Origin of the sequence: Sphingobacterium phlebotomi, from assembly GCF_008180195.1 — a bacterium.
In the GTDB taxonomy this organism is placed as follows: Bacteria; Bacteroidota; Bacteroidia; order Sphingobacteriales; family Sphingobacteriaceae; genus Sphingobacterium; species Sphingobacterium phlebotomi.
Genome location: NZ_VTAV01000004.1, coordinates 57,672 through 173,014 on the forward strand (window position 1 = coordinate 57,672; position 115,343 = coordinate 173,014).

Genomic DNA, 115,343 nt, shown 5'->3' on the forward strand with positions numbered 1-115,343 from the left:
TACCATTTTCCAATGCTGTCAAATAAACAAAAGGCTTAAAAGTAGAGCCCGCTTGTCGCTTCGCTTGGTTTACATGGTCGAACTTATAATAACGATGGTTGATCCCCCCTACCCATACCTTAATCTCCCCCTTGTAAGGATCCATGGCCATCATCCCCGTATTCAGCATACTCACATAATGTTTCAACGAATCCATCGTAGACATTTCTACTTCCTTATCCCCATCCCACGTGAAAATTTTCATTTTCTTAGGTTCTCGCATGATCTGGAATACCTTTTCTTCGTCATTGTTAAATTGCTCCATCAACGACGCAAAAACTGGTAATTTCCTAACTTTATCCTCCAGAAATCCAGGAATTACAGCACCACTTTTGTCTCGCCACGGCTCTTCGTTTCGCCAAGTATTATCCAAACGTTCCTGCAATCCCTTCATCTGCTTAGCTACCGTTTCTTCGGCCAGTTGCTGCATACGGGAATCGATCGTGGTGTATATTTTTAAACCAGCCGTATAAATATCAATATCGTGCTCCTCACTCCATTTTTCAAGCCATTTTTCGACAGCCGCCCGCAGATAAGAATCATTTGCTCCACCTCTCTCCGGGTTATTAACATTCAAATTTAACGGTTCTTTGGAAAAAGAAATATATTGTTCCTCACTGATATATCCTTCCTTTTGCATCTGTCTCAAAACGACATTTCTGCGTTCTTTTGATTTATCCGGATTACGGATGGGATTGTAGAGCGTTGTGCCCTTTAACATGCCAATCAATACAGCCGCTTCTGTAGCAGATAACTGATTAGGTTGCTTATTGAAATATCGTAACGATGCAGATTTAATACCATAAGCATTATTGCTAAACGACACGGTATTTAAATACATGGTAATAATCTGTTCTTTTTCGTATTTGCTTTCCAGTTTATAGGCGGTCATCCACTCTTTAAATTTCGTCACTCCCATACGTACGCCGGGGATACGACCAAGCAGACCTTGGGATTGGTTGTATCGTGTTCGATAAAGGTTCTTAGCAAGTTGCTGTGTAATCGTACTCCCTCCTCGCGTATCTCCCCTCAATGTAGACACAACACTAGAAAACAGACCAATAAAATCCACGCCATTATGTTTGTAAAAACGAATGTCTTCGGTAGCGATAAGCGCATTTAATATATTTTCCGAAATACTGTCATAACCAACAGGGTCTCGATCCTCTTCAAAATATCGTCCTATTAAGACGGAATCCGCAGTATATAACTCCGACGAAATATGCAGTGTCGGCAGAACAATGTCTTTTTTAGTTGGGGAATATCCAAATAGCCATAAGAAGTTTAGCTGCACAGCACATAGCAATATAATAAGGCTATAGACCGCTATCAAAAAGTAACGGACGAATTTGTTTTTAACCCTTTTAAACATAACGGTAAATATGGAAATTGTTTTTCTAAAAAAAGCTATGCAAGGTAAAAAAACAGACGTTGGTTTTTGAAATTAACGTATTTTAACACTTGATGCATACACGTAAATTTCACAGCGGTAGCAAATTCTTCCTCAATAATTATACCTGTTTTAGATTAGCCCAACGCACTGCACTTTAGTTTTCTGATTTATTTAAGTATTTTTACCCGTGCAAAAGAAGCATAAAGCATGTTAAAGCAGACATTACAGCAAAAATTATTACAGAAACTTTCGCCGCAACAGATTCAATTTATAAAATTGTTGCAGGTACCTACCGTCTCTCTGGATGCCCGCATTAAGGAGGAATTGGAAGAAAATCCTGCTTTGGAGGATGGGAGTTTAACAAATATGACCGATCCCGTTGAGGAATACCCTGACCGGGATCCGGACGAGAATTTCGAAAACCAGGAAAACGATTTTGACGAAGAATTTAGTGTAGACGAATATATCCAAGAAGATGACTACAACGATTATTCAACCAATTATGGAAGCGATGATGATGAAGACCGAAAAGAGATCCCAATAGCTGTCCAAGATTCATTCTTTGAGTTATTACAAAATCAACTGGATTTACTTGCTTTATCAGATAAAGATTACCTCGTCGGACAACAGATCATTGGTAGCCTGGATGATGATGGCTATTTAAGGCGTCCGATTCTTTCGTTGATTGATGATCTTGCTTTTTCACAAAACGTGATTGCAGAAGAAGCAGAAGTAGAGGCTATATTGAAAGTGATTCAGGATTTCGAACCTGCAGGTATAGGAGCACGTGATTTACAAGAATGTTTACTTATACAATTACGTAAGAAAGATCAAAATAATTCCATTATTAATCAAGCCATTAGAGTTGTCGAAGATTACCTCGATGAATTTACAAAAAAACACTACGACAAGATAGAAAAACAATTAGGCGTAAATTCCGAGGAACTCAAGGACATTGTCAATGAAATTCTCAAATTAAATCCTAAACCCGGTGATTCTGGAGCCTCTGCAGGCAAACAGCTCCATATCATCCCGGATTTCCATATTATGAACAATGACGGCATACTCCATCTGACGCTCAACGGAAGAAATGCTCCGGAGCTCCGCGTGTCTCGAAGTTATCAAGAAATGTTCGCCCATTACGAAAAGGCGGAAAAAACGGATAGAAAAATGAAAGAGGCAGTACAGTTCGTCAAACAAAAACTGGATTCTGCTAAATGGTTTATAGACGCTATCAAGCAACGGCAACAAACCTTATTGAAGACCATGAATGCTATCATGGAATATCAATACGATTATTTTCTTACAGGAGACGAACGACTTCTTAAACCTATGATACTAAAGGATATAGCCGATAGAATTGAAATGGATATTTCAACTGTATCACGAGTTGCCAACTCCAAATATGTACAGACTGAATTTGGAACCTTCCTGTTAAAGTCTTTCTTTTCCGAAGCTATACAAACCGATTCGGGGGAAGAGGTTTCCAATAAAGAAGTAAAGAAAATATTAGAAGAATGCATTTCCAATGAGGATAAACGTAAGCCGCTTGCGGATGAAAAATTAACGGAAATCTTAAAAGAGAAAGGATATACCATTGCACGCCGAACCGTCGCCAAATATCGGGAGGCGATGAACATTCCAGTCGCAAGATTAAGAAAGGAGCTTTAAGCTCCTTTTTATTTTTAAAACCATTTTTTGCAACAATTTCTATCGCGCATTGTTAGTATGTAAAAAAGCTTATGGGCATTTATACGGATAAAGAAACAATTATAGATGAACACTTAGCGGCATTTTCGATAAATAAGGAAATCCCGAAGGTAATCGAACAGTCGGCTCTAAAGGCATTGTCTCACTACCCAGAACTTAAGCATACACATATTCGATTTTTATTTAGCCGAAAACTAAAGAAATCTGTGATGGCGGCACGTCCAGTAATAAACACACTTTTACAATCCCACGATAAACGCGTATATGACATTTTAATCAATCCTGTATTTAAACTTACGCAAAGTATAGAACCCATCCACCATTTACCAGCGGACGTGCTGATTGGATGGTTCGGTCATGAGCTGGGGCATCTCATGGACTATGAGCAGCGAACGGTATGGGGGATAGCCAAGTTTGGCCTGTTATATTGGCTTTCTAAAGGATATGTCCGCAAAGCGGAACGCGTAGCGGATACCTTTGCCGTTAATCGGGGTATGGCTCCTTATATCTTATCTACCAAGGAGTTTATTCTTGGACATAGTGAATTATCCACGCGTTATAAACAAAAGATTGCGCGTCTCTATCTTTCACCGGATGATATTGTCGAACTCGTATCCGAAATGGAGAAGAAAACGCAACCGGAAAAAGAGGAACTTTTGGCCGACGAAACAGCATTAGCTCAAAGCACGCAAGAAGAAGATAATTAAGCAATGTACCCCTATCACAGTTTCGTTATAAATGCCTCGAAAGCTTCAAAATCTTCTTCGTTCATAACACGTGGTACTTTCGTCTGCCCGCCCAACTTTTTATCATGTTCACTCCACTGATGGAAGTGTTTTACAGGTATAATGTCCACTTCTATACCATCTAGAGTCTGACGTCTGGCAACTGTATAGTTTTTATTATTTGCTTGCAACTCCGCATCAAGGGCCTCTGCAATATCCGTAGCAGGTGAATGTGCTCTATCCGCTCCGAGATACCATTTGTTGATATAGCGTTCACCTCGACGGATAGAAGCAACCGTAAACTCCCGGATTTCCAAATCAAATTGTTCTTGCAGTTTTTGAATCGCTTGGTTCATTTGATGTACAGATAATTGTTCGCCTACCACATTGAGAAAATGCTTTGTACGTCCGCTAATGATAATTTCTGCACGCTCTTTATCTGTGACGATAACGGTATCTCCTATCATATAGCGCCAAGCACCAGATACCGTGGAAATTAGCAGCACATATTCTACGCCTTCTTCCACCTCCTGAATGGTTAACGTGGGTACATGCTGTTTTACACATCCCTCTTCATCCATATTATCAGAAGTACAAGGAACAAATTCAAAGAAAATCCCATTATCGGTAATAAGCGCCATCGCATCGGTATCCGGTCGCTTCTGGGTTGCCAAATAACCTTCTGATGCCAAATAGGTATCGATATAAATCATAGGCTTCGAAAATAGCTTTTCAAAACTTTTACGATAAGGACCAAAGGCCACCCCACCCGTACTGTATACTTGTAAGTTAGGCCAGATATCGTGTATAGTGTCGACCTTATTCCGACGGATGATTTCTTTAATCAAAATTTCCGACCACGATGGGATGCCGGTCATGCTTCCAATATCCCATTTCTTTGCTGCAAGGGCTATCTTACGCACGCGCTCATCCCAATCCTTGCTATCGGCTATTTTCCTGCCGGGTTTATAGAATTTCCGAAACCATAAAGGTAGGTTAGCTGCAGATATACCGCTGATTTCGCCCTCTAGGAATCCGTTTTGCTCAACAAGCTTTGTGCTACTGCCTAACATCATGATATCCTTTTCGAAGAAATCTCCCGGAAGATCAAAGTTCTTCAAGCTTAATATCTGCTGTATACCGGCTTTTTTGATAGAATTCAACATATCATCGGTTACGGGAATAGCCTTGCTATTGCTGGTTGTCCCACTACTCATGGCAAAATAGCGTTGTCCTCCCGGCCATGTCACATTCTCATGCCCTTCATGCAGATAATGCCACCACTCCGCATGTAGTTTATCATAGTCGAATATCGGTACCACTCGTTGGAAATGTTTGACAGGATCCGCATCAGCAAGGATATTACTGAAATTATACGTTCTTCCAAAAGCGGTGTATTTCGCCGCTTCCAACATATCTAACAAGGTTTGTATCTGGGCTTCCCAAGGTGTTGCACCCTTATTGATCAAGCCGTTCACATCAATTACCCTTTTGATGATTTCTCCAATAATAGCCATAATATATGCTCCTCTTTATATAATAAAGAATAGATGTCTATTAAAATTGTTTTGAAATCACAGAATATTCTTACCCGTTCAATCTATTTATTATCTTGCGGCGGCAAAATAATACGATCGTTAATACTATATATAAGTGGTTTCCAGAACAGAAGATTCAGTTAAACAAAAAGCCGTCCGTTACCTACTTGCGGGTATTGCTGCCCTCGCAGTAGTTCATGCATTAGGTCGGTTTTCTTTCACACCTTTATTGCCCTATTTTATCCAGGATAAAATGCTGACCATTACACAAGGTGCAGATTTAGCAACCATCAATTATGTGGGCTATTTAGTAGGAGCATTGCTTGCAGTACGCTATTCAGGACCCCAATTTATTAAGAAATATCTACTCATCGGTCTTTTAGGAAATGCACTCATTACATTAGCCCAATGTTTTATCCCACAGTATGAATGGCTCTTGGTCCTCCGATTATTAAATGGCGTTACAAACGGAATAGTATTTGTTTTGGCACCTGCTTTATTATTGGAATGGCTGATTATGCACAACAAAGCCCATCTCAGTGGCTTAGTATATTTTGGCGTAGCCATTGGATTATTGGCCGGTGGTATATTGGTAGATTCTACGGCCGCATCGTTCAAAGCTGAGAACCGATGGATTCCAATAGCATTAGTGTCTTTGATACTAGCTATCTATAGTGGTATGCGTTTTCTGGAAATCAAAACACAATCAGTGGGATATCATGATAAAGATAGTAAGATGATTAGCAAACCCAAGCTATTCGATAACCGCAGTACTCCGTTATTTCTCTCTTATGTTGGTGCCGGTTTAGGTTATATTTTACCGATGACTTTTTTACCAGCCCTTGCACATGATACGATTTCGGAAAACGGTATATGGGTCAGAAATGTCTGGGTGATTACATCTATATCCTGTTTGCTATTTATTCCGCTATGGAACTGGATAGGACATCGATATGGAGATCGTCTCAGTTTAATCTATACCTATATTTTGCAAGGATTAGGTGTCGCTGCTGTCTTGTTCATTCCGTCGGCTATCGGCGTGATTACATGTGCCGTTTTGGTAGGTAGTAGCTTTGTGGGGACGGTCATGTGTACACAACGTTTAGCTCGGTATTTTCAACCTCATCAAGGTCCAAGGTTATCTGCAGCCATGATCGCCTTGTATGCCGGCTCACAATTGATTGGCCCCTGGCTCGCTAAAATGTGGATGGAGCATGGAGGCACATTATTACAGAGTTTTGCGGTAGGATTAGGTGCTTTTATCTGGGGGTTATTCTGGGCATGGCGGACGCCTAAAGCGTAGAAAACGGAATAAATAAACTATTTAATTTCTGCATTTCTAATTGTACTCGAAATTAACCCATACCCATTCTCCGTTCGTAAAAAATCAAAACGGTTTTGCGACATAGCCTCCTTTCCGTAATGGTATGAAATAACAACACTTAATACCGGATATTGCCATTCTTTTGCTTCACGACAGTTATTAAAGTATTTATCGAACTCTGCTCCCTCATACATAAAAGGATTTAATCCGTTCAAGAAAACAGCATAATTAGTTTCGGGTTCCTTAATTTCCGATAGAATATGTTTTAATAGCTGGAAATTGTTCTCGATAAACGCTCGTTTTTCAGTCTTTGCCCATCCCTTAGTAGATTCCCACACAATGGTATCATGGGAAGCTTGTAACAGTTTCTCTGTGGTAAAGTCAGATAATAGATCATTCGCTAACCATATTTTAAATTCTTCCACAAAATCAATAAAGGTTACATATGTCCCGTCGTTTGACGGAAAGCTCTTTTTCGATTTATCTTCCGATGGCTTTGATGTGATTTCAATAGAATAAAAATCAAGCTTATTGTCGTTGGTAAAATTTTCTGCTACTATATTATTTAAGGTATCCAGCAACACTTCTTCCCCTCCTACCCATGTATAATAATTATCTACCGGTGGGTCGTTTTCACGTGCATATTTCTTTTCCGCACCCTTTAATCCCACTAACATTCCATTTCTAACTTTTGTTAAATCGTTGTACATAGCCGGTACAACAATGCTCCCTTTTTTATCAAATAATCCTACTTTATCTGATTCCCTATCCCTAAACCGTATAAATCCTTCGTTTTCACAGTCCGCCGTATTGTCAAAGATATACATACTGTCTGTTCCGAATACCTTGCCGTCTTTATTCACATAATAGCTTATCCATTTTTCTCCATTCCGTTCTAAGCCTGCCACGATATCATCGAATTTTATAGCGGTCATGTATCCGGCAAACTTCGGCGGTATTTTTACATCGCCCGAACGATCTTTATATCCAACTAATGTAGAATCTTGATTATAAAAAGCTGTCCACGTATCTTCGGTTTGTCCCCATAAGAGCTGTTGCTCCAATAGTATCAACAACACCGCTACGATTACCTTAAAACACTTAAAAATTCTCATTGTCTTGTACGTTATACCAGTCTAAAAATACAAAAATTTATACGTGGTATCTTAACAAAAATAAATCTGGCTGTTCAACGCAGATCCGCCGCCGCCAGGAAAGCGTGCAAACTTAAAAACGAACCTTTTTAACAAAGCGTTGTTCTTACTAATAGAAGTAAAAAAACGAAATATCATGAGAGCTATTTGGACTGGAGCAATAGGATTTGGATTGGTTAATATTCCCATTAAAATATATAGCGCTGTGCAAAGCAGCTCACTGGATTTAGATATGTTGGATAGAAAAGACAAATCGAACATCAAATACAAACGTGTGAATGAAAATACCGGCAAGGAAGTGAAGTGGGAGAATATTGTTAAAGGTTACTTGCTCAAAGATAAATATGTTATTTTGGAAGATACTGACTTCGAAGAAGCCAGCCCCGAGAAGAACAAAATGATAAACTTGCATTCTTTTGTCAAGATGGATGAAATAGATAGCATATATTTTGACACGCCTTATTATCTAGAACCCCAAAAAGGAGGAACGAAAGCTTATCAACTTCTCCTTAAAGCGCTTGAAAAAAGTAAGACAGCTGGACTAGGTTCTTTCGTCATGCGCAATGTAGAACATCTTGCCATTGTGAAACCCTATGAGAATATGCTACTGCTCAACAAAATTAGATTTGAGGAAGAGATACGGTCTACGGAAGACTTAAGCTTGCCGGGTAACGCCCGATTAAAAAAAGAGGAAATGGATATGGCTATGCAATTGATCAAGCAGCATAACCAGCCTTTTAATATTTCAAAATATAAAAATGAGTATACCAGGGAGTTGCTGAAAATTATCAAACAGAAAGCTAAAGGAAAGCATACTTCTATTCGTAAGATGAAAATAGAGAATACGAAATCGACAGACTTATTAAATAAATTGAAGGCTAGTTTAGCCTAAAGCTTAGCAAGCACCTGTTTTATATTGACGGGACTGTCCCATAAGGTTGCCCAGGGATTACCTATCTCTTTTACGCGTTTTAACATCGTTTTGATGTTGTAATCGGCAATACGCAGTTTAGATGTTAATTCGTCCCATCGCAAAGGTGCACTGGCAGTCGCTCCTTCTTTGGGTCTTAAGGAATAGGGCGCCGCTATGGTCTGCCCTCTCCTATTCTGTAGGAAATCTAGGTAGATCATGCCTTTTCTTTTTTTTGGATCCCGTACCAGACTTGTCGTATTGGAGTGTTTTTCTTGAACCATTTGGGCTACCAACTCGATAAAATCCCGTGCGACGTCATACGTATATTTCTTGTTCAAGTAAATATAGATATGTAGCCCCGTAGATCCGGAAGTCTTTAAAAATGCCGGTACTTTCAGTTCTTCAAAAATTTCATGTGTCGTCTTCGCCACCTGTATCAATTCCTGAAAATCGGTCCCGTTTGGGTCTAGATCCAACACAGCAAAGTCCGGATGTTCGGGCTTTTGATAGGTAGAAAGCCAGGGATTTACTTCGATAGATCCCAAATTAGCAATATAAAGAAGCGTGGCTTTATCGTTACAAACGATATAGTCCGTTTCTTTTCCCGTACTTTCCGAATGTATGGGTGCCGTTTTTACCCAATCAGGAATATTGTCGGTATCCACATCTTTCTGAAAAAAACCTTCTGCTGTAATGCCGTTCGGAAAGCGATGCATGGATATCGGTTTGTTTTTAATAAACGGAAGTATATAATCGGCGATTTGCTCATAATACGCTATCATTTGCCCTTTAATATAATGCTCCTTTGGCCAATACACCTTGTTCAAGTTGGTCAGTTGTACCTTTTTACGACCTATGGTAATTAAGTCTTCGTTCTTCTCGTTTTTCATAGGATCTTCCTTTTCAATTTCTTCCGCATCTTTATCCTCTCGCAACCCCTTAAACACGGGATGGCGCAAACGACCATCTGTCGTCCATTCACTATAATACACGTCACACACCAATAACGGCCGTAGCCACGTTACTTCTTTTTCTTTCGCTACCGTCACTTGCTCGTCAAAAGGTTTATGTCCACTGACCTGCTTTTGCATAGTTGCGTATATATTTTTAAGGCTCTTTGTATTGAAGCCTGTGCCGCAGTTGCCAATATACACTAACTCGCCATCTCGATAATAGCCCAGTACCAAAGCTCCGAAAAAAGAACGGCTTCCCTGTGGCGAAGTATACCCACAGATGACGGCCTCCTGGCTATTTCGCAACTTGAATTTTGTCCAAGAACTGCTACGTTTACCTTGTAAATAAGTGCTATTTGTTTCTTTTGCAATAACCCCTTCCCAATGTTCTTTTTCGGCTTTTGCTTTAACATGTTGAACTGTGCCTTGCAAAATCTGTGTTAACCGCACAATTTTAGTTTTCTTTATTCGACGAAACAATAAAGCCAATAATTCTTCTCTTTCTTTAAGCGCATAATCCGTAACGTATTCGTCTTCTAAACGAAGTATATCAAAGACATAATAACGTAATGTAAGGTTGCTCGGAATAGGTTCGCCACTGGCTATCAATTGGAAATGCGCGTTTCCTTGTTTATCCTCGATGACAAGTTCTCCGTCGAGCCACACATATTTGTCTAAAGAAGATAATTCCTCTACCACAGAAGGAAACAAGGCATTCATATCTTTCCCGTTGCGGGAATAAAGTTGAACGCCTCCTTTGCCACGCGTAGCCAAAATACGAAATCCATCATATTTTTTTTCATACCTCCATTCCGTTCCTTCGGGGAGATGGTCCGCCAATTTTGCCAGCATCGGTTTCGGTAATTCCACCGTCTTGTCTTTTTTAAAATCTATACCAGCCTGCTTAACCTCTTGTTGTATACTGTTTTCGCTATCATAAGGTTCATCCCATGCATATCGATCTTTATGTTTTATGAGTAACCAGGCATTATCCTCCTGCCCTTTCATACGTACCAACGCAAATTCGCCACGAAGTATGTGTCCATGCAGCTTGAATTTGAGGGAGCCTTTTTTTAACGCTTGCAAAAACTCTTTTGCATTTCGCGCCTCCGTAAATTCATAGTATCCCGAGTCAAAAATAGTGACAACGCCCGCACCGTAATTACCTTTTGGAATAATCCCTTCAAAAGAAGCATAGTCTATAGGATGATCTTCGACCTGCATGGCCAAACGCTTGTCTTTAGGGTATAATGACGGCCCCTTGGGAACGGCCCAGCTCTTTAAAACACCGTCCAGTTCCAATCGAACATCATAATGCAATCGGGAGGCATGATGTCGCTGTACCACGAATCGTAATTTTTTTGGTTTACTTTTATTATCGTTGCTGCCACCCTTCGGTTCGTGTGTCTGCTTGAAATTCCTTTTCTTGTTATAATCTGCCAGCTTTGCCATACCTACCCTTTTATTGAAATCAACACGCTCTCCCTCATAAAGTTTTAAGAATTTCAATGCAATAAGTTGGAGATATTGTGCACTATAAGTTACCTGGATATGTCAGAAGTTCTATCATGGTTTGTGCTGTAGACGCAGCAGATAAAGGATTTTGCCCTGTAATAAGTTGTCCGTCCAGCACGACATGTGGACTAAAAGGAAGCCTAGCTGTGCTGAAATCTGCGCCATATTCTTTCAGTCGTGATTCCAATTCGAAAGGAATATTGTTGTGGCGCATGACCAATGTTTCCTCCATATTGGAGAATGCAGTAAGCTGCTTTCCGATTAAGTATCCCGGATAAAGATCCACTAACGGAAGTAGTGCCGCCGGTCCATGACAAACGGCTGCAATTGGCTTATCTTCTTTTACAAACTCTAACAATAATCGACCTATTACAGGATGGCGTGCTAAATCCCATAGTGGGCCGTGTCCTCCGGAAATAAATACGCCGTCAAAAGCACCGGCGTGCATATTTTCCAGTTTTAATGTATTCGCAAATTGTTGCTGTACTACCTCATCATTGACAAAACGCCTGTTCGAGGCAGTGATGTGTTCTGTTAATCTACTCATGGGATCGACCGGAGGTTCTCCTCCCAAAGGACTAGCCATCGTCACTTTAAATCCCGCATCGATAAATTCATAATAGGGATCAGTCATTTCTCCTAGCCAAACGCCCGTCGTAGAATCTGTCCCATCCATTCGAGCGTGGGACGTGAGTACCATTAATATATTAAATGTCAATATCATGTATCTTGATAAAACCAGTAGTATGTTAGATTAACTTGCATTGTGATAATCTAAAATTTTGGGCCATTAGGCCCTAAAATTATGGTGTAACCGGAGGAGGTGTAGGAGGCAATACGGAATCTATGCTATCCCTTACCGCAGTATCCGCAGTCGATCTTCCATTTCTATAGTTTTGGTCTCCCATAGTATCTCTCGTATCGATCGAGTCTGAATTTTCACTTCTATTCCCACCACATCCAATGCCTAGCAGCGCAAGCATAAGTGTTAAAAAAACAATCCTTTTCATAGTTATTAATTTATTTATAAAACATTGTATTATATTATTCAACTATTTGTTGAACAATAAAACCTTTTCGATGGTTGCCATTAATGTTAATTTAGGTATTTATCCCCCTTTACTTATTTTATACGGGTATTTCATGTGTCTTTGTTAAAAAACTTGCCTTATGCCAAGTACCTTATTCGAAAAAGTGCATAACATTGTTAACGGAAAGATCCGAAAGCATCGGAAAGAATAATGTTAACAAAAAAGAATATATTATGAAAATACACATAACACGTGTTGCTTGGATGGTCCCACTTTTAGCCGCCCTGCTGTTAGACAATCCTAATGTAATCGCGCACAATAACCATGTAAGTGTTATATCTTCTAACCAGGACGTTCCTGTCTTAGCATATATCATTGAACAAGATAGCAGTCGTGATATTCAAAAACTACTCACGCATTACGAACAGACCGCAACGCGTTTAAAGAAAAGTATAGAGGGGCTTACAGAAGAACAGCTACACTTCAGCCCGGGAGAAGGTCAATGGTCCATTAGCCAATGCGTAGAGCACATCATTTTATCGGAGCCTTTGATTTTTGATATGTTCAGCCAAGAAATTTCAAAACCTAAATCGTCCGAAGCTTCTCAAAAGCCAAGCCACAGCGACGAAGAAATTATAAATAGCATCACAAACCGAATTGAAAAATATCAGGCACCTGAAATGCTCAAACCTACCGGAAAACACAAAAATATGAAGGAGGCTTTGGCAGCATTTGAAAACGGGAGAAAAGAGATTATCGATTATATAAAAAATGCTGATATAAATACATTACGAAGTCACATTAGCCAAGGACCGGCGGGACCGGTGGATGGCTATCAAAACTTGCTATTTATAACAACGCACTCTGATAGGCATATTTTACAAATAGAGGAAATTAAAGCGCATACTAATTACCCCAAAAATAAGTAATATAAAACGTTCGTTAAAAATTGTTAATCAAAAGGTCAATACATAATAATGGTATAAAATATGACGTTATATAGGTACTTCATAATTTAGGTTTATAATTGGTTAGTTAGTTAAAAAAATACTGGAGTTCCCCACTCCAGTATTTTTTGTTTAATACTTATCCTAAACTTTTCTAAACATCTCTTTCTTTACACTGTTTTATATATATCAATGTATTCATTAAAAACATCTATTATGCAGACAATCGATTTGAAATTACTAAATGAGCTGACGGCAATCCAGGATGAACCCTGTATTTCGATCTACATGCCTACCCATCGAATACATCCGGCAAATACCACGGATCCTATCTCATTTAAAAATCTTTATAAAAAGACAGTACAATATATCAAGGACAACGAACTTCACGAACATGAAAAACTCATTCGACCGCTTGAAAAACTTATAGATGACAAAAATTTTTGGGATTACAACGATGAAGGTCTTGCTATTTTTGTGTCTTTACAGGATACACAAATATTACGTTTACCCGAAAAAGTTCAAGAAATAACCTGCGTAGCAGATTCATTTTGCGTAAAACCTTTGTTTAAACTGTATCATGAAAACCAACCATACTATCTTCTTGCATTGGCTTTGGATGACGTACAGCTTTACAAAGGTGACAAATACCAACTTCAAAAATTGGATATAAAGAACAATGTGCCCACTACTATGAAAGAGGCTTTAGGTGAAGAACTGACGGACAATCATTTGCATGCTTCCGTTGTACAGGGTGCTGGATTACATGGGTATATGGAAAAAAGCCAAGAGGAAGATATTGATATGGATAGGTTTTTCAGAAAAATAGATCAAGCTATTCTAGAACATTATCCTATTCCCCAAGATGTTCCGTTAGTGTTAGCTGCGCTGCCTGAGCACCATAACCATTTTCTGCGGATCAGCAAGCATAACAATTTCTCCCCGATTCACATACAGATGAATCCACAATCCCTAAATAAGGCGGCTTTATTGGAAAAGATACAAGAAGTATTTGATAAAATACTGGGAAAACGAAAAAAGGAACTTTTAGAACGCTACCAACTTGCCGTACCCGAAAACTTAAGTAGTTTAGATATTGGGGATGTGGTAAGAGATGTCATTGATGGCAAGGTAGAGGTACTTTGCATCGAAAATGGTAAATCCATCGATGGCCATATTGATGTGGAAGCACGTAAAATAGTACAAAATGATGGACACCATACCGATGTAATCAACGAATTGGCATGCTTAGCATTTAATTATGGAGGAAATGTGATTGTACTCGACAAAGAAGAAATGCCATCAAAAACAGGTGTTTTCACCATTAATCGCTATTAAGAACAAAAAAGACATGTCAAAAATATGAATTTTGGCACGGACATTGTCATTATTCAGTATTCATAATTTAGGTTAATAATTGGTTAGTTTAAAATCCTGTAGCTCCCCGCTCCAGGATTTTTATTTTTAGTTTTTATTTCAAGCCCTGTTATCCTCAGTCAGATAAAGCGTTACTTCCCGATACAAAACTTTCCGAAAATCGTCCCCAAGATATCCCTATCAACATCAATATCACCAGTGATACTCGAAATATATCGTAATGCACCGCGCACGTGATGAGCAAGCAGATCACCCGGAAGTTGCATGTCCAATCCCTGCTCCACTTGTTCGAGTGCATCCAACGCATGCTGCAAGGCCTCTACATGGCGTGTATTGGTAATAATATGTTGGTCCTCGATAGCCATTTCACGAATTTTGTCAAGCAAAATATTTTTCAACCCTTCCACGCTATTAGTGTCCTTAGCTGATATACCTACTAGCGAATCGCTGTAGTCTGGGAATAAAGCATCTTTAATCGCAGTATCCATATCATTCGGATAGTATCCTCCTTCCAAATCAATTTTATTACGAACTAAAATAACGATAAGACCCTCGTAATATAGCTCTTTAATCTGTAAGATAACCTCCTCCGCTGTATTATCTTTATCATCGTATAAGTATAGTAGTACTTTCGCTTGCCGAACTTTTTCTTTGGCTTTAGTTACTCCAATTGCTTCAATGGTATCTGCTGTTTCACGCAGGCCTGCCGTATCGATAAAACGAAATGTTATTCCCTCTAAATTGATAGATTCTTCGATGGTGTCTCGGGTCGTTCCAGCGATATCACTAACAATAGCGCGTTCTTCGTCGAGTAACGTATTGAGCAACGTCGATTTCCCAGCATTAGGTTTCCCTATGATAGCAACAGGAACGCCATGCTTTATCGCATTTCCATAAGCAAACGATTGGATAAGCTTCACGATATGCACCTTAAGTTCTTGAATCAAGGCTTCAAATTGTGCTCGATCAGCAAATTCCACATCCTCTTCTCCAAAATCCAGTTCCAATTCCAAGAGTGCCGTAAAATTAATCAACTGTTCACGCATCTGCTGCAGCTTATTGCTGATACCCCCACGCATTTGATTCATAGCAATTTCGTGAGAAGCTTTGTTTTCGGAAGCGATTAAATCAGCGACCGCCTCTGCCTGCGACAAGTCCATGCCACCATTTAAAAATGCCCGCAAGGTAAACTCTCCCGCCTGTGCTGCTCGGGCTCCCTTTTTGATTAAGAGGCCTATCAGGCGTTCGATAATGTATGTTGAATTATGGGTAGAAATCTCAACCACATCCTCTTTGGTATAGGAGTGTGGACCTTTAAAAAGGGAAACCAATACCTCATCAATGAGTTCTTCTCCGTCCCGTATAGTACCGAAATGAATCGTATGAGAGGGCGCGCTGAGGAGGTCTTTCCCTTTGAATACACCGTTGGTAATTGTGATCGCTTGCAGACCGGACAAACGAATAACCGCAATTGCTCCATTCGCTCCCGGTGAAGTCGCTAAAGCCACAATCGTATCTTGCGAAACTAATCCTGTTGACATGAGACAAAGGTACGGTTTTTACTTTGCATAAAACTCAATTGGCAATCCGTCTGGATCAGCGATAAAGGTAAATTTCTTTCCAGTGATTTCATCCGTACGGATAGGCTCATACGCCACATCCTTTTCTTTCAGTACACGGATAGTCTCGTCCATATCCGACACTTCAAAAGCCAAATGCCGAAGTCCACATGCTTCTGGGTAAGAAGGACGTGCCGGAGTGGAGGGAAATGAGAATAGTTCGATAATATAATGACCGTTTAGTGTTAAATCTGCTTTATAGGAATCCCGCTCCGCTCGATAGGTCTCTAACTGTACTTCCAGACCCAAAATATCTCTATAAAAAGACAGGCTATGCCCGTAGTCACTACAGATAATAGCAACATGATGTACTTGATTTAACTTAACCGCCATCTTTATAAAAGTTGAAAGATATCATGCACACCCAATAGTTTACGGGCTGTAAACCCTTCGGCATATTTAACCTGAATATTTCTGCCCAATTCCGCCGCCCTACCCCGTGTAGATTCCATGAAATCGGGGTTCGAAATATACGTCTGCGGTTCATTGTCATCCGCTGACACATTAAATTGTGTCGTATAGGCTAGAATAGACTGCTCTTTCTTTTCCCAAAAGGCAGTAATATCCAGTATAATGTTCGGTTGAATATATTTGTCTTGAATCACTTGCAACTGAAGCCGCGGACGAAAAGCTTCTTGTACTTGCCCCTCCTCAACTGTTTCGATACGACGTAGTCCACTTAGAAAAAGTGCATCATTGACTAACTTACTTGCTCGTCCATGATCAGGATGACGATCATCCAATGCATTGGTTATCACAATTTCAGGTTGATATTTGCGAATTGCACGAATAATAATAAGTTGGCTTTCCTCATCATTAGCAAAGAAACCATCACGCAATCCCAGGTTTTCACGAACCTGTACGCCTAGAATCTCGGCTGCTTTTGCAGCTTCCTGCTTCCGGGTTTCGGACGTGCCGCGTGTTCCCAATTCGCCTTGTGTCAAATCGACGATACCCACCTTTTTACCCGCTGCAATATATTTTGCGATCGTTCCCCCCGCCCCTAATTCGGCATCATCGGGATGAACGGTCATCACCATCAAATCCAACTTCATAGTACGTTTCTATTTGTTCCAAAAGTAGGCATTTCGCTAAAATTTGGCAATAGGGGGTAAAGGGATTAAGAAAGTTTTACTCCGCTATTAGTTTTTCGATTTTTGTTGTCACCCTTGTCGCTTGGGGGCTTGTTATACTATAGAAGTAGTCAACAACCTCCCCTTGTTTGTTAACGAGATATTTGTGAAAATTCCAAAAAGGTTTGACGTTTACATGCCCATTTAATTTTTTATCAGACAAAAATCTAAATAACGGGTCGCAGTAGTCTCCAACGACATGTATACGTTTAAATACCGGAAAAGTAACCTGTTGGTGTATGCGACAAAATGTTTCCAATTGTGAACCTGTCATCGGTTCTTGCGCACGAAAATCATTGGATGGAAAAGCTAAAATTTCGAATCCTTGGTTTTTGTATTTCTGATACAACAGCTCTAACGATTTAAATTGCTTGGTAAAATAGCATTTACTGGCAGTATTTACAATCAATAGAACTTTGCCAGAATAGTCTTGCAACGATTTCTTTTCTCCGTTAAACTGTAGGCCGTGAAAATCATAAACCGTTTGCATACCCTCCTTTAGGCTTAATAATTATATAAATTCTTTATTGGACGTACGCGTTCATAACCCCGGATAATGTTTTCGATTTCATAATCTTCTTCTGGATCGTAAACTGATTTCAGGTTATGGCCAAACACTTTTGCTACCGATTGATAGAAAAAAGCTGAAAGACCTCCTTTCATTTCCCGTACGAGTTCATAGCTACTGTTTCCCGTTTGGCGTTGCACCAGCTTAATTAAGATCGCTCCCTGGGAAATACTAAGATTCTTTATTTCTGTTCTGAATTTTTCTTTAATTTCATCTTCACAGGCCTTTATCAGGCGTCTCTCCTCTCTTTTGGAGGATGTAAGCGCAATTTCACGGTCCAATTGCTCATATCGTTTTTGTGCATAAATTGCATACGGCAGTACCCGTAACACATTTCGTTCCAAACGCAGGTAATTCAATCGGTCCTCTTCTGTCTTAAACGTACGCCTAGCCGTAACGATGACATCTTTGATAGGAAACCAAGGCAGCACTTCCCCTGTTTCCAAACGGGTGGTTGGATAATGCTGCAACATTTCACCTTCACCTTCTCCGTAATGGGGAACCTGCAAAGCTTGTCCTATACCTGCAAATGGCATCAGAAAAACCAAGAATAAACCCCATACAAAAGACCGCTTCATCTGCTCCTAAAAAATGTTAATGTATTTCCAAATATGTAAAAAATTTGCTATATTTATATGTTGTCTTTCCTCCGTTTTCAAACAAGCGGAAAAACAATAATAAAATTACGAACAAAAAAATATAAAAGCAACTTTTTCAGTGTGATATATGGAAGAATTTGAGATTGATATTGAGGCAGAAAATAAGGAGATCAGGAAAAGGTACCGCGCATTGCTTCGAGCTTGCAAACCCACTTTGCAACGAGGCGACAAACAAGAAATCCGCCGAGCGTTTGACTTAGCGTTGGAAAGTCACAAAGATATGCGCCGTAAATCAGGAGAACCCTATATATATCATCCCATAGCAGTCGCACAGATAGCAGCAGAAGAAATCGGTTTAGGAACTACTTCCATCGTCTGTGCATTGTTGCACGACGTCGTGGAAGATACGTCTATCACGTTACAGGATATAGAAGCCCAATTTGGTAAAAAGGTCGCTCGTATTATTGACGGACTTACTAAAATATCGGGCATTTTTGATCCAAACAGTTCCATGCAAGCGGAAAATTTCCGTAAAATGTTGTTAACATTGGCAGATGACGTACGCGTCATTTTGATTAAACTTGCGGATCGCCTACACAATATGCGCACCATGGAATTTATGGCGCGACATAAACAGTTGAAAATTGCCTCGGAAACAAGTTATCTCTATGCTCCCCTCGCGCACCGCCTAGGACTGTATGCTATAAAGTCTGAGTTGGAAGATCTGTCCATGAAATATACCGATCCGGACACCTATAAATTCATCGCGCGAAAGTTAAACGAAAAGAAAGCAGAACGTGAAAAGTTTGTAGCCGACTTTATTGAACCGGTGAAGAAAATACTCGAGGAACAGGGTATCAAGGCGCAAGTATTCGGGCGTCCGAAATCTATTTATTCCATTTGGAATAAGATGCGTAAAAAATCCATTCCGTTTGAAGAAGTATATGATTTGTTCGCCATTCGGATTATCATTGACACCCCTACGGAAAGAGAAAAAACAGAGTGCTGGAAGGTATATTCTATCGTTACGGATTTATACCGTCCTAATCCGGATCGTCTACGCGATTGGGTTTCTTCCCCCAAAGGGAATGGTTATGAATCCTTGCATACCACGGTGATGGGCCCCCGAGGCCAATGGGTGGAAGTACAGATTCGCACGAAGCGTATGAACGAAATTGCCGAAAAAGGATTTGCAGCACATTGGAAATATAAAGAATCTAACTCCGACAGCGGATTAGACCAGTGGATACAAAAAGTCCGAAACTTACTAAGTAGTTCGGAGCAGAATGCGATGGATTTCGTGGATGATTTCAAGATGAATTTGTTCTCGGACGAGATATTTATTTTCACCCCCAAAGGCACGCTGGTTCAGTTACCCAATGGAGCCACGGCATTGGATTTTGCATTTGAAATACATTCGGATATTGGCGCGACTTGTATAGGTGCTAAGGTCAACCACAAGTTGGTTCCGCTCAGCCACCCGCTACAAAACGGAGATCAAGTCGAAATTATCACCTCCAGCAAGCAAACTCCAAAAGAGGATTGGCTCAATTTTGTTGTTACGGCGAAAGCGAAATCGAAAATACGGTCTTCCTTAAAAGAAGAAAAAAGACGTGTAGCCGAAGATGGTAAAGAGATTTTAGAGCGTAAGTTGAAATCTTTAAAAATCACTTACAACACGGATAATATCAATAAAATTGCCAATTACTTTAAGTACGCTAGCTCCCAAGAGCTTTTCTATAATGTCGCAAAAGGCATTATTGATATAAAAAACCTGCGTGAATTTGCGGAAAGTGAAAAGACAAATACACCCGGTCAAAGCCATTTCAGTTCCCATGTTTCTGGCTTAGTTGAAAAAATCAATAAAAAAGAAATCGACACGATCCTTATCGGGGACGATTACCAACAGGTCGATTATACGCTAGCACCGTGCTGCAATCCAATTCCAGGTGATGATATCTTTGGCTTTTTAACGGTGAATGATGGGATCAAAATACACCGCACCAGTTGTCCCAATGCATCCAAACTAATGGCGAGTTACGGTTATCGCATATTGAAAGCAAAATGGGCTTCTTCTCAACCAAATGTAGCTTTCCTTACTGGGCTGCGTATTGTCGGAATTGATGATGTGGGGCTCATTAACAAGATAACAAACGTTATCTCACAGGAGTATAACGTTAATATACGTTCATTGTCCATTACCAGTAATGAGGGAATTTTTGAAGGAAACATTATGGTGTTCGTAAATCACATCGAGCAATTGGAAGACCTCATGAAAACCTTAAAGCAAATCAGTGGAATAACTGGCATAACACGGTATGAAGCAGATAATTAATCGGAATTATAGACTTGAGAATTATGCCATCGTTTTTTGAAAAAAAAATTGGTAAATTTGTAGGAGAAATAACGATTTAATATGAATAAAGGCGAAAACTATCAAACGGTAAAAAAAATCTTCGAAGCTTACTTAGAAAATAAGAATCTGAGAAAAACGCCTGAGCGCTATGCTATTTTGGAAGAGATTTACTCGCGTGACGACCATTTCGATGTGGAATCACTTTATATCCACATGAAGAATAAAAAATATCGTGTAAGCCGTGCTACTGTATACAATACCTTAGAATTGTTAGTATCCTGCGATCTGGTGACCAAACATCAGTTCGGTCGTAACATGGCTCAATTCGAAAAATCCTATGGTTTTAAACAACACGACCACGTTATATGTATTGAATGTAACAAGGTTGTGGAATTTTGTGACCCACGCATCAACCAAATCCAAAGTTTAATGGGAGACCTGTTGAAGTTCGACATTAAACATCATTCACTTAACCTCTATGGTATATGTGAAGATTGCCAGAAGAAAGATCAAGAAAATACCGAAAGCGCACCGAGAAAAGGTCGGAGTCCGGTAATTTCAAATTAATGTGGTAATCGCCAATTATTGTATTACCTTTGCTCAGAAAAGACTGATTTGTTATGTTTTTTCTGAACGTATCATTTAAATTTTAATATCCATATTTCAATATTATGCAAGTTGATGTGCTTTTGGGCCTACAATGGGGCGATGAAGGAAAAGGAAAAATCGTGGACGTATTCTGTCCAAAGTATGATTTAATCGCCCGCTTTCAAGGCGGCCCTAACGCCGGACATACACTAGAGTTTGATAACAAGAAATTTGTCTTGAACACCATCCCATCCGGTATTTTTAATGAAGATACACTTAACCTTATTGGCGGTGGTGTCGTTATCGATCCTATTATCCTAAAACGTGAATTGGACAACCTGCGCACTTCTGGTTTTGATCCCGTAGGCAAAGGCACTTTGGTTCTTGCACGTAAAGCACATTTAATCCTTCCCACACATCAATTGCTTGATGCGGCCTCCGAATCAAAAATGGGCGCCGGGAAAATTGGTTCTACCCTAAAGGGAATCGGGCCAACGTATATGGATAAAACCGGCCGGAACGGTTTACGTGTAGGAGATACAACACTTCCAGATTTTCAAGAACGCTATGAAAAATTAAAAGCGAAGCATTTGGAGATTCTTTCTCACTACGGTGAGATTCCTGATTTTTCTGAAAAAGAAGCGGCGTTCATGGAAGCGATTGATTTTATCAAGACGATTCCACATGTAGATGCAGAACATTTAGTCAACAATTACCTGAAAGAAGGAAAAAGAGTACTTGCCGAAGGTGCACAAGGCACATTGTTAGATGTAGATTTCGGTTCTTATCCTTTTGTTACCTCATCTAACACGACTACTGCTGGCGCTTGTACCGGACTTGGTATCGCTCCAAATAAAATCGGTGCAGTATATGGTATCTTCAAAGCTTATGCTACCCGTGTGGGCGGCGGACCGTTTCCAACGGAGCTGGATGATGAAACCGGGGAGAAACTACGTCAGATAGGTCATGAATTTGGTGCGACTACCGGACGTTCTCGTCGGACTGGCTGGATTGATATCCCTGCTTTGAAATATGCCATCATGTTAAATGGCGTAACCGAATTGATCATGATGAAAGCCGATGTATTGGATACATTTGAAAAAATCAATATTTGTACACATTACAAACACAACGGTGAAACCATCGATTACATGCCTTATGAAATCATCACCAACCAAGCTGAACCTGTCTTGGAAGAAATAGAAGGATGGAATCAAGATATTACGGGCATTCGTTCGAAAGACGAGATTCCTGCAGCATTAAAAAATTACATTGCTTATCTGGAAAAAGCCTTGGAAGTACCTATTAAATATCTATCTGTAGGACCCGACCGCGTTCAGACAATCGAACTGTAAGATAACATACACATGGCAACAGCCGTATTCCAGGTTGACACGCAGCAATTCGAAAGACAGGCGCTTCAGTGGGCCCAACAATTTGATGAGGTTTGTTACTTTCAATCTAATGACTATCGTGATGAATATGCGCAAATAGATAGTCTACTCGCTGTAAAAGCCCTAGATCGCTTTGTTAACGAACAAACTCATACCTTTCGTTCATTGGAAAAATTTAGAGCCAAGCACCCAAATCGATGGATGCCTGGCTTTTTTAGTTACGATCTTAAAAATGAAATTGAGGATTTAACAACGTCTTTCCCTGATCGACTAGATTTCCCAGAAGCTTTTTTTTTTATTCCGAGCATCGTTTTGCATTTTCGGGCGAAGGAGGTAAAAATTGAAGCTCCCCAGCCGGAACAAATATATCACGATATTTTAGCCAGCAATCAGATCGTAAACGAAGAAATAACAGAAACGGAAAACATTCGTTTTCAAAAGCGGATGCCAAAAAGGACATACATAAAGGCATTCCGCCAGCTATTGCAACACATCCAACAGGGTGACATTTATGAAGTCAACCTTTGTCAAGAATTTTATGCGGAAAACGTTACGTTGTTACCGCTAGCCGTATATCAAAAATTGAACAGGATTTCCCCTACGCCATTTTCCTGTTTTTTCAAAATCGACGACAACTATATTCTATCCGCATCGCCTGAACGTTTCTTAGCAAAGCGGGGGGATACGCTGATTTCTCAGCCTATTAAAGGTACTGCCCCCCGTGGAAAGACTGTGAAAGAAGACCATCACATTATCGAGACATTGAAAAACAGTCCGAAGGAAATTTCAGAGAATGTGATGATCGTGGATTTGGTTCGAAATGATTTAACACGCAGTGCACAAAAAGGTACAGTAAAGGCAGAAAAACAACTGGAAGTGCAGACGTTTGAGCAAGTGCATCAATTGGTTTCCACCATCACCTGCCAAAAGAAAAGTGGCATATCAGACATAGAAGTTATCCGTAACACTTTCCCCGCCGGTTCCATGACCGGAGCACCGAAAATCAGTGCGATGAGATTATGCGATCGTTACGAAAACAGTAAACGGGGCATATACGCGGGTGCTGTAGGCTATTTTAATCCAGAAGGTGATTTTGATTTCAACGTAGTTATACGTTCCTTGCTTTACAATAGCAAAAAGCAATACCTATCTTTCCATACGGGAGGCGCAATAACTATTGATGCGGATCCGGAAAAGGAATACGAAGAATGCCTATTGAAAGCTTCTGCAATTCTTAAAACACTGGATACTAGGTTGGTAAGATAAATTCTGTATATTTGGGTATGTCTTCGCCTTACATCAACATACACACCCATTGTACCCTTGAGCCGACGGAACAAATTTTTTCGCTTCCCAATGTCATTATATCTAAAAACTACCTATTCTCCCACCCCTGTTCACTTGGCATACACCCCTGGTATATTGAACGGAACGCTACGGCACAATTGGACGCCCTCCATCAGTATGGAAAAAAGAAGCAGGTTTTAGCCATTGGTGAGTGTGGACTCGATAAACTTTGTGATACAACATGGACTTTACAGGAAGCTATCTTCCGAAAGCAAATTCGCTATGCTAATAGCATTCAAAAGCCCTTAATTATCCATTGTGTTCGGGCCTATCAGGAGTGCCTGCGAATACTTCGCGAGGAAAAAGTAAACGTTCCTGTTGTCTTCCATGGGTTCGAAAAAAAACCTGAATTGGCGACGCAAATCCTTAATATTGGTTACTTCCTCAGCCTAGGAGGCGGACTCCTTTCGGGGAATAAAGACGAACTTATCCGACAAGTACCGCTTGACAAAATTTTATTAGAAACGGATGATAAATCTGTCAATATCATTGATATTTATGCTTATTTTTGCCGCGTTCGAAAAATAGAGATGCAACTCTTAAAAGAACAATTGTATCAAAATTTTATGCATATATTTAATTATCCGATAGGAAAATGAAAGATTTATCTTGGTTATCAAGAACAGAAGCTTTAACAGGACGCGAGGCATTAGAAAAATTAGCAAATTCACATGTGATGGTTCTCGGTTTAGGAGGAGTAGGTTCGTTTGCTGCAGAATTCATCTGCCGTGCCGGAGTAGGCAAAATGACCATTATTGATGGCGACACTGTAGATCCATCCAATCGAAATCGACAATTGCCAGCCCTTGCCACCAACCATGGTGAAGCCAAAGCACAAATCATGAAAGATCGGTTATTAGCCATCAATCCCGAGCTAGAACTTCATGTTGTCCAAGATTTTATCATACCGGAAAAAATCCCAGCTCTTTTAGCGTCAATTCCCGATTATTGTGTGGAGGCGATTGACAGCATTACGCCAAAACTTTTTTTCATCCGGCATGCATTAGAAGCAAAAATTCCCTTTGTCAGTTCGATGGGTGCTGGCGGAAAAGTAGACCCTACCAAAATCCGCATTGCCGACATCAGTAAATCATACAACTGTAAACTTGCCCACCATATCCGTAAGAAACTTCGCAAGCACGGCATCCGTGATGGCGTTAAGGTAGCCTTTTCAACGGAGCTTCCCGATAAGAAATCCCTACTGTATACCGATGGCAGTAATTTCAAGAAATCTGCTTATGGAACGATGTCCTATTTACCAGCTGCGTTTGGTGGAGCCATCGCTTCCGTGGCCATTCGTGACTTGATTGGCAAGAAAGTTAATTAACATCAACACCCTTCCGTATTACTAATTAAATTAGTAATATTGTATCGTGAATAAACAAAAACACTTTGCCATAGTCGATATCGAAACAACCGGAAGTCACGCAGGTGGAAGTCGTATTACGGAAGTTGCCATTTTGATACATAACGGAAAAAAGGTCATCGAACGGTATCAAAGCCTCGTTAATCCGCAATGCCCTATCCCTTTCGCTATTCAGATGCTAACGGGTATCACGCCTGATATGTTAGCCGATGTCCCTACTTTCGACGAAATTGCAGAAGATGTATACCACCTTTTGCAAGGCAGAATTTTTGTTGCCCATAATGTAAATTTCGATTATTCCTTCCTGGTGAAAGAACTAAAGCAAGCAGGCTATGATTGGCAGGCACCAAAACTCTGTACTGTTCGGCTATCCAGAAAAATCTTTCCTGGACACCGTTCCTACAGCTTAGGAGATATCTGTAAAGTACGCGACATCAACATTACCGAACGACACCGAGCCATGGGGGATGCAGAAGCCACCTCCGAACTCTTTTCCCAACTTCTTCTACACGACGATAACCAGTATTTACAGGAAAGTCTACACAAGAATACCGAACATCGACTACCTACCCATCTTTCCTTAACACAGTTCCAAAGGCTACCGGAAACTACCGGGATTTACATTTTCCGAAATAAAAAAGGAAAAATACTTTATATAGGGAAAGCTGTTAATATACAAAAACGCGTTCTAAGCCATTTTGGGGGTATAAACACGAGTCTAAGGCGACAACAATTTATAAACGATATCGCCACGATAGATTTTGAAGAATCCGGTACCGAGTTAATGGCGCTCCTTATGGAGTGTCAATTGATTAAAAAACATTGGCCTATCCATAATCGGGCATTGAAACGCTACGAACCGAAATTTGCGCTTATCCATTATGAAGATATACGGGGTTACAGCAGACTAGCGATAAGCAAAGCAACCGGTCGTGCAAATAGCATTCGCTATTTCGAAACGGCACAGGAGGCTAATGTATTCTTAACGAATCTGCTGGAAGAATTTAACTTAGCTCCTACACTTTGTACGTTCTATTCTCCTTCCACGGAAACACGCGAAGACAGAAAGATATGTGTTGAGACATTACCATCACTGGAGGAGCACAACCAAACCATCGACAGCGTATTTCAACAACTGGGTAATCGAAAACGTTCATTTTTACTTATCGATCGGGGGCGGAACGAAGAGGAAAACAGTTACGTTTATTTTAAAGAGGACAAACTTTACGCCTTTGGATTTGTAGAGTTAGTTCAACAATGGTCCAATGTAGAAGATATCGTTTCCTACAAAGATAAATGCATCAGCAATTTTTATATGCAACAGATCGTCTTGCAATATGCCGAACGCCACCCGGAAAAAGTAACTATTTTACATCAGGATCCTACACTCTCCTGAGTACTATCCATAAAGCTGAGCACCTTATCCACCATATTTCTACTTCCGATAACAATGGGTGTTCGTTGATGCAGATGGGTTGGTTTAATACCTAAAACTCTTTCTTTACTAGAAACGGCCTTCCCCCCAGCCTGCTCTATAATAAATGCCATCGGATTACATTCATAAAGCAGGCGCAGCTTACCACTCGGATAACTGGAAGTTTCGGGATATAGAAACACGCCACCCGTAATCAGGGTACGGTGAATATCAGCTACCATCGAGCCGATATAACGGGAAGTGTATGGTCTTGACGTAATACTATCCTCTTCTTGGCAATATTTAATATAATCTTTTATATATTGTGGAAATTTCAAATAGTTACCCTCGTTCACCGAATAAGCATTTCCGTCTTCCGGAATCTGCATATTCGGATGGGACAAACAAAATTCTCCTATGGAGGGATCTAAAGTAAACCCATTTACCCCTTTCCCTGTTGTGTAAACCAACATCGTAGAAGAGCCATAAATCACATATCCGGCAGCAACCTGTTCATGGCCATACTGTAATATCTCCTCTTCGGAAACAGGTATATCAAGCATTTTTCTTCTATAAATAGAGAAGATAGAACCAACAGATACATTCAAGTCAATGTTGGCCGAACCATCCAGTGGATCCATGCACACCATATACTTTCCTTTATTTGTCAAATTTCTTAACGATAATTCAATACATTCTTCATGTTCCTCTGAAGCAATATAACAGCATTCTCCGCCACGGGTCAAAGCTTCAATAAACTGTTCGTCCGCATATACATCCAGCTTTTTTTGTGCTTCGCCCTGCACATTGTGATGACCATTTTCGCCTAATATATCAACAAGTCCAGCCTTGTTAACCTCCCGGTTGATAATCTTAGCCGCGATACCAATATCACGTAATAATCGCGAAAGCTCCCCTTTTGCATAAGGAAAATCAGCTTGCTTCTCAATGATAAACTGACCTAATGTTTTGAATGCCATAATGTATAGTTGTTCCGTTTGGTGACTAATTTCACGGCACAAAGCTACACAAGCAAAACAAATTAAAAAACTGATTTTCAGCTTATTGTATAATATACACATATTTACAAGATTGATAGTCAAGCGATTATTTTTAATAAAAATTTCATATTTTTTATTCTAGTCAGCTTCGTCCCCTCTGTTCATTAATATCTTCTTTATATTTTCATTATATTTAAGACATATTAGGGAAGTATATTTAAAACATTCAAGCAGTGGCAAAGAAAAAGATGATAAATAGGTTTATTCCGCGTGATATCAGTTGGTTGAGTTTTAATGGTCGTGTATTGCAGGAAGCTGCGGATGAGAGCGTACCACTTTCCGAACGTATTAAGTTTTTAGGCATTTTCTCCAATAATTTGGATGAGTTTTTTCGTGTAAGAGTGGCCGGACTAAAAAGGGCGCTAATATTTAACGAGAAAGAAGCGAGAGAAATCTTCTTCGAAAAACCCCAAGTCATTCTAGATCAACTGAATGAGCTTGTTATTCAGCAACAGCAACAATTTGATCACATTTGGCTAAAGGTACAAGCCGATATGGCAAAAGAAAAGGTCTTCATCAAAACCGATGAAGAGCTGAATCACGAACAACAAGAGTTTGTTAAGTTTTATTATGAAGAAGAAGTAGAATCAAATGTCATTCCTTTGATGCTTGATGAGGCACGCCCTATGCCCTATCTGCGAGACAAAAGCCTGTATCTAGGCATTGCTATGCGCAAAAAAGATTGGGAATACGAAACACGTTTCGCCATCATCGAAAATCCTACAAGACACAATGGGCGTTTTTTGTTACTGCCCTCTCCGAAAGGCGAAAAACACGTTATGCTTTTGGAAGATGTTATCAAATATAATTTACCCCATATTTTCTCTTATTTCGGGTTTGATTCCTTTACTGCAAATGCTTTTAAAATCACCAAAGACGCTGAATTTGATATTGATAACGATATCAATACCACACTAGTAGAAAAAATCGAAAAAGGAATTAAGAACCGCCGAAAAGGAAAACCTACCCGCTTTGTCTTCGACAAGGATATGGACTCCGCGCTTGTAGCGTTTCTCATAAAAAAACTGAACCTCTCGAAAAAAGACAGCATTATTCCCGGACAGAAAATCCATAATTTCAAACATTTCATGGATTTTCCAAAAGTGTTCAAATCGGAAAAGCCATCAACAGAGCGTAGCGCGTTTGACCATCCCGACTTTGCCGGACGACAACGTATCAGCGACGTATTGGTCAAAAAGGATGTGCTACTCTCCTTTCCTTACCATACCTTCCATCCCATCATTGATCTACTTCGTGAAGCAGCAATGGATCCTGACGTTCGCTCCATATATATTACCATTTACCGTATGGCGGAAAACTCCAAAGTAGCCAATACACTTATCAATGCGGCAAGAAATGGCAAAGAGGTTACTGTCATGTTGGAACTGCGCGCGCGTTTCGATGAGGAACATAACTTGATGTGGAAAGAGCGATTTGAGATGGAGGGGGTAAAAGTACTCCTCGGTATCCCGGATAAAAAAGTGCACGCAAAACTTTGTGTCATCAAAAAAAGACTAAATAATAAAACCATTCAATATGGCTTTGTAAGCACAGGGAATTTTAATGAAAAAACTGCCAAAATCTATGGTGATCACTGTTTTATGACCAGCAATAGAACGGTCATGGCAGATATAAATAAAATCTTCACGGCCTTAAAAAAGCCGAAAGGAGATTTATTGCAGACCCTCAAACCTACTAAGAATCTCTTGGTATGCCCAACGAACATGCGAACGACTTTCCTTTCTCTTATCGATAAAGAGATAGCCGAAGCACGTGCAGGAAATAAAGCCCGTATAATAATCAAAATCAATTCACTAAGTGACAAAATCCTTATCAGGCAGCTGTATGAGGCTGCTGCCAAAGGGGTTAAAATAGAACTGATTGTCCGGGGAATTTACTGTGCCGTTAATCAAAAGAAATTTAAAGTTCCCTTCCATGCTATCAGTATTATCGATGAATATCTGGAACATGCCAGAGCGATGTATTTTTACGCTGGAGGTAAAGAATTAGTCTATATTTCCTCCGCCGATTGGATGCCCCGGAATCTAGATTTTCGCGTAGAAGCCGCGGTACAAATCACCAATAAAAAAATTAAACAAGAACTCATTGAGATGTTGGAAATACAATTAAAAGACAATGTGAAGGCTCGTATTTTAAATAACAAATTAGATAATACATACGTACATAACGACAAATCACCATATCGTTCACAAGTGGAGTTATATCAATATTTACGAAAGAAAACGAAATAGTTGTTAATCGATTCCGCTCACACCACCGGAAACCACTAATTTCATAGCATCCGTTGCTGTCATATCCAAACGTTGAACGCTCGATGCTTTTACTACAACTACCTGTCCAGCAACAGAATAAGAGTAAGGAAAGTAAACGATCACTTCATCTGGCAGTCCGATTTTATGTAGTTCACGCTGGGTTAAAAAGCCAATTTTCTTCAATCCGGTTTCGTTGACCAATACCAGTACCGGCTCATTGAATTTCTTTGCATCGCCCACAAAGGCTTCTGTAAAATCCTTTATAGATGAATATAACGTATTAAAAAGTGGTATTTTATCAATGGAACGCTTTAACCAGGCCCTTATCGGTTCGGTAACAAATGTTGTAAAAATGAAACCCACCAAGATCAGCATAAGCAATACCGTCAAAATGCCCGTTCCCGGAATATAAAGAGGATACCCCTGTTCATCCTCCAAAAAATGGGTTGTCAGATTTAAAGCATTATCCAACGACGCAACCACCCAGACAATCAAAAAGACGGCTCCCGCAACAGGTAGAACCACTAATGTGCCTTTTATTAAATAGTATAATATTTTTTGTGTAACTTTCTTCATCATCTTATTCATTAATCATAATCAACCGTAATAATACACTCTTTTTACCCTAGCTGAAAGGTTTACCAACAGCTCATAGGGTATCGTATCAATACGTCTTGCCGCCTCCATTAAATCCGGAAACACGACGACCTCATCCAATTCATGTGCTACAATATCCGTGACATCAAGCATGCACATATCCATACAAATCGAACCCACGGTACTTACCTTTTGTCCATTAATAGACATCTCTCCCACACCTTCGCCGAACCGTCTGCTATAACCATCCGCATACCCTATTTTCACGGTAGCGATACGACTTGCCCGATGCAACAGCCCTTTTCTGTCGTAACCCACTGTCGTTCCGGCAGGCAGTTCTTTAATTTGCGTAATCGTAGTTTTTAATTCACTTACCTTTTCCAATGTCATTTTTCCATCCATGTCTACCCCGTAGAGTCCTATCCCCAAACGTACCATGTCCATGTAGGCAGACGGCCAGTTTATAATACCCGAGGTATTTGCGATATGGCGAATGACTGTATAACCCAACCCAACTTCCAATCGATCGACGCTCGTCGAGAAAAATCCAATCTGCTGGATTGTAAAATCACGATGCTGCTCTTTACCAGCAGCTACCAAATGTGAAAATACCGTCTTCACTTTTATCTCCGGTGCAGCCGATAATAAAGTTGCCAATTCAGCCATCTCCCGTGGCAAGAAGCCTAAACGATGCATGCCGGTGTCGATCTTAATATGAATAGGAAACGCTTTCTGTTTGCGAATACGCAGAAAATCTATGAAGGATTTTAAAATACGAAAGCTATATATTTCCGGTTCCAGATTGGAAGTCAACAGACTTTCAAACACCTGTTCATCAGGACTCAATACCATAATGGGCAAGTCAATTCCATGCTGTCGCAGTTCAACCCCTTCATCCGCAAATGCTACCGTTAGATAATCCACCTTATTAAACTGCAGGAGATTTGCCACCTCATAGCTGCCGCTTCCATAGGAAAAGGCCTTGACCATAGCCATCAGTTTAACATGCTGGGGCAATATCGAACGGTAAGCCTGTAGATTATGTTCCAATGCACTGAGGTTTATTTCCAAGACTGTTTCATGTGATTTAGCAACCAACAGCTTGCTTACATCTTCTAAATGATACCGCCTGCTTCCTTTAATAAGGATAGATTCATTCTCCAACACGATATTTCGCAAGTTGCGTACCAGTTCCTCTGTCGAATCAAAAAACAATAACGGTGTAGCCAGCTTATCCACTAAGAAATGTAAGGATTTGCCCACAATGATTATCCGGGTAAGATTTTGCCGTCCCAGGACCGACAGAAGCTTTGCCTGGAGCTTATCATCCAAGCCCTCCATGTCAGACAAAATGAGTGTCTTTTTTTTATGCTGCTGCTGCTGATGTAAAAAGTCCAAAGCAATTTGTAAAGACGCCAGATCATTTGAGTAGGTATCATCAATAATAGAGCAGTTATGCCGTCCAGTCTTTAGTTGCAAACGCATCTCTAGCGGACGCAACCTACCGAGCTTCGGCAGAATGACATCCAGTGGGTAACCTAAAAACAAAAGCGTGGTTAAGCAAATAAGCACATTTTCTATCGAGGCTTTATCTACAAAAGGCACGGTAAAGGTCGCGATCTCTTGCTCGTAGCTTACTTGGATAGATGAGCGCCCATCCCGCCTTTCTTCTATGTGCAGTATGCGCACATTGTCCACATCACGTTCTCCAAAAGTAAACGTAGTAGTTTCCGAAGGCAGGTATGCATCAAAACCATAGCGTGACGGAAAGATAACATCTTTAGTACGCTTAAAGAGCGTTATTTTTTCTGTTATTTTGGCCGCCTTACTAGCAAAGCCACTGGCATGCGCAACACCGATATTGGTCATGATACCAATATCCGGGCGTATCATCGCTTCCAAATGGTTCATTTCACCCGGCAAGCTAATCCCCGCTTCAATAATGGCACAATCATAATCATCTGAAAGATTCCATAGCGATAGTGCCACCCCCAATTGCGAGTTATAACTTTTGGGGCTTTGGTAGACTTTCTTATCCTCCTGCAATAGTTGAGCGAGCCATTCTTTTACAATCGTTTTACCATTACTACCGGTAATCCCGATCACAGGTTTGTGAAATTGTTGACGATGGTAGCTGGCAAGTTCCTGTAGCGCTGTCAATACATCCTCTACCCAAAAAAAACTAGCTTCTGGACATAAAGATATATCGATATCTTCGCACGAAACAACGAAAGCACGTACACCTTTCTGATAGGCATCTGGAATAAAAGTATGCCCGTCACGTACATTCTTCAATGCAAAAAAAAGACTGTGCTCGGCATTTCTTATTTTACGGCTGTCATAAGCCAAGTCATAGATTTGCCGTGCCGCATCACGAATCAGATGCTGTTTGCTATGGATATGAGAAAGAATGGATGCTAGTGTGTACATGATAAATTGTAAAGAACAAATTTCATCAATATTTTCAATAAGTCTAGCATTTTTTGAAGATTTGCACATGGACGAATCTAAAAAGCGAAAAAAAATACTAACACCACTAGAAGCTAAGGGAAAAGCTGAAAACTACTGTGCTTATCAGGAACGTGCTCAGCAGGAAGTACGAAACAAATTATATGAATGGGGACTTCATCAAGAAGAGGTGGAAAATATTATCGTGCTGCTTATCGAAGACAATTTTCTTAACGAAGAACGATTTGCAAAAGCATACACTTTAGGAAAATTCCGCATGAAAGGCTGGGGAAAAATTAAAATAAAACAGCATCTCAAGGCAAAAAACATCTCCGAACCACTCATTCGCCTTGCATTAAAAGAGATAAACCAAGAAGAATACCACAAAAAAATTGACGAAACCGTAAAAAAGAAAATAAAAAAACCAATATCAAGCATTTCTTTTATTGAAAAATCAAAATTATACACCTATCTACAATCAAAAGGGTTTGAAAACGATATTATTTACAATAAAATAAACATATAACAGCATTTTTTACAACTAAAAAATGGATTAAATTGTATTTTTATGAAAAAATAATTGATAAAATAAAATATTTATATATTTTTGTGATTATATTTACATTTAAACAAACAAAAACCCATTTTTTATGAAAAAAATTAAACAAATCATCAAATTAACCGCAATTTTGGCGATAACCTCCCTTCCATTTATCACCAATGCACAAGAAAAGGAAGTAACGTTCTCTTTAGGACTTACTTCTGATCAATTTTTTGGCGTTGCGCCGAATGTAGCGATGGAATATAAATTATCCGAGAAAATTGGCGTCTCGGCATACGGAATTTTTTGGGGAGCAGGGACTGGTGCTGCATGGGGTAATTGGACGGAGTTCGGCGGAGGAGTTAATCTTTATTTGGCGGAGGGTGTCACCTTGAATCCAAACCTTGGTTTTACTTTTGGAAATCTCCTTTCTAAAGGAGGAAGCGATGGTCAGCTTGGTGGAATAGCCGGCGATGGAATAGTACCCAATCTCTTTTTTAATGTGGATATTCCGAAGTTCGAAAGCGAAATATATGCCGGATATTATGCTCCACTTCGCGACAAAGCTCCTGAGGACGGTTCCACCTTGGCTTACTTGCACTACTGGGCAAATGCCGGCTACAAAGTGAGCGACGCTTTCTCATTCGGAGCTCATTTCGAGCATTTGAAACGGACAAAAGATGATGTAGGGGGACAAGCAGATTATTTTCAATGGTTAGGCCCTTATGTTCAGTTTAATGCTGGCAAAATGGGCAGCTTTATTCGCTTATCGGCCGGCCCGGAAATTAAGAACGACTTACAACCTAAAGATTCTTTTTATAAATTATCGACAGGGTTTTCATTTTAATCAACTATAATACTAGCCTTTTAAGGATTTGGATCCTTAAAAGGTTAGTATTTTCCTCCTTAAAAACAACCGCAACTGTGGATTATTCAACTTTTCCAAATCTGCGTCGTAGAAATTGGAAACTGTAACCGGTCTCGTAACATCTTTACGTGTTAGTGAAGAACGGAAATCGCCAGACATGGATCCAAACGCATATATCTGTCGGAAATAGTTTACGGGCGATCATCTTTTACACGTTAACAATCAAGTTACGAAGCTTGCACATTGCTTCTTCATTAAAGTAAGACATCTTATGTATATTTCCTTTAGCAAGAACTTCTGCATAGGAAAGAAAACTACAGCCTCCATTAAGTTTCGATTGTAGCAGATGTGGAATTGTATCACTTATTATTGGACAACGTTTATCAGCAAGCTTTCCGGTTACCAATTCATAGTATAATATCTGAAAACAAAAATAATCTATGAGTTTATCTTCTGTTTGCCAGTAGTATAGCATCAAATCCAACAATACGCTAATAACATAGCTTTCTTTATTAGCGAAGATAATGCTACTTAGCATCTGAACGTAGAAATCTGGATGCCAACTCCAATAATAAGCATATGTGCTCGCCCAATATTTCTTATGTTGCTCATTGGGATCACGTTGGTATAAAAAATAGTCGTATGTCGTTAAATGATCAGGCAAGGCCCCTGCTAAGAAAATAGTAGCATCTAGCCAGACACCACCATACACTTTCAATAAAGCCACACGTAACAAATCAGAAAAGAAAGTTCTGTTAAAACCTTGAATGTTATTAAGCTTTTCCCACACAAAAGCGGGTATATCCAAATATTCTTTAATAGAAGAATCGTTCAAGCGAATAACGTTATAATCAGCCTTATGTCGGTCTACAGATGCCACACAAATTGATACGACCTCCGGAAGGCTCTCTTCTTGAAATCCCTGTCCCCAATATTGCCATATAATTTTATCTGTATCGAATTTTTTCTTTGCCAAAACATCGTAACTCGGCAACTTTCCCTTATAATAATCATCGATAATTATACGCCAAAAAGCACTTACTTCCCGATGCTTTGCAAGGATTTTATGTTCGCGCAGATAGCTCCACGCTGTTCTTATTAAAGGTATCTGAGATAATTTTTCTAACTTGATAGCCATAGGGATAACATTTGATTTTTACTTAGACGCGACCCCGCGATCTTTTAAATAAACCTAAAAATTTCCGTTTTTCTTTCAGTCCATAACCGTAACCATACCCATATCCTCCATATCCGTAACCATAACCTGATCCTCCCAATTTCAACCCGTTTAGCACAACAGCTAGATTATTGATTTTTCTCTCTGTATATATACGCTCAATATCGGGTAACTGCCGGCGATCCATTTTACCTGCACGAACAATAAATAACGTTAGGTCGGCAATACGATCCACGATTGCAGCGTCTGCAACGATTCCGATTGGCACGCCATCTACCACAATGTAATCATATTGACTCCGTAATTCTTGAATCAGATTGTCTAATCTCTTACTCAACAAAAGACCCACCGGATTAGGTGCTACGGCTCCAATTGGAAAGAAATCAACATTCTTTATATCTTCGTTGCTATGCCGGATATCGTCCATACTAACCTCAGATTTTGATAGATAATGGCTTAAACCTTTCACATCATTCAAACCTGTTCTCGAACTTAATGTACCCTTCCGTAAATCCAAATCCAGCACGGCTACTTTTTTGCCTAAATACGATAGTGTCGCCGCCAGGTTAAGCGACGTGAATGTTTTTCCAGCGCCGATGCCAAATGACGACAATATAATGACCTGTGCTTCTTTATCGTCTTTCGACATAAAACTAATGTTCGTCCGTAAAATTCGAAAAGCTTCCGTCAGGGGATCCCGTCCTGTTTCCGTTACCAAAATATGAGCTTTTTTATTCGACAATGGTATTTCTCCCAGGAACGGCACAGACAATCCCCCTTCAATATCTTGACGGCTTCTAATTTTGGTATCCAGCATAAGCATCATCAATAAGATCGCTGCAGGAAGCACGGTACCAATAGCCACACCCGTTACTAGTTTCCGGTATTTATTAGGAGAAATAGGCGTATTAGAACGGGTTGCCGCATCGACAATGCGGATACTTTCATCCGTCATGGCTTGGTTAATGGCGTTTTCTTCCCGTTTGTTGAGCAAATACAAATACAGTTCTTCCTTCACCTTTTGCTGCCGTTCTACAGAAAGCATCATCCGTTGCTTTCTTGGTGCTTGTATCGCTTTCCCCCGTGCAGACTGTTCCTCTCGTATAACATTGTTCAGCTTGATGTTCAAGCCTCTCATAGCATTGTCCATGGCTTCATATATATTATCGCGTATCGAGGCCAGATTTCTGTCCAGATCAGCTACCACTGGATTAGAGATACTACTGCCTTCCACCAAACGATTCCGGCGCAAGAGCATGGCGTTATACTCATTAATCTGACTTTCTACATTCGCGTCCACTAAACCCGTATTATTGGGCATCAACTCATATTGCCCATTTTTTTCGGTAAGATATTCGCGCATCATATTAGCCAAGTTAACGTCGGTTTCTATCTTGGTCCGCTCCGACTGGAACTGGCGGCTATCCGATAAGTACATTTGTCCCTCAGATTTTGCATCCATTCCCTGATTGGCTGTCTGAAGGCGCTCAAGATGCGATTCCACGGAACCTAGCTCGCTCTCTATAATGACCAGGCGATCACGTATAAACTCTTCGGTGTTAATCGCTATTTGATTCTTATCGCGTAATGCCACCTCGTTGTATACTGCAATCAACTCCGTAATTACCGCTGCCGCACGTTGTGGATTAGCGTCTTCCAGCGTAATCTGCAATAAACCAGCATCCCCATCAAGTTGTTTGATATCTAGGTTTGACAGGAAATAAGCCGCCGCCGCTACTACCGACCGTTTGCTTACCCAAATCGTTTTTCCATAAGACTTCTCGTTATAAAAAGGTGTAGGTTTCACTGTAATGACACCGAACGGCGTTTTGCTTTCTTTATTGAGCGCGACCTTCACCTTCATTCCCTCCTTTTGCTTATCTTGCACCTGTACATTGGCTTTATCCAACGGCGTTACTAACAGTTCGGAACTATTATTCGCTGATTTCTCCTCAATTGTTACTTGTACCGGGCTAGTAGTATACAGTTCGTAATACCGTAGCCCTGACCTATCCTGATAGTTTGTTTCGGCGCCGATGCGTTCTACTGTTGTCTGCATCAGTTCTTTAGAACGTAGCTGCAGGATTTCGCTTTTTACGTTTACCATATTGGCCGAGTTCGTCCGTGTAAGACGAGCTGTAACCGGTGTATTGGCCGGTGTTTTGATCATCACCGTTTCTGTACTCCGGTAAATAAGCGGGGATTTTTTATACTGGTAATAGTAAAACGCGCCAAATATGAGAATAGACAAGACAAACCATATCCATTTGGAGATCAAATATTTCACAATATCGACCACATTGATCGATAACTCTTTCTTTTCGTTAGCGGATATTCGGCTATTTTGATTCATATGCATTTCTTTTGATTATTTTAATAAAGCGTATAGCGTTAATGCGAGGCTAAGCATACTGACACCAAATGAAATATACTGTCTCGTTTGTTGTTCACGAGGTGTCATGGCAGCCATCTTAGGCTCCACATATACAATGTCATTCTGTCGCAGGTAGTAAGTCGGCGAATCAAAAATAGATTTGGATTCGATGTCGTTTACGTATTTTTTGCGTACACCATTTTCCTCTCTAATCACCAACACGGCTTGTGGGTCGGCAATATTTGACAATCCACCTGATTGTGTAATGGCTTCCAATAAGGTTATCCGCCCCTCCGGTACGTTTAGCACCTGATTTCCAGCAGCCCCCATTACGGTGATTCTCAGATTCAACAACTCCACTTTCACGGTAGGGTTCGTGATATATTCTTTGGAAATTAACGAACTGCGAATCAATTCCCGTACCTCATCGACAGTAAGTCTCTCTACATGCAGTGTACCCAGTATAGGGAAATCAATATTTCCATTGTAATCGATCATATAGCCGCCGTTCGTACGGTCGACCACGGTCGACACACTACCATCATTCTCTACCCGATAGCTACCCAACCCACCGTTGAATGGCGCAGCAAGTTCTGGCGCACTAGCGCTTACTACAATCTGGATACGGTCGTTCTTTTGCAAACGTAGCGGCAGCATTTCCATTGCCATATATGCCGTATCGGGCATCATGTCTTTTACATACACCACTTTTTTCGGTACGATGCAACCATTTAGCAGTACCAGGCCTAATAGCCATGTCAACAAAGTAATCTTATTCATATTCATAGTTTTCTATTTTTCTTAATCTGTCATACACCTCCAAACTCTTCTCCACCATAACATGTCTCGTAAAATACGTTTCGTACCGTTTCCAGCTACCTTCTGATAATAGTTGTCTTAACACTGGGTCGGCAGCTATTTTTTTTATTGCCTGCGCCAAAACTTCCGGATTCTCCCGTTCCACCACCAAACCCGATACCCCATCCTTATTCACCCAACTCACACCGGAACCAGGTATATGGGTAGAGATAATCGGCTTCCCAAAAGACATCGCTTCAATTTGCACAATAGCAAAAGCTTCGGTTTTCCATATCGAGCTTAAGCAGAATATATCCGTAGCATCGTAATAGTTGGCTATTTCGTCATCCGGTATAAAACCCAGTAGCGTCACTCTATCTTCAACGCCTAATTCCTGTATCAAAGCTTCCAAAGACACTTTTAATGGGCCTTTGCCACCAATTACCAGATGGAAGTTATCATCTAAACACGCTACTGCCCGAATCAAATAGGCGTAACCTTTATATTCAACCAACCGTCCTAACGAAAAAATCACCTGTTTACCACTATATTGCTCGCGAATATGCGCGACTTTCACTTGATCACTTTTTAACGGTGAAACACCAATTGGGATATAGTCTATCTTGTGCTGTACCTTTTGCAGAAAAGGCGATTCGGCGACGTATACGGGCGTTGTTCCGACAATGACATCCGCTCTCTTAATCAGCCAGCGTTGCAAAGGCGCGTATAGTTTCAACAAAGTCTTTTGTTTCAATATATCTGCATGCCAATGTAAAACCACCTTGCCCCGATAGCCAGAAAAGAACAAGGCAAGACATGCCATGGGATCGGGATGATGAATATGGATAATATCGTAGTATTTCGCAATCCGGCGCAATCTGAAAATCATAGATGGTGCTAACATTGTCGCGGCTAACTTCAATTGGGTAGGCAGCACCATAACGTGACCATGTGCATTCAACTTAATCGTCTCCGAAGAAAAATCTTCCGTGGAAGCGCATAGCATATCACAATAGACTTTTCTCTCGGACAAACCGAGTGTCAGATCGTACATCACCTTCTCTACGCCTCCGCGTATAGGATAAAATTTACCTAGCTGTAGTACATTCACTGTGTTAATTGTTTAATTATCCATTATCGACTCTCACTCAATAGATGGTTGAACAAGACAGACCAATCTTCTGCTATTGGCTCGGCAACAACCGTTACCGGAACAGGTTGAAAGGCCTGTGTTTCTCCTTCGATAAGCTCTTTCATCAATTTTGCTAATTCCTCCGGTTTATCCGCATCAAAAAAGGCTGTACGTTTACTACCTCCTGCGGTTTCATGAGTATATGGTAGATCAGCCAATAGCATATATTTATCATAAGCTGTAAATTCCGAAATAGGCAACCCCCAAGATTCCGCTTTAGAGGGAAAAATAAGGCAGTCACATCTTCTATAATAGTTTTGCAATACCTCTTTTTGAAGGAATCCGATAAATTGGAGCGATTTCAGCTTACCCCAATTTCTATACAGCCATTTGGTGTATGCATTTTCTTCTCCATCAATCGTGATATACACACAAAAATCCGTCATGGCGCACTGGTTCTCCAAGATGTCAACAGCCCGACAGACGATCTCGAAATTCTTATGATTATTGGGAGAAGCCGCATAAATGAACGTTTTTAACTTTTCCTGCACAGTAGGCACAGCTTCTCGGGTAGACTCTGCTCTTACGCTCGTTGGTGGAGCAACAATAATTCTATTCGGTTCTATATTAAACATCTGATGCATTGCCTTTCTAAACCATTCTTGCTGCGCAATTACATAGTCATTTCGATGGATATTCGGACGGTAGATGTATTTTGTTAACATCGCCAGGATAGCCATCGTAGGAGCAAAAAATACATCGTGTAGTTTCCAACGATAGCCAAAAAGCGCATTATGGCAATACACGACTCTATGTCTGGCTTTTACCGATGGCGATGTATCATGCAATGAAAACCATAGATAAATGTCCCCTATATCTTTGGACACCTTTTTCAGCGTAACATATTCATACCACAACCGGTTTACCCATCGCTTTTTGGGCCATTGGGTTTCGATATATTCGATATGGGGATAATCTGCCAACCCTCTTTTAAACACTATAGCGATTACCCTATACCTGCCTTCTCTATCACCAACCCATTGCGAAAGAGCAGACAGGCAGTCCTTTAATATAGCCAAAGGACCTGCCTCCGTAATATTCACTGCCGAAATCACGATGGTCTTCATCTCGTTAGTAGGTTAAAAAGGTTTAACCATTGGCCCATCACTTTTTCTTCCGAAAAATTGACAGACATTTCTTTCGCCCTTGCTCCCATTAGACCACGTAATTCTTCGTTTTCGATAAGCTGTATTAATCGTTCTACCATCGTTGCGCGGTCGCCCTCTTCCACCAGAAAACCGTTGTACCCATCTATTATAATATCCCTAGGGCCACATTTACAGGCGTAAGCTACCATAGGCAAACCACAAACCTGTGCTTCCAACAACGTCATGGGCAAGCCTTCGTAACGGGAAGGCATGATCAGCATTCCGCTCTTACAATACTCCTTTTCGACATCCCGAACCGGCGGACACAAGCGCACGACGTCCTCCAGCCCTAGTTGGCGAATCTGCGACCAAAGTTGTTCTTTCAGTAGTCCATGACCGAAAATATCCAATTTCCAATCGGGATGCCGTTCGTTCACCTTCTTCCATATCGCAATCAGTTCATCAAAACCTTTCTGATAGTCGTATCGCCCCACGGCAATAGCCCGTTTATGACCAACATTTGCCTGCCTCACCGGAACAAAACTATTTGCGTTTGGAATAACGGCGATATTCGGAAGGTCTCCCCAATATCCCCGGTCCTCCTCCGTCAACACCACAAAACGTTCATAACGTTTCGCCAGTGCCACGTCCTGTTTACTTCGGATAACATCGGCAAGCTTCCATATCCCCCTCCGTCCGTATTGCAGTCGTTTATAACGGGAGAAATGGATTTCCAATACTTTCTTGCTTCCATCCTTTACCTTATGGAGAAAAGCGGTATCATGGTCAAACATTGAAACAACAATATCTGCCTTTAGCTCCATTAACAGCTTACTCAATCTTCTTTTATGCAGTGTTTGCTTACGCAGATAATGCCTTGTTTTTGCTAATAACCCCAATGATGCATTCATCGTATAATTAATATCCAGGTCGTACAACCGAATGGTATCATCTAGCGGAAAATACGGAGACCTACCCTGTTGATCAGTCGTAACAATAGACACATCGTACCCCTGCGCAACAAGATAGTTTGCCTTATTCGCCAAGACCCGTTCCATGCCGCCAGCGTTGTATATTCCCGTTATACAATAGAGTACTTTCATAACCGTTAATTTTTATTCGTTAATGCCATAAACAAGTCACGCCACTTTTTCATGATGGCTTCTTCCGAAAATTTTACGGAATGCTGTTTTGCCTTGCTACCCATTTCTTTGCGAAGCGCCTCATCCTTTGCTAATCGGATGATAGCATCTGCCAAAGCTTTCTCATCTCCGGTTCTGACCAAAAAACCATTTTCACCGTCCTCGATAATATCACGGGGACCACACTTACAATCATAAGAAACCAACGGTACACCATAAGCCTGCGCTTCCAATAATACCATGCCCAAACCCTCATATCGGGAGGAGAGGATATACATCGACGACTGGAGATATTCTTCAAAAATATTCCGTTTGGATTCATTCAATACTACGACATCTGTCAATCCTAATTTATCAACCAAGTTTTGCAGATCTCTATTGTTGACACCTCCACCGAAAAGATGGAGCTTCCAGTCCGGACATTCTGGATATACATATGTCCAAGCCCTTATTAAACTTTCGAAATTCTTCTGATAACCGTATCTTCCAGCTGCAACGGCCATTTTATTATCCAGCGCGGCAGTTTCTTGCGGCTCTACGGTATTGGCATTGGGAATGACTATGATATCGGAAAGCTTCCCCCAATCGGGCTTATCCTCTTCGGTCAGTACGACAAATTTGTCAAACTTGCGTAGCATACGCGCATCCAACCACGTATGAAGCTTACCAAACCACCCTTTATCTTTTCTAGAATCTATCCATGTAAAGTGAGAAGAATGTGCCTCCAAAATCTTTTTACTCCCGTCTTTTATAAAAGGTAAAACAAAAAGTTCTCTCCCGAAAGTAGAGATCACGATATCTGGTTTGTATTCTTTTAAGAATTTACGTAGTCTCTTATAATGCCTCAGCATACGTTTCGGTACTTCGCACAATTTGCTCAAAATGGATTTATCGTCAAATCCTACATAATGAATACGCAGATCAATGAATCTGATCTTGTCCGACATAGCATAAAAATGCCCTTTACCCAATTGATCGGTCGTCACGATGGTGATGTCGTGACCCGCCTCAGCGAGATAATTCGCCTTATTGGCAATAACCCGCGTCAACCCACCCGAGTACCAGGTATTAAGAATACAATAAACGATCTTCATGTTGTGTTAAAGGTTTTTTAATTGTTTCTTCGATAAACTCATCCAGGCAAAAGAAAAGCGCGTAAATAAAAAAGATATCCGTTGCTACTTTAATCCAAAACAGAAACGTCATCGCGATAAGCACCAAAAACATGGTAGCATATGTTGGCGATTGACGCATAAAAAAATATCCGTTGTATATAAAAAATAAGGCGAAGATGGAAAATCCGGTGAGTCCTGAATACAAAATAAATCGACAATAGCCGATATCTGTCCCGTAAATAAAACTACCAAAAAGACCTGAACCGATAATCCATGTTTTGGTGTCCTCTGGCCATATCCACATTTCATTGTTCAGTTTATCAGTAGAAGCGGTTTTCCATTCCCCTTTCTCCACCAGATTGAAAAAACCCTCGAAGGCAAAGCGCATATGCCCATAAAAGTCATCGTTGATATAGTATAAATAAGTTGATATGGCGATGGCTATCAACAAAGTAATACCAAACCAGATCCCTAAGTGTATGGCACTGAAACGGATTTCCAGACGAAATAGCCCAGAGAAAATGATAAAGTACAATATGGCTGCTGATAAACCAATAACGGTTGTTCTGGAGATCATATTTCCGATGACGGCAACGGTAAAAAATGCCACTAGCAACAGCACAATACGAACGCTATGCCGGCGCACCTGCTGATCGTGGCATATTAAGGCTATAATCAGCACCAAGACCACGGCAAAACGCACGCCGGCCGAGTCTAGTGCCGCCCCTATACCATACAGCCTGTTTTTTTCTTCATAAAATTCCTGTCCCTGACTAACATAACTGTCGACAAGCAGCTGAAAGCTTTCGATATTATCAATCAACAATGCCAATACACACTGAACAAAACAGACGGCCGCCAGATACAGGACTAATATCTGAAAAGTGTTTGTGCTGTGCACTTGTTTTATTAACATGCACACCGCGTAAGCGCCTGCAAGCCAAGCAAAAAAACTACCGATATAGGTTACGTAGGAATAATCCGATGTATTATTCACGTCGGTAGCGATATAGCAAGCCAATGAAAAAAACACCGCAAAACCAATCGCACCCAATAATCCTCTCGATAACACAACCCCTCTTTCTTGTATACTGTTGTATCCAAAAAGTATACCTCCAGCAAGCCCCAACACCATCTTCGTATTGATAGAAGCCGGTAAAAACGTAAAACCAATAGGAAACAGGTAAAAACTGACCACTATCCCAACTACAAAATATAATATTATTCGCACCATACCCTCTTATTATTTATAAAGCACTCCATACACCATGCGTATAATCAAATAGTAGTGGAGTTTAATCATCCAAAACTGTTTCCTCCATGCTCCCCATTGTATCAGGCGGATCCGTAACGACTGTACATTGTTGCGCCAAGCGTACTTATTGACTTCAGGAAACCAAGTACACCATTTCTGATACCGATTATTTTGATTCGAAATCAATAGCGGTAACTTGATGTTCAGTTTCAACAAGCCAAGTTTCTCCCCAACATATTCTGCATGTACACCTGTTAAAAAGAAGCGTTCTACTTCTTTTATATTCTCCGTGACCTCTTGTATATGTTTATCTGAATAGACTTTCGTCAATGACGCCGGATTCAATTGGCCATAGTGATATAAAGCAAGAGGTAGATAACTTACGCGCTCTGCTAAGGAAAAAAGTTTGAACATCACCATCATATCCTCGCCCATGTTCATCTTCGGTATAAAGCGAATCCTGTTCTTTTCGTACAGAGAACGTTTCACCAGAAAAAGCCACAGATTCCAGCGCATCCTACCGTTCAACATCTGCGTAATTGCTCCATGAGGCGTAGAGAAATAAGGTTGCCGCATTAAACGTTCCTTTTTGGCAAAAGCCAGATACCAGTCAAATCCGATAATGTCTGCTCCGGTACGTTCAGCTTCGTGTATGGCTAGTTCAATAGCATTCTCGTCCAGCCGGTCGTCCGCATCTACGTAGTAAATATAGTCGCCGCCGGCATGCTCCAAGCCACTATTCCGTGCGGCCGCCACACCTTGATTCGCTTCGTGATTAATCACTTTTATGACAAGGTTATCCCTATGACCCATCGCTTTCTCAAAATCTTCGATAACGTGCAAACTAGCATCCTGACTACAATCGTTAACGAATATCAACTCTAAATAATCATACGACTGCTTTTCCAACGCTGCCAAGCAGGTATGAAGCGTATCTGCAGCATTATAAACAGGGATAATTATTGAAACGTAGCTATCTTTTACCATCTTCCCCGCCCCTTTACTATTCTTTTTAACTTGCTAAAGCCCCTTTTCACGAAATTATCCAGTTTGTAAAGCTTCGTCTTATATAAAATCATACTATTCTTCGGGAAAGAAAAATTATTTTCTTTAGCTAGTAAAACTATTTCCTTCATTAATACGTCATCACTGGTTAGCACCTTTATGAAATAAGCATTTCTATATTTTTTGTAAATATCGAGATCAAAAATATCTGCATAATGGTGAAGCTTACCAGCGACCTCCAACGTCGCTAACGTCCGTAAGCATTTCCAACAAGAGGAACAATTGATAATTCCTATATGATTATCCGAATTGATACAGACATCCAACGAGATATATGATTCCGGAACTGCCGTTACCCGAGTCGTTTTGTCTGCTCTGGTATATTCACTACCGACCGACCTCGCTTCCAAATTGCTAGTGGATAGCATGGGCAATATAATGACATCTGCGTAAGCCATATCTTTTGACGGGCCAATAAAAACGTCCAAAAAACTGTAAGTAGACGCATATAAGTATTTTCCAATTCCCTTTTGAAGCAATAACGCGACGGAGGTATTTCTTAATGTATGTGTAGGTTGAAACCACGTCACATGACTATAAAAAGAATCTAAATTAGAATCTACCTTCAAAAAAGGAAGGCCTAAATCTCCAGCAATAGAACGCAGTCTACTATATCGTTTATCAAACAATTCTCCAGCTCCGTTTCCATGAGAACCTACATTGTTAAACAAAAGGTGGGTAATCTTATAGCTCTCCGGAACTTTCGAATCAACATAATGATCTGCAAGGACACAATAAGAGTCTACTCCACCGGAGAAGCCAGTCAAAACACCTTTTGCTGTTGTGTACACCTCATCGACCAAAACGTCCACATAAACATTTATCTTTTTCAAATAAGGGAACATACTGCATAAAACAGACTGCAGCGGCCCCATTATACTATAAAATAACTTGTCGGAAACTTTGCCCTTGATATAGATGTCCTCTCCTCTCTCCATAGCCGGTACCAAAAGGGCAACTAAAGCAGCATCGCTTCGTTTGGAGACCATATCCAGATACATTTTATCCAGACTATACCATAACGGCTGAAAGTTACCTGCAATTTCTACATCCACCTGATAGAGCAACTGATTCCCTCGTTCAAATAATTTTGGCACACTTATTTTCATCTTATATCCTCTCCTTATATGTAAATCGCGACATCCGCCCACCTGTCAACAGAGCTAATAGCTTAGGGCTGATGACTTTAATCAAATAATACAATCCTATACACACGAGCACACACAGGCATGGTACCATAAAGTACCCGATAAGCTTGCCCCAACCAAAATCGTAAATCGGTAATCTAGTCCACGCTCCTTTTAACCAGTTGATAATATAAACTTCGTGTGCGACGTAGATAAAGAAAGAGGTTGGCGCAAGCTTTGCCAACGTAGTGCGCAAACGTTCGTTATTGTTTAGGTAATCAAACAAGTTAATCACACCGACAACGCCGACCAAAATAAAAGCCCGAACGATATATTCGTGGTATGTTTTCCCATTCATCAAGGTGGAAATAAGCAATAGCACAAGAGCCAACACCATGCTTATGTTTTTGAAAGGCGCCATAATAAGCAATAAGTTTTGTTTATACATCGCAAAATAAGCCCCTGCTCCAAAAAATAGGATCGCCGTTGAACTGAAACCTGTCACTCCAGTGTTGTGCACCCCAAGATAAAATACTACAGACAGGATTAATCCATAATGTTTAAGATATTTAAATCCATAGTAAAATAAGGGAGCAACCAGTGTCATGCAGATGAGATCACGCATATACCAAAGCGGAAAATTAATCGGCATACCCCATAACAGCTGATACCAAGAATTATCGCGGATGGTCGCATATTCCGCTTCGCTATTGATTACACTTAGTCCGAATTTTAAGAATATATAATGCTTCGCAAATATGACGCCGACCAAAATCAAGTTCCAAAGCACATAGGGTATCAACAGGGTTCGGATTTTCTTTTTTAACTGTCCGACATACACTGAACTATTCCACTCCACTAGTTTCTTGAACAAATAATAACCTGAAATCAAAAAATAGCAACGAACCGAAAGTCGAGCCAAATTGTGGGAAATCATTTCTGAAATGAGCGTATAAATGTCCTCGCTGTTCCAAGACAAGGTTACGGTAGGCGTATCAAATGAAACCATATGCGCAATTACCACCAGATAAATCAGTGGGAAGCGCATTGATTCAATGACGCCCGATAGTCTTTTCTCGGCTTGCAAATACTCCATCAGTTCACGTGTTTAAATATGTTTGCTACCAGACCTAAATGTTTGCTACTGAATTTTCGGGCAAATAGCGCATCCGATTCTATCAATTGGTCGTGGTCCTTTTCTTTCCAATCGGTCAATTGCCCATTAGCCCAACCTATCTTTCGCATGCAACCAGCTCCCTCGTCATGTGGATTATAAAGACGAGATTGAAACGGCGAATGCCAGCAAAGCGTCTGTTTATAAATTTCATCGCTGCAAAATGTGTGATGATATGTTTTCATGACTTCCTGTTTCTTCGCTAAAAGGTATTTCACAAATTCGTGGGTTACACTTACCCACTGTGTTCCTTTTTTAAAAACCAAACCTTTATTCCGTTTGTACCTCATTACGTACTGCGCACGGATAAACAAAAAGCGCAATGCTTTTTTAAATAAACTAATCCCTTCTCCGGTGAACTTAAAGTCTCTTGGGAAGAGGTGATATTTATGAGTTTTCCGTTCTACCTCTTTCGCGTAATCGTACTGCGAAAAACCGATAAATTCCTTTCCTTGATGCGTATTAAAAAAACGATGTATTTCATCCTGTCCTTTTAAGGGCATATCTACACCAGACAGCAGATGATAATAATCGTAGCTTTCCTCTTTTACCGCCTCCGCAAATAATACATATTCGGCTTCCACGATCGATAAGTCTCCCCACCGCACATCAATACGTTCTTTGGTGAAAAACAACCTTGCTTTTTCAACCTTGAGCGTGGGTATGTCCACGGCCTTATTGTCAAAATGAATGAAAATATCATTACGCACGTCGTCCAATGCCTTGACGAGATAGGTCAAAATCGTAAATTCGTTATGAGCAATAATGAGGTATGCGTGTTTCATCCTTTCATGCTGTTAAGTTCTACTATCTTATTAACCAATTCCATATCAACTGCGCTAAATTTCCGGGCAAATAAACAGCCTGACTGAGCCAATTCTTCATACTCCGCCATCCGGTACACCTTGGCATTGGCACTGCCTATCGCATGCTTTAGTAAATAATCGTTATACTCTATTCTAAAATCTAATCCAGATGTGGATAACTCGGTAGGAACAAAAAATTCATCTCCACATAAGGTATATTTATATCTTTTTAAAACTTGTTTGTGGATAGACAGCAAATAAGCAACAGCATCGGGCGTTAAGCTCACCCAATTCGAACCATATTGGTAATCCGACCGGCTGTATCGGCGAATATGGAGGTGTTGCTGAATACTTTGCGCTAATCGCCAACCAATTTGTGCTATCCGGCTAATGAATTTATTAGTGTGTGCAAAATAGGGCATAAACAAATTGTATCTATTCATCTTCAAGTCCGACTGGAAGCTACTTGCTGCCATTTTCGGTATAAGCTGCTTACCTTTTTTGGGACGGAAGAAATCATGGATATAATCTTGACTAAATAGCGGTAAATGTACGCCGGATACGACGTGAAAATAGGCGTATTCCGGGAAGCATCGATGGGCTTCCGTAAAGAGTGCATATTCTGCTTTTATTTGTGACACATGACCCCAGCGTACATCCACCCTATCTTGTATAATATGCAACTGAGCATATATACATGTTAATACAGGAATATTTTTCAATTTCTTATCGAAATGGATATAAATATCGTTTCGCACATCATCCAAAGCGTATAGCAGTTGTTGAAGTACTTCGAACTCATTATGGACTATGATTAGGTAGGCATGCTTCATGATATTCCATATTTAAAGCGTCTCACCAATTGCCGGATACTATCCAGACTATATTTCCCCACAGCCGTATTATATATTTTGTACAGACAATGCAGCTGTTTATTTGGTTTCCATTTCGATTTAATGTCCTTCGGTAAACGTTCGTAATAGTGCCACCAAACAGCAAATTGTACCGTAAACGTATCCCAGGGTTTTCCTCCAGTATAATGTATCGTACCATGCTCCTGAACCGCCTGCCAGTCAATCTCCGTATAATATCGCAGAAAAATGTGCTTATACTGGGGCAAATAGAATGTCCGGATACTATTATAATAAGGAGGCAGTCCTAATATTTTACCTGCGCAAAGCTGATTCAACACATCCTGATCAGGGAACTGAAGATGGGGTGTTTTTGCGGCATGCAGTAACTTACCGACCATACCATCCGTACGAAGCTTCTGCAGATTCATCAGCAAAAAGCCCGAATTAATATAATGTCCCGGTTTTACCCCTAGTTTGTCCAAGTAATCGAGTTGACTATTCAGAGAAGCCTCAAAAACAGCAGCAAGATAATAGCCCGTCAAATCAGTTTTATCGTACAAATCTACTATATCATTACGCACCACGACATCACAGTCAACATAGAGCACTTTATCGTATTCGGGTAATAAATCCGGCAGTAGCAGGCGGTAAAAAGCCGCCACGGTATAACGTCCATCCACATAGATATCACGAAGCCGCCCTTTTAGGTTAATATAGGTGACCTGCAACCTATGCTTATCCAATTGTTGTAGTGCCAGCTTCATATTGTCCGGCAATTCCTCCGTTAGCAAGCATATCACACGGAAAGAAGCAGATGAATCACTATGCTCCAATATAGAGTACAAGCAGGTTGCCGCCGGAACAAAGTAGTTGGGTGTAAACGCTACAACTAAAGGAATAGCTTGTTTTCTTAATTCTTGCATCGTTTTCAACTTCCTTGAACAGCTCTATTGTAAAAATCAATAAGTTTATTTGCCTCTATACGGACATCAAAATGATGTTTAGCAACTTCTTGTTCCATATTGACTCGTTCATAGTCCACACATTTATCTAAAATCAAGTCTGCCCAAACCTCTGCCGGTTTTTCAATCGCTTCGTAATAGCTATAGTTTGAAATGCTTGTTTCCTTGGAAACCCCGTCTAAGGATGCTATACACTTCAACGCGGTTGCTTGTGCCTCTACCATCACCAACCCGAACCCTTCACTAAAAGACGGAAACAATAGCACGTCCATTGCCATCAACAGCTGGTTTACATCTATTCTGGCACCCAAAAACTTGACATCAGGTGATAATCCGATTTCTTCTATTTTAGTCTTTAGTATACCTTGCATTTCCCCTTCACCTACAAGCAGCAAGACAACATCTTTTTTCTTATGCTTTAATGCTTTAAAAACTTCTAACAAATAAGGGATATTCTTTAGCGCCGTCAGCCTTCCAACAAAGCCAACCACATATTTCTCGTGGATTTGTAATTCTTGCCTAATGGTTTGCCGAATTAAGGGATCGAATACGTATTCGTGAGGATCGATAGCGTTATATACAACTGTAGCACGCGGCACGTATTTCGAACCAAAAAGTTTCGCGATAGCCCTTTTGCTACACCCCACCCGATGTGTCGCCACCCTATTAAGCAACATCTGTAAGATTTTATTCTTTAAACCCGTATTATCCACGGCGAGGTGGGTATGCGATACGCGTACTCTGGTTCCGGCGAGCATTGCAGTAGCTAGATAAACAGCGGATACGAGTTCTACATGCGCATGTACGACATCATATCTCTCCTGTCGAATTAATCTTTTCAAATACCGTAAACGCCTCGTAATCTTCTCTGGCATCAAAAAAACATGCATACCTAAATCCTCAAAAATCTGTTGATACCGTTGTGTATAGGAGGTTTCAATAGCTACTACATGAAAAACAACATTACCGTGCAGCATATTGGTATAGTAATTATATAACAAGCTACTGATACCGCCTATATCGGCTCTGGTTATCACATGCAATACCTTTATATTCTCCACCTGTGCCATATCTTAGTTTTCTATCCGGTAATAACTCCTGCTTTTTGACAACAGATATGCTCGTTGATCCTGCTGTATAAACGGGCATAAGCCTATCAGCGGAGTCAGGTCTATGTGAATAGGTTCGCTATCATAAGACAGATCTCCTATCGGAACCTCTTGTTCAAAAAGGTTTATTCTTTCTTTAGGCTCTCTACCAACAGACAACAAATAGTCTGCAAACTTAAATTCTCCGCCTGCCACGCTATCCGAAAGTTTGACAGCACAGACCGGTATACCGTAAGCCTGCGCCAATATCAATCCATGTAAGGAACTGGTTACAATTTTTCGACAAGATTTTAGCTGTTTTACAAAAAGCTCGTGGTTATCACCGATCATAATATTGATAACCAACATATTTTTTTCCGATCTGTATTGGTCAACCCACTTAGCATCCCAATCGACATAATGTGGAATAATTCCGTATTCATAAACAGGCTCTATTATCGGATTATAAATCAAGGGCAGCAATAGTGCCGGATCTCCGTAACATACCGGACAGTCTATACCATTTGCTTGATAAACCGCTCTTGACAAAGGTCCTCTAACGGCTAATACCTGGCTTGGTTTGACAAAATCTTCTGTTTTAAATTTATCTCCGATAAACCCTGCACCCCAGACAATCGTCTGCGGACGCGACCATTGACATACGCTACCAATAACAGCATACGAAGTAGTATGCTTTTGGGATGTTTGTTTCAAAAACCGGGAAGGGAATACATCTTTTCCGGACAGATATTTTACTAAAGTAACATTCAATGCGTCGCCAAAATTTCTGCTCTCCGGAAAACCGTCTACAAATATGGGATCGGCAAATGAACGAAGCTGCTTGTTGACCCTATATTTTTCTACAAGTGGTTTTAGTAAATCTTTAATTTTATGCAACATATCCCTGTAACTTGTTTCTATAACTTTGAGTTCATCACACGTGCCGGAATTCCTACCACCGTGACATTAGGCTCCACAATAGATCTGGTAACAATAGCTCCTGCTCCAATCTTTACACCATCTGCTACAATGATATCACCCAATATTTGAGCATCTTGTCCTATATCTACATTATCTCCAATTTGGGGTGGTAAATCTGGGAAACCTCCTTTACTACCTATGCAGCAATTGCCATGTATCGTACAATTTTTCCCGATTTTAGCTTTGGGATGTACGATAACAGAGCCATAATGATATATTTTTAATCCCGTTCCAAAGTTTCTGGCATGGACAAAAAAGCCCAATCTACTTCCTAGTATGTTTTTCTTCCGCTGGTAATAGTATTTCAACAGCTTAACAGGCTTAACCAATGTGTAATATTCCTCACTCCGGAGATATTTGATATATGTTCTGATATAATATTGCTCTGATTTTAGAAACCATTCTATCCAATAGGTCGAAGTCCAAACGGATGGAAAGTAATATCCGTCTGTTTGAATATACGAACTATAACTTTTTGGCAAATCGGGTATCATAGGCATGTCGTATTCATAAATTTATTCCAATATATATTTGGGGTTCAACGGAAAAGGTGCCACGCGAAGCAAACCTTTCTGTATTTCAAACAGCTCATTGTTAATCGATGATTTATCCGTATTTTCTTCAAATAAGGTTAGCCATTTATCATAAGATTGGAGCACTTCAGCTATATGTTCAAATCCATCATATAAGGGTATATCAACCGATGAAAAATAATCATGAAACTTAAATCCATCTGTTTCGATATAGCCTCCCTTAATCCAAAGGGCAGGTATTCCGTACGCATGCGCAACGATGATTCCATGCAAAGACGTGGACAGAATATACTTACATTGATTGATCTCTTCAACTATTTTAGGGATATTCCTCGTCCGGAGATCGATAATAAAGTATCGATCGTCGTAGGCTCTTTTAAAAGAATCGACTTCGCTCCAATGCGGAACAATGCCTAATTCATATTTTTTTTCTTGGCTTTTTCCCGGCAACCAAAGCGGCAGTAACAAGGCCGCATCTCCATACACACCACAGGTTTTTATTCCTTGACTTTCTAATTTGGCATCCGTAAGTTTACCCCTAACTGCAACCACTTCTCCTCCTCTATAACGGTTGCCCTGATTCATAAAACCTGCACCCCATATGATGGACTTTTTGTGTGCCCAATGGATAGTAGACCCAATAGCAACAATTGTGGTTTGCCAGGGAAATATAATCCGTTTACAGTAGGAGAATCTGAAAGTCAATATACTCTTGACAAGAAGTGACAGCCTATCTTTCAAGGATAATTCGATGTCCTTATGTTGAACGGGCATACCTGATAATTCCGCGATCAGAAAAGGATTTAAAGCATCACCAAAATTATCTTTGTCCCAATATATTAGATTTACCTTTTTCACGCACATTTATTTACATCCCCTGCAATTCTGTCAATTTCTTAAAATAAGGAGAAACAACCTGTAGCTTGTTAAAGGTCCCCTCTGCTACAATTTGTCCTTTCTCCATTAAAAAAATCTTATCTGCATGCCGAATGGTCGATAACCTATGCGCAATGGAGATAATCGTTACTTTTCCTTGTAGGGACTCTATACTTTCCTTTATTTCATACTCCGTTTCGGAATCGAGAGCCGATGTTGCTTCATCCATAATGAGCAATTCTACGTCACGATAAAGCTCTCTAGCAATCGAGATACGTTGCTTTTGCCCCCCGGATATATTTACGCCGTTATTTCCCAATAAGGTATTCTCCTTTTCGGGTAGTTCTGTTAAAAAAGTACGAAGACTACACATATCCACAACCCGTTGGAATTTGGTTAAATTAGTTTCTGTTCTTTCGTCCCAAAACGTAATATTCTCATATACGCTAGCATTGAAAATCGTTGCCTCCTGACTGATATAGCCAATTTTTTGCTTATACTGTTGGTTAGAATAGGAAGATATGTGCTGCCCGTTTACGAAGAACATACCTTCGGACATCGGTATCAAGGTACAGATCACATTGATCAACGAGGTCTTCCCCGATCCGGATTCTCCGACAAAAGCCACAGATTCATTTTTCCTAATCTTCAGGTTTATTTGTTTTAGTACCTTGAAGTCGTCATAACTTAAAGAGACATTTTGCAATTCAATGGACGCTATTTGTTCCATCTGATTTTGACCAGGAAATGTCTCTCTATTCTCATCCAGATACTTTTGATAACTGATGATATTTTCTACCGTGCCGGTCCTCGCCAAATAATTATTCCAGTTCATCTGTAAATCAATGACCTTTTGCATGGCCCGATAAAAAAATAACAGAATAACCATCACACCAGAAATTGGCGATTTGAAAGCGAGCACATGAATAGCAATTACAGCTGCAATAACAATGATGGTCAGCGGTTCCCGCATGGCACCCAATCTAGCCCCAATGGTAACCACCGAAATGTTATTCCGGACTAATTTTGTCAATTCTTGATGTAGGCGATCAAAAAGAAAGTAATTCCTTCCTGTAGCTTTTAGGTATTTAAAATGATTGACAATTTCAATAACGATGCCACCATATTTATGGTTATTTTGCGTAATACGACGTGAAAGGTCTTGTGTGCGTGTGTAAAATGCTTTGTAGAGAAAATTAGAAAGCCCCCCGCCTATTGCTACCAAAATAGAAAATTTCCAATTCAGAAAGAATGCAAATCCCAGGTAACTGACTACAAACAAGACATTCTTAATGGTGTCCAAATATTGTCCACAGGCATCAATTACGCGCTCGACTTCCCCCGTTAAGGAGTTTTGCAACCGTCCGACGTCCGTTGACACAAATTCCTTATAGCTTAAATCCCGCAATCCGAGCCCCAAACGCTCTCGCAGTATCTTAGAAAAAATGATTTTTGTTACCCCCACGTATTTGGTTGTATAAAAAAAGAATACTCCCTTTAAAATAAAAAGAACAACAATCATCACCAGTACATTGATGACTGTTACATCTATATGTAATGTGCTAAAGAAATCGTGTACAAACTGCATGCTGCTATCGCCGCTCGTGACTCCTGCAGTACCCTGATCCGCCACTTGCAGTAAAGGGATAAAAAGCGTAAGTCCCAAACTATCCATCAATACCAGTAAAAAACTGAATACCAATAGCAATACTATTCGATATCCGAGATATTGATAGAAAAAATACAGTGCACTAAACCGGTTCTTTAAAAATTGTTTCACTAGAACTCCCTTTCTAACATTCGTCGCAATCCCTGCTCCATCGTATAAGGCGGAACAAAACCCGAAGCCATAGCTTTACTGGAAGAAAACTGCGTTACCGCACAAAATTTCTTTACCCGAACCGAACTGATGTTCCATTTTTTACGGGTGATGAATGCCAAACTATCAAACCCGTAACCACCCAATATCCCCAGCCAGTATGGTATACGAATGGTCGGGATTTTCTTTCCTAAAATGTGTCCTGTATGATGCACCAGATCCTTTGTCGTAAAATCCGGTTTATCCACGTAGTTGTATACCTCATATCCGGTTTTCTCCCGTGTTATTAAAAACCAGATAAACGCCACGATATTCCCAATGTATGACATGGATTTCTTATTATTTCCCTTTCCAATCATCATAAATCGACCACCGGCAATCTGTTTCAACAAATTATACACATTGCCTCGGTTGCCCTCACCAAAAATGACAGTTGGCCGTACAATTTTGATATCCCAATCGGGATGGCTTCTATGCCAAACGTGCAAAACCTGTTCGGCCTGCCACTTACTCTTGCCATAGTGATTGAACGGGTCGATAGTAGATGTCTCATTTGGATTATCTTTATCCAATCCGTATACTGCTACTGAACTGGTAAAAACCAGACGTTTTATACCGTTGGCATCCATTGCTTTCAATGTGTTTCGCATACCTTCCACATTGATATCATAATAGAGCGAAACAGGGCTCACATCATCACGGTGTTCGGCCGCCAAAAGTACCACTACATCTCCTTCTTTGGAATGATAGGCTAACGTCTGCCAGTCCATTACATTTCCGATACGTGTCAATTCCGGATATTTTTCACTATTATTTTTATCGATATTCAATACTTCCACATCGGGAATCTCGAGTAAATTATCTATTAACCGGGTACCGACAAATCCGGAACCACCAATGAGGATTATTTTCATTTAGATTTTATTTTGTATGGAAAAATCTCAAAGAGCTCATAGAAGATCATTGCATTCGCTCCTAGTGTGCTAACCCTTCTTTAATCGTTCCTTTTATATCTCGTTTCGATAGGGTTTGTATAGGCTTCACCACCTCTTGCTTTTGGACGTACTTCTGCTCTATCTTATCGAATACGTAATGAATACTTAGCCATAAGCCCACATCACAGAGGATGACAATGTTATTGCTGATCAATTCCACCATAAGGACATTAAATAGGAAAAAAAACAATACTAATCCTAATATGGACAGCATCGCCGACCGGTGAGACATTCCCATACGCAGGAATTTATGATGTAAGTGGTTACGATCTGGTTTAAAGACCGGTTTGCCTGCACGCCAGCGCACAAACATAACACGCGCCACATCCAGAACTGGGATAATAAGCGTTGAAAATGCCACCACGATAGCACCCTCAGAAAAAGGCTTAATATAGGCGTTGTTCATCGCGAAACTAATTCCCAGAAACGCCATCGAATACCCTAAGGTCATACTCCCTGTATCACCCATAAAAATGCGTCGTCTCCGACCTGTGGCACCGAACACATTGAAGTAGAAAAAAGGAATCAGCATACCTACCGTGATAAATGCAAACAGGGCATGCCACCAAGCCTGATAATACATAAACAGCGATCCTAATATCAAGCAACCCATACTCACCACGCCTGAACAAAGTCCGTCCAGTCCATCAATAAGATTGATGGCATTGACAATCAGGACAACCATAAAAACGGTTAAGGGCATCCCTACCCATGGAGAGAGCGAAACAGCAAGTCCCAATCCGTATAAATCGTTAATCCACAACCCGGAAAGTGGAAAAAAACTAGCAGCAAGAAGCTGAACAACAAATTTCCATTTATAACTTACACCAATCAGGTCATCGGCAATACCGACCATAAAAAGTAATCCTAGACCACATAACAACATCATGAAACTGGGCAGAAGTGCCCAGGACTCCACCTGCATATCCATATTGGCTATTTTGATGACAAAAACCAATGCTACGATAAACAAAAAACACTGTATAGGAGCAAAAGCAACTCCACCCAAGCGGGGAATGATATTCTGGTGTACTTTGCGTTCATTTACCGGATCGAAAAGCCGTTTTTTGTAGGTCACCAGCATGATGACAGGGAGCATCCCCCTACTTAACAGCATGGCAACCATAAAACAACCAACAATCAATACGTTATACATGTTTGAATTTATTCAGAATGAATGTGCATTATCGCAGTATGCATCACTTCCCGTGTTCCAACGAGGCACAGAAAGTGAGCATAATGCTATGGAAACAATCTTACTCACCGATTACGATAACAGCACGGCTTACGCGTGGGTCGTTATAATACATGTTTTCAACGCCACCTTTGTATTCGGTACGCAAGCGTGCCGGATCAATACCAAACTCTTCCACTAACACTTTCTTAATGGCTGCTGCACGGTTACGGCTCAACAACTCATTGCGCGCAACGGAACCCGTACCTTTATCCGCATATCCGGTAATGGTATACACCACATCGGGGCTGCCTTTCTTGATTGTTTCGGCAAAAAATCCGAGGTTTACACGTGCTTCGTTACGCACTTCCCAAGTGTCTATCTTGAAAGTCACGAGAATCGGCGCAGCCAGTATTCTGTCTTGAAACTTCACTTCCGTAATCACTTCGCCTTTAGCATCCGCCAGCTGACGTTTCAACGCATCGTTGTCATCAGCTAATTTTCTTACACGGTCCCGTAACTCATTTAACAAGGATTCATCGTAGCTGGTCTCTACAAGAATCGTTGCTGGTTTATCCCAATCGCGTTTGTTGAATCTATATGCAAGTCCGAGCGAAGCTGTTAGCGATCCGTCCTGACGACGATGTCCTTTTTCACCGTCAAAACGGTCGTTGACCATCGCTCCGCGGATATCCAGGATCAAATGCAATGGTTTAGCCAGGCGAAAGGTATTATAGATACCGATATTCATACTTACTTCCCATTGTTTTGGTTCATCTTCGGTGACCATATAGCCTACACCTGCATACGGACTAATATTATAAAAACGTTCTTTATAACCCGAAAAGAGATTGGTTAGATTGAACAACGCATCGCCATAGACGTGAAATGAATTAAATTCCTGATGCTCCAACCAGTAGCCATCCCAAGGTTTTCCCTCGTAACGTTCTCCGGTAGAGTGCGCAGGGGCTGACCCGTTTCCGTTTTGGGTAAGTCCTTTGATTTTCCCAATGCTACCGCCGACACGGGCACCAAATCCAGGACTAAACCACTTTCCTAAATAAGCTGAAAAATGTGGCGTAAGACGCTCATCTAGTTTTGCTTGTTTATCGTGGTCACCGAAAAAAATCTGCGCGCCTGCGCCGACACCGAAAAAAACGTTATCGCCGAAACGGTTGGTCACTACTTTATAACGATCGCTTGATACCGTAACCGTTGTATCACGCTTTACCGGTAGTGACTGTGCATTTACAGTAGCTGCTCCACCTAAAGCGAAAAGAGAAAAAATAATAAAGTTCTTCATTTATTATGATGTCTTTGATTTTGTTAATTAATAATTGTTATTCTCTACAGAAGGGAAGCGCGTTTGAAACGCTCCCTTTTATTTTCATCCTTTAATTACAGGGTTACAGGTAAGCCGGTATTGCAATCTACTATCTGTTTACCCCCAACAAATGCTTTAATTTCGGTATCACCCACAATATTTTGCGAAACCCTAACTACATTTGGCGTGACGCCATCAGCATGCCAGGTTACGGTATTAAAGGCTACCGGTGTTACCCCATCTCCATCATCGCCACCTACAGTGCCATATAATTCCATCGGAAATAGTGGTCCGCCTCCCGGGTTTGCTTGACTTCCGGCTGTTTTGCATCCCTCCATTGTCACATTACCCTCCGGACTGATAATCAAACGAATAATCGGCGCCTCTTCCGTACCATACATATTCCATACATCCGTAATATTACCATCTTCATGATAGGTCCCATCGGTAAATCTTGCCGTCTGGCGTGCATCGCCGTTAATCTGAAAATCAATTTCATCGTTTGCTAATGGTTGACCGTTAATGACCATGTTAAAGGAGTTATCTAAATACATAATATCTAATACTACCCCGCCATTTGCTGTGGGGGAGAACTCAAATATTTTTGAAATTGCATTATTGGCTCGTTCATCATATGAGTTGGGATCAGCCATATCCATTTCAAAATATTCTTTTTCGACATCAATCATACATCTTCCTCTATTCAGTCGCAGACGTAGCTCATATTTAACCCCAGGAGTAATCACGATATCATTGAAAACGACCTCTTTACGGACCAGATCGCTCAATCCATCAGGGGTCATACCTTGTACGGTAACATAGGGAATACGGAAGCTAGCTGTCGATGTCGCATCATGCACCAACACGGTCGGCGAGCTTGTAGCCACTGTAACGCCAGCTGTTGGGATTGTAGGGAAATCGATTGCCTTATCTACCGCCGTTCCCGGATAGGTCATAGATCCGTCTGATAACTTTACCGTAGCGCGGTTATTCGCGTCCGTACTATGCGTAGCTGACTCGAAACGAGGCTGAAATATTTCTTTGACGGAGTTGGCACCAAGATTTGTTCCGTCGATAACCGTCGTTATTTCAGTTAGTTTATTTACCAGAACAACATCTACCGTATTTTCTCCAGAATCAATCTGTAAAGGTTGCGCGAAATGCATGAATTTGTCATGATCTTCGGTAATGGTAACCTGAAAATCATCTAGTGTAGCGCCTTCTAAATCAGGAATAGCGTCTGTACCTGCAGAATAGGCAATGAGCGTATACGCTCCAGTTCCTAAATTCAGACCTGTTCCTGCACCACCAGCACCATTATAACCTAGGTCGATTTCTGTAAACGTATGTGGTGTTCCTTGCACAGTATAATCTTGCTGATATTCCAATAAACCATTTTTGAAAAGCAACAAACGGTATTGCGTACCTATTTCCAAAGAAGTTTTAACTTCGGTAGCAGCTGCTTTTAATCCCCCAGCGGCTGATTGCCTTGCGCGAATCTGCGGAGATTCGGTTTCAGGGATGAACTCGGCAACAATATTGAGATCATCACCCAGTGAAACAACTTGTGTTTGGGTCTGTAAGCCTTTGGAGACAGAGGCTTTAGAACCGGAGATAGAAGACTTGTTATTATTTTTAATAAGTAAATCATCGGTTACGATTCCGCGTGTCAGATTGACCTTCAATTTGACACCATCATAAGTTCCATAAACGCCATTCTCTTTATTATTACATGATGCAGTAACAAATAGCGCCAAGAATAAACACCATATTATAGTTGTAGAATTTATTTTCATTTTCTTCATTTTTGGATTTACTTTAGATTAAAAAAGATCGATTTCAATGTCTTTTATGATATCATCTTCTACCTGCCAACTTTCTTGCACCTCTTCGTTGGTTTCTTTAAGCGTTATAGACCCAGCTGCAATATTGTTTTCCAATTCCACGACAATCGATTCCATTTTGGGCGGGATATATACATCCTTTTTTTCTGTGCTAACACCCTGCAATAATTCTACTTTGCATAGAGGCACACTTCTTTGTTCTTCCATTTGTTGCTTTGGTTTTGCTGATTTATATAATATTAATTTTACTGATCATGCATTAACTAGTCGGCTTATCCGAGCCTTTTAATTACGCTACAAAAGTAGTGTCACGGCCCTGTTGCAGAAAGCTTTTGTCTACCCCCAATACCGAAAAGAAATAATTTTTAATTTTACATTTTCGGTAAAACGAACAACACAAAAAAAATTACATACAATCTAATAATCAGCTAGTTGAATATAAAAAACCATCTAAACGGTAGCTATTAAACTACATTTTTCAGAAAACAAAAGAGTATCATTAGTGCACCCGTCAGCGCAGTTTTCATCGTATTAATGATGTATCCATTTACTTGGCAAAAAAAACGGATAAAAGCATCTTTGTGCTTGAATTTTGTATTTGTATCATACCAACCTCGGTATAATTTTTCATAGGTAGATTGAACCTGGTATTACATCCCCTGTAATACCGGTTCTTATTTATCAACGATACCGAATACATATTCAAATGGATAGGAAGACCGAATATAGATGGAATAAAAGACCACATACATAACATGAAGGAAACAGAACCAACAGCAATACGCTACGCAAAGACAGTACAACATTCCGTTGTCCAAGCTATTATTAATGGCGATCTGTTATTGGAAGAAGCCATGGAGCGATATAATATCTTGAGCAAAAAGACTATTATCCGCTGGTTAAAAAGATATCAAACCGAGCAGCCACAAGATATGTAGCATAGCATACATTTGTTATATTCTCGTTACCTCTTGGATTTCAGCCGAAAATTATTTAATATCACTACACTACTATGAAGAATAATACTGCAGAACTCATCTTTCTCTATATCTTATGCTTACTAACTTCTATAGACGCTGTATGCGCACAAAACATGGAGGATTTTAACAAACTATATAACCATACCTACTTAAAAACTGCTCACGAGGATTTCCCGAGGGCCCTTCACTTCGCCGATTCACTATATTCAATTTCCGAAACGCCACAACTACAGGCCAAAAGCCTTATGTTGACAGCAACACTATACCAGCAGAAGGGCGAAATAATAAAATCTATTGAGTACGCCATCAAGGCAGAAAAAATGATCGACCGTACGGATGATGTAAACTGGAAAACTCGAATTTATGGCTTTTTAGCAACGCAATATCGAATAGCACGTCTATTTACACCATCGAAAGAATATGTTGAAAAAGCTAAATTTATGTGCCAAAAAATAAAGGAACCTCAAATTGCAAATACAACGATGGGATTGATTATGCAGGAAATGGCTTATCACGAAATGGCTCTTAAGCATTATAAAAATGCGATAATACATATTCAGCAGGCCCAGCGGCATTTTAACGATATTGAGCAACATCGGGATATCTTTTCTGCAGAAAATGAACAGCTACTGGGACTTAATTACTACCTTTTAGGTCAGGAGGATAGCGCTTTAGAGCACTACAAGATTGCACTAGACTTGAGTGCCCATCTGCCTCAAAATCATGTACCCGCTTTGATTTATAATGGATTGGCCAATATATACCTCAATAAAGAAAATCTTTCGAAAGCAAAGGAATACCTAGACAATGCGCAACGTATAGCGGATAAATCACACTATTTGCAGTTGAAAAAAGAGGTTAATGAGACGGCTTACAAATATTATGTTCGTATAAATGACCTTGGTAAAATATTAACTATTAAAACAGCGCAGGATTCTATCTTGTCACACATTTACCGAAACTCTGCCGATTTTCTAAACAATTCTTATACCATGTTGGGATATGAAAGAGAACAAATGCAACGGCAGTCCAAAAACAAACTCGTTTTTCTGATCCTGGGAATCTTGATCGTATTGCCCATTATACTCTATTTCGTTTTGCCACAATTTAAACTAAACCCAGAAATTACTAACGTGACGAATGAAGATGAACAACCGCGACACTCTTCCCCAATTGAGACCGAAGGGAGAAATGAAGAGAGTATCGAAGTTCCTTTCCACGTAGAGAATAAAGAGGAAAATGAAACGGACTCCTCCATTCCGGTTGTAATATCTGAACAAGTAGTCGATAAGATTATGATGCGATTAGAAGAATTCGAGAAGAAGCATCTCTATATCAAAAGAAATGTATCCCTTTCCTATTTAGCAATATACTGTGACACCAACGCTAAATACCTTTCTATGGTAATCAACTCGCATAAGAAAAAAGACTTCTATAACTATATCAATGAACTACGGATTAAATACGTTGTAGAGAAACTAACAAACTATCCCTATTACAGACGATTGAAAGTAGCAGTGCTTGCGGACGAAGCTGGTTTTTCTTCACAAAGTAAATTTGCTGTACACTTCAAAAAAGTAACTTCTTTATCACCTTCGGAATTTATAAAATCATTGACGGATACCAGCCGCTAACGTTTTAAACAGCTCGGAATATTGAAAAGTTTAACTCTTTACCTACTAAAATTGGGCTATCCAGGTATACAGATCTTCTTGAGGTGGTACACCGAACGATTTGCGAAGACGGCTTTTTTTTGTCTGTACAGTGCGTACCGCTAAATGGTTATAATTCGCAATATCTTTTGTTGTAAACCCCAGCTTTAAAAGAGCACACAGTTTAAATTCATCCGGCGTGATATCGGGTTTTTGTCGATATAAACTCGAATAAAAAGTAGGAAAAACCTGTCTAAATGCGACAGTGAAGGCTGCATTATCTTCCTGGGCTAATTTAACCAGTTCTTGTACAGATGATGGTGATTCTGGGATACTCGGCACACCAATATCCGAATATGATGGCTGTACGGCGTGCAAAGCTTGACGATATAACTTCTGCATTTCATTGTTTTTCAACATAATAAAATATCCATTAACCATCAGTAACAATAGAAATTGTAGAAGGGTCGTCTGTTGATTTTCATGAAAACAAACCTGATTTCTCCAGTCGCCACTAGACCACTCGAGATCAAACAGCTGCACCACATAAAACAATATAAAAATCCACAGGAACATAAATATATGATAAAGTCTGTGGTCTTCGTTAAAAATAAATAGCACTGCAAATAGGATTGTGAAATAATACGGTGCAATTCCGTTATAGAAACCGGCAACGGAACAAAAATAAAATAAGACCAAAGTGCTACCCATCAACATGAAGGCTGCACACTTAGCGTTAAAATATAGCTTCGTATACCAAGGCAGTATAACGAATAAACAGCCAATAGTAAATAAAACTAAAAAATTAACTGGATGCCCGAGCGAAAGATTTCTGATTGCGTCAATAACAAAAATAAAAGACATCAAAAAAAAGTATTGATTCATCAGCTTTAGCCTGACAACCAACAATTTATCCATTCCTTCTTCAACATGCCTATTAGATACAAAATTCCAAAACGGTTTAAGTAAACTTATATTCATAATATATCCTAAAAATTAGTTTTATCGTTATTCAACGTGAGTCCACTGCCGGAAATGGTCTGTTTCGCGAATTTAGAGAATATTTATTGATATTAGTTCATACATTTATAATGGAAGAATTTATGTAGCCGAAATGCGACAACCTAATCAGACGACTATTTCTTAAAATTAATATATCTTTCCTTTTTAGATAAATAAAAAACAATTTTTACGGGTAAAACCAACGTTGACCCGGACGGAAGTATCGTTTCGGCGGACGAAAATGCAACATCGGCGGACGGAAAAGTGATGGCGATGGGTGGAAGTATCACGTCGTCGTCCATCGAAATCGTTTCGTTGCCCTACCTGATGAAACTTACGTCCATCTTTTTCGCGTCGATGGGCGGGATGATCACTCCGTTGCCCAACATGGACGTATTGCCGCATGCCGACAACGTTTTGGTGTACAGAAGTCGGTTACCGTCATACGTCGACATCATCATCATGGGCAGAAGGTTCGTCTCGTCACAGTGAAAAAAGCGTATTCCGGACAGGGAGATAAAGAGGAAGGTCAACTTAGTTGCTTCGATGAGCAAATGTATCGTAATCCCATACAAAAGAACCGCATCCTTGCCCAACATATGGCTAAAGTTGTGCGCCGCCAAGACGTCGGCACACGGCAAAACAAAGCGGAAGCACGATCTCACCCACACCTCCCCTTGCGCCAGTACAGCGCGCAAAGTCCCTATTATATTAACGCTTTCCTTTGGGCTTGCTTTCCTTGAAAGCACCTCCCAGATCATCTTCAGTATAGAAATGACGTCTTCCCATAATCCGCGTCACCAAGATGCCACGTTCTACCCAACGCGTGTAGGCACTATCTTTAATGTTCAGCTTACGCATCACCTCCTTTCGGGTCAATAGCGTATCTATTTCGCTTGGCTGGAGAGCCGAAGAGCATGTTTGCGGTATATCCACAGCCCGGTTATAAAATCAGGGAGTAAAATTTCTGATAAGATACATTCAAAAAATAAATACCATATCTCAAAACAACCGCAACTGGGGATTATTCAACTTTTCCAAATCAGCATCATAAAAATTAGAGATCGTTACACCCAAAAGCCTTACCTTTTTATCTTCCATCTCCACTTTGTCGAAAAGGTCGGTTACTTGTTGAAAAATATCGTCTGTAGTATTTAGGTAAAACATACTTGTTTTACTTCTCGTTATCTGCGTAAAGTCGGCAAATTTTATTTTTAAGGTAACGGTACGCCCCTGTTTTGCCTTACCTTCCAATCTTTTTTCTAATTTTTCACACAAAACTTTCAATTCCTTGAGCATTTCTTGCTCCTCTTTAATATCCGTTTCAAATGTATCTTCTATACCGATAGATTTGACTAGTCGATTAGATTTTACGGGTCGATTATCCTCTCCCCGCACCATGTGGTAAAAAAACTTACCGGATTTGCCGAATCTCCGAATCAATTCATTCTCGGTAAATTCTTTTAATTCTTTTCCCGTATGTATCCCCATACTTTTCATTTTTGTAGCCGTTACTTTTCCAACGCCAAAAAACTTGTCAATAGGAAGTTGCTCTAAGAAAGAAATAATTCTGGAAGGTCCAATAAAGGTTAACCCATTTGGTTTTTGATAATCCGATGCAATTTTGGCAATAAACTTATTTGTAGATACTCCTGCTGAAGCAGTTAACCCCAGCTCGTCAAGAATAGCTGCTTTAATCTCTTTAGCAATATCAATAGCCGATCCTATTCCTTGTTTGTCTTCTGTCACATCCAGATAAGCTTCGTCCAGCGAAAGCGGTTCTATCAAATCGGTGTATCGCTTAAAAATTGCCCGTATCTGGTTTGAAACTTCCCGATATACATCAAATCGAGGCCGCGTAAATACTAGGTGCGGACAACGCTGCAAAGCTTGTCGGGAAGACATTGCCGAACGTACTCCAAATCTCCTTGCCTCGTAACTTGCGGTAGCCACCACACCTCTACCATCCGGCGAGCCACCTACTGCAAGTGCTCTACCTCGCAATTCCGGAAAATCACGTTGCTCCACAGAAGCATAAAAAGCATCCATGTCAATATGAATTATTTTTCGTGTCTTATCGTTCATTCCCATATCTTTCCAAAATTAAAATGAATTTTCGTATATGAGAATAGCGCAAAGTAAAACCAAGAAATATTATCTTTGGCACTTTGCGACACGTAGTTAAAAGATACTTTTATATAACCATACGCATGAACATCAAAATTGGATTAATGTTGGTGACCGCAGGTTGCCTTTTTCTTACTCTTCAAAGCCAAGCACAGGAACGGGACGATCGGGCGACTATCTTAAATTTCAAGGGTATACAATACATGAGCAAAGATTCGTTGTTCTATACAAATTTTAGATTTCGTATGCAGAACAGACTCGGCTTCAATAATGTGTTGGATAACGAAGATAATGATAAATTTGATGCTCGAATCCGTAGATTACGTTTGCGGATGGACGGCTATATCTATACGCCCAAAATCTCCTACTCCATCCAATTGGCATTTACCCGCGGTGATCAAGATTTTGACGATAGCGGCGTGCCGAATATCGTACGTGACGCCGTGGTGTTCTACAATTTCAGCGATGACTTTTACATTTCTTTCGGTCAGAATAAATTACCTGGAAATCGGCAACGTGTCAACTCTTCTAGTCAATTGCAATTTGCCGACCGATCTTTGGTTAATAGTAATTTTACGGTAGATCGTGATTTTGGAGTTTCGTTTAACCTCAGTAAAAAAATCGGTCAAATGCCTTTCAATGCGAAAGCGGCCATCTCTACGGGAGAAGGTCGTGCAGCACTCGGTACCGACAACGGTCTTGCCTATACCGGTCGGGTAGAATTCTTACCGTTCGGAAACTTTACCAACGATGGTGATTATTCTGAAGGCGACATCGAACGTGAAGAAACACCTAAGCTATCTATCGGAGGCGGATATAGCTATAACGACCGCACGACAAGAGAAGGCGGACAGCTTGGTAGGTATGTAAAAAATCCTTTCACCCTCAAGACCTCTTTTGCTGATGCGATTTTTAAATATAGCGGATTCGCTTATCAGGTGGAATATATGCGACGGGATGTGGACAATCCATTTAATACCGTGGATGACCAATTTAATCAGATTGACGGCCCAGAAGATGAATTAACATACGCACAAAAGGGATGGGGTGTGAATCAACAGGCTTCCTATCTACTTAACAAAGGATATGAAATAGCTACACGCTATACTTATATAAAACCACATCAGCAATTGCGGGATTATGAAGATCAACTGGATGTGATTGAGCTGGGATTGACGAAGTATGTGAAAGCTCACCGACTGAAATTCCAAATCAACGCAAATTATACCGTGCCAAACGGAGATTTTGGTAACAATAACAGTAAGAACGCCTGGGGAGGAACTTTTCAGATTGAATTAGGGATATAAAAAGGAGAATCATGAAATATTATCTTATTGCTGGAGAAACTTCGGGAGATCTGCATGGCGCTAATCTGATTAAAGCCTTAAAAAAAGAAGATGCAGAGGCTAATTTCCGCATCGTGGGTGGAGATCAAATGTCTGGGGCATCTGGACAAACACCTTTGATACATACTTCGGAAATGGCATTCATGGGGTTTGTAGAGGTTGTCAAAAATCTCGGAAAGATCAGAAAGAACCTAAAGCTGGTGAAAGAGGATATTACAAAAGAAAATCCGGATACCTTAATCTTAATAGACTTCCCGGGATTTAACCTCAAGATTGCAGAATTTGCAAAAAAGCGTGGTATCCGCGTTTGTTATTATATTTCCCCTAAAATTTGGGCATGGAATCAAGGCCGGGTGCATAAAATCAAAAGAGTCGTTGACCACATGTTCTGCATCCTCCCTTTTGAGGTCGATTTCTACAAAAAATACAACTATGCTGTAGATTATGTTGGCAACCCTCTCCTGGATGCAATAAGTCAGCACACATTCAATGCCTCTTTTAAGCAAGACAACGAACTCAACGAACGTCCTATCATCGCGTTGCTCCCCGGTAGTCGACAAATGGAGATTGAAAAGCTTTTACCGGTCATGGTTGACTTGTATTATCTTTTCCCGGCGCATCAGCTCGTCATAGCGGGAGCTCCCAATTTTGATGAGTATTACTATCAGCGCTATATTGGTGATTTGCCTATAAAGGTAGTTTTCCAACAAACCTATGATCTCCTCAAACATGCGGAGGCTGCGGTGGTGACCAGTGGTACCGCCACACTGGAAACAGGTATTTTGAAAGTACCACAGGTCGTCGTTTATAAAGCCAATAAGCTTACGGTATTTTTGGCTCGTCGCCTCGTGAAAGTTGAATTCATTTCCTTGGTAAATCTGATCAACGGCTTTTTATCCGTTCGGGAATTTATTCAGGAAGAATGTGATACTCGTACCATTGCCGACGAACTAGGTGAACTCATCACAAATAAAGAACACCGGGCGAGCGTACTGGAAAATTATGACATATTAGCGGAGAAACTTGGTTCTCCCGGAGCATCGGAAAAAGCAGCAAAACTTATCGTGCAATATTCATCCAGCGAAACAAACTAAACTATTTACCTTTTTATTATTCTAATATAGAATAAGTAAATAGTAGAAGTCATGAAACGAACACACATATTAAGGATCATCTTCCTATTCATAGGGATTTCTTTCTTATCGACAGGGTATGCGCAAGAGGAACATATCGCCAGATTAGAATTGGGTAAGAAGAAAAAGAAAACTTTTAACAGCCGGGATTCTTCCGCTGTTATATACATTGATACACTTATTATGAAAGACAGATCCTCTTTGCAGTTTTATGGAAAAAAGGACGTGAAACTGATTGTAAAGCATGCTGAAATAGGGAAAGGAGCATTTATTAGCGGTATTGGTGGTCAAAACAATGCTTCAGATTTTGATATCGACATCAACCTTAAAAAATTGGGCTCGTTATATATCGTTGCCCGCGGTCAAGATGCCATGAATGGAACGAAGACCGACCCCAATGGGGATGGTGGGAAGGTTAACTTTAAATACGATCCGAACGGCATCAAGCCACAAACCGATAATAAAAAGCAAGCAAACTACGTATATATCGATGTGTCCGCCGGGGGCAGGGCAATTAATCCTGTCTCTGATTTAAACCAGATCTATTCCCGTATAGCCACATCAGCGCCCGGTCTTCGTGGCATGCCACAGGGACAGGTTTATTCGGGCTCGCCGGGGCGAGAGGGAAAAGCAAGTATAGAACCGAAATAATGTGCTAGTTTATTTTCCCTACAACAATCTTCAGTAAATTGTCGTAATCGAAATACGTATTGGCTATCTGTTGCACATCAGTAGCGGTTATATTTCGTACGATTTCATTATAACGCTTATAATAAGACAGGTCAAGTCCACAGAAATAAACCGCTTTGAACTTATCAGCATGTGAAAAGATAGATTCGATCGTGCCTAAAATAGAACCTAACATATAATTTTTCACTAAGGTCATTTCCTGATCAGAAGCTTGTGTCTCCCGTAAAATGTTAAACTCTTTCTCTATTTCGGCAAGTGTCGCCTGCGTACTTTCTGCACCAACTTCCGTTGCAATAGTAAAGAGCCCAGTATGCTGCAGACTCGCGAAGGCGGAGCCAATACTATACGTAAATCCTTTCTCTTCGCGGATGTTCTGCATTAAACGCGACCCAAAATACCCTCCAAGAAGTGTACTAACAAACTGGACGGCTGGAAAATCAAGATGTACTCGATTGATGGCAGGCATGCCTAGCCGGATCGCCGATTGCAGCGCATCGGGACGCTCTTCGACAACAGTTGTTGGTACAAAAACAGGAAATTCAGGAGTCACTACTCGGTTTACTTCCGCGGTGTTTTGCCATTGAATATCGAAAAGCTCTTGTATCTGCTTTAGTACTTCGCCGGTGATATTTCCTGATAAAATTAACGTGCAGTTTTGTGGCTGTACCTGTTTATGATATAAGGCGACTATATCTTCTCTCTTTAGGTTATCGTAAGCTTCTTCAGTCGGAATTACACCGTACCTACTTCCTCCAAACAGGTTTTTGAAAAAAAGCCGACGTGCCACATAATCATTTTTTTGTAATGAAATTTGAAGGGTCTGTTTGTTATTTCGAATATAGGTTTCCAACTCTGCTTCAGGGAAACTCGCATTATTCAAGATGTCATGTACAACCGGTAAAACTGCACTTAGATGCTTGTTTAACGAATAGAGCGTTAATGCTGTTTGATCAAAGCTATATTCCGGCATTAAGTAAGCGCCATAAAAATCGATTTCTTCTGCGATTTGCGTACTCGTACGTGTTTTCGTACCTTCTTTTAACATATGGCTGGTACAAGTATGGATAAGGGAATTTTCTGAACCATCAAATATATTCCGAAAAATAAATTCAGCTTTGACCAATTCCTGCGTCGGTGCACTAAAAATGAAAACCTTTAAACCATTGCCAAAAACAACCTCATCGGGTCGGATAAGTGTAATATCCTGTATGTCATGATGTGGCGGTGCTACGGTTCTATTCAGCATGTTTTTGTTCTTTAGCATAGTAAATCAAGGTTGAAGAATTCTCTGGAATAAAAATTTCTTGCGCCATCCGTTGAATATCAGATGATGTTATAACCAAATATCTATCCACTTCCTGGTTATATAAATCTGCGTTACCAAGTGCTTCAAAAAAAGCTAGGTTCATCGCCCGATCTAAAATGGAAAGCTCTGCAAAGACCATCGTCGATTCTATCTTATTCTTCACTTTTTGCAGTTCTGTTTCTTTCATCATTTCGGATTTGAGTATTTCGAGTTGGTTCCACAGCAGCTTCTCTGCTTCCGCCATATCCACATGCGGTAAAGGTTTCCCCTCGACGACAATAAGATTAGGATCGATAGCGCCACAAACATAGGCGTTCACCTCACTGAATAGGGGTTGATCCTTCACCAAAGCCCGATATAAGCGGGAGGAACTTCCACGCGATAGTATATCGGATAATAAATCCATTACCGGATAGTCCGACTGTATACGTCCTGGTCCGTGAAAAGCAATATAAATACTATTTACTGGCACATCCGCATACACTTCCTCTCGTCGCGGAGCTAATTGCTTTGGTTCTTGAGGGAGCCTTCTTTCCGGTTTAGGGCGCATTGGAATATTCGCAAACCACTTTTCTGCTAATGCTTTTACCTGATCAAATGTTACATCTCCTGCGACCACCATAATAGCATTACTCGGCACATAATGCTTAAAGAAAAACGCTTTTACATCCTCCATGGTTGCTTCTTCGATAGGTCGAAGTTCCTTTCCGATGGTGGCCCAACGATAGGGATGTTCTTTGTAAGCAAGCGGTCGCAAACGTAACCAAACATCGCCGTAAGGCTGGTTGAGATAACGTTGTTTAAATTCCTCGCAAACCACATTTCGCTGCACTTCCAAACTCTGCTCACTAAAAGCTAAACTCAACATGCGGTCGCTTTCCAACCAAAATGCCGTTTCCAAATTCGCCGATGGAAGCGTAATATAATAATTGGTAATGTCGTTGCTCGTAAACGCATTGTTTTCCCCCCCTACTTCCTGCAAAGGTGTATCATAGTTAGGAATATTGACAGAACCTCCAAACATCAGATGTTCAAACAAATGCGCAAAACCTGTTTTATCAGGAGATTCATCTCGCGCCCCGACATCATATAATATATTTACACAGGCCATCGCTGTGGTATGGTCTTCGTGTACCAATACACGCAAGCCATTATCAAGTGTAAATCGTTGATAATTAATCATAAAAAATTACTATTATAGGTTAGACCACCCAGTCTATCCCCTTTTTCAATAAAGACCGGGTCTTTTCTTCTTCAGAACCTGCTTCTGGTTTAAAATCATACGCCCAATTTGCTTGCGCTGGTAAACTCATCAATATGGACTCTATACGACCATTCGTTTCCAGTCCGAAACGTGTTCCCGCGTCATAAACCAAGTTAAATTCTACATAGCGACCTCGACGCAACAATTGCCATTCTTTCTCCTTTGGGGAGAATTTCTTATGTCTATTTCGGTTCACCAACTCCGTATAGGTCGGCACAAAAGTCCGTCCCAAATCGCAGGAGAACTTAAAAAGCTGTTCATCTGATAATCCAGTTTTTTCGGGCGTCAGTTTGTCATAAAAGACACCTCCCACGCCCCGTGTTTCTTGCCGGTGTTTGATATAAAAATAGTTGTCAGCCCAAGTTTTAAATTCTGGATAAAAAGAAGGTTGATGTCTGTCACATACATTCTTCATCATATGATGAAAAAATCGTGCGTCTTCGTCTATTACATAATGTGGTGTGAGGTCAATTCCGCCTCCAAACCAACGAATATTTTCACCCAGTTCGAAGTAGCGTATATTCATATGGATAATAGGTACCCACGGATTATTAGGATGGATAACAATAGAAACGCCTGTGGCAAAAAAATCCTCCTCTTCTACCTTGAAAGATTTTTTAATAGCGTCTGGTAATTTACCATGGACGGCGGAAAAATTAACACCACCCTTTTCCAATATATCTCCGTTTTGTATAATACGGGTACGACCTCCGCCACCTCCCTCACGCTGCCATAATTCTTCTACAAACGTAGATTTTCCATCCAAAGCTTCCAATCCCGAGGTGATTTCGTCCTGAATTGTTTTGTATGTTTCTGCTATTCGTTCCTTTGTTAAACTCATTTACGTTAATTTTGCTACTAGTTTTTTGACTTCGGCATTTGCGGGCTGACGGTGATATAAGATTTCATATACCATGTGGCAGATGGGCATATCCAACTCATAACGTTGAATGATGTTTTGGATACAAGCTGACGCATAATAACCTTCTGCTACCATATTCATCTCCAATTGTGCTGATTGCACCGTGTATCCCTTCCCTATCATGTGACCGAAAGTGCGGTTTCTGCTGAATTGCGAGTAGGCGGTTACCAAAAGATCGCCTAAATATGCTGATGCCTTGATATCTCGACCAGCCTCTGGGTCTATCGCAGATAAACAGGTTTCCATCTCTTGAATAGCATTGGAAATTAACACCGCAATGAAATTATCTCCTAGCCCCAGCCCATGGCATATACCTGCCGCCAATGCATATATATTCTTAAGCACCGCTCCGTATTCTACGCCAAAAATATCTTTTGAAAGTATCGTATTGATATATCGACCACGTATAAATGTCGCCACACGTTCTACGGTCTCATCATCTTTACCGGCTAAAGTTAAATAAGATAGTTTTTCCGACGACACTTCTTCTGCATGGCAGGGACCTCCAATGACCACAATATTTTCCAATGGGACATGATATATGCGGGTCAGATAGTCACCCACGATGAGATTATCGTTTGGAATAATCCCTTTGATAGCCGATACGACGATCTTATTGGAGAAATCTCCCACTTCCACGTCTCTTAAGGCCTCTTTTAAGTAAGCAGACGGTGTGTTTAGTACAACAATATCCGATTGTTGAATAACCGATTTTGCATCAAGGAATAAATTATCCGGTTTTACAGAAACCTTTACCGCACTCAAATAATTAGGGTTATGTCCATAAGATTGGATATAACTTAAATCTTCTTCCTTTCTAATCCACCATAAAATATCTTTCTTTTCGACATTATCCCCAAGCATCTTTATCATGGCTGTCGCCCAACTTCCACTCCCCACGATGCCAATCTTTTGCACAGATTCGTCCATAAACTTCTCGTTGTAAAAGCTACAAATATACGTTTTTGTAACCTATTTACCCGAACACGAAAAAATCACACCTTATATATCAATAAAAATAGCAGATAAGCAACGTATAATGCAACATATTTACATTGAGTATTATACCGTTATTGGCAAATGAAGTAGTGAAGCGTACCTCTACTACTTATATTCTTTCAAAAACTTCTGTAACTTAGGAGCAATAACCGCAGCGCAATAAGGGTTTCCAGGGTTTCGGTTAAAATAATCGTGATGATAATCTTCCGCTTCCCAAAACTTGTCCGCTGGTTCTACTGCTGTTACTACAGGTTTTAGAAAAACGGCTTGTCTTTCTAATTCTGCTATCAAACGTTCGGCGGCTTCTTTCTGTACATCATCGTGATAGAAGACAACAGATCGGTATTGCGTTCCCACATCATTCCCTTGTCTATTTAATGTTGTAGGGTCGTGGGTCTTAAAAAAAACCTTTAATAACGTTTCAAAGTCAACTTTGTCCTCATCAAAATCCAGTTGTACTACTTCGACATGGTCTGTGTCTCCGTTACATACTTCTTTATATGTCGGATGAACTGTTTTCCCTCCCATATAACCGGGCAAAACACTCCGGACACCTTCTATGTTTTGGAATATCACCTCGGTACACCAAAAACATCCTCCTCCAAATGTTGCTTTCATGTTGCTAAAATACAAAAAATTATGTCAGCTTTGTTTTTGTATCATTTAGTTTATATTCGTATTTATAATGATAAAGATGATGCACTTTTTCAATAAAACGCTTTACTTGGTGTTATTCACCATATACACAACCGGATCCATTGCCCAAGTAGATTCGTCTATATACGATCAGGTGCAATATATTATTGATGCAACCAGAAAAGAATTTGCTCCGGACAAACGGACAAAACTGTTAGAAGTAATCGAAGCGGATGTAAAAAAGAACACCTACATTGTTCAAACGAGTGAAATTGAAATAAAAGAGAAACTCGAAAGCAGATTCGCTTCTATCAAAGGAGTCTTTCATGTTACCAATCTTCCTGAAAAATCTTTAGGAACTCATATTTATGGTATCGTCAACCTATCGGTTGCCAATTTACGCACAAGTCCTTCACATGCTGCAGAAATGGCGACCCAGCTGCTCTTGGGCACACAGGTGGATATTCTGCAAAAACAAGGAGGTAATTATCGCATACGTACACCCGAAGGATACATTGCGTGGGTTCCCTCCTCGTCGATCGTTCCCATGAACGAAGCCGAAATAACGGCGTGGCATAAAAAAAAGAAGATAATATATACAGCGGAGTTTGGAAAATCTTTTTCCCATCCCCACACATCTAGTCAACGTGTTTCTGATTTAGTATACGGCAATATTTTCTCTATGCGGGGTGAAGATCAAGATTTTTATGAGGTAGCCTATCCTGATCAACGAATAGCTTATATACCCAAAAGTGAAGCCCTCCTCTTTACCGATTGGCTAACAACACGTCAAGCAACAGCAGATCATATTCTTACAAGTGCCAAATCTATGCTAGGTCTACCTTATTTGTGGGGAGGTACGTCTGTAAAAGGCGTCGATTGTAGTGGTTTTACTAAGATGTCTTTCTTTATGAACGGCTATGTTATTCCGAGAGACGCATCACAACAAGTATTGGCTGGAAATGCAATTGATATCCTGGATAGTGCCGAAAACTTTGCGCCGGAAATAGCTTTAAAAAATCTCAAACCTGCCGATTTATTATTCTTTGCTGCGGATAAGAAAAATACAGCGAATGCCCGTGTGACACACGTAGCAATTTATATAGGCAATGGTGAGTTCATTCATGCGGCGGGAACAGTCAGGATCAACAGCTTGTTAAAGGGTGCTGTAAATTATGATGATGTGCAAACCCGTACCATCATTGGTGCACGGCGCTACATTGAAACGAAAGATGCCGCTATCCAAAAAATCGAAGAAAATCCTTATTACAGTAAAAATTAATCCCTATGCCTACACAACAAGATTGGATAGCAAAGAAAATGGGTAAATTTACCCTACGTTTTAAGCCCTATACACTGGAAATGAAACACGTATTCACGGTAGCGTCTTTCAGTCGGACAACAACACCCGTTGTTTTGATAGAGCTGGAATATGATGGAGTAGTTGGTTATGGTGAAGCGAGTATGCCTCCTTATCTTGGCGAATCGCAAGAAAGCGTTATCAATTTTCTGAACAGGATCGATTTGTCTCCTTTTAGCTCTCCTTTTGAGACAGAGGAAATTCTACATTCCATAGATAACATTCAAGAAAAAAATACAGCTGCCAAAGCCTGCATCGATATTGCCATACATGATTTGCTAGGAAAACTCATGGCGCAACCTTTCTATAAAATATGGGGACTAAACCCTGACCTTATTCCACCAACTTCCTTTACGATAGGAATGGATACCGAAGAGATTATACGCAAAAAAGTGGCAGAAGCGGACCAATTCAAGATCTTGAAAGTCAAACTTGGTTTAGACACAGACAAAATGATAATCAATACCATTCGTTCCATAACGAATGTTCCCTTATGTGCTGATGTCAATCAAGGCTGGAAAAATAAAGAACAAGCGTTAGAAATGGCAAATTGGCTTGCTGAACGACATGTCGTCTTTCTCGAACAGCCGATGCCAAAAGAACAAATAGACGACATGGCCTGGTTAACAGAACGTTCTCCGATTCCAACCATTGCAGATGAAGGATGTCAACGCTACCGTGATGTTGTTGGCTTAAAAGATGTCTATACGGGTATAAACATCAAGTTGATGAAATGTACAGGCATGCGAGAAGCCAAAAAGATGGCGGAGCTCGCAAGAATTTTGGATATGAAAGTAATGCTTGGCTGCATGACAGAAACATCGTGCGCCATTTCCGCCGCCGCACAGTTGGGCCCTCTTGTAGATTGGGCTGATCTCGACGGCGCACTTTTAATTAACAACGATATATATGACGGTATGAAGGTAGTAGATGGTGAATGCCAATTACCCGATCGTCCGGGTATTGGCATTCACCCCCTTCTTACCAATACATAATATATAAGGCAGCGGTTATCAAGGCGACTAAGAGTGCGCCTACGACAAAACCTGGATGTGCTTTAAACATCTTGGTATCAACTTCCAATCCTCTTGGTACGACACCACGAGCGTTATCTATTTTACTAATGAAATACATCCCGATTATACAAATTACAAATACAAATCCCATTCGGTCGATAAAAGGTATTTCGTATAAACCACTTGCCGGATTTATCACGGCAAAACCGGTAGGGTTCAAAAAAGATAAGTCTGCAAAATTTGGCAGAAACTTAAAGAAAACAGACAACAAGAATCCACCTATTGTAGCGAATAACGCAGCATTAGAGGTTGTTTTTTTCCAGAAGAAACCGAGAATAAACATGGCAAAAATACCCGGAGATACAAAACCGGTATATTCTTGGATATATTGAAAGCCTCCTTTTTTATCAATACCTAAATGAGGTGCGATAAGTACCGCAAGTATCATAGATACAATAATGGTGATTTTACCTGTATTGACCAATTGTCTTTCGGATGCCGTTTTATTGAATACCTTCTGATAAATATCGAGCGAGAAAATAGTTGCCACGCTATTTGCCTTTCCAGCCAATGAAGCAACTACTGCAGCCGTCAACGCAGCAAACGATAAACCTTTCAAACCGGCCGGCAACAAATTTAATAATACGGGATAAGCTCGATCTGGATTCACCTCTCCTCCTTGCAACATCTCCGTTTGGAAATGCCCATCTTTCCATAGCACATAAGCAGCTATCCCGGGAAGTACCACAATAATCGGCATCAATAATTTCAAGAAAGCGGCAAACAAGATACCGTTACGTGCCGTTTTTAAATCAGCACCTAATGCACGTTGGGTAATGTACTGATTGCAGCCCCAATAGTTCAGGTTTACAATCCACATACCACCAATTAGTACCGATAATCCCGGTAGATCCAAATAATTCTCATTATCCTTCGCAAAGATCATCTCAAAATGCTCAGAGGCCTTATCCGTCATAATAGCGTAGCCATTCAAAATTCCTTCTCCACCATAGTGTTCGGAAACGAGGCTTAACGCGAGATAGGTTGTCGCCAAACCTCCCAGAATCAAGAAAAAGACTTGGATGACGTCCGTATATCCAATAACTTTCATTCCTCCTAACGTAATGATCACCGCAAACACCGCAATAGCGTACATACAGAATTCCAAACTAAATCCGGATATACTACTGACGGCTAATGCACCCAAATACAAAATGGATGTTAAATTCACGACCACATATAACGCCAACCAGAAAACCGCCATAATCATCGCCACCGTTCCATTATAACGCTTATTTAGGAATTGCGGCATCGTGAAGATTTTGTTCTTTAGATAAACAGGGATAAAGAACACAGCTACAATGATTAATGTAATAGCAGCCATCCATTCATACGTTGCTATAGCAAGTCCCATTTTAAAACCCGAACCGCTCATACCAATGAACTGTTCTGCTGAAATATTAGAAGCAATTAACGATGCCCCGATAGCCCACCACGTTAGCGAACCTTCTGCAAGAAAATAATCCTTGGAGTCGCCCCCGGCTACCTTTGATCTTTTTTTGTTATAGACCCAGATACCATACGTGGCAACAATCACGAAATAAACGAGGAAAACTAAATAGTCTGGAGTTGATAATATATTGTTCATACGGTTTATTTGATCCCGGCTGCTAAGGTAATAAAAGAATTTAAAAATTAAATAAATCGATTTATGATATTTTCGATATATTCCTGTCTACCACTGTTTAATAACGGTTCTCCATGCTGTACAGCATAATTTCGCAAATCCTCCAATCGCAATTTACCATTTTCGAAATCCGCTCCCTTGCCGTTATCAAAGCTACTATAGCGCGCTGTTCGTATCTTTTTATAATCTGAATGCTGCAAGATATTATCCGCTATGATAAGCGCTCTAGCAAAATTATCCATACCGCCTATATGCGCGTGGAACAAATCCACTGGATCGGTTGAATTTCGGCGTATTTTAGCATCGAAGTTTACACCTCCTCCTTGCAAACCGCCCGCTTCCAGGATAACAAGTAGTGATTCGGCAAGTTCGTTCAGGTTGTTAGGAAACTGGTCGGTATCCCATCCATTTTGGTAATCGCCACGGTTCGCATCAATAGAGCCCAATAAACCGGCGTCTGCGGCTACCTGTAGCTCGTGTTGAAAAGTATGACCTGCTAATGTGGCGTGATTTACTTCCAAATTCAACTTAAAGTCATCTAACAGGTCAAATTGTCGTAGAAAACCTATTACCGTAGCAGCATCATAATCATATTGGTGCTTTGTCGGCTCACATGGTTTAGGCTCAATTAGGAAAGCCCCTGTAAAGCCCTGATTTCTAGCATAATCTTTCGCCATATGAAGAAAACGTGCAAGATGCTCTTGCTCTCGTTTCATATTGGTATTTAAAAGTGACATATACCCTTCGCGTCCACCCCAAAAAACGTAATTGTTTCCGTCCAATGCGATGGTAGCATCGATGGCAGTTTTTACTTGCGCTCCTGCATGAGATAATACATGGAAATCTGGATTGGTGGCTGCTCCGTTCATATAGCGATGATGACTAAATAGGTTTGCCGTACCCCACAGTAATTTAACACCACTTTGCTCTTGCTTTTCCTTGGCATATTCCACTATTTTCGCCATATGACGCTCATTCTCCTCAATATCGTCTGTATGATCGATCAAATCCGCATCATGAAAACAATAATAAGGGAGTTGCATTTTGGTCATAAACTCAAAAGCGGCATCCATTTTGTCTTTCGCACGTTCGAGAATTGTTGCTTTTTTATCCCAGGGGAAAAATAAAGTAGGTCCACCGAATGGGTCGGAGCCGTTCGCATTGAAAGAATGCCAATAAGCACATGCAAACTTAAAGTGTTCGGCCATTGTCTTTCCCGCCACAACGCGGGAAGCATCATACCAACGAAATGCAAGCGGGTTATCTGAATCCTTACCTTCATACTTTACTTGCCCAATGTTTTTGAAATACTCCTGATTTCCTAATAAAATGTTCATTGTATTTTAATTTGATAGTTTATATGCTAGACTTTTTTTCCATTTATGGTATAGTTCATTGTATAGATCGACTTGTGTAGGTTCAACGGTACGTTGTTTTTTTAAGCCGGAGAAAGCCTCCTTTCGGTTGGCATAAATACCGACACCTATACCTGCTCCCAACGCCGCACCAACACTCCCGTCGTTATCGTATAACTCCACCGGAACACCTGTAGCGCCCGCAAAAGACTGCTGAAATACATCACTCAAGAATAGATTGGCATGTCCTGCCCGAATAATCTCTGGTTGAATACCATTTTCACGCATAATATCCAGACCATATCGGAATGCAAATGCAATTCCTTCCTGTGCCGCGCGCCAGAGATGAGCAGCGTCATGACGCACGAAATCTAAATTTTCGATATGTCCATGCACCGTCTTATTCAGTAACATTCGTTCTGCACCATTACCAAAAGGTAGTATTTGGACCCCCTCAGAACCTATAGGAATGTTAGCAGCAAATTTGTTTATTTGAGGGTAATCATAGCCCACTGCTGTTATTTTTTTTAACCAACTATTCTGAATACCCGTTCCATTAATACATAACAGTACACCTAAATTGGGATTATTGTCTTGATAATTCACATGGGCAAAAGTGTTAACCCGCGATTGATGATCGTAAACCAATTTGTCCGTTACCGCATAAATAACGCCTGACGTTCCTGCAGTAGCTGCTACTTCCCCAGGTTCAAACACATTTAGAGAAAGGGCATTGTTGGGTTGATCTCCCGCTTTAAAACTCACCACGACGTTGGATGAGAGACCGAGTTCGTTGGCCACAGCTGGACGGATGTTGCCGTAGGTTGAAAAAACAGGCAATAATTCCGGTACGAGCGATTCCGCAATACCATAATAACGTAATAACGATTCGGATAAAGAATATTCTTGAAAATTCCATAGAACGCCTTCCGATATCGAACTTACATTTGAATTTATCTCTCCCGTGAAGCACATACTCAAATAATCACCGGGCAACATAAATTTGTATATCTGCTCATACAATTCAGGTTCATTTTGCTTAACCCATGCCAGCTTGGAGGCCGTAAAATTTCCGGGAGAATTTAAATGCGTGCTTAAAAAAGATTGTTCTTGTAATTGAGAAAAAGCTTCATTCCCTAGTTCTACGGCCCGGCTATCACACCAAATAATGGCGTTTCGTAACGGTTGCTGAGTTTTGTCGACAACGACCAGACCATGCATTTGATAGGCGATCCCAATAGCTCCAATATCTTTGGGGTTATACAATCCGCTCTGGTGTGCTTTTTTAATAGCTGTTTTCGTATAAGACCACCAAGTCGCAGGATCTTGTTCAGCCCACCCGACCCTATCTGACAATATCACCGCCTCTGATTCCGGAAAACTCGTAGAAATTATTTTATTATTCGTTGCAGTATCTACAACGGACACCTTAATAGATGATGTACCTAAATCTATCCCTAATAATAACATATTATATATCTAAAATTGGCAACGCATAATGCAACCGCTTGCATAAAATTATTTAATAAATTTTATATTTACAAAAATTAAATTTAAAAGATTTTATCTTGGCTAAGAAAACAACCGTCTACGACATTGCTAAAGAACTGAATATCACTGTATCCACGGTATCCAGAGCATTAAATAATATATCGACCATAAGTGAGGCAACCCGCAAGGCTGTCATGGAAACAGCCGCGCGCCTGAATTATCGTCCCAATAAAATCGCATCTTCCCTTACTTCCGGAAAGACATATACCATCGGCGTATTGATTCCGAGTGCCCAGATTCAGTTTTTTGCCTCGGTTATCCATGCTCTTGAAACGTCTTTAAAATCATTTGGTTATAGCATTCTTTTATATCAAACCAATGAATCGTTAACCTCTGAAAAGAAGGGGATAACGACCCTTTTAGAGGCACAAGTAGATGGTATCGTCGCCTCTATGTCTTTGGAAACAAAGGACCCCTCTCATTTCGAAAAAGTCAAAGAGGAAGGTAAACCGCTTATCATTTTTGACCGGACACACGATGACCTGCAATGCCCTATGGTGAAGATCGACGACCTACACGCTGGTTATATTGCCACAAAGCACTTATTGGAAGAAGGTTATCGGAAAATAGCCTATATTACAACCAAACACAAGATTAAAATTTTTAAAGAGCGGTATGAGGGATACCTGCGCGCACTGCAGGAAGCGGGGCTTACAGCAAATCCAGGATATTCCATATTTGGTGAGCTGAATGTAGAAGGAGGATATATGGGCACACATGAACTATTAAAACTTCGAGAACGCCCAGATGCTATTATCGGTGGCGACGATTATGTAGCTCTTGGAATTGTCAAAGCGTTACATGATAAAAAAATTACTCCTCCGGAAATCGGTGTGATAGGTTTTGCAAATCAAAACTTTTCAGAACACATTATACCCAGTCTTTCTACCATTGATCAACAGGCTCTAAAAATAGGGAAAGAGTGTGCGAAAATGTTTCTTAGGATTATTGAACAACCACTTAGTACACGTGCAGATCAAAAGCCCGTAGTGATTGAACCTCTTCTCCTTGCTAGAGAGTCGACCAACCGGAGAAATAAATAGACGCATTCGTTATTCTTTCGTAAACATATTGCCGATTTCGCGGCTAATTTTACGGAAGATAGGTGCTGTCTTCACATCTTCGTAATCGTCTATATGCTGATTTTCCCGGCGACTTGGAAAAATCAAAATCAGATTTTGTTTCTTGAAATAACGGCCTACCCTTTTTGCCAGTCCGTCCAATGAATCCCGAAAAGATACATCACCATAACGTGCCGATACAAATACCAACAACGCATCCGCATTGCTAAAGGTCGCCAGGCCATAGATATTATCCCAATCTTCATAGTTATCAAAAGAGCAAGGAACACTTGTTGCAAACATTTTCAATACTTCCAAAATCGCAGGTTCCGTGCGTTTATTACAAACAAACGTGAGTGGCAAAGTCAGCTCGTCTGCTAATTTTAACATTTTCTCCATCCAATATTCAAATCCTTTTTCTGATTCTGCTAGCGGTGGAACAAAAATAATGATGGATCTATTAGAAAGGAAAGGATTATCAAACCGGCACATAAACAAATTGGCATCCGTACGGTTTAAAATGCTTTCTGTTTTTTCGCCCACAATCTTATCAATAAAGGATGTGGCACTTGGCCATCCCAAGATAAGACAATCAGCTAGTATATCTTTCGACGTACGGCCAATACCGCTCGCGATGTTAAAATCTATTGTTGATAGCAACTCTACGTCCATTTCTGACCCGGAAGCATACTTCGCCATACTATCCAAATTCTTTCGCGCATTTGCAATATTTCGTTCCGCTTGTTCATTATCCGCTACTACACTCAATATATGCAGTGGATGTGGCGATTTCTTTGATTTTATCAACGTAGCGAAATCTAAAATTGGCTCCATAGTGTCCAGGTTTGCTATGGGTAGTAATAGGCGTTCTTCATGTTCAGGAACATGTTCCATATGTTCGTCATCCTGATGTCCTTCCATCACGATACGGCGAGATGCATTTTCGGTTACCAAAGATGCAATAATGCACGTGATAAGAATCAACACAATCGTGCCATTTAGTACATTTTCATCTATAATCTCCCTGTCGTACCCTACCATGATAATAGCCAATGTAGCAGCCGCATGCGCATTACTTAATCCAAAGATCAGATTTCGATCATTTTTAGCATATTTAGCAAAGAAACTGGTTGCTGTAGCGGCCAAAAATTTACCGGTAACGGCAACAATTGTTAATGTTCCTGCGATAATAAGTGCCATAGGGCCCTTCATTAACACACTGACATCCACGATCATCCCTACCGATATCAGAAAGAAAGGGATAAAAATGGCGTTCCCAATAAATTCTATCCGATTCATCAAAGCAGAAGAATGCGGTATTAACTTGTTTAGTGCCAATCCAGCAACAAATGCTCCGATAATAGGCTCTAATCCTGCAATTTCAGCAAGAAATGCGGCAAAGAAAACCACCGCCAGAACGAAAATATAATGTGCTGTTTTCTCACTTTCGATTTTTTGAAAGAACCATTTGGCAATCCGTGGGATAACCCCAAACATAATAAATAGAAACAGCACAAAAGATACGCCTAAAGTCACCCAAAAGTCTTGGTTTATGTCACCTTGCGCTGCGCCAACGATAACAGCAAGAATAATCAACACTGCTGTGTCGGTTAATATCGTCCCCCCAATGGTAATGGCCACTGCCTCCCGTTTCGAGATACCATAACTATTAACAATTGGATATGACACTAACGTATGTGTTGCAAACATACTTGCTATCAGTATACTTGGCAAAAGATCATAACCCAACAAATAGTGGCAAGCAGGGAAACCGATACTGATTGGTATAACGAACGTTAGAAACCCAAACAATAAACTCTTGTTTCTGGTTTTCTTAAACTCATTCATATCAAGTTCCAATCCAGCTATAAACATAATGTATAAGAGCCCAATCGTAGAAAATAGGTCGATGGCATCTACGCCATTCCCTTGTAGGGTATCTTTATCAATTTTTGCCAACCAGTTCAAGCCATGAGGGCCCAACAGCACCCCGAACAAAATCAATCCAATAATACCTGGCACTTTAATCGGCCGCAAAATAATAGGAGAAATGAGAATAATCGTGAGGATAATCGTGAAAACCAGAACAGGGTTTGTAATGGGCGTAGAGAATGCTTCTGATATATGATGTAATAGTTTTTCCATTATTTAAACTGTATTGTTTTAATCGGTGAGATCCGGCTAATGAGCATCGCGGGGATAAATAAAGTCAGCAATCCTATTATCACGATAGCAACGTTTAATCCAACAACTTCATACCAGACAATATCCATCGGCACATAATGAATATAATAGGTATAAGGATCCAATTTAAAGAAATGTGTCTGTGTTTGGAAAACATAAAGAGACATGGCGATTAAATTGCCTATGAGTAACCCCACACCGATAAGATACATAGAACCGTACAAAAACACCCGTCGGATTCCACCATTGGGATACCCTAGAGCCTTTAATATCCCGATCATAGAAGAACGTTCCAAAATACTGATCAACAGCGAGGATACCATATTGATAACGGCTACAACAACCATTAATACAAAAATGATGTTATCGTTCATATCGAGCATATTCAACCAGTTAAAAATATCAGGCATTTGCTGCACAATATTAGTTGCATCCAGTTCGATGGGTAGCATTTTATCAATTTCCTGCGTCGTACTCTCCAATAGGTCGAAAGAGGTGATTCTAATTTGATATGCACCCACTTCATTTTCCTGTAAGTCATTTAGCCTTCTAATCAAGTCCAGTGAGCCGATAACATACGTTTTGTCCAATTCCTCCGAATGGGTCGTATAAATGCCTTGAATAGTAAAAGGACGACGGCGTATTGGATCCTGTATAAAATACATAATGAACTTATCTCCTACATCCAATTGCAATCTGTTTGCTAAATATTCAGAGATCAAAAGTTGTGTATTACCCGCCGAGGAAAAATCAAGAGTGTCCCCTTTTACAATATTTTTCTGTAAATATTGCTGGTTATAACTTCTATCTACACCTTTCAATAGCACGCCCTCCACTTGTCCATCGACATTCATAATACCTGCTTTGGTAGCAAAAGGTATGATATCCACCACTTGCGGCAAAGCTTCTAGTTGTTTTAGATTTTCGGGTGATAGTTGAATAGGGGTATTTTCGTAGGAAGCGCTCAGGTCATTTTTCGTTACGACAATATCGCCGAAGAAACCTCTTTGTTTTTCAATGATTTCCCGTTTAAACCCATTGAGTATAGCCACAGACAAAATAATAGCGGAAATAGCCAGTGCCAATGCCCCTATAGTTACGCGGACGATCAGCTTCGAAAAAGTCCGATGCCCCATGAATGTAATCCGTTTAGCTAAAAAGTAAGGAAAATTCAAGGTGAATATTAATTTTGTAACTTCGCAAAGTTAATAATTTTTGTCACTTAGCGACATTTCGTTTTCAACACTAAAAATAGAAAATATATGCGGATTATTTTTATGGGCACTCCCGATTTTGCTGTTGCCTCTTTAGCGACGTTGTTACAGGCTGGCGAAGAGGTCGTCGCGGTTGTTACCACACCAGATAAACCAGCGGGCCGAGGACAGAAAATGCACGAATCAGCTGTTAAGAAATACGCTGTACAACAAGGATTGCCCGTATTGCAACCGGAGAAACTCAGAAATCCCGAATTTATCACCGCGCTTCAATCCTATCAGGCGGATCTACAGATCGTCGTTGCTTTCCGTATGCTACCGGAAGTGGTATGGAATATGCCTTCTTTAGGTACTATCAATGTGCACGCATCACTCCTTCCACAGTATCGGGGCGCAGCTCCCATCAATCACGCGATTATCCACGGGGAAACCTACACAGGTGTGACTACATTTTTGCTACAACATAAAATCGACACTGGCAATGTTCTTTTTTCCCAACAGGTAGAAATTGGACCTCAAGATACAGCCGGTATATTGCATGATAAACTGATGGTTGCTGGAGCGGAAGTATTACTAAAAACCATCAATGCTATAAAAAATAACGATGTCCATCCAGTCCCCCAGGCAAAATTAGAAACCGCGGAGCTACGAACGGCACCAAAGATCTTTAAAGAAGATTGTAAAATCATATGGGATAAACCTACAGATCAAGTATACAATCAAATAAGAGGATTGAGCCCCTATCCAGCTGCTTATACATTATTAAACGAGAAAGTTTTGAAAATTTTTGAGACGAAAAAAGGGCTGCCATTTGACAAAACACCCGGTGCATATGTCACTGACGGAAAAACATTTCTATCATTTGCTACGCAAGACGGCTCGCTTTCGGTCATTTCTCTTCAACTCGAAGGTAAAAAAAGGATGCAAATCGATGAGTTCTTGAGGGGGTATCGCTTTGATTGACAGCGTCATTCCTCCTCTTTGATGTACTCGATAATATCTCCTGGCTGGCAATCCAATGCTTTGCAAAGTGCTTCCAGAGTGCTCAACCGAATTGCTTTCGATTTTTGATTTTTGATGATAGAAAGATTTGATAGCGTTATCCCCACACGATGGCTAAGCTCATTCAAGGAGACTTTTCTTTCGGACATAATCTTATCTAAATGAATTTTAATTGGCATAACTTCTCACGTTAAATCTGACATATTGTACCTATGAGTAACAATCCTAACATATAATATGTTTTATTGATTATCAGAATTTTATTCCCATTCTAAATTAAAAACTTCATAACAAAGGCGTTACAGCAGAGATTTTAGAAAAACAGATAAAACAAATTTTGGATTCTTACGTTTTACCTAAGAAACACAGTAGGTTTGGAATAATTTTTGCTATTAATTTTACACTAAACCCCCTATGTTAACTTCCTCATACAGAGTATTTAATTTACACTTATATGAAGGAACTATGGGTAAAATTCACTATTTTTGCAGACATTTCAAAAGAGAAAGGTATTTATACATTAAATGAGACAGCTCAAAATTACACAATCCATCACCAATCGCGAATCGCAGTCGTTAGACAAATATTTGCACGAGATTGGTAAAGTAGACTTAATTACCGCAGAAGAAGAAGTAATCTTGGCTCAACGCATCCGCGAAGGGGACCAAGTTGCTTTGGAGAAATTGACAAAAACCAACTTACGTTTCGTTGTTTCTGTTGCCAAACAATACCAGAATCAAGGTCTTACATTAGGTGACTTGATTAATGAGGGCAATTTAGGCTTAATTAAGGCAGCAAAACGCTTCGATGAAACAAAAGGGTTTAAGTTTATCTCCTATGCCGTATGGTGGATTCGCCAGTCTATCCTGCAAGCGATTGCTGAACAGTCACGTATTGTGCGTTTACCTTTGAACCAAGTGGGCTCATTAAGTAAAATCAGCAAAGCTTTTTCCAAATTGGAGCAGGAATACGAACGCGAGCCGTCTCCGGAAGAATTGGCTGACATCCTGGAAACTACGGTTGACAAAGTGTCAGACACCTTAAGCAACTCAGGAAGACATGTGTCTATGGATGCACCATTTGTTCAAGGGGAAGAAAACACGCTTTTGGACGTCTTGGAAAATGCAGACCCGGATACAGATAGTATATTAATTGATGAGTCGCTATCTGAGGAGATTAAACGCTCATTGGCAACCTTGACAGAGAGAGAACGTGAAATTATCGTCTTGTTTTTCGGATTAGGAACCAACCACCAATTATCCCTTGAGGAAATAGGTGAGAAATTTAGCTTGACAAGAGAACGGGTACGTCAAATCAAGGACAAAGCCTTACAGCGTCTTCGCCATACGTCGCGTAGTAAAATTTTAAAATCTTATTTAGGCTAGTCGCCGACAACATTATTAGCAATGCGCAGCCCGAAAGCTGCGCATTTTTTTGTTCTTGCTAATTCTATCTTATTTTTCATCTGGCAGAAGAATAAACTTAAACAGCCTGTCTTCTTGGAGATATTTGTTGGCGACTTCTTTAACGGATTCAACGGATATCTTATTCAAATCGTCTAAATAACGGTTAATATAGGTCGGATCTTCTCCACGTTGATAGGCACCTGAAATCTGGCCCATCCAAAATTTATTTTCTTTTAAAGAGAGCTCCAATTGACGTTTTTGTTCAATCTTGAATTTTTCCAGATCAGAAGCCAAAGGACCATTTTGCTTTACTTTATTGATTTCATCCAATGCAGATGCTATCAAAGATTCATATCGATCTACACCTGTACCGAATGATACCGTAAAGCTATAACGATTTTTCGGTTGCTTACTTGTCGATGCTCTCGCCCCCGTTCCATATACACCACTTTCATCTTCTCGTAGACGCTCAATGAGCTTAATACTTAACACACCTTCTAAAGCATTCATATTCAGGTTTTCCATTTCGTCATATATGTAATCTCCATAGTATGTCAACATCACATTCGCCTTTTCTTCCTGGCCCTTGCGCACCACTTTTTCAAAACCTTGTTTCGGCTCATAAAGACCTAAATCTTTCGCTTGTTCTTTGCGATCCGATACCGGCAAGGCGGCTAAATAATGTTCTAGATAAGGTTTGATTTCCTCTTCCGTAAAAGAGCCGACAATCGTAAATACGAAATCTGAAGCATCTGCAAAACGTTCTTTATAGATCGCTAATGCCCGTTCTTTATCAATCTGTTTGATGCCTTCCTCAGAAACAGGCGTACGTCGAATACTTCCGTTATATAAGCTTTCCAAGATTGCTTTTCTAAAAACGAAATTCGGATCACTCTCTTGATTACTAATCATAGACAACGATCTCGTAATAATGCTTTGGAATATATCGTCCTCGATTCGCGGTTCTGTAAAATAACCGTAAATTAATTCGAATGCCGTGTTAAGCCCCTCTTTATCGGAGTAACCAGAGACACCTTCACTACGTTCACCAATAAAAGGGCTAATGTTAACATTTTTACCCGTCATATATTTACGGAGTTCGATGGTATTCAATTGGCCCACACCACTGCTATTAACCAAGCTAGCCGCTTGCGCAGCCGAAAAATAATCACTGTCACTATACAGAGAGGTTCCTCCTGGGCTAAAAGCACTAATCAAAATTTCATCATTCTTAAACGTGGTGGGTTTCAAAACTACCTTTACACCATTACTCAACGTCAATTCTTTAGCTTCTATCGTCGCGATATCTTTTGCTGAAGCAACATTACCTGTTTGAGGGTCTCTCGAAAGCAAGGGTAAATCAGATACTTTATCATCATATGCAGTGATCTCTTCCCGCTCTACTTCTGCAAACCATGCATTCACGTGTTGCTCATCCGGAAGACTTTCCTTTTCTTTATCAGGCGCCATAATAATGACATCCCGGTTTGTATCCACATAAAACTCCTTACCTATCTCCTCCACCTCTTTCAACGTTAAGGTAGGTAGCAATTGATTATATAGTTTATAGGAATCTTCATTGCTCAATGCAGGGTTATCTTCCAGATAAAAATTTAAATATCGGTTTACGTAACTATCCGATTTCTTCTTATCACGTTCAATATAAGCCGTTTCATTATTCTTCTGAATGGCAACTATTGCTCGTCCAAACTCCGTTTCTGTAAAACCATATTTTTGTACGCGTTCCAATTCACGAACCATTGCTTTAAATCCATTTTCAAACTCGTTCGGTTTCGCAACGAAAAAAGCGGTATAGGCGTCTAACCCAGCCAAGAATCCCCCTATCCCGACGTTAGCTTGTATAAAGGGCGGATTAGCAGATTGTGACAACTCGGAAAGGCGAGCATTTAGCATGTTATTATAGACCGATTTTAAAATGCTTCTTCTAAAGTCCCGGACAGTCTCCACCTTTTCTTCGGGATGTTTTATGGAAATCTGCCCCAAGCTATACGTCATTTCAGGGTCTGTCACAGCTATAAACTGATTTTTATCCAATAAAGGCACTTTATGCTTCACGCGTTCCGTTGGGTTTTCAGGGGACTTCAAATCACCAAATAACCGGCGCACCTCCGATTCCATGGTCGCCACATCAATATCCCCAACGATGATCAACGCCTGTAAATCGGGGCGGTACCATTTTTGATAAAAATTACGCAAAACTTCATGCGAAAAATTCCTGATAACCTCCTCTGTACCAATAGGTAGACGACTTGAATACAACGAATTATTCAACATAACGGGTAAATATTGGTCGCGCATACGTTGTTGAGCACCACGCCCCCCTCGCATTTCTTCCAGTACTACGCCCCTTTCCTTATCAATTTCTTCATCTGCCAATAAAGCATCCTGCGCCCAATCCCGCATGACTTGAAGTCCATTTTTTAGCAGTTCGGGATCGTCAGAAGGAATAGGTAGTTGATAAACCGTTTGATCGAAGCCCGTATAGGCATTAAGATCACTTCCAAAACGCACACCCGCACTTTGTAAATAGTTTACCAATTCATTTTTTGGGAAATGCTTCAGCCCATTAAAGTTCATGTGTTCCATAAAATGGGCCAAACCTAATTCTTCTTCCGTTTCCAAAATAGAACCAACTTTGGTTGCCAAATACATCGTGACACGATCTTTGGGTTCTACATTTTTTCGGATGAAATATTGAAAGCCGTTTTCCAGTTTACCTATTTTGACTTCATGATCAAAAGGCAAAGGTGACTCCCATGACAGCGTATCGACACGAAGAATACTTCGTGATTCTTCAAACATAGTCGTTGGGGTCGCTTGACTAAGCTGAAACAGTCCGGGCAATAAAAATGCTATTGCAATAGGTTTTATTAAATTCATTCGTAATTTAATTTGTTGTTTATAATAATCGAATACGGTAAACCTACAAAATTTCTATGGTTTTTCCTCATAGGTTTACGCAATATTTCGCGCGCGACACTAGATAAAGAATATTATTTGTTAGTAGAGAAATAATCACACAAAAAGAAAACAGCGCTTTCTTTTTGTGAAAACGCTGTTTAGAAGCTGTGTCCCCGACGAGATTCGAACTCATATCTTCAGAACCGGAATCTGAAATTCTATCCATTGAACTACGGAGACTGCGCTGGCAAAAATACTATTTTTTACATTACTTTAAAATCGAAATGAAAAATATAAATTAAATACCAACAAATGCTTCTAATGATCATGATCGTGTTCATCAACCAAATGCACTTCTACTTTTAAATCCAAGTCATTCGCTCCACTAAATTGCGTAAAATTCGAATTGCTCCAATCCGCAGCCGTAATATTCTCTTTTACACCCGGGTTCAGATGACGCAACACATAACGTAATACGAACGTATTCGCTTCTTCGACAACGGTCAGATAACCTGTGACACCTACATTCACCCGATTATTGTCTGCATCTCTGTCGGCATAAACATATTCCAACACCCCATCCAAGCTTTCTGTTGGATTCTTTAGGATAAAGGCTTGATGAATATCATGTCTATCTATAAACGTTTGTTGGGTCTCCCGTCCGGCAAAATCGGTTGCAAACAATTCCAATCTGTAGGTTTTTCCGATATCTAAATGCAAGTGCGTTCCTTCTTTTGGCAGCATGTTTTCACCCTCAAATATGGCTTCTACTACTTCTGGATTATCGATATCGTTATAATGGAAATGATCACCATGTTCTTCCCGCTCTACTTCGGTAAAAACCAATTTAGCCGTACCTACTTCTTCTTGGTCCTCCTCGGGAGTGGGATCATCTTTTGAACAGGATGGCGCAAAGAAAAGCACACTAATCGCTATAATAAAAAGATTAATTTGTTTCATGATTTTGATAATTTTAAAATTGATAAGAAATTTTTAAGTTCATATTTCTACCCATTTGGTGGGCGAAGTACCGAAATCGATCCATATAGTCCTTATAGGATCGGTTAAATAGATTTTCAACAGATAATGACACATTCCATGATGTGTCTGTTCTCCTTTTGATTTGCTTACTTGCCACGACATCAAACAAATGGTAAGCGGGTGGTGGTGCTACGTAATCCATCCCGTCCTCATACTGCGTTTGCTTTGCTACGAAGCGATGGGCAAACTTGAGATAACTTTCCGGTTGTGATTTACCAAAATAGGCCCAGGAAAAAGCGTGTTGAAGACGTGCTGCCGGAATATAAGGCAAATAGCTTCCCAACGCCACATTGCGTGCACGCACTATGGATGCACTTACGTCATAATGAAACGTATTCAAAAATGCATATCGCAGTCGCAAATCAGTCCCATAAAAGAAAGCATCATGCTGCTGGTAAGCAAACAGTGGAAACGTACCTCTAATCGTTTGGCGAACAGCATCCGGATTCGGTTGTGCATAGATATAATCATACAACATCTGCGCATAAACATCCACCGTTGTCTGAAGACGCTCACCACTCCATATAAAAGCATTTATCCATTTTAACCCTTTCTCACTGCGAAGATCAGGATTCCCTAGCTCATAGGTCGCACTTCCATGATGCACACCATCGCTATACAGCTCATTGACGGACGGTGCCCGCCAAGCCAGGCCAATATTGCTTTTCCAACTTAGTTGTGGCGAAAAATGATAAAGGATACCCGCTGTTCCCGACATATTGTGAAACCTACGGGTGTCCGTTAGAAGATACTGTTCTATCGTTCCGTTTTCATTGACCGCATCTCGCCTATAGCGATACCCTGCAATATCCAAATATTTGAAATCATAGCGAGCGCCTAACTCCGCATGCCACCTGTCGATATGAAATTCGTGGACGGCAAATATACCTGCTGTATAGCTGTCGAAATTAGGGATAATAGGTGTCGTACCTGTACCTGGCGTATTATTGTTAACCTGTATCAAGGACTGCACACCTATCGAACTATTGCCCTGCTTCATCACGACATCCAAGCTCTGTGTCGTTAATACCATATCCGCCATAGGAACATCATCGGCCTCCACTCTTCGTAAATCGTACTCGAGCCGATGGTTTCGCTGCAACCCATACTGTATTTCTAATCTGCGATTGGTTCGAAATTGGTGCTCCCACGAAGCTTTAACCAAATCATGCGTTACTTTTTGCCTTGGCGCCTCAATCTGATAGCTGAAATCGTAGCTTTCAAAAGGGCGTCCGTAGTCTATACGCGCTTGAATATCTTCAACCGTACCGATATGTGCACCCCGAAAGATACCCAACTGCGTTCCAAAATGACTAAAATACAATTCCAATTGATTACTCTCTTTTCTATATTGCAGTGTTCCGGCATAATTGAATTCATCTACGCCCGTATTGCCCAAAAAGTAATCTGCCGATTTATAATTTCCCAGTTTCTTACCGCTTGCCTGTATACGCCAACCTAATCCGGGAAGGGTTTTCACAGCCCCTTCCATTAGTGCATTTATTGCTCCTCCACGTCCGTTTGACTGTCCTATCAGATCTATATTCCCTTTCCACTCACGATCTAAATCAATGTCATTTGCAGAAATCAGTACAACACCTCCCAGCGCATCTGCTCCATATCGAACACCTTGTGCTCCTTTCACTACCTCCAATTGGTCTGCGGTAAAAGGGTCTATTTCGGGTGCATGTTCGATGCCCCATTGCTGACCCTCTTGGCGAACACCATTATTCAAAATCAGAATCCGATTGCTATGGAGACCATTGATTACGGGCTTTGCGATGCTACTTCCCATTCCAATAGTGGATACACCGGAAATATCCGTTAGCGATTCCGCCAACGTTTTCCCTTTATTTCCCTGCACTTCCTGCGCCGAAAGACGGTGTACACTATGGGATATTTCACCTCTACGCCCAATGACCTCCACATCTTGGAGATGGATAGAATCTTGTTCTTTTGCAGGCACGGAGTGCTCTTGTTGACCTTTACACAAGCCAACAAAAAACCATAGCACCCACAATAGGGCTAAGCATTTATATTGCATTTATTTAAAAAATTTTAGGAATGTTGTATAAATCTGATTCTCGTGGATTATACACCTAAAGGAGGATCTTTGTTCCCTAATAAACATGGAATCCCATCTTGACAGGATAAACTGTATAGCTCATTGAGTAAGCTGACACGCTCCTGTACGGCCACTTCGGGCAGTAGCAAACCAAAAACAAATGAAGAGCTCATTTGATGGAGAACAAACCAACAAAGTGCACATTCGTCGGTCTCGGGATGTTTATGATCTGTATGGTCGACAGAAGAACAGTCGTAATGATCCGTATGATGGTGTGCGATATCATGCGTATATTGTAGTCCATTAGCTGTTAGAAAAACAGCTAATAGCATAAATACACTGATATATCGTCCCATCTTTGTCGCCATAGACGGGGCAAAGATACAGTAAATGCAATGATATTGCAAATAAAAATCAATCTAGTTGCATGAAGAGATCTTCATGATATATTTAGCGGTTATGATCTGGGATGATACTGCGTGATGACAGATTGCAAATAATCTTTATCAATATGGGTATAAATTTCGGTGGTCGTAATACTTTCATGGCCAAGCATATCTTGTACAGCACGCAAATCAGCACCACCTTCGACTAAATGCGAAGCAAACGAGTGGCGGAAGGTGTGTGGACTGATAGGTTTAGCCAGCCCTATTTTCTTTGCCAGATCTTTGATAATAAGGAATACCATGACACGGGTCAACTGTTTCCCTCGCCTATTTAGAAATACGATGTCTTCATGCCCTGCTTGTATCGGAATATGGGGACGCACTTCTTCCAGGTATATTTTCAAATATTTAATAGCCTGATGACCGATGGGAATAAGACGCTCCTTACTCCCTTTCCCCTCTACTTTAATAAACTCGACATCCAGATAAAGATTGGAAATTTTTAAGGTAACTAATTCAGAAACGCGTAAACCACATCCGTACAATACTTCCAAAATGGTTTTATTACGCATTCCCTCTAATGTGGACAGATCAATAGCTGCAATCAGTGCATCTATCTCTTCGATATTCAATACACTAGGAATTTTACGGTTTAACCTAGGAGATTCTAATAATTCGGTAGGATTGTCTTTTTTGTCATATTCGATTTGGAGAAATGCGAAAAATGTCCTCAATCCAGAAAGAAGTCTAGCCTGTGTAAAAGGCGAAATGCTAAAATCATTTATAAAAATGAGAAACTGCTGTATGAAACGGGTATCGATCTGGTTAAGTTCGATTTTTTTAAAGCTGCAATATGCTTCCAGTTTCTGTACGTCATTCAAATAGGCATCTATTGAATGATTTGATAGATTGCGTTCCAGTTGCAAATAGCGCTTGAAATCTTTTTTCACGATGTCCCATTTCATATGCGAATGATTTGTCCTTTAATGGCCATATGAAATACGCATGTGTGTTTGTACCTTTGGAACCATGCGTATTTCATGCTATCAAAGGTACTGAAAACAAATAATTTTCAATAACTTCGCAGCTATGGCAAGATTGATCAACCCAAAAGCCCTTAAAGATTTTTTAGATTCAAGTACAGGTGGCGGCATTTTATTATTTGCATGCCTTATTCTATCCTTAATTATCGCAAATAGCCCTTTATCTGAAGCATTTAATAATTTGCTTGGTACACATTTGGGGTTTGAAAATTCCAGTGTGCATCTCCGATACAGTATAGCTGATTGGATAAATGACGGGCTGATGGTGATTTTCTTTTTATTAGTTGGTTTAGAGATTAAACGGGAACTAGTGGAAGGCGAACTTTCTTCGCCCCGTCAAGCAATACTACCTATATTGGCCGCTATTGGAGGTGCTATAGTACCTGCGCTCATTTATACGTTATTTAATGCAGGAACAGAAACGCATCACGGCTGGGGTATTCCGATGGCAACCGACATTGCTTTTGCACTTGCCGTTATTTCGATGCTTGGAAAACGTGTTCCCACTAGCCTAAAAGTATTTTTGGCGGCTCTAGCCATTGTAGATGATTTGCTGGCGATTCTTGTAATTGCCATTTTCTATTCCACAGAACTCCACTTTACTTATTTACTATATGCCGGAGCTATTTTATTGCTTCTTGTCGCGTTTAATCGTTTCGGTGTACGAAATCTATGGATGTATCTTATTCCTGGTATCTTTATCTGGTATTTTATCCATCATTCCGGTATTCATGCTACGATTGCCGGTGTTTTGGTTGCCATGACCATTCCAACGAACGATAGCGCCGTTGAATCTCCACTTGAAAAATTAGAACATGTCCTAGCAAAACCAGTTAACTTTATTATCGTTCCTTTATTTGCTATTGCAAATACCGCCATTACCTTTCAAAGCGAGATGATCGGTGGATTGACGTCAAATATGGGATTGGGTATTATGGTTGGACTTTTTGTCGGGAAAACCGTTGGTATCTTTAGCACTTCTTTTTTATGTATAAAATCCGGTCTGGCTCAATTGCCAGATCAAGCTAAATGGTCACATATTGTAGGTGTTGGCATGCTAGCAGGGATCGGTTTCACTATGTCTATTTTTGTGTCGCTGCTTTCATTCGGAGACCCATTACATGTGGAAGAAGCTAAATTAGCTGTTTTGGTCGGCTCCTTGGTATCCGGCCTATGTGGATATTTCTATTTAAAAGCTTTAAGCAAGCGACAACAAGCATAATAAAAAGAGGCAAGTTTTAAAACTTGCCTCTTTTTATTCAAAAAACCTATTTTGCTTTAATAGCCCGGTTCTATTGTTCCTTCCTGCCCAGGTACTTCTGCTTCCGTACTTGTTTCTGGTGCTTTATCAATCAATTCCATAAACTGATCAAGTTTAGGCGTAATGATAATTTGTGTACGGCGGTTTCTGGCTTTTCCATCAGCCGTTGTATTGTCAGCGACAGGATTGTACTCACCTCGTCCTCCTGCGGTCAAACGTTTGGGTTCAACACCATATTGGTTCTGTAACGCTTGTACAACGGATGAAGCACGTAATACACTCAAATCCCAATTGTTTCGAATATTCTTCTGCGAAATCGGATCGGTGTCTGTATTACCCTCAATCAACACGTCGTATTCTCTGTAATCTTGGATGATCTTAGCTATTTTACTAAGTGTCTCGCCGGCTCTTTCTGAAATTTCGTAGCTACCCGATCTATAAAGCATATTGTCAGACAGTGATATATAAACCACACCTTTCAATACTTTTACATCCACGTCACGCAACTCTTCGCGGCTCAATGAACGCGTCAAATTGTTTGTCAACACCAAATTAAGCGAATCACTTTTGTTTTTGGTGTTCACCAAGTGCTGAATGTATCTATTCGACGCGTTAATCTCATCAACCAACTTGGAGATATTCACATTTCCTTGCGTATTTTGATTGATACTCATATCCAACGTTCCTTGCAAACGCTTTAATGCTTCCCGTAAGGATGCGTTGTTTTTACGCTCGATTTCCAATAACTCCTCTAAGTTCTTAACTTTCGTCCGGCTTTCCGCCAACTCCATTTGGCTTTGTTGATAACGTTCGGTCAAATCCTGATGCTGCATTTGTAATGCAGCATATCTTTTCTTACCTCCACAGCTAGCGAGGAATAAACCAGAAAGTAGGACGGCCATAATGATTATTCTTCTATTTATCATAAGTTGACATTTTGTTTCCTAATATTAACCCGTGCAAAAGTAATGCCTAAAAGTTTCATGTAGTTATTGATACGAGGATGAAAAAAGATATTAAATCATTATTTTTAAACAAAAGTAATTTACAAAATGAAGATTCTTTCTGTTACGGATATTTATAAATGGGAACAAGCCACCATGGCAAGCCAAAATCTTGCTCCCGCTGAATTGATGGAGCGTGCAGCTGACGCATTATTCCATGCTATACAGCAATATATTGGTGAACGACAAGCATCTTTTGTTATATTATGTGGCTTTGGCAACAATGGTGGCGATGGATTGGCTGTGGGGCGAATGTTATACAACGCTGGACATACCGTCAAAATTTATCTGCTAGCGCAAACATCTTACAGCGCCGAAAATCAAATCAATCAACAACGTCTGCACGAAATAGATATACCTATTTTTCCTATATCAACGGAAAGTCAATTGGAATTTCCAGAAAAAAGTATTCTTATCGATGCCTTATTCGGTTACGGTTTATCTCGTCAACTAGATGAAAATTGGAGAGGACTTATCGATCAAATCAACGAAGCTTCGAATCCCATACTGTCCGTCGATATTCCTTCGGGGCTTTTTGCAGACAAGCCTACCCCTATCGAAGCTCCTATTATACAGGCAAATACAACCTATACTTTTGCCTGCCCTAAACTCAGTCTTCTGTTTCCGAAATACGCAGCTTTTACCGGTAATTTCCAGGTATTGGACATCGGATTAGATAAAAGTATACTAAATACATTATCAACAACTTATCAATACATACAGAAAGAAGATATTCAACTATTAGCACATCCGCTACAAAAGTTTTCCCACAAAGGAACTTATGGTCATACTTATATTATTGGCGGTCGTTATGGCAGTATCGGGGCAATTATCTTAGCGAGCAAAGCAGCCTTAAAAACGGGTTGCGGATTGGTAACAGCATATATTCCTGCTTGTGGTTATTCTATACTGCAAAGTGCTTTTCCCGAAGCGCAGGTACAAACAGATCCACTCGAAACGCACATTAGTATGTTCCCTGAACAACTTACAGCTTATAACGCCATCGGTATCGGTATGGGTATGGGTACACATCAAGATACGGAAAGTGCTTTACGCCAATTATTTGAACGGTTTAAATTAATGCCCAAAACACCCGCTCTACTATTCGATGCCGACGCTATAAACATACTTTCGAAAAACCCCGATTGGCACGCGCTCATCCCGCCGAATAGTATTTTGACGCCCCACCCTAAAGAATTGGAGCGTTTAATAGGCCCATGGATAGATGACTTTGAAAAAATCGAAAAAGTTCGTGACTGGAGCCGTCATTACCAACAGATTGTGGTGATAAAAGGAGCGAACAGTGCCGTCGTGTTGCCGGATGGCACCGTACACTTCAACTCAACAGGTAATCCGGGCATGGCTACCGGCGGTAGCGGCGACGTACTTTCTGGCATTGTTACCTCTTTACTGGCGCAACGCTACGCACCTGCTGAAGCCGCCTTGTTAGGCGTATATCTACATGGCGTAGCGGGCGACATTGCCGCAATATCCATCCACGAAAAAAGCATCACGGCAACTGATATTATAGCACATCTATCTGGTGCATGGCAACTCTTACAAAATCGAACGATTTAATGTAAATTTGAAGACAATACCCTCTTATCATTAATGAAACCAAACATGCGATACGCTTTACTTCTTCTACTATTTTTTATGGCCAGCAACGGATCGAAAGCACAGTTAATGAAAGCTAAAGAAATATTCAACAAAGCAGATTCTCTTCGAGGCACACTGACACCTTTTCGGACATGCTATGATATCAAATATTACCATCTCGACATCAAAGTAGATATAAACAATCGCTTTATATCAGGAAGTAATCTCTTTAAATTTGAATCTGTTGAAGATTTTAAAAGATTACAATTTGATCTTTTTGAAAACCTTTCGGTAGATCGTGTCGAATACCAAGGAAGAGAAATACCTTTTAGACGGTCTTACAATGCTGTTTTTGTAGATTTTCCTAACATCGTCCAGAAAGGAAAGATCGACTCTTTCAAAGTCCATTATTCCGGTACACCTATTGCCGCTACCCGTGCACCGTGGGATGGCGGTTTTGATTGGAAAAAAGACAGTACAGGAAAACCCTGGGTGGCTACTGCTTGTCAAGGTTTAGGTGCCAGCGTATGGTGGCCAAATAAAGACCACCAATCAGACGAGGCAGATAGTATGTTGATTTCCGTTGCCGTTCCAAACGAAGTCATGAATGTCTCTAACGGCAGATTAGTAAAGACCGAAAAACTGGACAAACATTACACCAAATACCATTGGAAAGTGCGCAATCCAATAAACAATTACAATGTCGCATTGAATATCGGAGATTATGCACATATGACGGAAAAATATGACGGGGAAAAAGGACCACTTTCCATCGACTACTATGTACTGAAAGAAAACAAAAACAAAATCAAGCATTTACAAAGAAATACGAAACAAACACTGGAGGCTTTCGAACACTGGTTTGGACCTTATCCTTTTTATGAAGACGGCTATAAATTGGTAGAAACTGCCCATTTGGGTATGGAACATCAAAGTGCCATTGCTTATGGAAACAAATTTCAAGACGGGTATCTGGGGCAAGATAACTCTAGCACTGGATGGGGATTAAAATGGGATTTCATTATCGTCCACGAATCGGGTCATGAATGGTTTGGTAACAACATCACTGCTAAGGATCTGGCCGATATGTGGATACACGAAAGCTTCACCAATTATTCCGAAGCACTCTTCATTGATTACCATTATGGAAAAGAAGCAAGCCAAGCTTACGTTAACGGTAACCGACAGGGCATTTTAAACGATAAACCTTTACAAGGTCCTTATGGAGTTAACAAAGAAGGTTCGGGTGATATGTATCTAAAAGGTGGTGTCTTGCATAATATGATCCGAACCATTATTGATGATGATGAAATCTGGCGTTCTATTCTTCGTGGTTTAAACAGTGAGTTTTATCATCAGACAGTGGATTACGACGATGTTTTGCATTATATCAACAACAAATCAGGTATCGACTTTAGTACGGTATTTGAACAGTATGTACAACGCAAAAGTATCCCTGTACTTGAAGTTAAACAGCAGGAAGATGGAAAAACACGTTGTCGCTGGATTGCCGAAACACCCGACTTTAAGATGTCCGTCCACATTGGAAAAAAAGGACAACCCAAAACACGATATGAGGTTGATTCTACCTTGCATGCTTTACCTATAGAAATAGACAGTATAGATGAGTTGGAGATTGATACATTTAATTATTACATAGGGATTTTACGGCATGGAATATAGCGGTAAAAAGTCACATTTTTTCGTAGACAACAGATGGATAAAACCATTTTTTTTACTTAGGTTTGCATTTAAATTTGAAAACAAGATAATATATACTTCATGGGGTTATTTAACTGGTTTACGCAAGAAGTTGCTATCGATTTAGGGACAGCAAACACCCTAATTATACATAATGACAAAGTAGTAGTGGACGAGCCTTCTATCGTTGCCTTTGATCGAACCACCAACAAGGTGATTGCTATCGGAAGACAAGCGATGCAAATGGAGGGGAAGACCCACGATAATATAAAAACAGTAAGGCCCTTACGCGATGGTGTTATAGCTGATTTTACAGCTGCCGAGCATTTGATTCGCGGGATGGTAAAGTTAGTGAACAAAGGTAAGTCCTGGTTCTTTCCATCTTTGAGGATGGTAGTTTGTATTCCTTCAGGTATTACCGAAGTAGAAAAACGCGCTGTACGAGATTCAGCGGAAATTGCTGGAGCCAAGGAGGTCTACTTGATTCACGAACCCATGGCGGCGGCAGTCGGTATCGGTATCGATGTCGAAGAGCCTGTTGGTAACATGATCATCGATATCGGTGGTGGAACGACAGAAATAGCCGTTATTGCGCTTTCTGGTATCGTTTGCGACCAATCTATCCGTGTAGCGGGAGACAATTTTGATTCCGACATTGTACAATATATTCGTCGTCAACATAATATCATGATCGGAGAACGTACAGCGGAGAAAATCAAAATCGAAGTGGGCGCAGCTCTTCCCGAGCTCACCGATCCACCTGCGGATTTCGCCGTACAGGGTCGTGATCTCATGACAGGGATTCCGAAACAGATTACCGTATCATACACCGAAATAGCACATTGTCTGGACAAATCCATCTCTAAAATTGAGGAGGCTATCCTAAAAGCTTTGGAAATTACACCTCCCGAACTATCAGCGGATATATACCAAACAGGTATATACCTCACAGGAGGAGGTGCTCTATTACGGGGTTTGGACAAACGTATACAAGCGAAAACGAAACTTCCGGTACATGTTGCTGAAGATCCGCTACGCGCAGTAGTGAGAGGCACAGGAATAGCGTTGAAAAATATCGGAAGATTTAAATTTTTAATGCAGTAAAAGCATTATAATTCATTGATATATACGCGATATGGACGAACTTAGTCGTTTATATCGCGTATTTGTTGGCAGCTAAATAATAGAGACCAAAACACATGAGAAACCTTTGGCTATTTCTGATTAGATATAATGCTATATTTTGGTTTATTCTCTTTTTTGTAATATCCATTATCCTAGTTGTGCGTAATAATAACTTCCAGCGTTCTTCTTTTATCAATTCGTCCAATGTTATTATTGGTTCGTATTATGAACAGGTGAATTCTTGGAAAAGCTATCTATCGTTAAATGAAACGAATGAGGAACTGGCAGCTGAAAACATGATGTTAAGGCAACAGATCCAAAACTTACTCCAGGCTGATACTTCTGCTGATACAGTACATATTGTAGACTCTATTGAACAGGGCCGATATGCTTTTATTGTAGCAAACGTTGCCAACAACAGTGTCCATAGAAAGAATAATTACATTACACTCGACAAAGGATCGGCGGATGGTATAGAGAAAGGTATGGGTGTTATTACCTCCAACGGGGTGGTCGGCGTCGTGCTTCAAACCTCTTCTCATTTCAGTTCGGTACAGTCATTATTACATCCTGACACCAGAATTTCTGTTACGTTGGACAGCTCTGAAGTAATAGGTTCATTGGTTTGGGGAAGTAGCATAGATCCCCGTTATGGAATGGTAAGAGATATCCCGAATCATGTTCAAGTCAAGCAAGGTGAAAAAGTGTATACTTCTGGCTTTTCGTTATTTCCGGCGGGCATTCAAGTGGGAAAAATCGTGGAGACCGGGATAACATCTGGCGAGAGCTTTTTAGACTTAAAGATAGAACTATCTACAAATTTCAGCAATTTACATCATGTATATGTGGTAAAAGATTTATTGATTAAAGAAAAAGAAGAATTAGAAGCTGACAACCAAGACAATGGGTAGAATAATCATCATAAATATTGTCCGATTTACTATCATGGTACTGTTACAGGTAGCGTTATTTAAAAATATTGGCTATTACAATGTAGCGACTACCTATCCATATATCTTCTTTATCTTTCTTTTACCAATTGGATTGCCAAATTTATTACTGTTTCTCGTTTCTTTTATAACAGGACTAACGATAGATGCTTTTTATGATTCTGTCGGCGTACATGCCGCCGCATGTGTTGCGTTGGCCCTATTCCGTATATTTTTTCATAAAATCACCATAGAAGTCGAACTGAAAGAATCTTTTAACACACCTTCTCTGGGTGTCATGGGCACTAAATGGTTCCTATCGTATGTATTTTTTGGTACATTCGTACATCATTTCATTCTTTTTCTTATAGAAACATTTACGTTCTCTAATTTTCTGTATACGCTAGCAAGTACTATTTTAAGTAGTATATTTACAACTTGTATCATCTTGTTGATGAGCTTGCTGGTTTATAAAAGAAAGTCACGTATTGGTAGCATTTAAAATAAGGGCTTCACGTTCATGAATAGTTTTTTCGCTCGTAAATTTGTTATTCAGGGGATTTTCATCACTATAGCGATCGTTATAGTGATTCGCCTTTTTTATATCCAAGTTATTGACAAATCTTACTTACTATCAGCTAATAATAATGTTTTACGTAAAGTTGTCGTATATCCAGCAAGAGGTGTAGTATATGACCGAAATGGAAAAGTTTTGGTACAAAACGAGCCGGTATACGACTTGTTGGTAACTCCTATCGAAGCGAAAGAAATCGATACGGCACTTTTATGTCAGCTTATCGATATTGACCGTGAGGGATTCCTAACAAGGATGAATAAAGCTCGTACACATTCCCCTTACCGCCCTTCCATATTTGAAAAGCAATTATCTGCAGCGACCTATGCGCAGTTGCAAGAGCACCTGTATAAATTTCGTGGATTCTATGTACAGAACCGGACAGTCAGAAGTTACCCGGATAGCATTGCTCCGCAACTTTTGGGATATATACAGGAGGTAAATGACAAAGATATTGAACGCTCCGAAGGCTTTTATCGACCGGGTGATTATATTGGGGCGAGCGGTATCGAACGCTCCTATGAAGAGCTTTTACGGGGACAGCGTGGTGTAAAGAATCAAATGGTAGATGCTCTTAACAGGCCCAAAGGTTCTTTTATGGAAGGCAAGTATGACACGCTAGCAGTGGCCGGAGACGGTTTGGTCTCCACCATTGACCATGATCTGCAAGTGTTGGCCGAAAAGCTCATGAAAAACAAAATGGGTTCCGTCGTTGCTATTGAGCCTGCTACAGGGGAAATCCTAACTTTTGTCAGTGCACCGTCCTACGACCCTAATATGATGGTGGGAAGACAACGCGGCAATAACTATATGAAACTCTTACGGGACGAGAATCGCCCCATGTTTATTCGTCCTATCCAAGCCTCCTATCCTCCCGGGTCGGTTTTTAAAGTGGTCGCCGCGCTAACGGCACAGCAAGCAGGTGTTATCGATGATAAAACCATCTTCTATTGCCCCGGCGGATACCGCTATGGCGGTGGGCGTGCTATTATGCGATGCACCCACGTAGACGGTGCTACGAGTTTAGTGAAGTCGATACAGACATCTTGTAACACCTATTACGGATATACCTATGCGCGGATGATCGACTCACGCGGTCTGTCTGGACCAAAGGCGTACGATCTTTGGCGCGAAGCATTGGGTAAATTTGGTTTAGGCCATACTTTAGGCATAGACCTCCCGGGTGAAAAACCAGGTTTAATCCCTACTTCCGACTTTTATACCAAACGCTACGGCAATGAGAAATGGCGTTCCAGTTTTAATATCTCCTTGTCTATCGGTCAAGGTGAAATGGGCATTACGCCATTGCAAATGGCCAACATCATGGCTATCGTTGCCAATCGTGGTTTTTATTATCGCCCGCATCTTGTTAAGGCAATTGGTGAAAAAGGTATAGTAAAAGATGAGTATAAGGAAAAAATAAGCGCCGGCGTAGACGCTCAATACTATGAACCGGTTATCGAAGGGATGAGCCGCGCCGTGAATGTTCCGGGCGGAACGGGATACAGAGTACGCGTTCCAGATATGGAAATGTGCGGTAAAACGGGAACTGTGCAGAATCCACATGGTGAAAACCACGCTGTATTTTTTGCTTTTGCCCCACGCGAAAACCCGAAAATAGCTATCGCGGTGTTTGTAGAAAATGCGGGATATGGCGGTACTTGGGCTGGTCCGATAGTCAACATGCTCGTCGAAAAATACATCAAGGATACTATTTCTCTGTCAAAATACGAGCAAGACCGCATCTTTAATGCTAATTTCCTTCCTAAACCGAAGGTAAAAAAGGAAGAGGTGAACACTAGCACCTCAAATGGCAAGAAGCCAACTGAACAATCTAGTACGCAAGGAGCGCAGGCTACGGCATCGGGGCGTGAACGCTATGTACATCACAGTCAGATAAGAAAGGGGCATCAATAAAATGGGAGAGAAAAGTTTTTTTGGGCGTATTGACTGGTTCACTATTTTGTTGTGGCTTGCCCTCTGTCTGATTGGCTGGTTTAATATCTATGCTGCCGTTTACGATCCAGAGCAGCCAAGCATTTTTAGCGTAACGACAAATTATGGTAAGCAATCAATTTATATTTTCACGGCCTTGATTATTGGCTTCAGTATCTTGATCATTGATGCCAAATTTTTTATTTCAGCCTCCCCACTGATCTATATCGCAGTCATTTTTCTGTTGATATTGGTACTGATTATTGGTCGGAATGTCGGTGGGAATCAGGCTTGGATACCACTGGGAAGTTTTCGTTTGCAACCATCCGAATTTGGTAAACTGGCCACTTGTTTACTACTTGCTTCCTATCTTAGCTCACAAACCAATAAAAACCCTAGTACAAAAACACTACTTATTGGAGCTTTGATTGTCCTACTACCGGTCGCATTGGTTATGCTCCAACCCGACACCGGTTCTGCGCTTGCGTTCTTCGCCTTGATTTTTGTCTTTTATCGAGAAGGTTATGTCGGGAACACACTCTTATTGCTAGGCGGTCTGGCCATTCTTTTATTTATATTGGCGCTTTTGGTCAATCAATGGGTAATTATTGGCATCTTGGCGGTGATTGCCGGGTTGCTGATTTATTCCCTGCGGAAAAAACGCAAATATATTATCAACGTTGGTGTACTTTTCCTTGCATGCAGTGTGTATGTACTTTGTGTAGATTATGCCTACGAACATGTTTTACAATCGCATCAACGTGATCGGATTGATATTATTTTGGGAAAAATAGACGATCCACGAGGAACAGGATATAACCTCAATCAATCCAAGATAGCCATCGGCTCCGGACAGTTACTGGGTAAGGGGTTTCTTCAAGGAACACAAACCAAATACAAATTTGTTCCGGAGCAAAGTACCGATTTTATTTTCTGTACCATTGGCGAAGAATGGGGATTTGTAGGCTCTACCCTACTTATAGCTATATATCTTACACTGTTACTCCGTTTAGTCAACATCGCGGAGCGCCAACGGACAGCCTTTGCACGCATTTATGCCTATGGCGTCGCCTCTATCCTATTTTTCCATTTCTTTATCAATATCGGGATGACGATTGGCATAGTTCCCGTTATCGGCATCCCACTACCCTTCATCAGTTACGGTGGTTCTTCTTTATGGAGTTTTACTATTCTCTTGTTTATTTTATTGCGATTTGATTCAAGTCGTAAGGGATTGAATGGGTAATCCTAAAAAGAACCGATTGTGCCAAGTCTGTTTACGCCGTACAGTGAGATCGGCTTCTGTTTCTTAAATAAATTCAATAACTTTAACACACGGTACAGCAGAACATGACATGATTAAAACAATTGTTAAAGAACACCCTTTAAAAAATATTACACTCGATTTTGATGACGAAATAACGCCACCTCCATTTGAACAGAAAGCGTTGCAATCCTATTATGAGGCACATGATAAGACATGGAAAATTAAAGAACATGTATCAAAAATAGAAGCCGAACTAAAAGCGGTAGATGATATCATTGAAGACCTATCTTTTCGCCGTTTAGGTATCGAGCAAGAACTGGAAATATTAGAAGATTGGCTCGGTGTTACGGAATTGGAGGACAAAGAACTTTTTGACGGTGAAATCACCATCGATATCGGAACATTTTTCGCTGTTTGCGACAAACACAACGTGGATATACAAAACCTCTATGAAAAAGTGGTCGGTCTGACGGAGATCTATAATCGCGATATAGAAAACATTTACGAAGATGACGCGGTGATTGATCCTGAATATTTCAATGCGCTCGATGAGGTATACCCACGCTATGAGGAGGTATCCGTCCATACGGTATCATTAGACGACGATCACCAAGCATTTTTAGAAGAATACGGAAAAGTAGAAGAGCTTTTCTTTCATTACACAGCATTAGCTAGGGAGATATTTGACAAATACAAAAGCTTGGTTGAAACGACTCAAGTTATTTATCGTCGTGTCGAAGTAATAGATCAACTACTAAGAGATAAATTAAAAAAAGAGGAATAACACCGTTGTTCTATATTCTTTCCAGCACAAACCGTATAGCCCTGTCTATAATCTCTTTCGGATTATCTGCAAAAGCATCATGTAGTCTGCTCGCAAGAATCGCGTTAATAGAAAGCGCGTGGTGTCCAAACATATTCGCTAAAGCATAAATACCTGCCGTTTCCATTTCCAGATTAGTAATAGATCTTCCCTGCTGCTGAAATGCATTTGCTTTTTGTATTAGGTCAGGATATACATTTCTTGTTCGCATGGACCGGCCTTGCGGCCCATAGAATCCCGGCGCGGTCATTGTTATTCCTTTAGGAAGCTCGCCGGCTATCTGATCGAGGAGCCTTTTACTAGCACTACCAATGTAAGGGGTAAAACCCAACGTACCAAAATGGTTTATTACGGTAAATTGTATGTCTTTCTCTTCTTCAGAATAATTTTTCACATAATACTGCATCAAGGCATCAAAACCGATTGCATACTCGCTAGCCAAGATGGTGCCCATCCGGATGTTGCCTTGGATGGAGCCAGAAGTGCCAATACGGATGATATCGAGACTGGTTAGTTGTTCTTTAAGTGTACGTGTTGCAAAGTCGATATTGACCAATGCATCAATTTCATTGAAAACGATATCAATATTATCCGTACCAATCCCCGTAGAAATCACTGAAATACGTTTATTCCGCAATACACCTGTATGGGTAATGAACTCACGCTTTCCTTTTTTTACATCGATTCGATCGAAATAACAGGATACCTCCCCCACTCGATCAGGATCACCCACAAAAATAATAGTGGAAGCCAAATCTTCTGGCAACAAATTAAGGTGATAAATACTGCCGTCGGCATTAAGTATAAGTTCTGAATCAGCGATCATAAAGTATGAAGATATGCATATTGAATACCATCTAACTTGTCGAGTTTCCGGACAACTTGGTTAACTAGTAGCTTCCTCACCTCAACATCCATAGAACAGTTGTTATCGAATTCTTGTTTTAAAATAGGCAAATTTTCTTCTTTAACCAAGCGCATCACATCATTCATCTGCAAATAATCAAAAGTGATTCTATAAACGTCGTTCACGGTCTTCTCTATTATCTTGGCCGCGTCCAGTGCTTCTTGCGTAGCTGTTTTATAGGCGTTTATCAAACCCGGGACACCCAATAGTGTACCGCCGAAGTAGCGTACTACAACGACAAGTACATTAGTCACATCTTTTGATAATAGGGTATTTAATATAGGGCGGCCTGCTGTTCCAGAAGGCTCTCCATCGTCGTTTAACCGGAACACAGAACGATCCGGGGTCAGGCGATATGCCCAACAATGGTGCCGGGCTTTAGGATGGAGCGTCTTTAATTCAACAATAATATCTTTGAGGGTCGCTTCCTCCTTAATAGGATAAGCATAAGCGATGAACTTGCTTCCTTTATCTCTAAACAAACCTTCACTTGGTTCTTCAATAGTTAAATATGTATCTTCAAACAAACTCACAGATAAGCAATAATTAAAACGGAAATAACAGCTAATACCAATCCTATCTTGTTCAACCGAGTCAACCGTTCACCAAAAAAACCGACACCAACAATTGCTCCCAGCAAAATGACACCGATGTTCATTCCAGTAAACACAACAGATGGGCTATTAGATAATGCCTGATGTGCTTTCATGTAGAACAGAATATTGCCAAAGTTAAACAATCCCAAAAGGATTCCCCAAATTACAGATTTAAATTGTATACGTTCTTTTTTGACTGAAATACGGTAAGTGAGCAAGAGGAAAGAGACCACTATTGCCAAAATAAATACCAACAACATCGAATAAGCATATGGTACCTCTCGATAGAGCGCCACTTTTTTAAATAGAATATCAATAATTCCCATTCCAAAAAACACAGCCACGGCATAACCCCAGGTTCCATTGCCTTTGGTTACACCGCCTTTTTTCCAACCGATGGAACACAGGATAGCCACAATCCCCACGGCTATACCTGCCAATTTAGACACACCTATCGCTTCATGAAAAATGAAAAATGCAGCCGACAAAGGTATAAATAACGAAAGGCGTTGTGCAATCTCCGTTTTGACGATGCCACTGTATTGAATAGCATAAGCGATGCACAAAAATATCGTCGGTAAAAGGACAGCTAATGATACGTATAACTCCCAAGGTAATGTACTTAGAGGCACAGTAGCCATTTTCGGTTTTAGAAACAATAAAGTTGCCAACGCAGCCACGGGGTAATTCCAAACAATAAGATGGAGGTGCTGTATGCCACGTTGTTTAGCCAGTTTAATAACAATCGACACCGTGACGCTGCAAATAACACTAATTAATACGTATAACATAGAAAAGATCCCAAACTTAATAAATTACGCTATTCCTCACGCCGACAAAGGAATGAAATTATACAGTCTTCTCCAAACCGGACTAGAATCCAATTGTGAACCGGTATCCCTCTCCCTTGCGCAAGAGGTTACTTTTGTGCAAAAACAGGCTAAATATGACAAACCGAGAAGAATTACGTCACGATTGGACAAAAGAAGATTTATTAGCTATTTATAACAAACCACTCTTACAGCTTGTGTATGAAGCAGCAGGCATTCATCGTGCTTGGCACAAAGCCGACGAAATACAACTGTCAACCCTTTTGTCGGTAAAAACGGGCGGTTGCCCAGAAGATTGTTCCTATTGTGGTCAGGCTGCTCGCTATCACACGGATATCAAGGTGCAAGATTTATTACCCAAGGAAACCGTACTAGCACACGCAAAGAAAGCTAAAGAAAACGGATCTTCCCGTTTTTGCATGGCAGCGGCATGGCGCGAAGTACGTGACAATAGAGATTTTGACAGCATCATCGAAATGGTTAAAGGTGTAAACAAACTCGGTCTGGAAGTATGTTGCACGCTCGGTATGCTCACCGAAAACCAAGCGAAGCGATTAAAGGAAGCCGGATTATATGCCTATAACCATAACCTGGACACATCTGCGGAATATTATGAAAAGATCATCTCTACTCGTAAGTTCGATAATCGCATTAACACCATCAATAATGTCAGAAAAGCAGGCATCACCGTGTGTTCCGGAGGAATTATCGGCCTAGGAGAATCCAAAGAAGATAGAATTTCTATGCTGTTAACCTTGGCTAATATGGAGAAACATCCGGAATCTGTACCCATCAACGCCTTGGCGAGAGTAAAAGGAACCCCACTTCAAAACAATCCAAAGGCGGATATATGGGACATGGTACGAATGGTCGCTACAGCAAGGATTGCAATGCCTGACACTATGATCAGGTTAAGCGCGGGGCGTATGGATATGACAGAACCGGAACAAGCGTGGTGTTTTATGGCTGGCGCTAATTCTATTTTCTCCGGCGAACGGGAAACATTGCTTGTTACACCAAACCCTGGCATATCGGAAGACTTACAAATGCTTCAAAATTTAGGTTTAAAACTCTTATAAAAGCAAATTTAACACATTATTTTAACATGAAAATGTTACTATTTTTTTAACGAATTTACGTTAAAAAATTGTATTTTTTTTAACATAAAAAAACATCATAAAACATAAATTATAAACACAAAATACTTATATACAAATAATTAAAAAAATTATAACATTTAAAATTATATCGTTTTTACAAACAAAAAATCAGTATAATTTTATCAAAAAAAACATTATTATTTCACCAATAAAACAATCATAAAAAGAAATTATTTTTAAATTTATTTTGCATATATAATATAATACTTCTACTTTTGGATTGTAAAATTTGAGACATGATGATACACAACACATACTTTTATTTTGGCAACTTTTACTTTAAAAGGTAAAGCTGGGATTTGTATGTTTGTGTAAAATAAGCAAAAAGTCCCGGATAATTTTCGGGACTTTTTTTTGTACAATCAGGATTGATATGATAATTAAAGAATGAAAACAAGAATTGCGATACAAGGCGTTAAAGCCTCCTTTCACGAAGAAGCAGCTCATAAATATTTCGGTGACGAGGACATTGAAATTTTGGAATGCGAGTCTTTCAAAAAGACCTGTGAAATGCTTAAGCAGGGCAAAGCTGATTATGTCGTTATGGCCATAGAGAACGCTATTGCAGGTAGCATCCTGCCTAATTATAATCTGCTTCGCGACTACAAATTTCACATCATTGGCGAAGTACATCTAAATATACAACAAAACTTGCTGGCATTACCCGGTGCAAAACTCTCCGATATAAAGTTCGTGGAATCGCACCCGATTGCTATCCGCCAATGCGACGAGTTTCTGAGTGATTACCCGGAATGGACGGTAAAGGAAGGTATGGATACCGCCGCTTGTGCCAAAAGCATTATCGAGAATAAACTGACCAATACCGCGGCAATCGCCAGTATTGCGGCCGCCGAATTATATGGTTTGGAAATTCTGGAAAAGAGAATTGAAACCAACAAGAAAAATGCGACACGTTTCTTGATTCTGTCAAACGAGATTATCGAACAGAAAAATGCAAACAAAGCCTCCCTATCTTTTCAAACGGGGAATGCAGTAGGCGCCCTAGCTAACGTATTGCAGTGTTTCGCAGAGCAGAATGTGAACCTGAGCAAGATCCAATCCATGCCTGTAGTAGGTCGTCGAAATGAATATGACTTCTACGTCGATGTAGAATGGAAAAAACAAAGTGACTACGATGCGGCTATCCGCAAAGTACTGAAGCACACCATAAATTTCACCATTATGGGGGAATATGTTAAAAACGAGAAAGTATAACAATAGTATTCATTAGCAAATCATTTAAATCATGAAACATACATTAGACATCGTTCCTTTAAAATCTTGGATAGATACAGGCGATAAACCATTAATCATTGCCGGACCGTGTAGTGCGGAGACAGAAGAACAAGTGGTCTCTACTGCACATTTATTGGCAAATACAGGAAAAGTAAACGTGTTACGTGCGGGTATCTGGAAACCCCGTACCCGTCCGGGTGAATTTGAAGGAATAGGTAGCATAGGCCTGGAATGGCTAAAAAGAGCAAAAAAGGAAACTGGATTATTAACGTCAACAGAAGTGGCTACCGCTAAACATGTAGAAGAAGCATTAGCCGCTGGTATAGACATCCTGTGGGTAGGCGCGCGTTCTACAGCAAATCCATTCACCGTACAAGAAATCGCCGACGCTTTACAGGGTGTTGATGTACCCGTATTCGTTAAAAATCCAGTTAACCCAGATCTTTCCTTGTGGATTGGCGCATTGGAACGTATCAACCGTGCCGGTATAAAAAAACTAGGCGCTATCCACCGTGGATTCTCCTCTTTCGAAAAAACTGCTTTCCGAAATGAACCGATGTGGGATCTAGCGGTCCAGTTGAAATCAGCATGCCCTGAACTTCCTATCATCAACGATCCTAGTCATATCTGTGGAAACCGTGAATTAATCCCATATATTGCACAAAAGGCAATGGATATGGATCAACAAGGTTTGATTGTGGAATCGCATATCGATCCATCGGTAGCATGGACCGACGCTAAACAACAAGTCACCCCTGCCGCTTTGGCAGACTTACTTGATCATTTATCGGTTCGCCATCCAGAATCCAACAACCCTATTTTCGATGATAAACTTGCAGAATTGCGTCAACAGATAGACAAGTTAGACGATGCGATCCTAAAACAAATAGGTGATCGTATGAAGATTGCTGAAAAAATCGGCGAGTACAAACGGGACAACAACGTAACTATTCTACAGGTTAGTCGTTGGGATGAGATCGTCGAAAAAAGAGTTCAACTCGCGAAAGCTTTATCGCTTAGTGCAGACTTTGCAACCAAATATCTCGAATTGTTACACAACGAGTCTATTCGCAAGCAAAACGAAGTAATGAATGCAAAATCTGTGGCGGAGGCGTAAATGAGTTCGACACCACTTACACTTCGCCATCCGTCGAAAGAAATACAGGGCACGGTTCAACTTACTGGTTCCAAATCAGAGAGCAACCGTGCTCTTATTATACAGGCGCTAAGCGGAGGAACCGTTAAAGTAGAAAATCTATCAGCTGCTGCCGATACCGTCATCATGAACAAAGCACTGGCATTAGCAAACACCTCCAGTGTGACAAGCGGAACCGTTACGGTGGATATTGGTCCTGCGGGAACAGCCATGCGTTTTCTCACCTCTTATCTGAGTCTGGTAGAAGGTAATTTTATCCTTACCGGTACGGAACGTATGCAACAGCGTCCGATCGGCATCCTTGTAGACGCCTTAAAAACACTAGGCGCAAATATT

Annotated in this window: 101 protein-coding genes and 1 tRNA gene (2 of these 102 cut by a window edge); 39 read left to right on the forward strand and 63 right to left on the reverse strand. The window is 40.4% G+C overall.

The features are described 5' to 3' along the window. On the reverse strand, positions 1 to 1,411 hold the 5' portion of the coding sequence (locus FXV77_RS08265; protein ID WP_148918752.1) for a transglycosylase domain-containing protein. The gene continues 929 nt to the left of window position 1, outside the view; only the first 1,411 of its 2,340 coding nucleotides appear in the window; the start codon lies at positions 1,409 to 1,411; its stop codon lies off the left edge, out of view. Positions 1,412 to 1,639: 228 nt separating this feature from the next. On the opposite strand from FXV77_RS08265, the gene rpoN reads away from it, so the two are divergent. Both rpoN and FXV77_RS08275 read left to right on the forward strand, forming a co-directional pair. Continuing rightward, entirely contained in the window at positions 1,640 to 3,103 is a 1,464-nt protein-coding gene (rpoN, locus tag FXV77_RS08270) for an RNA polymerase factor sigma-54 (RefSeq protein ID WP_148918753.1), read from the forward strand. A gap of 71 nt (positions 3,104 to 3,174) precedes the next feature. Then, on the forward strand, positions 3,175 to 3,849 hold the full coding sequence (locus tag FXV77_RS08275) for a hypothetical protein (RefSeq protein ID WP_148918754.1): 675 nt from the start codon (positions 3,175 to 3,177) through the stop codon (positions 3,847 to 3,849). Positions 3,850 to 3,863: 14 nt separating this feature from the next. Here the strand turns inward: FXV77_RS08275 and FXV77_RS08280 are convergent, their stop codons facing one another. Then, positions 3,864 to 5,384 (reverse strand): GH3 family domain-containing protein, encoded by a 1,521-nt coding sequence (locus FXV77_RS08280; RefSeq protein ID WP_148918755.1) that lies wholly within the window; start codon positions 5,382 to 5,384, stop codon positions 3,864 to 3,866. Between the two features lie 136 nt (positions 5,385 to 5,520). Between FXV77_RS08280 and FXV77_RS08285 the strand changes: the two genes are divergently transcribed. Further along, positions 5,521 to 6,708 carry a YbfB/YjiJ family MFS transporter gene (locus FXV77_RS08285; RefSeq protein WP_148918756.1) on the forward strand — a complete coding sequence of 396 codons (1,188 nt, stop codon included), beginning with the start codon at positions 5,521 to 5,523 and terminating at the stop codon, positions 6,706 to 6,708. Positions 6,709 to 6,725: 17 nt separating this feature from the next. Here the strand turns inward: FXV77_RS08285 and FXV77_RS08290 are convergent, their stop codons facing one another. Next, a complete protein-coding gene (locus FXV77_RS08290) occupies positions 6,726 to 7,844 on the reverse strand; it encodes a WG repeat-containing protein (protein ID WP_222867747.1) in 1,119 nt (372 codons plus the stop codon). A 175-nt stretch (positions 7,845 to 8,019) separates the two neighbouring features. Between FXV77_RS08290 and ku the strand changes: the two genes are divergently transcribed. Then, positions 8,020 to 8,775 (forward strand): non-homologous end joining protein Ku, encoded by a 756-nt coding sequence (ku, locus tag FXV77_RS08295; RefSeq protein ID WP_148918757.1) that lies wholly within the window; start codon positions 8,020 to 8,022, stop codon positions 8,773 to 8,775. Here ku and ligD read toward each other — a convergent pair. The 3 genes from ligD to FXV77_RS08310 all read right to left on the reverse strand — a co-directional run bounded on the left by ligD (position 8,772) and on the right by FXV77_RS08310 (position 12,274). Beyond that, a complete protein-coding gene (gene ligD / locus FXV77_RS08300) occupies positions 8,772 to 11,201 on the reverse strand; it encodes a DNA ligase D (protein ID WP_148918758.1) in 2,430 nt (809 codons plus the stop codon). The two genes, ku and ligD, sit on opposite strands and share 4 nt — an antisense overlap. An 82-nt stretch (positions 11,202 to 11,283) precedes the next feature. Continuing rightward, positions 11,284 to 11,988, reverse strand: a complete 705-nt coding sequence (locus FXV77_RS08305; RefSeq protein ID WP_246162363.1) for a type 1 glutamine amidotransferase domain-containing protein — start codon at positions 11,986 to 11,988, stop codon at positions 11,284 to 11,286. A gap of 79 nt (positions 11,989 to 12,067) precedes the next feature. After that, on the reverse strand, positions 12,068 to 12,274 hold the full coding sequence (locus FXV77_RS08310) for a hypothetical protein (RefSeq protein ID WP_148918759.1): 207 nt from the start codon (positions 12,272 to 12,274) through the stop codon (positions 12,068 to 12,070). Positions 12,275 to 12,528: 254 nt separating this feature from the next. Between FXV77_RS08310 and FXV77_RS08315 the strand changes: the two genes are divergently transcribed. After that, entirely contained in the window at positions 12,529 to 13,224 is a 696-nt protein-coding gene (locus tag FXV77_RS08315) for a DinB family protein (protein ID WP_148918760.1), read from the forward strand. Between the two features lie 234 nt (positions 13,225 to 13,458). After that, positions 13,459 to 14,580 (forward strand): baeRF3 domain-containing protein, encoded by a 1,122-nt coding sequence (locus tag FXV77_RS08320; protein ID WP_148918761.1) that lies wholly within the window; start codon positions 13,459 to 13,461, stop codon positions 14,578 to 14,580. 170 nt (positions 14,581 to 14,750) lie between these two features. On the opposite strand, the gene mnmE is transcribed toward FXV77_RS08320, so the two are convergent. The 5 genes from mnmE to FXV77_RS08345 all read right to left on the reverse strand — a co-directional run bounded on the left by mnmE (position 14,751) and on the right by FXV77_RS08345 (position 18,517). Then, a complete protein-coding gene (gene mnmE, locus FXV77_RS08325; protein ID WP_148918762.1) occupies positions 14,751 to 16,160 on the reverse strand; it encodes a tRNA uridine-5-carboxymethylaminomethyl(34) synthesis GTPase MnmE in 1,410 nt (469 codons plus the stop codon). An 18-nt stretch (positions 16,161 to 16,178) separates the two neighbouring features. Further along, a complete protein-coding gene (gloA2, locus tag FXV77_RS08330) occupies positions 16,179 to 16,571 on the reverse strand; it encodes an SMU1112c/YaeR family gloxylase I-like metalloprotein (RefSeq protein WP_148918763.1) in 393 nt (130 codons plus the stop codon). A gap of 2 nt (positions 16,572 to 16,573) precedes the next feature. Further along, on the reverse strand, positions 16,574 to 17,293 hold the full coding sequence (bshB1, locus tag FXV77_RS08335) for a bacillithiol biosynthesis deacetylase BshB1 (protein ID WP_148918764.1): 720 nt from the start codon (positions 17,291 to 17,293) through the stop codon (positions 16,574 to 16,576). Between the two features lie 76 nt (positions 17,294 to 17,369). Then, complete coding sequence (locus FXV77_RS08340; RefSeq protein ID WP_148918765.1) at positions 17,370 to 17,861, reverse strand: glutathione peroxidase; 492 nt, start codon at positions 17,859 to 17,861, stop codon at positions 17,370 to 17,372. Between the two features lie 14 nt (positions 17,862 to 17,875). Next, entirely contained in the window at positions 17,876 to 18,517 is a 642-nt protein-coding gene (locus tag FXV77_RS08345) for a DUF4294 domain-containing protein (protein WP_148918766.1), read from the reverse strand. A 148-nt stretch (positions 18,518 to 18,665) separates the two neighbouring features. On the opposite strand from FXV77_RS08345, the gene FXV77_RS08350 reads away from it, so the two are divergent. The 7 genes from FXV77_RS08350 (at position 18,666) to FXV77_RS08380 (ending at position 26,985) form a co-directional block, all read left to right on the forward strand. Next, positions 18,666 to 20,873, forward strand: coding sequence for a RelA/SpoT family protein (locus tag FXV77_RS08350; RefSeq protein ID WP_148918767.1), 2,208 nt, complete (start codon positions 18,666 to 18,668; stop codon positions 20,871 to 20,873). 81 nt (positions 20,874 to 20,954) lie between these two features. Continuing rightward, positions 20,955 to 21,461 carry a Fur family transcriptional regulator gene (locus FXV77_RS08355; protein ID WP_148918768.1) on the forward strand — a complete coding sequence of 169 codons (507 nt, stop codon included), beginning with the start codon at positions 20,955 to 20,957 and terminating at the stop codon, positions 21,459 to 21,461. A gap of 104 nt (positions 21,462 to 21,565) precedes the next feature. Next, positions 21,566 to 22,837, forward strand: coding sequence for an adenylosuccinate synthase (locus FXV77_RS08360; protein ID WP_148918769.1), 1,272 nt, complete (start codon positions 21,566 to 21,568; stop codon positions 22,835 to 22,837). Positions 22,838 to 22,849: 12 nt separating this feature from the next. Continuing rightward, positions 22,850 to 24,142, forward strand: coding sequence for an anthranilate synthase component I family protein (locus FXV77_RS08365; RefSeq protein WP_148918770.1), 1,293 nt, complete (start codon positions 22,850 to 22,852; stop codon positions 24,140 to 24,142). Between the two features lie 17 nt (positions 24,143 to 24,159). Next, the gene (locus FXV77_RS08370; protein WP_148918771.1) at positions 24,160 to 24,822 is read left to right on the forward strand and encodes a TatD family hydrolase; all 663 of its coding nucleotides are present in this window, start codon (positions 24,160 to 24,162) and stop codon (positions 24,820 to 24,822) included. Beyond that, the gene (locus FXV77_RS08375) at positions 24,819 to 25,550 is read left to right on the forward strand and encodes a tRNA threonylcarbamoyladenosine dehydratase (RefSeq protein WP_148918772.1); all 732 of its coding nucleotides are present in this window, start codon (positions 24,819 to 24,821) and stop codon (positions 25,548 to 25,550) included. Before FXV77_RS08370 ends, FXV77_RS08375 begins: the two co-directional genes overlap by 4 nt. Before the next feature lie 46 nt (positions 25,551 to 25,596). Beyond that, complete coding sequence (locus FXV77_RS08380; RefSeq protein WP_148918773.1) at positions 25,597 to 26,985, forward strand: exonuclease domain-containing protein; 1,389 nt, start codon at positions 25,597 to 25,599, stop codon at positions 26,983 to 26,985. Here the strand turns inward: FXV77_RS08380 and fbp are convergent. Continuing rightward, entirely contained in the window at positions 26,964 to 27,986 is a 1,023-nt protein-coding gene (gene fbp / locus FXV77_RS08385) for a class 1 fructose-bisphosphatase (protein ID WP_148918971.1), read from the reverse strand. The two genes, FXV77_RS08380 and fbp, sit on opposite strands and share 22 nt — an antisense overlap. Before the next feature lie 266 nt (positions 27,987 to 28,252). Here fbp and ppk1 point away from each other — a divergent pair, with 266 nt between their 5' ends. After that, a complete protein-coding gene (ppk1, locus tag FXV77_RS08390; RefSeq protein ID WP_148918774.1) occupies positions 28,253 to 30,316 on the forward strand; it encodes a polyphosphate kinase 1 in 2,064 nt (687 codons plus the stop codon). A 3-nt stretch (positions 30,317 to 30,319) separates the two neighbouring features. On the opposite strand, the gene FXV77_RS08395 is transcribed toward ppk1, so the two are convergent. Both FXV77_RS08395 and FXV77_RS08400 read right to left on the reverse strand, forming a co-directional pair. Beyond that, complete coding sequence (locus FXV77_RS08395) at positions 30,320 to 30,913, reverse strand: DUF502 domain-containing protein (protein ID WP_148918972.1); 594 nt, start codon at positions 30,911 to 30,913, stop codon at positions 30,320 to 30,322. A gap of 21 nt (positions 30,914 to 30,934) precedes the next feature. After that, positions 30,935 to 33,364, reverse strand: a complete 2,430-nt coding sequence (locus tag FXV77_RS08400; protein WP_148918775.1) for a bifunctional UDP-N-acetylmuramoyl-tripeptide:D-alanyl-D-alanine ligase/alanine racemase — start codon at positions 33,362 to 33,364, stop codon at positions 30,935 to 30,937. Between the two features lie 67 nt (positions 33,365 to 33,431). Between FXV77_RS08400 and FXV77_RS08405 the strand changes: the two genes are divergently transcribed. Together FXV77_RS08405 and FXV77_RS08410 are read left to right on the forward strand one after the other, a co-directional pair. Continuing rightward, positions 33,432 to 33,908 (forward strand): regulatory protein RecX, encoded by a 477-nt coding sequence (locus FXV77_RS08405; RefSeq protein ID WP_148918776.1) that lies wholly within the window; start codon positions 33,432 to 33,434, stop codon positions 33,906 to 33,908. Positions 33,909 to 34,032: 124 nt separating this feature from the next. Continuing rightward, the gene (locus FXV77_RS08410; protein WP_222867748.1) at positions 34,033 to 34,770 is read left to right on the forward strand and encodes a DUF6733 family protein; all 738 of its coding nucleotides are present in this window, start codon (positions 34,033 to 34,035) and stop codon (positions 34,768 to 34,770) included. Between the two features lie 229 nt (positions 34,771 to 34,999). Here the strand turns inward: FXV77_RS08410 and FXV77_RS08415 are convergent, their stop codons facing one another. The 24 genes from FXV77_RS08415 to FXV77_RS08530 form a co-directional block, all read right to left on the reverse strand. Next, the gene (locus tag FXV77_RS08415) at positions 35,000 to 35,929 is read right to left on the reverse strand and encodes a capsular polysaccharide synthesis protein (protein WP_222867749.1); all 930 of its coding nucleotides are present in this window, start codon (positions 35,927 to 35,929) and stop codon (positions 35,000 to 35,002) included. Positions 35,930 to 35,951: 22 nt separating this feature from the next. Beyond that, on the reverse strand, positions 35,952 to 38,321 hold the full coding sequence (locus FXV77_RS08420; RefSeq protein WP_222867750.1) for a GumC family protein: 2,370 nt from the start codon (positions 38,319 to 38,321) through the stop codon (positions 35,952 to 35,954). Between the two features lie 15 nt (positions 38,322 to 38,336). Then, complete coding sequence (locus FXV77_RS08425) at positions 38,337 to 39,122, reverse strand: polysaccharide biosynthesis/export family protein (RefSeq protein WP_148918975.1); 786 nt, start codon at positions 39,120 to 39,122, stop codon at positions 38,337 to 38,339. Continuing rightward, positions 39,115 to 40,251, reverse strand: coding sequence for a glycosyltransferase (locus tag FXV77_RS08430; RefSeq protein WP_148918778.1), 1,137 nt, complete (start codon positions 40,249 to 40,251; stop codon positions 39,115 to 39,117). Before FXV77_RS08430 ends, FXV77_RS08425 begins: the two co-directional genes overlap by 8 nt. Before the next feature lie 23 nt (positions 40,252 to 40,274). Beyond that, a complete protein-coding gene (locus tag FXV77_RS08435; protein ID WP_148918779.1) occupies positions 40,275 to 41,399 on the reverse strand; it encodes a glycosyltransferase in 1,125 nt (374 codons plus the stop codon). Then, entirely contained in the window at positions 41,396 to 42,523 is a 1,128-nt protein-coding gene (locus FXV77_RS08440; RefSeq protein WP_148918780.1) for a glycosyltransferase family 4 protein, read from the reverse strand. Before FXV77_RS08440 ends, FXV77_RS08435 begins: the two co-directional genes overlap by 4 nt. A 5-nt stretch (positions 42,524 to 42,528) precedes the next feature. Beyond that, complete coding sequence (locus FXV77_RS08445; protein ID WP_148918781.1) at positions 42,529 to 43,656, reverse strand: glycosyltransferase family 4 protein; 1,128 nt, start codon at positions 43,654 to 43,656, stop codon at positions 42,529 to 42,531. Then, complete coding sequence (locus FXV77_RS08450; RefSeq protein ID WP_148918782.1) at positions 43,631 to 44,911, reverse strand: hypothetical protein; 1,281 nt, start codon at positions 44,909 to 44,911, stop codon at positions 43,631 to 43,633. The genes FXV77_RS08445 and FXV77_RS08450 overlap by 26 nt, the downstream gene beginning before the upstream one ends. Positions 44,912 to 44,920: 9 nt before the next feature. Beyond that, entirely contained in the window at positions 44,921 to 45,919 is a 999-nt protein-coding gene (locus tag FXV77_RS08455; RefSeq protein ID WP_148918783.1) for a glycosyltransferase family 2 protein, read from the reverse strand. Further along, positions 45,913 to 47,106, reverse strand: a complete 1,194-nt coding sequence (locus FXV77_RS08460; RefSeq protein WP_148918784.1) for a hypothetical protein — start codon at positions 47,104 to 47,106, stop codon at positions 45,913 to 45,915. Before FXV77_RS08460 ends, FXV77_RS08455 begins: the two co-directional genes overlap by 7 nt. A 1-nt stretch (position 47,107) precedes the next feature. Continuing rightward, the gene (locus tag FXV77_RS08465) at positions 47,108 to 48,220 is read right to left on the reverse strand and encodes an acyltransferase family protein (RefSeq protein WP_148918785.1); all 1,113 of its coding nucleotides are present in this window, start codon (positions 48,218 to 48,220) and stop codon (positions 47,108 to 47,110) included. After that, on the reverse strand, positions 48,220 to 49,083 hold the full coding sequence (locus tag FXV77_RS08470; RefSeq protein WP_148918786.1) for a beta-1,6-N-acetylglucosaminyltransferase: 864 nt from the start codon (positions 49,081 to 49,083) through the stop codon (positions 48,220 to 48,222). Before FXV77_RS08470 ends, FXV77_RS08465 begins: the two co-directional genes overlap by 1 nt. Beyond that, positions 49,080 to 49,937, reverse strand: coding sequence for a beta-1,6-N-acetylglucosaminyltransferase (locus tag FXV77_RS08475; protein ID WP_148918787.1), 858 nt, complete (start codon positions 49,935 to 49,937; stop codon positions 49,080 to 49,082). Before FXV77_RS08475 ends, FXV77_RS08470 begins: the two co-directional genes overlap by 4 nt. Then, on the reverse strand, positions 49,934 to 50,881 hold the full coding sequence (locus FXV77_RS08480) for a glycosyltransferase family 8 protein (RefSeq protein WP_148918788.1): 948 nt from the start codon (positions 50,879 to 50,881) through the stop codon (positions 49,934 to 49,936). The genes FXV77_RS08475 and FXV77_RS08480 overlap by 4 nt, the downstream gene beginning before the upstream one ends. 5 nt (positions 50,882 to 50,886) lie before the next feature. After that, positions 50,887 to 51,990 (reverse strand): glycosyltransferase, encoded by a 1,104-nt coding sequence (locus FXV77_RS08485; protein ID WP_148918789.1) that lies wholly within the window; start codon positions 51,988 to 51,990, stop codon positions 50,887 to 50,889. A gap of 3 nt (positions 51,991 to 51,993) precedes the next feature. Continuing rightward, the gene (locus FXV77_RS08490; protein WP_148918790.1) at positions 51,994 to 52,908 is read right to left on the reverse strand and encodes a polysaccharide pyruvyl transferase family protein; all 915 of its coding nucleotides are present in this window, start codon (positions 52,906 to 52,908) and stop codon (positions 51,994 to 51,996) included. A 17-nt stretch (positions 52,909 to 52,925) separates the two neighbouring features. After that, positions 52,926 to 53,489, reverse strand: a complete 564-nt coding sequence (locus FXV77_RS08495) for a serine O-acetyltransferase (protein WP_222867751.1) — start codon at positions 53,487 to 53,489, stop codon at positions 52,926 to 52,928. 15 nt (positions 53,490 to 53,504) lie between these two features. Further along, positions 53,505 to 54,380 carry a polysaccharide pyruvyl transferase family protein gene (locus tag FXV77_RS08500; protein WP_187444069.1) on the reverse strand — a complete coding sequence of 292 codons (876 nt, stop codon included), beginning with the start codon at positions 54,378 to 54,380 and terminating at the stop codon, positions 53,505 to 53,507. 10 nt (positions 54,381 to 54,390) lie between these two features. Further along, complete coding sequence (locus FXV77_RS08505; protein ID WP_148918792.1) at positions 54,391 to 56,178, reverse strand: ABC transporter ATP-binding protein; 1,788 nt, start codon at positions 56,176 to 56,178, stop codon at positions 54,391 to 54,393. Then, positions 56,178 to 57,131, reverse strand: a complete 954-nt coding sequence (locus FXV77_RS08510) for an NAD-dependent epimerase/dehydratase family protein (protein ID WP_148918793.1) — start codon at positions 57,129 to 57,131, stop codon at positions 56,178 to 56,180. The genes FXV77_RS08505 and FXV77_RS08510 overlap by 1 nt, the downstream gene beginning before the upstream one ends. Positions 57,132 to 57,192: 61 nt before the next feature. Then, positions 57,193 to 58,368: an MraY family glycosyltransferase gene (locus tag FXV77_RS08515; protein WP_148918794.1), complete on the reverse strand. Its 1,176-nt coding sequence runs from the start codon at positions 58,366 to 58,368 to the stop codon at positions 57,193 to 57,195. 100 nt (positions 58,369 to 58,468) lie between these two features. Continuing rightward, positions 58,469 to 59,689 (reverse strand): OmpA family protein, encoded by a 1,221-nt coding sequence (locus FXV77_RS08520; RefSeq protein WP_148918795.1) that lies wholly within the window; start codon positions 59,687 to 59,689, stop codon positions 58,469 to 58,471. A 95-nt stretch (positions 59,690 to 59,784) separates the two neighbouring features. Continuing rightward, positions 59,785 to 61,506 carry a hypothetical protein gene (locus FXV77_RS08525; RefSeq protein WP_148918796.1) on the reverse strand — a complete coding sequence of 574 codons (1,722 nt, stop codon included), beginning with the start codon at positions 61,504 to 61,506 and terminating at the stop codon, positions 59,785 to 59,787. 27 nt (positions 61,507 to 61,533) lie between these two features. Further along, entirely contained in the window at positions 61,534 to 61,761 is a 228-nt protein-coding gene (locus FXV77_RS08530) for a hypothetical protein (protein WP_148918797.1), read from the reverse strand. Positions 61,762 to 62,309: 548 nt separating this feature from the next. On the opposite strand from FXV77_RS08530, the gene FXV77_RS08535 reads away from it, so the two are divergent. Both FXV77_RS08535 and FXV77_RS08540 read left to right on the forward strand, forming a co-directional pair. Continuing rightward, positions 62,310 to 62,492, forward strand: a complete 183-nt coding sequence (locus FXV77_RS08535; RefSeq protein WP_148918798.1) for a helix-turn-helix domain-containing protein — start codon at positions 62,310 to 62,312, stop codon at positions 62,490 to 62,492. A gap of 74 nt (positions 62,493 to 62,566) precedes the next feature. Next, the gene (locus tag FXV77_RS08540; RefSeq protein ID WP_148918799.1) at positions 62,567 to 64,168 is read left to right on the forward strand and encodes a helix-turn-helix domain-containing protein; all 1,602 of its coding nucleotides are present in this window, start codon (positions 62,567 to 62,569) and stop codon (positions 64,166 to 64,168) included. A gap of 45 nt (positions 64,169 to 64,213) precedes the next feature. Here the strand turns inward: FXV77_RS08540 and FXV77_RS08545 are convergent, their stop codons facing one another. The 4 genes from FXV77_RS08545 to dinB all read right to left on the reverse strand — a co-directional run bounded on the left by FXV77_RS08545 (position 64,214) and on the right by dinB (position 67,279). Further along, positions 64,214 to 64,762, reverse strand: a complete 549-nt coding sequence (locus tag FXV77_RS08545) for a helix-turn-helix transcriptional regulator (protein ID WP_148918800.1) — start codon at positions 64,760 to 64,762, stop codon at positions 64,214 to 64,216. Positions 64,763 to 65,508: 746 nt separating this feature from the next. Then, complete coding sequence (locus tag FXV77_RS22065) at positions 65,509 to 65,652, reverse strand: hypothetical protein (RefSeq protein WP_187444070.1); 144 nt, start codon at positions 65,650 to 65,652, stop codon at positions 65,509 to 65,511. Between the two features lie 247 nt (positions 65,653 to 65,899). Beyond that, positions 65,900 to 66,124 carry a MerR family transcriptional regulator gene (locus tag FXV77_RS08550; RefSeq protein ID WP_148918801.1) on the reverse strand — a complete coding sequence of 75 codons (225 nt, stop codon included), beginning with the start codon at positions 66,122 to 66,124 and terminating at the stop codon, positions 65,900 to 65,902. Between the two features lie 66 nt (positions 66,125 to 66,190). Next, positions 66,191 to 67,279 carry a DNA polymerase IV gene (dinB, locus tag FXV77_RS08555; protein ID WP_394344139.1) on the reverse strand — a complete coding sequence of 363 codons (1,089 nt, stop codon included), beginning with the start codon at positions 67,277 to 67,279 and terminating at the stop codon, positions 66,191 to 66,193. A gap of 119 nt (positions 67,280 to 67,398) precedes the next feature. Here dinB and FXV77_RS08560 point away from each other — a divergent pair, with 119 nt between their 5' ends. The 3 genes from FXV77_RS08560 to FXV77_RS08570 are packed head-to-tail and all read left to right on the forward strand — an operon-like array spanning position 67,399 to position 70,445. Next, positions 67,399 to 68,622 carry a porin gene (locus tag FXV77_RS08560; RefSeq protein WP_148918803.1) on the forward strand — a complete coding sequence of 408 codons (1,224 nt, stop codon included), beginning with the start codon at positions 67,399 to 67,401 and terminating at the stop codon, positions 68,620 to 68,622. Between the two features lie 11 nt (positions 68,623 to 68,633). After that, the gene (gene lpxB / locus FXV77_RS08565) at positions 68,634 to 69,755 is read left to right on the forward strand and encodes a lipid-A-disaccharide synthase (protein ID WP_148918804.1); all 1,122 of its coding nucleotides are present in this window, start codon (positions 68,634 to 68,636) and stop codon (positions 69,753 to 69,755) included. Positions 69,756 to 69,806: 51 nt separating this feature from the next. Next, entirely contained in the window at positions 69,807 to 70,445 is a 639-nt protein-coding gene (locus tag FXV77_RS08570; RefSeq protein ID WP_148918805.1) for a hypothetical protein, read from the forward strand. 4 nt (positions 70,446 to 70,449) lie between these two features. On the opposite strand, the gene FXV77_RS08575 is transcribed toward FXV77_RS08570, so the two are convergent. The 5 genes from FXV77_RS08575 to msrA form a co-directional block, all read right to left on the reverse strand. After that, on the reverse strand, positions 70,450 to 71,730 hold the full coding sequence (locus FXV77_RS08575; protein ID WP_148918806.1) for a M16 family metallopeptidase: 1,281 nt from the start codon (positions 71,728 to 71,730) through the stop codon (positions 70,450 to 70,452). Beyond that, the gene (locus tag FXV77_RS08580; protein WP_148918807.1) at positions 71,720 to 72,973 is read right to left on the reverse strand and encodes a M16 family metallopeptidase; all 1,254 of its coding nucleotides are present in this window, start codon (positions 72,971 to 72,973) and stop codon (positions 71,720 to 71,722) included. The genes FXV77_RS08575 and FXV77_RS08580 overlap by 11 nt, the downstream gene beginning before the upstream one ends. 19 nt (positions 72,974 to 72,992) lie before the next feature. Then, positions 72,993 to 73,895: an oxygen-dependent coproporphyrinogen oxidase gene (gene hemF, locus FXV77_RS08585; protein ID WP_148918808.1), complete on the reverse strand. Its 903-nt coding sequence runs from the start codon at positions 73,893 to 73,895 to the stop codon at positions 72,993 to 72,995. After that, positions 73,896 to 74,906, reverse strand: coding sequence for an NAD(P)H-dependent glycerol-3-phosphate dehydrogenase (locus FXV77_RS08590; protein ID WP_148918809.1), 1,011 nt, complete (start codon positions 74,904 to 74,906; stop codon positions 73,896 to 73,898). Positions 74,907 to 75,080: 174 nt separating this feature from the next. Next, on the reverse strand, positions 75,081 to 75,593 hold the full coding sequence (gene msrA / locus FXV77_RS08595; protein ID WP_148918810.1) for a peptide-methionine (S)-S-oxide reductase MsrA: 513 nt from the start codon (positions 75,591 to 75,593) through the stop codon (positions 75,081 to 75,083). 76 nt (positions 75,594 to 75,669) lie between these two features. Between msrA and FXV77_RS08600 the strand changes: the two genes are divergently transcribed. Both FXV77_RS08600 and FXV77_RS08605 read left to right on the forward strand, forming a co-directional pair. Next, positions 75,670 to 76,893 carry a C40 family peptidase gene (locus FXV77_RS08600; protein WP_187444071.1) on the forward strand — a complete coding sequence of 408 codons (1,224 nt, stop codon included), beginning with the start codon at positions 75,670 to 75,672 and terminating at the stop codon, positions 76,891 to 76,893. Between the two features lie 5 nt (positions 76,894 to 76,898). After that, positions 76,899 to 77,966, forward strand: a complete 1,068-nt coding sequence (locus FXV77_RS08605; protein ID WP_148918812.1) for a dipeptide epimerase — start codon at positions 76,899 to 76,901, stop codon at positions 77,964 to 77,966. On the opposite strand, the gene FXV77_RS08610 is transcribed toward FXV77_RS08605, so the two are convergent. From FXV77_RS08610 to FXV77_RS08620, 3 genes are read right to left on the reverse strand one after another with little or no spacing between them, the layout of a single operon-like run. Then, a complete protein-coding gene (locus FXV77_RS08610) occupies positions 77,953 to 79,635 on the reverse strand; it encodes a sodium/sugar symporter (RefSeq protein WP_148918813.1) in 1,683 nt (560 codons plus the stop codon). The two genes, FXV77_RS08605 and FXV77_RS08610, sit on opposite strands and share 14 nt — an antisense overlap. A gap of 47 nt (positions 79,636 to 79,682) precedes the next feature. Beyond that, positions 79,683 to 81,011, reverse strand: a complete 1,329-nt coding sequence (gene xylA / locus FXV77_RS08615; protein ID WP_148918814.1) for a xylose isomerase — start codon at positions 81,009 to 81,011, stop codon at positions 79,683 to 79,685. A 6-nt stretch (positions 81,012 to 81,017) separates the two neighbouring features. Then, positions 81,018 to 82,499 (reverse strand): xylulokinase, encoded by a 1,482-nt coding sequence (locus FXV77_RS08620; protein ID WP_148918815.1) that lies wholly within the window; start codon positions 82,497 to 82,499, stop codon positions 81,018 to 81,020. A 98-nt stretch (positions 82,500 to 82,597) separates the two neighbouring features. Here FXV77_RS08620 and FXV77_RS08625 point away from each other — a divergent pair, with 98 nt between their 5' ends. Then, positions 82,598 to 83,623: a LacI family DNA-binding transcriptional regulator gene (locus FXV77_RS08625; protein ID WP_148918816.1), complete on the forward strand. Its 1,026-nt coding sequence runs from the start codon at positions 82,598 to 82,600 to the stop codon at positions 83,621 to 83,623. A gap of 9 nt (positions 83,624 to 83,632) precedes the next feature. Here FXV77_RS08625 and FXV77_RS08630 read toward each other — a convergent pair whose 3' ends face one another. Beyond that, positions 83,633 to 85,786 carry a cation:proton antiporter gene (locus FXV77_RS08630; RefSeq protein ID WP_148918817.1) on the reverse strand — a complete coding sequence of 718 codons (2,154 nt, stop codon included), beginning with the start codon at positions 85,784 to 85,786 and terminating at the stop codon, positions 83,633 to 83,635. Then, positions 85,786 to 86,961: an ABC transporter permease gene (locus FXV77_RS08635; RefSeq protein ID WP_246162365.1), complete on the reverse strand. Its 1,176-nt coding sequence runs from the start codon at positions 86,959 to 86,961 to the stop codon at positions 85,786 to 85,788. Before FXV77_RS08635 ends, FXV77_RS08630 begins: the two co-directional genes overlap by 1 nt. A 126-nt stretch (positions 86,962 to 87,087) precedes the next feature. On the opposite strand from FXV77_RS08635, the gene fmt reads away from it, so the two are divergent. Then, on the forward strand, positions 87,088 to 88,002 hold the full coding sequence (fmt, locus tag FXV77_RS08640; protein WP_148918819.1) for a methionyl-tRNA formyltransferase: 915 nt from the start codon (positions 87,088 to 87,090) through the stop codon (positions 88,000 to 88,002). Between the two features lie 5 nt (positions 88,003 to 88,007). Here the strand turns inward: fmt and FXV77_RS08645 are convergent, their stop codons facing one another. Beyond that, positions 88,008 to 88,220, reverse strand: coding sequence for a helix-turn-helix domain-containing protein (locus FXV77_RS08645; protein WP_148918820.1), 213 nt, complete (start codon positions 88,218 to 88,220; stop codon positions 88,008 to 88,010). Between the two features lie 345 nt (positions 88,221 to 88,565). On the opposite strand from FXV77_RS08645, the gene FXV77_RS08650 reads away from it, so the two are divergent. Beyond that, complete coding sequence (locus FXV77_RS08650) at positions 88,566 to 89,426, forward strand: sigma-70 family RNA polymerase sigma factor (RefSeq protein ID WP_105716195.1); 861 nt, start codon at positions 88,566 to 88,568, stop codon at positions 89,424 to 89,426. A 69-nt stretch (positions 89,427 to 89,495) separates the two neighbouring features. Here the strand turns inward: FXV77_RS08650 and FXV77_RS08655 are convergent, their stop codons facing one another. From FXV77_RS08655 to xerD, 6 genes are all read right to left on the reverse strand, one after another. Continuing rightward, on the reverse strand, positions 89,496 to 92,348 hold the full coding sequence (locus tag FXV77_RS08655) for a M16 family metallopeptidase (protein ID WP_148918821.1): 2,853 nt from the start codon (positions 92,346 to 92,348) through the stop codon (positions 89,496 to 89,498). A 189-nt stretch (positions 92,349 to 92,537) separates the two neighbouring features. Continuing rightward, positions 92,538 to 92,609: transfer RNA gene (locus FXV77_RS08660), tRNA-Arg, on the reverse strand. A gap of 78 nt (positions 92,610 to 92,687) precedes the next feature. Next, positions 92,688 to 93,329 (reverse strand): hypothetical protein, encoded by a 642-nt coding sequence (locus FXV77_RS08665; RefSeq protein WP_148918822.1) that lies wholly within the window; start codon positions 93,327 to 93,329, stop codon positions 92,688 to 92,690. A gap of 13 nt (positions 93,330 to 93,342) precedes the next feature. Next, a complete protein-coding gene (locus FXV77_RS08670) occupies positions 93,343 to 95,454 on the reverse strand; it encodes a TonB-dependent receptor (protein ID WP_148918823.1) in 2,112 nt (703 codons plus the stop codon). 47 nt (positions 95,455 to 95,501) lie between these two features. Next, on the reverse strand, positions 95,502 to 95,831 hold the full coding sequence (locus FXV77_RS08675; RefSeq protein WP_148918824.1) for a hypothetical protein: 330 nt from the start codon (positions 95,829 to 95,831) through the stop codon (positions 95,502 to 95,504). A gap of 101 nt (positions 95,832 to 95,932) precedes the next feature. Beyond that, positions 95,933 to 96,826, reverse strand: coding sequence for a site-specific tyrosine recombinase XerD (xerD, locus tag FXV77_RS08680; protein ID WP_148918825.1), 894 nt, complete (start codon positions 96,824 to 96,826; stop codon positions 95,933 to 95,935). A 124-nt stretch (positions 96,827 to 96,950) separates the two neighbouring features. On the opposite strand from xerD, the gene nhaA reads away from it, so the two are divergent. Then, entirely contained in the window at positions 96,951 to 98,126 is a 1,176-nt protein-coding gene (nhaA, locus tag FXV77_RS08685; protein WP_148918826.1) for a Na+/H+ antiporter NhaA, read from the forward strand. Between the two features lie 56 nt (positions 98,127 to 98,182). Here the strand turns inward: nhaA and FXV77_RS08690 are convergent, their stop codons facing one another. After that, positions 98,183 to 99,091, reverse strand: coding sequence for an OmpA/MotB family protein (locus FXV77_RS08690; RefSeq protein ID WP_148918827.1), 909 nt, complete (start codon positions 99,089 to 99,091; stop codon positions 98,183 to 98,185). 126 nt (positions 99,092 to 99,217) lie between these two features. Between FXV77_RS08690 and FXV77_RS08695 the strand changes: the two genes are divergently transcribed. From FXV77_RS08695 to FXV77_RS08730, 8 genes are all read left to right on the forward strand, one after another. Further along, positions 99,218 to 100,747 (forward strand): NAD(P)H-hydrate dehydratase, encoded by a 1,530-nt coding sequence (locus FXV77_RS08695; RefSeq protein ID WP_148918828.1) that lies wholly within the window; start codon positions 99,218 to 99,220, stop codon positions 100,745 to 100,747. Positions 100,748 to 100,792: 45 nt separating this feature from the next. Then, positions 100,793 to 102,451, forward strand: coding sequence for a M1 family metallopeptidase (locus FXV77_RS08700; protein ID WP_148918829.1), 1,659 nt, complete (start codon positions 100,793 to 100,795; stop codon positions 102,449 to 102,451). 99 nt (positions 102,452 to 102,550) lie between these two features. Next, complete coding sequence (locus FXV77_RS08705; RefSeq protein WP_105716189.1) at positions 102,551 to 103,573, forward strand: rod shape-determining protein; 1,023 nt, start codon at positions 102,551 to 102,553, stop codon at positions 103,571 to 103,573. A 95-nt stretch (positions 103,574 to 103,668) separates the two neighbouring features. Beyond that, positions 103,669 to 104,505, forward strand: coding sequence for a rod shape-determining protein MreC (gene mreC / locus FXV77_RS08710; protein ID WP_148918830.1), 837 nt, complete (start codon positions 103,669 to 103,671; stop codon positions 104,503 to 104,505). Next, the gene (locus tag FXV77_RS08715; RefSeq protein WP_148918831.1) at positions 104,498 to 105,025 is read left to right on the forward strand and encodes a rod shape-determining protein MreD; all 528 of its coding nucleotides are present in this window, start codon (positions 104,498 to 104,500) and stop codon (positions 105,023 to 105,025) included. The genes mreC and FXV77_RS08715 overlap by 8 nt, the downstream gene beginning before the upstream one ends. An 18-nt stretch (positions 105,026 to 105,043) precedes the next feature. Then, positions 105,044 to 107,014 carry a penicillin-binding protein 2 gene (gene mrdA, locus FXV77_RS08720; protein ID WP_148918832.1) on the forward strand — a complete coding sequence of 657 codons (1,971 nt, stop codon included), beginning with the start codon at positions 105,044 to 105,046 and terminating at the stop codon, positions 107,012 to 107,014. 1 nt (position 107,015) lies between these two features. Beyond that, on the forward strand, positions 107,016 to 108,278 hold the full coding sequence (gene rodA / locus FXV77_RS08725) for a rod shape-determining protein RodA (RefSeq protein WP_394344140.1): 1,263 nt from the start codon (positions 107,016 to 107,018) through the stop codon (positions 108,276 to 108,278). Positions 108,279 to 108,387: 109 nt separating this feature from the next. Further along, complete coding sequence (locus FXV77_RS08730; protein WP_148918834.1) at positions 108,388 to 109,083, forward strand: hypothetical protein; 696 nt, start codon at positions 108,388 to 108,390, stop codon at positions 109,081 to 109,083. Between the two features lie 10 nt (positions 109,084 to 109,093). Here the strand turns inward: FXV77_RS08730 and FXV77_RS08735 are convergent, their stop codons facing one another. From FXV77_RS08735 to FXV77_RS08745, 3 genes are read right to left on the reverse strand one after another with little or no spacing between them, the layout of a single operon-like run. Then, positions 109,094 to 109,948 (reverse strand): nucleoside phosphorylase, encoded by an 855-nt coding sequence (locus tag FXV77_RS08735; RefSeq protein ID WP_148918835.1) that lies wholly within the window; start codon positions 109,946 to 109,948, stop codon positions 109,094 to 109,096. Then, positions 109,945 to 110,562 (reverse strand): IMPACT family protein, encoded by a 618-nt coding sequence (locus tag FXV77_RS08740; RefSeq protein WP_148918836.1) that lies wholly within the window; start codon positions 110,560 to 110,562, stop codon positions 109,945 to 109,947. The genes FXV77_RS08735 and FXV77_RS08740 overlap by 4 nt, the downstream gene beginning before the upstream one ends. Further along, a complete protein-coding gene (locus FXV77_RS08745; protein WP_148918837.1) occupies positions 110,559 to 111,416 on the reverse strand; it encodes a DMT family transporter in 858 nt (285 codons plus the stop codon). Before FXV77_RS08745 ends, FXV77_RS08740 begins: the two co-directional genes overlap by 4 nt. 155 nt (positions 111,417 to 111,571) lie before the next feature. Here FXV77_RS08745 and bioB point away from each other — a divergent pair, with 155 nt between their 5' ends. From bioB to aroA, 4 genes are all read left to right on the forward strand, one after another. Further along, positions 111,572 to 112,534, forward strand: a complete 963-nt coding sequence (gene bioB / locus FXV77_RS08750) for a biotin synthase BioB (protein WP_148918838.1) — start codon at positions 111,572 to 111,574, stop codon at positions 112,532 to 112,534. Between the two features lie 468 nt (positions 112,535 to 113,002). Further along, positions 113,003 to 113,830 carry a prephenate dehydratase gene (locus tag FXV77_RS08755; protein ID WP_148918839.1) on the forward strand — a complete coding sequence of 276 codons (828 nt, stop codon included), beginning with the start codon at positions 113,003 to 113,005 and terminating at the stop codon, positions 113,828 to 113,830. Between the two features lie 31 nt (positions 113,831 to 113,861). After that, positions 113,862 to 114,968 (forward strand): chorismate mutase, encoded by a 1,107-nt coding sequence (locus tag FXV77_RS08760; RefSeq protein WP_148918840.1) that lies wholly within the window; start codon positions 113,862 to 113,864, stop codon positions 114,966 to 114,968. Then, positions 114,969 to 115,343: the 5' portion of a 3-phosphoshikimate 1-carboxyvinyltransferase gene (gene aroA, locus FXV77_RS08765; protein WP_148918841.1), read on the forward strand. 882 nt of this gene lie beyond the right edge of the window; 375 of the gene's 1,257 nt are visible here — the first part of the coding sequence; its start codon is at positions 114,969 to 114,971; its stop codon lies off the right edge, out of view.

Bases quoted from the DNA above. Each gene is read 5' to 3' on its own strand.
- bshB1 (WP_148918764.1), bottom strand. From the start codon at position 17,293: ATGAAGTTGGATTTGATGGTGATGACCGTTCATCCCGATGATGCCGAA.
- FXV77_RS08520 (WP_148918795.1), bottom strand. From the start codon at position 59,689: ATGAAGAACTTTATTATTTTTTCTCTTTTCGCTTTAGGTGGAGCAGCT.
- FXV77_RS08275 (WP_148918754.1), top strand. From the start codon at position 3,175: ATGGGCATTTATACGGATAAAGAAACAATTATAGATGAACACTTAGCG.
- FXV77_RS08360 (WP_148918769.1), top strand. From the start codon at position 21,566: ATGCAAGTTGATGTGCTTTTGGGCCTACAATGGGGCGATGAAGGAAAA.
- FXV77_RS08705 (WP_105716189.1), top strand. From the start codon at position 102,551: ATGGGGTTATTTAACTGGTTTACGCAAGAAGTTGCTATCGATTTAGGG.
- fmt (WP_148918819.1), top strand. From the start codon at position 87,088: ATGCGGATTATTTTTATGGGCACTCCCGATTTTGCTGTTGCCTCTTTA.
- FXV77_RS08695 (WP_148918828.1), top strand. From the start codon at position 99,218: ATGAAGATTCTTTCTGTTACGGATATTTATAAATGGGAACAAGCCACC.
- FXV77_RS08280 (WP_148918755.1), bottom strand. From the start codon at position 5,384: ATGGCTATTATTGGAGAAATCATCAAAAGGGTAATTGATGTGAACGGC.
- FXV77_RS08670 (WP_148918823.1), bottom strand. From the start codon at position 95,454: ATGCAATATAAATGCTTAGCCCTATTGTGGGTGCTATGGTTTTTTGTT.
- FXV77_RS08350 (WP_148918767.1), top strand. From the start codon at position 18,666: ATGGAAGAATTTGAGATTGATATTGAGGCAGAAAATAAGGAGATCAGG.
- ligD (WP_148918758.1), bottom strand. From the start codon at position 11,201: ATGGCAAAGCTGGCAGATTATAACAAGAAAAGGAATTTCAAGCAGACA.
- FXV77_RS08715 (WP_148918831.1), top strand. From the start codon at position 104,498: ATGGGTAGAATAATCATCATAAATATTGTCCGATTTACTATCATGGTA.
- FXV77_RS08745 (WP_148918837.1), bottom strand. From the start codon at position 111,416: ATGTTATACGTATTAATTAGTGTTATTTGCAGCGTCACGGTGTCGATT.
- FXV77_RS08610 (WP_148918813.1), bottom strand. From the start codon at position 79,635: ATGAACAATATATTATCAACTCCAGACTATTTAGTTTTCCTCGTTTAT.
- FXV77_RS08425 (WP_148918975.1), bottom strand. From the start codon at position 39,122: ATGAATAAGATTACTTTGTTGACATGGCTATTAGGCCTGGTACTGCTA.
- rpoN (WP_148918753.1), top strand. From the start codon at position 1,640: ATGTTAAAGCAGACATTACAGCAAAAATTATTACAGAAACTTTCGCCG.
- FXV77_RS08755 (WP_148918839.1), top strand. From the start codon at position 113,003: ATGAAAACAAGAATTGCGATACAAGGCGTTAAAGCCTCCTTTCACGAA.
- xerD (WP_148918825.1), bottom strand. From the start codon at position 96,826: ATGAAATGGGACATCGTGAAAAAAGATTTCAAGCGCTATTTGCAACTG.
- msrA (WP_148918810.1), bottom strand. From the start codon at position 75,593: ATGAAAGCAACATTTGGAGGAGGATGTTTTTGGTGTACCGAGGTGATA.
- mrdA (WP_148918832.1), top strand. From the start codon at position 105,044: ATGAATAGTTTTTTCGCTCGTAAATTTGTTATTCAGGGGATTTTCATC.
- FXV77_RS08320 (WP_148918761.1), top strand. From the start codon at position 13,459: ATGCAGACAATCGATTTGAAATTACTAAATGAGCTGACGGCAATCCAG.
- mreC (WP_148918830.1), top strand. From the start codon at position 103,669: ATGAGAAACCTTTGGCTATTTCTGATTAGATATAATGCTATATTTTGG.
- FXV77_RS08530 (WP_148918797.1), bottom strand. From the start codon at position 61,761: ATGGAAGAACAAAGAAGTGTGCCTCTATGCAAAGTAGAATTATTGCAG.
- FXV77_RS08480 (WP_148918788.1), bottom strand. From the start codon at position 50,881: ATGCAAGAATTAAGAAAACAAGCTATTCCTTTAGTTGTAGCGTTTACA.
- FXV77_RS08645 (WP_148918820.1), bottom strand. From the start codon at position 88,220: ATGCCAATTAAAATTCATTTAGATAAGATTATGTCCGAAAGAAAAGTC.
- mnmE (WP_148918762.1), bottom strand. From the start codon at position 16,160: ATGTCAACAGGATTAGTTTCGCAAGATACGATTGTGGCTTTAGCGACT.
- FXV77_RS08510 (WP_148918793.1), bottom strand. From the start codon at position 57,131: ATGAAAATAATCCTCATTGGTGGTTCCGGATTTGTCGGTACCCGGTTA.
- FXV77_RS08475 (WP_148918787.1), bottom strand. From the start codon at position 49,937: ATGAAGCATGCCTACCTAATCATAGTCCATAATGAGTTCGAAGTACTT.
- FXV77_RS08760 (WP_148918840.1), top strand. From the start codon at position 113,862: ATGAAACATACATTAGACATCGTTCCTTTAAAATCTTGGATAGATACA.
- FXV77_RS08600 (WP_187444071.1), top strand. From the start codon at position 75,670: ATGATGCACTTTTTCAATAAAACGCTTTACTTGGTGTTATTCACCATA.
- FXV77_RS08395 (WP_148918972.1), bottom strand. From the start codon at position 30,913: ATGAAGAAAGTTACACAAAAAATATTATACTATTTAATAAAAGGCACA.
- FXV77_RS08355 (WP_148918768.1), top strand. From the start codon at position 20,955: ATGAATAAAGGCGAAAACTATCAAACGGTAAAAAAAATCTTCGAAGCT.
- FXV77_RS08635 (WP_246162365.1), bottom strand. From the start codon at position 86,961: ATGGGGCATCGGACTTTTTCGAAGCTGATCGTCCGCGTAACTATAGGG.
- FXV77_RS22065 (WP_187444070.1), bottom strand. From the start codon at position 65,652: ATGATGATGATGTCGACGTATGACGGTAACCGACTTCTGTACACCAAA.
- dinB (WP_394344139.1), bottom strand. From the start codon at position 67,279: ATGGGAATGAACGATAAGACACGAAAAATAATTCATATTGACATGGAT.
- FXV77_RS08650 (WP_105716195.1), top strand. From the start codon at position 88,566: ATGAGACAGCTCAAAATTACACAATCCATCACCAATCGCGAATCGCAG.
- FXV77_RS08545 (WP_148918800.1), bottom strand. From the start codon at position 64,762: ATGTTCCTGTGGATTTTTATATTGTTTTATGTGGTGCAGCTGTTTGAT.
- FXV77_RS08730 (WP_148918834.1), top strand. From the start codon at position 108,388: ATGATTAAAACAATTGTTAAAGAACACCCTTTAAAAAATATTACACTC.
- FXV77_RS08470 (WP_148918786.1), bottom strand. From the start codon at position 49,083: ATGAAACACGCATACCTCATTATTGCTCATAACGAATTTACGATTTTG.
- FXV77_RS08535 (WP_148918798.1), top strand. From the start codon at position 62,310: ATGAAGGAAACAGAACCAACAGCAATACGCTACGCAAAGACAGTACAA.
- FXV77_RS08700 (WP_148918829.1), top strand. From the start codon at position 100,793: ATGCGATACGCTTTACTTCTTCTACTATTTTTTATGGCCAGCAACGGA.
- lpxB (WP_148918804.1), top strand. From the start codon at position 68,634: ATGAAATATTATCTTATTGCTGGAGAAACTTCGGGAGATCTGCATGGC.
- FXV77_RS08540 (WP_148918799.1), top strand. From the start codon at position 62,567: ATGAAGAATAATACTGCAGAACTCATCTTTCTCTATATCTTATGCTTA.
- FXV77_RS08735 (WP_148918835.1), bottom strand. From the start codon at position 109,948: ATGATCGCTGATTCAGAACTTATACTTAATGCCGACGGCAGTATTTAT.
- FXV77_RS08490 (WP_148918790.1), bottom strand. From the start codon at position 52,908: ATGTTGCATAAAATTAAAGATTTACTAAAACCACTTGTAGAAAAATAT.
- FXV77_RS08630 (WP_148918817.1), bottom strand. From the start codon at position 85,786: ATGGAAAAACTATTACATCATATATCAGAAGCATTCTCTACGCCCATT.
- FXV77_RS08450 (WP_148918782.1), bottom strand. From the start codon at position 44,911: ATGGTGCGAATAATATTATATTTTGTAGTTGGGATAGTGGTCAGTTTT.
- FXV77_RS08690 (WP_148918827.1), bottom strand. From the start codon at position 99,091: ATGATAAATAGAAGAATAATCATTATGGCCGTCCTACTTTCTGGTTTA.
- rodA (WP_394344140.1), top strand. From the start codon at position 107,016: ATGGGAGAGAAAAGTTTTTTTGGGCGTATTGACTGGTTCACTATTTTG.
- gloA2 (WP_148918763.1), bottom strand. From the start codon at position 16,571: ATGGCGGTTAAGTTAAATCAAGTACATCATGTTGCTATTATCTGTAGT.
- FXV77_RS08435 (WP_148918779.1), bottom strand. From the start codon at position 41,399: ATGAAGACCATCGTGATTTCGGCAGTGAATATTACGGAGGCAGGTCCT.
- FXV77_RS08405 (WP_148918776.1), top strand. From the start codon at position 33,432: ATGGACGAATCTAAAAAGCGAAAAAAAATACTAACACCACTAGAAGCT.
- FXV77_RS08465 (WP_148918785.1), bottom strand. From the start codon at position 48,220: ATGGAGTATTTGCAAGCCGAGAAAAGACTATCGGGCGTCATTGAATCA.
- nhaA (WP_148918826.1), top strand. From the start codon at position 96,951: ATGGCAAGATTGATCAACCCAAAAGCCCTTAAAGATTTTTTAGATTCA.
- FXV77_RS08515 (WP_148918794.1), bottom strand. From the start codon at position 58,368: ATGTATAACGTATTGATTGTTGGTTGTTTTATGGTTGCCATGCTGTTA.
- FXV77_RS08455 (WP_148918783.1), bottom strand. From the start codon at position 45,919: ATGGTAAAAGATAGCTACGTTTCAATAATTATCCCTGTTTATAATGCT.
- ku (WP_148918757.1), top strand. From the start codon at position 8,020: ATGAGAGCTATTTGGACTGGAGCAATAGGATTTGGATTGGTTAATATT.
- FXV77_RS08485 (WP_148918789.1), bottom strand. From the start codon at position 51,990: ATGGCACAGGTGGAGAATATAAAGGTATTGCATGTGATAACCAGAGCC.
- FXV77_RS08305 (WP_246162363.1), bottom strand. From the start codon at position 11,988: ATGATATTGACATTTAATATATTAATGGTACTCACGTCCCACGCTCGA.
- FXV77_RS08410 (WP_222867748.1), top strand. From the start codon at position 34,033: ATGAAAAAAATTAAACAAATCATCAAATTAACCGCAATTTTGGCGATA.
- FXV77_RS08580 (WP_148918807.1), bottom strand. From the start codon at position 72,973: ATGATTAATTATCAACGATTTACACTTGATAATGGCTTGCGTGTATTG.
- bioB (WP_148918838.1), top strand. From the start codon at position 111,572: ATGACAAACCGAGAAGAATTACGTCACGATTGGACAAAAGAAGATTTA.
- FXV77_RS08290 (WP_222867747.1), bottom strand. From the start codon at position 7,844: ATGAGAATTTTTAAGTGTTTTAAGGTAATCGTAGCGGTGTTGTTGATA.
- FXV77_RS08310 (WP_148918759.1), bottom strand. From the start codon at position 12,274: ATGAAAAGGATTGTTTTTTTAACACTTATGCTTGCGCTGCTAGGCATT.
- FXV77_RS08445 (WP_148918781.1), bottom strand. From the start codon at position 43,656: ATGAAGATCGTTTATTGTATTCTTAATACCTGGTACTCGGGTGGGTTG.
- FXV77_RS08525 (WP_148918796.1), bottom strand. From the start codon at position 61,506: ATGAAAATAAATTCTACAACTATAATATGGTGTTTATTCTTGGCGCTA.
- FXV77_RS08495 (WP_222867751.1), bottom strand. From the start codon at position 53,489: ATGCCTATGATACCCGATTTGCCAAAAAGTTATAGTTCGTATATTCAA.
- hemF (WP_148918808.1), bottom strand. From the start codon at position 73,895: ATGAGTTTAACAAAGGAACGAATAGCAGAAACATACAAAACAATTCAG.
- FXV77_RS08675 (WP_148918824.1), bottom strand. From the start codon at position 95,831: ATGGGACGATATATCAGTGTATTTATGCTATTAGCTGTTTTTCTAACA.
- FXV77_RS08560 (WP_148918803.1), top strand. From the start codon at position 67,399: ATGAACATCAAAATTGGATTAATGTTGGTGACCGCAGGTTGCCTTTTT.
- FXV77_RS08400 (WP_148918775.1), bottom strand. From the start codon at position 33,364: ATGTACACACTAGCATCCATTCTTTCTCATATCCATAGCAAACAGCAT.
- FXV77_RS08570 (WP_148918805.1), top strand. From the start codon at position 69,807: ATGAAACGAACACACATATTAAGGATCATCTTCCTATTCATAGGGATT.
- FXV77_RS08315 (WP_148918760.1), top strand. From the start codon at position 12,529: ATGAAAATACACATAACACGTGTTGCTTGGATGGTCCCACTTTTAGCC.
- FXV77_RS08605 (WP_148918812.1), top strand. From the start codon at position 76,899: ATGCCTACACAACAAGATTGGATAGCAAAGAAAATGGGTAAATTTACC.
- FXV77_RS08665 (WP_148918822.1), bottom strand. From the start codon at position 93,329: ATGAAACAAATTAATCTTTTTATTATAGCGATTAGTGTGCTTTTCTTT.
- FXV77_RS08415 (WP_222867749.1), bottom strand. From the start codon at position 35,929: ATGGCTATCAAGTTAGAAAAATTATCTCAGATACCTTTAATAAGAACA.
- FXV77_RS08340 (WP_148918765.1), bottom strand. From the start codon at position 17,861: ATGCAAACGGTTTATGATTTTCACGGCCTACAGTTTAACGGAGAAAAG.
- FXV77_RS08620 (WP_148918815.1), bottom strand. From the start codon at position 82,499: ATGTTATTATTAGGGATAGATTTAGGTACATCATCTATTAAGGTGTCC.
- FXV77_RS08365 (WP_148918770.1), top strand. From the start codon at position 22,850: ATGGCAACAGCCGTATTCCAGGTTGACACGCAGCAATTCGAAAGACAG.
- FXV77_RS08375 (WP_148918772.1), top strand. From the start codon at position 24,819: ATGAAAGATTTATCTTGGTTATCAAGAACAGAAGCTTTAACAGGACGC.
- FXV77_RS08655 (WP_148918821.1), bottom strand. From the start codon at position 92,348: ATGAATTTAATAAAACCTATTGCAATAGCATTTTTATTGCCCGGACTG.
- ppk1 (WP_148918774.1), top strand. From the start codon at position 28,253: ATGATAAATAGGTTTATTCCGCGTGATATCAGTTGGTTGAGTTTTAAT.
- FXV77_RS08575 (WP_148918806.1), bottom strand. From the start codon at position 71,730: ATGCTGAATAGAACCGTAGCACCGCCACATCATGACATACAGGATATT.
- FXV77_RS08460 (WP_148918784.1), bottom strand. From the start codon at position 47,106: ATGAAAATAAGTGTGCCAAAATTATTTGAACGAGGGAATCAGTTGCTC.
- FXV77_RS08440 (WP_148918780.1), bottom strand. From the start codon at position 42,523: ATGAAAGTACTCTATTGTATAACGGGAATATACAACGCTGGCGGCATG.
- FXV77_RS08370 (WP_148918771.1), top strand. From the start codon at position 24,160: ATGTCTTCGCCTTACATCAACATACACACCCATTGTACCCTTGAGCCG.
- FXV77_RS08590 (WP_148918809.1), bottom strand. From the start codon at position 74,906: ATGGACGAATCTGTGCAAAAGATTGGCATCGTGGGGAGTGGAAGTTGG.
- FXV77_RS08345 (WP_148918766.1), bottom strand. From the start codon at position 18,517: ATGAAGCGGTCTTTTGTATGGGGTTTATTCTTGGTTTTTCTGATGCCA.
- FXV77_RS08420 (WP_222867750.1), bottom strand. From the start codon at position 38,321: ATGAATCAAAATAGCCGAATATCCGCTAACGAAAAGAAAGAGTTATCG.
- xylA (WP_148918814.1), bottom strand. From the start codon at position 81,011: ATGAACATTTTATTAGGAAATCAGGAGTATTTCAAAAACATTGGGCAA.